The sequence below is a fragment of the Candidatus Nitrospira bockiana genome (genome assembly GCF_965152565.1).
On sequence record NZ_OZ224215.1, the window covers coordinates 2,417,092 to 2,530,462 of the forward strand.

At 63.0% G+C, this 113,371-nt stretch carries 110 protein-coding genes, 2 tRNA genes and 3 pseudogenes (2 of these 115 running past the window's edge); 47 read left to right on the forward strand and 68 right to left on the reverse strand.

The window, feature by feature from the left end:
• On the forward strand, positions 1-71 hold the 3' end of the coding sequence (locus ACWHYV_RS11915; RefSeq protein WP_447976715.1) for a PilZ domain-containing protein. The gene continues 673 nt to the left of window position 1, outside the view; only the last 71 of its 744 coding nucleotides appear in the window; its start codon lies off the left edge, out of view; the stop codon is at positions 69-71.
• A 441-nt stretch (positions 72-512) separates the two neighbouring features.
• On the opposite strand, the gene ACWHYV_RS11920 is transcribed toward ACWHYV_RS11915, so the two are convergent.
• Positions 513-602: transfer RNA gene (locus ACWHYV_RS11920), tRNA-Ser, on the reverse strand.
• A 34-nt stretch (positions 603-636) separates the two neighbouring features.
• The gene (gene serS, locus ACWHYV_RS11925) at positions 637-1,929 is read right to left on the reverse strand and encodes a serine--tRNA ligase (protein WP_447976716.1); all 1,293 of its coding nucleotides are present in this window, start codon (positions 1,927-1,929) and stop codon (positions 637-639) included.
• Between the two features lie 183 nt (positions 1,930-2,112).
• On the opposite strand from serS, the gene ACWHYV_RS11930 reads away from it, so the two are divergent.
• Positions 2,113-3,129: a PA0069 family radical SAM protein gene (locus tag ACWHYV_RS11930; protein ID WP_447976717.1), complete on the forward strand. Its 1,017-nt coding sequence runs from the start codon at positions 2,113-2,115 to the stop codon at positions 3,127-3,129.
• A gap of 105 nt (positions 3,130-3,234) precedes the next feature.
• Positions 3,235-3,630: a rhodanese-like domain-containing protein gene (locus ACWHYV_RS11935; RefSeq protein ID WP_447976718.1), complete on the forward strand. Its 396-nt coding sequence runs from the start codon at positions 3,235-3,237 to the stop codon at positions 3,628-3,630.
• 16 nt (positions 3,631-3,646) lie between these two features.
• On the opposite strand, the gene ACWHYV_RS11940 is transcribed toward ACWHYV_RS11935, so the two are convergent.
• Positions 3,647-3,859: a hypothetical protein gene (locus tag ACWHYV_RS11940; protein WP_447976719.1), complete on the reverse strand. Its 213-nt coding sequence runs from the start codon at positions 3,857-3,859 to the stop codon at positions 3,647-3,649.
• Positions 3,860-3,898: 39 nt separating this feature from the next.
• On the opposite strand from ACWHYV_RS11940, the gene ACWHYV_RS11945 reads away from it, so the two are divergent.
• Positions 3,899-4,738: a DUF362 domain-containing protein gene (locus ACWHYV_RS11945; protein ID WP_447976720.1), complete on the forward strand. Its 840-nt coding sequence runs from the start codon at positions 3,899-3,901 to the stop codon at positions 4,736-4,738.
• A gap of 6 nt (positions 4,739-4,744) precedes the next feature.
• Here ACWHYV_RS11945 and ACWHYV_RS11950 read toward each other — a convergent pair whose 3' ends face one another.
• Positions 4,745-5,311: an OmpH family outer membrane protein gene (locus tag ACWHYV_RS11950; protein WP_447976721.1), complete on the reverse strand. Its 567-nt coding sequence runs from the start codon at positions 5,309-5,311 to the stop codon at positions 4,745-4,747.
• A gap of 226 nt (positions 5,312-5,537) precedes the next feature.
• On the opposite strand from ACWHYV_RS11950, the gene ACWHYV_RS11955 reads away from it, so the two are divergent.
• Both ACWHYV_RS11955 and ACWHYV_RS11960 read left to right on the forward strand, forming a co-directional pair.
• Positions 5,538-6,293 (forward strand): hypothetical protein, encoded by a 756-nt coding sequence (locus tag ACWHYV_RS11955; RefSeq protein WP_447976722.1) that lies wholly within the window; start codon positions 5,538-5,540, stop codon positions 6,291-6,293.
• Positions 6,294-6,336: 43 nt separating this feature from the next.
• Entirely contained in the window at positions 6,337-6,618 is a 282-nt protein-coding gene (locus tag ACWHYV_RS11960) for a hypothetical protein (RefSeq protein WP_447976723.1), read from the forward strand.
• Between the two features lie 364 nt (positions 6,619-6,982).
• Here ACWHYV_RS11960 and ACWHYV_RS11965 read toward each other — a convergent pair whose 3' ends face one another.
• The 7 genes from ACWHYV_RS11965 to rpmB all read right to left on the reverse strand — a co-directional run bounded on the left by ACWHYV_RS11965 (position 6,983) and on the right by rpmB (position 14,764).
• The gene (locus ACWHYV_RS11965; protein WP_447976724.1) at positions 6,983-7,336 is read right to left on the reverse strand and encodes a c-type cytochrome; all 354 of its coding nucleotides are present in this window, start codon (positions 7,334-7,336) and stop codon (positions 6,983-6,985) included.
• A complete protein-coding gene (locus ACWHYV_RS11970) occupies positions 7,333-10,509 on the reverse strand; it encodes an efflux RND transporter permease subunit (RefSeq protein WP_447976725.1) in 3,177 nt (1,058 codons plus the stop codon). Before ACWHYV_RS11970 ends, ACWHYV_RS11965 begins: the two co-directional genes overlap by 4 nt.
• Positions 10,506-11,639 carry an efflux RND transporter periplasmic adaptor subunit gene (locus ACWHYV_RS11975; protein ID WP_447976726.1) on the reverse strand — a complete coding sequence of 378 codons (1,134 nt, stop codon included), beginning with the start codon at positions 11,637-11,639 and terminating at the stop codon, positions 10,506-10,508. The genes ACWHYV_RS11970 and ACWHYV_RS11975 overlap by 4 nt, the downstream gene beginning before the upstream one ends.
• A 167-nt stretch (positions 11,640-11,806) precedes the next feature.
• Complete coding sequence (locus ACWHYV_RS11980; RefSeq protein WP_447976727.1) at positions 11,807-11,980, reverse strand: hypothetical protein; 174 nt, start codon at positions 11,978-11,980, stop codon at positions 11,807-11,809.
• Positions 11,981-12,493: 513 nt separating this feature from the next.
• On the reverse strand, positions 12,494-13,072 hold the full coding sequence (locus ACWHYV_RS11985) for an acyltransferase (protein ID WP_447976728.1): 579 nt from the start codon (positions 13,070-13,072) through the stop codon (positions 12,494-12,496).
• Positions 13,039-14,046 (reverse strand): lipid II:glycine glycyltransferase FemX, encoded by a 1,008-nt coding sequence (locus ACWHYV_RS11990; protein ID WP_447976729.1) that lies wholly within the window; start codon positions 14,044-14,046, stop codon positions 13,039-13,041. Before ACWHYV_RS11990 ends, ACWHYV_RS11985 begins: the two co-directional genes overlap by 34 nt.
• Positions 14,047-14,572: 526 nt before the next feature.
• Entirely contained in the window at positions 14,573-14,764 is a 192-nt protein-coding gene (gene rpmB, locus ACWHYV_RS11995; protein WP_447976730.1) for a 50S ribosomal protein L28, read from the reverse strand.
• A gap of 56 nt (positions 14,765-14,820) precedes the next feature.
• Between rpmB and recG the strand changes: the two genes are divergently transcribed.
• From recG to ACWHYV_RS12010, 3 genes are all read left to right on the forward strand, one after another.
• Positions 14,821-17,352, forward strand: a complete 2,532-nt coding sequence (gene recG / locus ACWHYV_RS12000; protein ID WP_447976731.1) for an ATP-dependent DNA helicase RecG — start codon at positions 14,821-14,823, stop codon at positions 17,350-17,352.
• 7 nt (positions 17,353-17,359) lie between these two features.
• The gene (locus ACWHYV_RS12005; RefSeq protein ID WP_447976732.1) at positions 17,360-17,683 is read left to right on the forward strand and encodes a hypothetical protein; all 324 of its coding nucleotides are present in this window, start codon (positions 17,360-17,362) and stop codon (positions 17,681-17,683) included.
• Between the two features lie 75 nt (positions 17,684-17,758).
• The gene (locus ACWHYV_RS12010) at positions 17,759-18,691 is read left to right on the forward strand and encodes a Ppx/GppA phosphatase family protein (protein ID WP_447976733.1); all 933 of its coding nucleotides are present in this window, start codon (positions 17,759-17,761) and stop codon (positions 18,689-18,691) included.
• A 68-nt stretch (positions 18,692-18,759) separates the two neighbouring features.
• Here the strand turns inward: ACWHYV_RS12010 and ACWHYV_RS12015 are convergent, their stop codons facing one another.
• The 5 genes from ACWHYV_RS12015 to ACWHYV_RS12035 all read right to left on the reverse strand — a co-directional run bounded on the left by ACWHYV_RS12015 (position 18,760) and on the right by ACWHYV_RS12035 (position 22,952).
• A complete protein-coding gene (locus ACWHYV_RS12015) occupies positions 18,760-19,440 on the reverse strand; it encodes an inorganic pyrophosphatase (protein ID WP_447976734.1) in 681 nt (226 codons plus the stop codon).
• Between the two features lie 72 nt (positions 19,441-19,512).
• Positions 19,513-20,352, reverse strand: coding sequence for an aldo/keto reductase family protein (locus tag ACWHYV_RS12020; RefSeq protein WP_447976735.1), 840 nt, complete (start codon positions 20,350-20,352; stop codon positions 19,513-19,515).
• Positions 20,353-20,497: 145 nt separating this feature from the next.
• The gene (locus ACWHYV_RS12025; protein ID WP_447976736.1) at positions 20,498-21,907 is read right to left on the reverse strand and encodes a class I SAM-dependent methyltransferase; all 1,410 of its coding nucleotides are present in this window, start codon (positions 21,905-21,907) and stop codon (positions 20,498-20,500) included.
• 150 nt (positions 21,908-22,057) lie between these two features.
• Complete coding sequence (locus tag ACWHYV_RS12030) at positions 22,058-22,441, reverse strand: hypothetical protein (RefSeq protein ID WP_447976737.1); 384 nt, start codon at positions 22,439-22,441, stop codon at positions 22,058-22,060.
• A gap of 244 nt (positions 22,442-22,685) precedes the next feature.
• Positions 22,686-22,952, reverse strand: coding sequence for a hypothetical protein (locus tag ACWHYV_RS12035; protein WP_447976738.1), 267 nt, complete (start codon positions 22,950-22,952; stop codon positions 22,686-22,688).
• A gap of 76 nt (positions 22,953-23,028) precedes the next feature.
• Between ACWHYV_RS12035 and ACWHYV_RS12040 the strand changes: the two genes are divergently transcribed.
• A complete protein-coding gene (locus ACWHYV_RS12040) occupies positions 23,029-23,163 on the forward strand; it encodes a hypothetical protein (protein ID WP_447976739.1) in 135 nt (44 codons plus the stop codon).
• A 144-nt stretch (positions 23,164-23,307) separates the two neighbouring features.
• Here ACWHYV_RS12040 and ACWHYV_RS12045 read toward each other — a convergent pair whose 3' ends face one another.
• Complete coding sequence (locus ACWHYV_RS12045) at positions 23,308-23,865, reverse strand: S16 family serine protease (protein WP_447976740.1); 558 nt, start codon at positions 23,863-23,865, stop codon at positions 23,308-23,310.
• A gap of 174 nt (positions 23,866-24,039) precedes the next feature.
• Here ACWHYV_RS12045 and ACWHYV_RS12050 point away from each other — a divergent pair, with 174 nt between their 5' ends.
• The 6 genes from ACWHYV_RS12050 to ACWHYV_RS12075 all read left to right on the forward strand — a co-directional run bounded on the left by ACWHYV_RS12050 (position 24,040) and on the right by ACWHYV_RS12075 (position 30,299).
• A complete protein-coding gene (locus tag ACWHYV_RS12050) occupies positions 24,040-25,140 on the forward strand; it encodes a pentapeptide repeat-containing protein (RefSeq protein ID WP_447976741.1) in 1,101 nt (366 codons plus the stop codon).
• An 85-nt stretch (positions 25,141-25,225) separates the two neighbouring features.
• Positions 25,226-26,023, forward strand: coding sequence for a segregation and condensation protein A (locus ACWHYV_RS12055; protein WP_447976742.1), 798 nt, complete (start codon positions 25,226-25,228; stop codon positions 26,021-26,023).
• A complete protein-coding gene (gene scpB, locus ACWHYV_RS12060) occupies positions 26,020-26,829 on the forward strand; it encodes an SMC-Scp complex subunit ScpB (protein ID WP_447976743.1) in 810 nt (269 codons plus the stop codon). The genes ACWHYV_RS12055 and scpB overlap by 4 nt, the downstream gene beginning before the upstream one ends.
• A gap of 82 nt (positions 26,830-26,911) precedes the next feature.
• A complete protein-coding gene (locus tag ACWHYV_RS12065; RefSeq protein ID WP_447976744.1) occupies positions 26,912-29,740 on the forward strand; it encodes an FAD-binding and (Fe-S)-binding domain-containing protein in 2,829 nt (942 codons plus the stop codon).
• On the forward strand, positions 29,737-29,991 hold the full coding sequence (locus ACWHYV_RS12070) for a hypothetical protein (RefSeq protein WP_447976745.1): 255 nt from the start codon (positions 29,737-29,739) through the stop codon (positions 29,989-29,991). The genes ACWHYV_RS12065 and ACWHYV_RS12070 overlap by 4 nt, the downstream gene beginning before the upstream one ends.
• Before the next feature lie 29 nt (positions 29,992-30,020).
• Entirely contained in the window at positions 30,021-30,299 is a 279-nt protein-coding gene (locus ACWHYV_RS12075) for a MoaD/ThiS family protein (protein WP_447976746.1), read from the forward strand.
• Between the two features lie 26 nt (positions 30,300-30,325).
• Here ACWHYV_RS12075 and ACWHYV_RS12080 read toward each other — a convergent pair whose 3' ends face one another.
• From ACWHYV_RS12080 to dnaE, 4 genes are all read right to left on the reverse strand, one after another.
• A complete protein-coding gene (locus ACWHYV_RS12080) occupies positions 30,326-30,538 on the reverse strand; it encodes a hypothetical protein (protein ID WP_447976747.1) in 213 nt (70 codons plus the stop codon).
• A gap of 15 nt (positions 30,539-30,553) precedes the next feature.
• Positions 30,554-30,943, reverse strand: coding sequence for a response regulator (locus tag ACWHYV_RS12085; RefSeq protein ID WP_447976748.1), 390 nt, complete (start codon positions 30,941-30,943; stop codon positions 30,554-30,556).
• Positions 30,944-31,271: 328 nt separating this feature from the next.
• A complete protein-coding gene (locus ACWHYV_RS12090) occupies positions 31,272-32,240 on the reverse strand; it encodes an acetyl-CoA carboxylase carboxyltransferase subunit alpha (protein ID WP_447976749.1) in 969 nt (322 codons plus the stop codon).
• Positions 32,241-32,258: 18 nt separating this feature from the next.
• Positions 32,259-35,723: a DNA polymerase III subunit alpha gene (dnaE, locus tag ACWHYV_RS12095; RefSeq protein WP_447976750.1), complete on the reverse strand. Its 3,465-nt coding sequence runs from the start codon at positions 35,721-35,723 to the stop codon at positions 32,259-32,261.
• A gap of 383 nt (positions 35,724-36,106) precedes the next feature.
• Here dnaE and radC (ACWHYV_RS12100) point away from each other — a divergent pair, with 383 nt between their 5' ends.
• From radC (ACWHYV_RS12100) to ACWHYV_RS12115, 4 genes are all read left to right on the forward strand, one after another.
• A complete protein-coding gene (gene radC / locus ACWHYV_RS12100; protein ID WP_447976751.1) occupies positions 36,107-36,820 on the forward strand; it encodes a RadC family protein in 714 nt (237 codons plus the stop codon).
• A 4-nt stretch (positions 36,821-36,824) separates the two neighbouring features.
• Entirely contained in the window at positions 36,825-38,948 is a 2,124-nt protein-coding gene (locus ACWHYV_RS12105; protein ID WP_447976752.1) for a DNA methyltransferase, read from the forward strand.
• 2 nt (positions 38,949-38,950) lie between these two features.
• Complete coding sequence (locus tag ACWHYV_RS12110; RefSeq protein ID WP_447976753.1) at positions 38,951-41,515, forward strand: DEAD/DEAH box helicase family protein; 2,565 nt, start codon at positions 38,951-38,953, stop codon at positions 41,513-41,515.
• A 74-nt stretch (positions 41,516-41,589) separates the two neighbouring features.
• Positions 41,590-41,898: a YpsA SLOG family protein gene (locus ACWHYV_RS12115; RefSeq protein ID WP_447976754.1), complete on the forward strand. Its 309-nt coding sequence runs from the start codon at positions 41,590-41,592 to the stop codon at positions 41,896-41,898.
• Positions 41,899-41,929: 31 nt separating this feature from the next.
• Here ACWHYV_RS12115 and ACWHYV_RS12120 read toward each other — a convergent pair.
• Positions 41,930-42,217, reverse strand: a pseudogene (locus ACWHYV_RS12120) (integrase core domain-containing protein); the annotation flags it as partial.
• 393 nt (positions 42,218-42,610) lie between these two features.
• On the opposite strand from ACWHYV_RS12120, the gene ACWHYV_RS12125 reads away from it, so the two are divergent.
• The 14 genes from ACWHYV_RS12125 (at position 42,611) to purH (ending at position 56,139) form a co-directional block, all read left to right on the forward strand.
• Complete coding sequence (locus tag ACWHYV_RS12125; RefSeq protein WP_447976755.1) at positions 42,611-43,459, forward strand: hypothetical protein; 849 nt, start codon at positions 42,611-42,613, stop codon at positions 43,457-43,459.
• A 316-nt stretch (positions 43,460-43,775) separates the two neighbouring features.
• The gene (locus ACWHYV_RS12130) at positions 43,776-43,979 is read left to right on the forward strand and encodes a DUF4231 domain-containing protein (RefSeq protein WP_447980718.1); all 204 of its coding nucleotides are present in this window, start codon (positions 43,776-43,778) and stop codon (positions 43,977-43,979) included.
• Between the two features lie 58 nt (positions 43,980-44,037).
• Positions 44,038-44,511: a TIR domain-containing protein gene (locus ACWHYV_RS12135; protein ID WP_447976756.1), complete on the forward strand. Its 474-nt coding sequence runs from the start codon at positions 44,038-44,040 to the stop codon at positions 44,509-44,511.
• Between the two features lie 271 nt (positions 44,512-44,782).
• Entirely contained in the window at positions 44,783-46,072 is a 1,290-nt protein-coding gene (locus ACWHYV_RS12140) for an IS256 family transposase (RefSeq protein ID WP_447976757.1), read from the forward strand.
• Positions 46,073-46,829: 757 nt separating this feature from the next.
• Positions 46,830-46,976 (forward strand): DUF4145 domain-containing protein, encoded by a 147-nt coding sequence (locus ACWHYV_RS12145; protein ID WP_447980719.1) that lies wholly within the window; start codon positions 46,830-46,832, stop codon positions 46,974-46,976.
• 807 nt (positions 46,977-47,783) lie between these two features.
• Positions 47,784-48,446, forward strand: coding sequence for a hypothetical protein (locus tag ACWHYV_RS12150; RefSeq protein ID WP_447976758.1), 663 nt, complete (start codon positions 47,784-47,786; stop codon positions 48,444-48,446).
• A gap of 104 nt (positions 48,447-48,550) precedes the next feature.
• Positions 48,551-49,498: a DUF4231 domain-containing protein gene (locus tag ACWHYV_RS12155; RefSeq protein WP_447976759.1), complete on the forward strand. Its 948-nt coding sequence runs from the start codon at positions 48,551-48,553 to the stop codon at positions 49,496-49,498.
• 92 nt (positions 49,499-49,590) lie between these two features.
• Positions 49,591-50,565, forward strand: coding sequence for a hypothetical protein (locus ACWHYV_RS12160; protein WP_447976760.1), 975 nt, complete (start codon positions 49,591-49,593; stop codon positions 50,563-50,565).
• 103 nt (positions 50,566-50,668) lie between these two features.
• Complete coding sequence (locus ACWHYV_RS12165; RefSeq protein WP_447980720.1) at positions 50,669-51,286, forward strand: 8-oxoguanine DNA glycosylase; 618 nt, start codon at positions 50,669-50,671, stop codon at positions 51,284-51,286.
• The gene (locus ACWHYV_RS12170; protein WP_447976761.1) at positions 51,277-51,873 is read left to right on the forward strand and encodes a 7-cyano-7-deazaguanine synthase; all 597 of its coding nucleotides are present in this window, start codon (positions 51,277-51,279) and stop codon (positions 51,871-51,873) included. The genes ACWHYV_RS12165 and ACWHYV_RS12170 overlap by 10 nt, the downstream gene beginning before the upstream one ends.
• A 2-nt stretch (positions 51,874-51,875) precedes the next feature.
• Positions 51,876-52,379 (forward strand): TIR domain-containing protein, encoded by a 504-nt coding sequence (locus ACWHYV_RS12175; RefSeq protein WP_447976762.1) that lies wholly within the window; start codon positions 51,876-51,878, stop codon positions 52,377-52,379.
• A gap of 106 nt (positions 52,380-52,485) precedes the next feature.
• Positions 52,486-52,710, forward strand: a complete 225-nt coding sequence (locus ACWHYV_RS12180) for a hypothetical protein (protein WP_447976763.1) — start codon at positions 52,486-52,488, stop codon at positions 52,708-52,710.
• A gap of 520 nt (positions 52,711-53,230) precedes the next feature.
• The gene (locus ACWHYV_RS12185; protein ID WP_447976764.1) at positions 53,231-54,481 is read left to right on the forward strand and encodes an HDOD domain-containing protein; all 1,251 of its coding nucleotides are present in this window, start codon (positions 53,231-53,233) and stop codon (positions 54,479-54,481) included.
• A 104-nt stretch (positions 54,482-54,585) separates the two neighbouring features.
• A complete protein-coding gene (gene purH / locus ACWHYV_RS12190) occupies positions 54,586-56,139 on the forward strand; it encodes a bifunctional phosphoribosylaminoimidazolecarboxamide formyltransferase/IMP cyclohydrolase (protein ID WP_447976765.1) in 1,554 nt (517 codons plus the stop codon).
• Here purH and ACWHYV_RS12195 read toward each other — a convergent pair.
• Positions 56,136-56,270 (reverse strand): hypothetical protein, encoded by a 135-nt coding sequence (locus ACWHYV_RS12195; protein WP_447976766.1) that lies wholly within the window; start codon positions 56,268-56,270, stop codon positions 56,136-56,138. The two genes, purH and ACWHYV_RS12195, sit on opposite strands and share 4 nt — an antisense overlap.
• 32 nt (positions 56,271-56,302) lie before the next feature.
• Between ACWHYV_RS12195 and purD the strand changes: the two genes are divergently transcribed.
• From purD to ACWHYV_RS12210, 3 genes are read left to right on the forward strand one after another with little or no spacing between them, the layout of a single operon-like run.
• Positions 56,303-57,571, forward strand: a complete 1,269-nt coding sequence (gene purD, locus ACWHYV_RS12200; RefSeq protein WP_447976767.1) for a phosphoribosylamine--glycine ligase — start codon at positions 56,303-56,305, stop codon at positions 57,569-57,571.
• Between the two features lie 22 nt (positions 57,572-57,593).
• Positions 57,594-58,244 (forward strand): L-threonylcarbamoyladenylate synthase, encoded by a 651-nt coding sequence (locus ACWHYV_RS12205; protein ID WP_447976768.1) that lies wholly within the window; start codon positions 57,594-57,596, stop codon positions 58,242-58,244.
• A 22-nt stretch (positions 58,245-58,266) separates the two neighbouring features.
• Positions 58,267-58,692 (forward strand): hypothetical protein, encoded by a 426-nt coding sequence (locus ACWHYV_RS12210; RefSeq protein WP_447976769.1) that lies wholly within the window; start codon positions 58,267-58,269, stop codon positions 58,690-58,692.
• A gap of 8 nt (positions 58,693-58,700) precedes the next feature.
• Here ACWHYV_RS12210 and ACWHYV_RS12215 read toward each other — a convergent pair whose 3' ends face one another.
• From ACWHYV_RS12215 to ACWHYV_RS12235, 5 genes are all read right to left on the reverse strand, one after another.
• A complete protein-coding gene (locus tag ACWHYV_RS12215; protein WP_447976770.1) occupies positions 58,701-59,069 on the reverse strand; it encodes an FmdB family zinc ribbon protein in 369 nt (122 codons plus the stop codon).
• Between the two features lie 90 nt (positions 59,070-59,159).
• On the reverse strand, positions 59,160-60,356 hold the full coding sequence (locus ACWHYV_RS12220; protein WP_447976771.1) for a pyridoxal phosphate-dependent aminotransferase: 1,197 nt from the start codon (positions 60,354-60,356) through the stop codon (positions 59,160-59,162).
• Complete coding sequence (gene coaD / locus ACWHYV_RS12225; protein WP_447976772.1) at positions 60,353-60,841, reverse strand: pantetheine-phosphate adenylyltransferase; 489 nt, start codon at positions 60,839-60,841, stop codon at positions 60,353-60,355. Before coaD ends, ACWHYV_RS12220 begins: the two co-directional genes overlap by 4 nt.
• Positions 60,838-61,401: a 16S rRNA (guanine(966)-N(2))-methyltransferase RsmD gene (gene rsmD, locus ACWHYV_RS12230; RefSeq protein ID WP_447976773.1), complete on the reverse strand. Its 564-nt coding sequence runs from the start codon at positions 61,399-61,401 to the stop codon at positions 60,838-60,840. The genes coaD and rsmD overlap by 4 nt, the downstream gene beginning before the upstream one ends.
• Before the next feature lie 178 nt (positions 61,402-61,579).
• Positions 61,580-61,753: a hypothetical protein gene (locus tag ACWHYV_RS12235; protein WP_447976774.1), complete on the reverse strand. Its 174-nt coding sequence runs from the start codon at positions 61,751-61,753 to the stop codon at positions 61,580-61,582.
• Between the two features lie 192 nt (positions 61,754-61,945).
• On the opposite strand from ACWHYV_RS12235, the gene radC (ACWHYV_RS12240) reads away from it, so the two are divergent.
• Both radC (ACWHYV_RS12240) and fusA read left to right on the forward strand, forming a co-directional pair.
• Positions 61,946-62,641, forward strand: coding sequence for a RadC family protein (gene radC / locus ACWHYV_RS12240; RefSeq protein ID WP_447976775.1), 696 nt, complete (start codon positions 61,946-61,948; stop codon positions 62,639-62,641).
• A gap of 131 nt (positions 62,642-62,772) precedes the next feature.
• On the forward strand, positions 62,773-64,869 hold the full coding sequence (gene fusA / locus ACWHYV_RS12245) for an elongation factor G (RefSeq protein ID WP_447976776.1): 2,097 nt from the start codon (positions 62,773-62,775) through the stop codon (positions 64,867-64,869).
• On the opposite strand, the gene ACWHYV_RS12250 is transcribed toward fusA, so the two are convergent.
• Together ACWHYV_RS12250 and ACWHYV_RS12255 are read right to left on the reverse strand one after the other, a co-directional pair.
• Positions 64,870-66,237 carry a Do family serine endopeptidase gene (locus ACWHYV_RS12250; RefSeq protein ID WP_447976777.1) on the reverse strand — a complete coding sequence of 456 codons (1,368 nt, stop codon included), beginning with the start codon at positions 66,235-66,237 and terminating at the stop codon, positions 64,870-64,872. It abuts the gene before it with no gap.
• Between the two features lie 19 nt (positions 66,238-66,256).
• Positions 66,257-66,910, reverse strand: coding sequence for a hypothetical protein (locus ACWHYV_RS12255; protein WP_447976778.1), 654 nt, complete (start codon positions 66,908-66,910; stop codon positions 66,257-66,259).
• Between the two features lie 149 nt (positions 66,911-67,059).
• On the opposite strand from ACWHYV_RS12255, the gene ACWHYV_RS12260 reads away from it, so the two are divergent.
• Entirely contained in the window at positions 67,060-67,593 is a 534-nt protein-coding gene (locus ACWHYV_RS12260; RefSeq protein WP_447976779.1) for a hypothetical protein, read from the forward strand.
• A gap of 5 nt (positions 67,594-67,598) precedes the next feature.
• Here ACWHYV_RS12260 and plsY read toward each other — a convergent pair whose 3' ends face one another.
• The 9 genes from plsY to lepA form a co-directional block, all read right to left on the reverse strand.
• Positions 67,599-68,216 (reverse strand): glycerol-3-phosphate 1-O-acyltransferase PlsY, encoded by a 618-nt coding sequence (gene plsY, locus ACWHYV_RS12265; protein WP_447976780.1) that lies wholly within the window; start codon positions 68,214-68,216, stop codon positions 67,599-67,601.
• Positions 68,217-68,245: 29 nt separating this feature from the next.
• Complete coding sequence (gene pgsA, locus ACWHYV_RS12270) at positions 68,246-68,881, reverse strand: CDP-diacylglycerol--glycerol-3-phosphate 3-phosphatidyltransferase (RefSeq protein ID WP_447976781.1); 636 nt, start codon at positions 68,879-68,881, stop codon at positions 68,246-68,248.
• Complete coding sequence (locus ACWHYV_RS12275; RefSeq protein WP_447976782.1) at positions 68,881-69,840, reverse strand: KpsF/GutQ family sugar-phosphate isomerase; 960 nt, start codon at positions 69,838-69,840, stop codon at positions 68,881-68,883. The genes pgsA and ACWHYV_RS12275 overlap by 1 nt, the downstream gene beginning before the upstream one ends.
• Entirely contained in the window at positions 69,837-70,676 is an 840-nt protein-coding gene (gene kdsA / locus ACWHYV_RS12280; protein ID WP_447976783.1) for a 3-deoxy-8-phosphooctulonate synthase, read from the reverse strand. Before kdsA ends, ACWHYV_RS12275 begins: the two co-directional genes overlap by 4 nt.
• 157 nt (positions 70,677-70,833) lie before the next feature.
• Complete coding sequence (locus tag ACWHYV_RS12285; protein ID WP_447976784.1) at positions 70,834-72,435, reverse strand: CTP synthase; 1,602 nt, start codon at positions 72,433-72,435, stop codon at positions 70,834-70,836.
• A gap of 41 nt (positions 72,436-72,476) precedes the next feature.
• Entirely contained in the window at positions 72,477-73,244 is a 768-nt protein-coding gene (kdsB, locus tag ACWHYV_RS12290; protein WP_447976785.1) for a 3-deoxy-manno-octulosonate cytidylyltransferase, read from the reverse strand.
• A complete protein-coding gene (rfaE1, locus tag ACWHYV_RS12295) occupies positions 73,237-74,235 on the reverse strand; it encodes a D-glycero-beta-D-manno-heptose-7-phosphate kinase (RefSeq protein ID WP_447976786.1) in 999 nt (332 codons plus the stop codon). The genes kdsB and rfaE1 overlap by 8 nt, the downstream gene beginning before the upstream one ends.
• Before the next feature lie 33 nt (positions 74,236-74,268).
• Positions 74,269-75,021, reverse strand: a complete 753-nt coding sequence (gene lepB, locus ACWHYV_RS12300) for a signal peptidase I (RefSeq protein ID WP_447976787.1) — start codon at positions 75,019-75,021, stop codon at positions 74,269-74,271.
• The gene (gene lepA / locus ACWHYV_RS12305) at positions 75,018-76,829 is read right to left on the reverse strand and encodes a translation elongation factor 4 (protein WP_447976788.1); all 1,812 of its coding nucleotides are present in this window, start codon (positions 76,827-76,829) and stop codon (positions 75,018-75,020) included. The genes lepB and lepA overlap by 4 nt, the downstream gene beginning before the upstream one ends.
• A 110-nt stretch (positions 76,830-76,939) precedes the next feature.
• Here lepA and bioA point away from each other — a divergent pair, with 110 nt between their 5' ends.
• Entirely contained in the window at positions 76,940-78,322 is a 1,383-nt protein-coding gene (bioA, locus tag ACWHYV_RS12310) for an adenosylmethionine--8-amino-7-oxononanoate transaminase (protein WP_447976789.1), read from the forward strand.
• A 38-nt stretch (positions 78,323-78,360) separates the two neighbouring features.
• Here the strand turns inward: bioA and ACWHYV_RS12315 are convergent, their stop codons facing one another.
• The 20 genes and pseudogenes from ACWHYV_RS12315 to ACWHYV_RS12410 form a co-directional block, all read right to left on the reverse strand.
• Positions 78,361-79,455 (reverse strand): AI-2E family transporter, encoded by a 1,095-nt coding sequence (locus ACWHYV_RS12315; RefSeq protein WP_447976790.1) that lies wholly within the window; start codon positions 79,453-79,455, stop codon positions 78,361-78,363.
• A 30-nt stretch (positions 79,456-79,485) separates the two neighbouring features.
• Positions 79,486-80,286 carry an SAM hydrolase/SAM-dependent halogenase family protein gene (locus ACWHYV_RS12320; RefSeq protein ID WP_447976791.1) on the reverse strand — a complete coding sequence of 267 codons (801 nt, stop codon included), beginning with the start codon at positions 80,284-80,286 and terminating at the stop codon, positions 79,486-79,488.
• 83 nt (positions 80,287-80,369) lie between these two features.
• Positions 80,370-80,846, reverse strand: a complete 477-nt coding sequence (greA, locus tag ACWHYV_RS12325; RefSeq protein ID WP_447976792.1) for a transcription elongation factor GreA — start codon at positions 80,844-80,846, stop codon at positions 80,370-80,372.
• A gap of 83 nt (positions 80,847-80,929) precedes the next feature.
• Positions 80,930-84,190: a carbamoyl-phosphate synthase large subunit gene (carB, locus tag ACWHYV_RS12330; RefSeq protein WP_447976793.1), complete on the reverse strand. Its 3,261-nt coding sequence runs from the start codon at positions 84,188-84,190 to the stop codon at positions 80,930-80,932.
• A 41-nt stretch (positions 84,191-84,231) separates the two neighbouring features.
• A complete protein-coding gene (locus ACWHYV_RS12335; protein ID WP_447976794.1) occupies positions 84,232-85,152 on the reverse strand; it encodes a M48 family metallopeptidase in 921 nt (306 codons plus the stop codon).
• Between the two features lie 24 nt (positions 85,153-85,176).
• On the reverse strand, positions 85,177-86,148 hold the full coding sequence (gene sppA, locus ACWHYV_RS12340; RefSeq protein WP_447976795.1) for a signal peptide peptidase SppA: 972 nt from the start codon (positions 86,146-86,148) through the stop codon (positions 85,177-85,179).
• Positions 86,141-87,316 (reverse strand): glutamine-hydrolyzing carbamoyl-phosphate synthase small subunit, encoded by a 1,176-nt coding sequence (carA, locus tag ACWHYV_RS12345; protein ID WP_447976796.1) that lies wholly within the window; start codon positions 87,314-87,316, stop codon positions 86,141-86,143. Before carA ends, sppA begins: the two co-directional genes overlap by 8 nt.
• Positions 87,313-87,831 (reverse strand): DUF4149 domain-containing protein, encoded by a 519-nt coding sequence (locus ACWHYV_RS12350; protein WP_447976797.1) that lies wholly within the window; start codon positions 87,829-87,831, stop codon positions 87,313-87,315. The genes carA and ACWHYV_RS12350 overlap by 4 nt, the downstream gene beginning before the upstream one ends.
• A 12-nt stretch (positions 87,832-87,843) precedes the next feature.
• Complete coding sequence (locus tag ACWHYV_RS12355) at positions 87,844-89,133, reverse strand: dihydroorotase (RefSeq protein WP_447976798.1); 1,290 nt, start codon at positions 89,131-89,133, stop codon at positions 87,844-87,846.
• 65 nt (positions 89,134-89,198) lie between these two features.
• Positions 89,199-90,122 (reverse strand): aspartate carbamoyltransferase catalytic subunit, encoded by a 924-nt coding sequence (locus tag ACWHYV_RS12360; RefSeq protein WP_447976799.1) that lies wholly within the window; start codon positions 90,120-90,122, stop codon positions 89,199-89,201.
• Entirely contained in the window at positions 90,119-90,685 is a 567-nt protein-coding gene (pyrR, locus tag ACWHYV_RS12365; RefSeq protein ID WP_447976800.1) for a bifunctional pyr operon transcriptional regulator/uracil phosphoribosyltransferase PyrR, read from the reverse strand. The genes ACWHYV_RS12360 and pyrR overlap by 4 nt, the downstream gene beginning before the upstream one ends.
• A gap of 246 nt (positions 90,686-90,931) precedes the next feature.
• On the reverse strand, positions 90,932-92,731 hold the full coding sequence (locus ACWHYV_RS12370) for a hypothetical protein (protein WP_447976801.1): 1,800 nt from the start codon (positions 92,729-92,731) through the stop codon (positions 90,932-90,934).
• 163 nt (positions 92,732-92,894) lie between these two features.
• The gene (locus tag ACWHYV_RS12375) at positions 92,895-94,217 is read right to left on the reverse strand and encodes a glutamate-5-semialdehyde dehydrogenase (RefSeq protein WP_447976802.1); all 1,323 of its coding nucleotides are present in this window, start codon (positions 94,215-94,217) and stop codon (positions 92,895-92,897) included.
• 711 nt (positions 94,218-94,928) lie between these two features.
• Positions 94,929-96,109 (reverse strand): annotated as a pseudogene (locus ACWHYV_RS12380) (citrate synthase).
• 79 nt (positions 96,110-96,188) lie between these two features.
• Entirely contained in the window at positions 96,189-96,611 is a 423-nt protein-coding gene (locus tag ACWHYV_RS12385) for a hypothetical protein (protein ID WP_447976803.1), read from the reverse strand.
• Between the two features lie 30 nt (positions 96,612-96,641).
• Positions 96,642-97,085, reverse strand: coding sequence for a hypothetical protein (locus tag ACWHYV_RS12390; RefSeq protein ID WP_447976804.1), 444 nt, complete (start codon positions 97,083-97,085; stop codon positions 96,642-96,644).
• A 53-nt stretch (positions 97,086-97,138) separates the two neighbouring features.
• Positions 97,139-97,597, reverse strand: a complete 459-nt coding sequence (locus ACWHYV_RS12395; protein WP_447976805.1) for a hypothetical protein — start codon at positions 97,595-97,597, stop codon at positions 97,139-97,141.
• Between the two features lie 36 nt (positions 97,598-97,633).
• On the reverse strand, positions 97,634-98,125 hold the full coding sequence (locus tag ACWHYV_RS12400) for a hypothetical protein (protein WP_447976806.1): 492 nt from the start codon (positions 98,123-98,125) through the stop codon (positions 97,634-97,636).
• 668 nt (positions 98,126-98,793) lie between these two features.
• Positions 98,794-99,300: a DUF4396 domain-containing protein gene (locus ACWHYV_RS12405; protein WP_447976807.1), complete on the reverse strand. Its 507-nt coding sequence runs from the start codon at positions 99,298-99,300 to the stop codon at positions 98,794-98,796.
• A gap of 113 nt (positions 99,301-99,413) precedes the next feature.
• A pseudogene (locus ACWHYV_RS12410) lies at positions 99,414-99,635 on the reverse strand (pirin family protein); the annotation flags it as partial.
• A 244-nt stretch (positions 99,636-99,879) separates the two neighbouring features.
• Here ACWHYV_RS12410 and ACWHYV_RS12415 point away from each other — a divergent pair.
• Positions 99,880-99,955 (forward strand) — tRNA-Phe (locus tag ACWHYV_RS12415).
• A gap of 378 nt (positions 99,956-100,333) precedes the next feature.
• Here ACWHYV_RS12415 and ACWHYV_RS12420 read toward each other — a convergent pair.
• A complete protein-coding gene (locus ACWHYV_RS12420) occupies positions 100,334-100,906 on the reverse strand; it encodes a GAF domain-containing protein (protein WP_447976808.1) in 573 nt (190 codons plus the stop codon).
• A 207-nt stretch (positions 100,907-101,113) separates the two neighbouring features.
• Here ACWHYV_RS12420 and ACWHYV_RS12425 point away from each other — a divergent pair, with 207 nt between their 5' ends.
• On the forward strand, positions 101,114-101,527 hold the full coding sequence (locus ACWHYV_RS12425) for a response regulator (RefSeq protein WP_447976809.1): 414 nt from the start codon (positions 101,114-101,116) through the stop codon (positions 101,525-101,527).
• Between the two features lie 76 nt (positions 101,528-101,603).
• Here the strand turns inward: ACWHYV_RS12425 and ACWHYV_RS12430 are convergent, their stop codons facing one another.
• The 3 genes from ACWHYV_RS12430 to ACWHYV_RS12440 all read right to left on the reverse strand — a co-directional run bounded on the left by ACWHYV_RS12430 (position 101,604) and on the right by ACWHYV_RS12440 (position 104,198).
• Entirely contained in the window at positions 101,604-102,131 is a 528-nt protein-coding gene (locus ACWHYV_RS12430; RefSeq protein ID WP_447976810.1) for an acyloxyacyl hydrolase, read from the reverse strand.
• Between the two features lie 113 nt (positions 102,132-102,244).
• A complete protein-coding gene (gene ypfJ, locus ACWHYV_RS12435) occupies positions 102,245-103,189 on the reverse strand; it encodes a KPN_02809 family neutral zinc metallopeptidase (protein ID WP_447976811.1) in 945 nt (314 codons plus the stop codon).
• Between the two features lie 820 nt (positions 103,190-104,009).
• Entirely contained in the window at positions 104,010-104,198 is a 189-nt protein-coding gene (locus ACWHYV_RS12440; protein ID WP_447976812.1) for a hypothetical protein, read from the reverse strand.
• 491 nt (positions 104,199-104,689) lie between these two features.
• Between ACWHYV_RS12440 and ACWHYV_RS12445 the strand changes: the two genes are divergently transcribed.
• The gene (locus ACWHYV_RS12445) at positions 104,690-105,826 is read left to right on the forward strand and encodes a sensor histidine kinase (protein WP_447976813.1); all 1,137 of its coding nucleotides are present in this window, start codon (positions 104,690-104,692) and stop codon (positions 105,824-105,826) included.
• 251 nt (positions 105,827-106,077) lie between these two features.
• Positions 106,078-106,902, forward strand: coding sequence for an outer membrane protein (locus ACWHYV_RS12450; protein WP_447976814.1), 825 nt, complete (start codon positions 106,078-106,080; stop codon positions 106,900-106,902).
• A gap of 9 nt (positions 106,903-106,911) precedes the next feature.
• Here ACWHYV_RS12450 and ACWHYV_RS12455 read toward each other — a convergent pair whose 3' ends face one another.
• A complete protein-coding gene (locus ACWHYV_RS12455) occupies positions 106,912-107,739 on the reverse strand; it encodes a TrmH family RNA methyltransferase (RefSeq protein ID WP_447976815.1) in 828 nt (275 codons plus the stop codon).
• Positions 107,740-108,065: 326 nt separating this feature from the next.
• Here ACWHYV_RS12455 and ACWHYV_RS12460 point away from each other — a divergent pair, with 326 nt between their 5' ends.
• Both ACWHYV_RS12460 and ACWHYV_RS12465 read left to right on the forward strand, forming a co-directional pair.
• A complete protein-coding gene (locus ACWHYV_RS12460; RefSeq protein WP_447976816.1) occupies positions 108,066-108,560 on the forward strand; it encodes a hypothetical protein in 495 nt (164 codons plus the stop codon).
• Between the two features lie 27 nt (positions 108,561-108,587).
• A complete protein-coding gene (locus tag ACWHYV_RS12465) occupies positions 108,588-109,052 on the forward strand; it encodes a helix-turn-helix domain-containing protein (protein WP_447976817.1) in 465 nt (154 codons plus the stop codon).
• Here the strand turns inward: ACWHYV_RS12465 and ACWHYV_RS12470 are convergent.
• From ACWHYV_RS12470 to ACWHYV_RS12485, 4 genes are all read right to left on the reverse strand, one after another.
• Positions 108,961-110,235, reverse strand: coding sequence for a Wadjet anti-phage system protein JetD domain-containing protein (locus ACWHYV_RS12470; protein ID WP_447976818.1), 1,275 nt, complete (start codon positions 110,233-110,235; stop codon positions 108,961-108,963). The genes ACWHYV_RS12465 and ACWHYV_RS12470 overlap by 92 nt on opposite strands.
• 170 nt (positions 110,236-110,405) lie before the next feature.
• On the reverse strand, positions 110,406-112,478 hold the full coding sequence (locus ACWHYV_RS12475; RefSeq protein ID WP_447976819.1) for a hypothetical protein: 2,073 nt from the start codon (positions 112,476-112,478) through the stop codon (positions 110,406-110,408).
• On the reverse strand, positions 112,414-113,118 hold the full coding sequence (locus tag ACWHYV_RS12480; protein ID WP_447976820.1) for an AAA family ATPase: 705 nt from the start codon (positions 113,116-113,118) through the stop codon (positions 112,414-112,416). Before ACWHYV_RS12480 ends, ACWHYV_RS12475 begins: the two co-directional genes overlap by 65 nt.
• 6 nt (positions 113,119-113,124) lie before the next feature.
• Positions 113,125-113,371: the 3' portion of a hypothetical protein gene (locus ACWHYV_RS12485; RefSeq protein ID WP_447976821.1), read on the reverse strand. The gene runs 566 nt beyond the window's last position; only the last 247 of its 813 coding nucleotides appear in the window; its start codon lies off the right edge, out of view; its stop codon occupies positions 113,125-113,127.

Sequence of the window (113,371 nt, forward strand, 5' to 3'; positions counted from 1 at the left end):
TCCTCCTCCTCGAGGAGCAGAGTGAGCGGCGGCTCGCTGCCTTCCTCGCCCGGATGAAGCCGTTAGCCTGACAGAACCGCCCCTGTATTTTTCCGCCGGAACAAGAATTCACCCTTTGCGTTCGGCCGAAATCTTTTCCATCCCACGAAACAATCAGTGCTTGAAGAACCTCATTCTGATCCGCCCAGCCTTTCCAGAGGCAGGTCGCAGTGCCATTGCCACTCGAGGTGTTCCGGGGCGAGCCGGATTAGACAGGAGCCGTCCCACACGAGCGTATCCTAGGAGGCATTGTCCGTGATGGTTTGGCAACTGTGGAAGGGGCAGAATTCTGTCGAAGAGATCATGCCCCGTGTGCCGACATCTGTAGCGTTTTCAATTTAAGGTGGCAACCGGCTCACACGAAGTGTGGTTGTGAGAGGAAAGAAGAAGACGCAGAAAAAGCAAACTCTCCGTTTGCCCGACGTTGCAGCGTTTTCAAGCGAGGTGGCAAACGGTTCACACGAAGTGTGGTGTGGCGGAGGGGGCGAGATTTGAACTCGCGGACGGGTTACCCCGTCTCCGGTTTTCAAGACCGGTCCGTTCGGCCACTCCGGCACCCCTCCGTTGGTGAGCGACTCGAGGCAAGCGCCCGTTGGGCTACGTCTTCTTGCGATCCGCGGTGATGCGGTCCTGGCCCCCGCAATAGGGCCGGAGCACGGGCGGGATGATCACGCTGCCGTCCGCCTGCTGGTAGTTCTCGAGGATCGCCACGAGCGTGCGCCCGACCGCGAGCCCCGAGCCATTGAGCGTGTGCACGAAGTCCGTCTTTCCATCCTTGCCGCTCCGCCGAAAGCGGATGCTCGCACGGCGCGCCTGAAAGCTTTCGAAATTGCTGCACGATGAAATCTCGCGATACTGCTGCTGTCCGGGAAGCCAGACTTCCAGATCGTACGTCTTGGCCGACGCGAATCCCAGATCAGCCGTGCACAGCGCCACCACGCGGTACGGCAGGTTCAGTCCCTGGAGGATGGCTTCGGCGGTGGACGTCAAGCGCTCCAGCTCCGCATACGAATCCTCCGGTTTCACGAATGCCACCAACTCCACCTTGTTGAACTGATGCAGCCGAACCAGCCCGCGCGTATCCTTTCCATATGACCCCGCCTCACGGCGGAAGCACGGGGTATAGGCCGCATAGCGGATCGGCAACGCGCTCTCCGGCAGAATCTCTTCGCGGTGCAGATTGGTGACCGGCACCTCCGCAGTCGGAATGAGAAGAAAGTCCTCGTCGCGCAGGACGAACAGGTCCGCTTCGAACTTGGGGAGCTGTCCGGTGCCCGTCATCGCCGCCCGATTGACCATGAACGGCGGCAGGACCTCATAATACCCGTGCTGGCTCGTATGGGTATCCAACATGTAATTGATCAAGGCTCGCTCGAGCCGCGCGCCGGCGCCGGTCATCACCGCGAACCGGGCCCCGGCAATTTTCGTCGCCCGCTCGAAATCCAGAATCCCCAACGCCTCGCCGAGATCCCAGTGCGATTTGGAAGTGAAGTCGAATGCCGGAAGCGTCCCCCAGCGCCGGACCTCGGCGTTGTCGGCGGAATCCCGCCCGATCGGCACCGAGTCGTGAGGGAGGTTCGGCACGCGGAGGGCCAGCTCCGCCACCCGTTCCTCGAGCGACCGCCCCTGGGCTTCCAACTCGGCGATGCGGTCGCCCAGCGCCTTCATGGCGGCCACGGCCTGGTCGGCCGGCTGTTTCTCGCGCTTCAGCCGCGCGACCTCGTTCGAGCCGACCTTGAGCTGGTGGCGAAGGTCCTCCACCTTGGCTGTCAAGCTCCGCCGCTCCTGGAGCAGCTTGCCCAGCTCGTCCCACGGCACATCCGCGCCCCGCGGGCCCAGCCTGGTTTTGATCGTCCCGAGATTGTCCCGGAGCAGACGCGGATCGTGCATGGTCCCGTCCAGTTATGACCACCGCCGATGTGGAACGGATCGCAATCTAGCATCGGCCCCCATGGGAGTCAATCAGAGCGGCCGTGCGGCTGCTCGGCCCATGCCGCACAAAGCCTGGCGGTCATATAAGAAAAGGGCACCGGCCACCCTTGACAATCGATCCGTCGAATCCCACGATAGGCCATGCGTCTCATCCACAATCCGCCCAATCCTTTCGAATCCGAGCACCGCGAGCTGTTGGAGCCGGCGCCGATTGGCCGCGTCGAGGTATTCGAGGACGCGACCCGTGACATCCTGAGCCGGAACGACAGTCCCGACCTCTCCTTCCGCTGGAGTGTGAACCCCTACCGAGGATGCTTCCACGCCTGCGCCTACTGCTATGCCCGTCCCTCACATGAATATTGGGGGTTCGGCGCCGGCACGGACTTCGAGTCCAAGATCATCATCAAACGCGACGCCCCCGAGCTGTTGCGGCGGGCTTTCCTTAAACCCTCTTGGCGCGGGGAGCTGATCGTCTTTTCCGGGAACACGGACTGCTATCAGCCGCTGGAGGCCACCTGCCGGCTGACACGAGGGTGTCTCGAGGTCTGTGAAGAGTTTTGCAACCCCGTCGGCATCATCACCAAATCGGCGCTGGTCGTCCGCGATCTGGATGTGCTGCGCCGTCTTCATCAGCGGGCCTCCGTCCGCGTCTACCTCAGCATTCCGTTTGCCGATGCGGAGACCGCCCGGAAAATCGAGCCGCAGGCGCCGTCGCCGGACAAGCGATTTGCGGCCATGAACGCGCTGGCGGAGGCCGGCATTCGGACGGGCATCTCGATCGCCCCGGTGATCCCCGGGTTGAACGAGGACGACATCCCGGAGCTGCTCACTCGCGCACGCGAAGCCGGAGCCGTAGAGGCGATGCACGTGCTCCTGCGCCTATCGGGCAACGTGCAGGCCGTCTTCCTGGAGCGCGTGGCGGCCGCATTCCCCGATCGCTACCAGAAGATCGTCAACCGCATCCGCGATGTGCGGGGCGGCGCGCTCTCCGACGGCCGCTTTTTCAGCCGTCACGAAGGGCACGGACACTACTGGCAGGTCATCGAGCGCTTGTTCGACGTGGCGAGGCGAAAGGCCGGCTTTCCCGACGAGGACGACCGCCCCGTGCCCGATACGTTTCGGCGGCCGTCGCCCGAGCAAACACGGTTGTTCTCCTAGTGGTGGTAAAGGGGTATGGGATATGGGGTAGGGTAGGGAATGTGACAGGTGTTGGGGGTGCTGTTGGGGTGAGAATGAGAAGAGGAAGAGCGCGGGAGCGGGAGGATGATGATGAAGCATAATCCGGGATTCCTGGAGTTGGTCGAGCGGGCGCGGCGGAATATCCGCGAGTGCACGATCGAGGAGGTCAAAGCCAAGCTGGACCGGCACGAACGATTTGCGTTCCTCGACGTCCGGGAGGATCACGAATACGCGAAGGATCATGCCCAGGGGGCTCAGCATCTCGGCCGGGGCATCCTCGAGCGCGACATCGAGACGATCATCCCCGACAAGCGGACTGAGATCGTCCTGTACTGCGGCGGAGGATACCGGTCGGCCCTCGCCGCCGACAGTCTCCGTCAGATGGGGTACACGAACGTGGCCTCCATGATCGGCGGCATCCGTGCCTGGCGGGAAGCGGGCTACCCGATCGAGGTCGGGGATCCGGCGCGAGCCACATGATGCCGAGCCAGTCCCTTCACGGCGATTCACCCGTCCGCCTCCCGTGACGCGCCGGGACCTCCTCCAGCGACTCCTCTTCGGGCTCACCTTCTTGCCCGCCCTGGCGTTCGCTCCCCGCTCGCTCCTCTCCAGCCTCCTGTTCGAGCCCGATGCCCCGGTAGTCCCACCGAAGTCCCGCCCGGTCAATCCGTGGACGCGTGATGGGAAGGCCGTGGTCGCGATGGTCCATGGCCGCCACCTCCCTGAGATGCTCGAGGAGGGCCTGCGGATGATCGGGGGCCTTGAGCGACTCGGCGTCCTGGGCCGGCGGGTGCTGCTCAAACCCAACGTCGTCAACAACCGTCCCCCGCCGAGCACGACGAACCCGGCCGTGATCGGGGCGGTGGCCGACTTGATCCGGAACGCAGGGAGTGCGGACGTGCTGGTGGCCGACAGCTCCGGCATGATTCGATTCCCGACGGTGGAGAACCTCGAGACGACCGGGATGCGGCGGACTGCAGAGGCGGCGGGGGCGAGGGTGCTGGCGCTGGAGGATGCGCCCTGGGTGGGCGTGGAGCCGGCGGGCGCGATCAGCTTTCCGCGCTACTTCGTCTCCAAACCGGTCTATGAGGCCGACGTCTTCATCAACGTCCCGGTCGTCAAGACCCATCAGTTCGCACACTATTCGTGCAGCCTCAAAAATCTGGTGGGGATCGTGCACCCGCGGTACCGGCCGTCGTTTCGGTTTCTCTCCGGGCGCTGGCAGGAGCAGATCGCGGAACTGAACTTGGCCGTCCATCCCCACCTTACGATCGCGGATGCCACGACGGTCATGATCGCCGGCGGTCCGACGAGCGGGACGCCGGCGGTGGCGGACGCGATGCTGATCAGCGGGGACCGGGTGGCCTTGGACGTCGTGGCCGTCGCCTTGATCCGGTGCTACGGCGCGTGGCCCAAGCTTCAGGGGATGCCGATCTGGCAGCAGCGCCAGATCGTGCGGGCGGGTGAGCTGGGCCTCGGGATCAAAGGACCGGCCGAGATGGAGCTGCTGACGGCCTCGGTGGGCGGAGACGACCAGGACTTTCAGCGCCGGGTCGACATGATCCGGAAGGATGTGATGCAGGCGTGAGCGACGTTACTTGTTCTGGCGGTCGAACTCCTTGATGACCTGATCCGTGAGATCCAGCGCGTCCCGGTGATAGAGCACGATCTTGATCGTGTTCTCACTGCCTTTGTCGACCACGAGCGTGAATCCGCCCTTCTCCGCCACGGTCTTGGTGGCGGCCTGGATCTTCTTCATGTACTCGTCCACCAGCTCCTTCTGCTTGACGCTCAACTCCTGGTTGAACTCCTGCGCCCGGCGTTGGTAGTCCTGGAGCTTGGTGCGGAACTGGTTCTGCTTGTCCCGCTTCTGCTGCTCGGACAGGGTCGCATCCTGCTCCTTGAGCTGCTTTTCGAGGTTCTTCAACTCCTCTTCGTCGCTCGCGAGCAATTTCTGTCGGGTGGTCGCGTATTCTTTGAGCGTATCGAGGGCCCGTTTCCCGGCCTTCGATTTTTCCAACACCGCTTGCGGATCGACCACCCCCATCTTGAAGGCATCGGCCGCGTGGGCGCCGGTGACGAGGGCCACGAGGATCGCGGCGACGGACACGATCACGCTTACCGGGTTCATCGTACGCTGTAACTGTCGGCTCTCCTGCATCGAGCGTCTCCTTGGTAAAGGCGGGCAGCGAGAAACCCGGGGAGAATAGCGCCCCACTCCGTGGGTGTCAAGCAAGCGTATTGAGTCATCTCAAATGTTACCCAGCGACAGCTCGTTGAGTCATGTAGACACGTTACCCTCCAAGGTTCAGGGCATCGGGCCTCAAGGAGGGGACGGATGGAGGCAACGGGCATGGCGCGACAGTCGCCGGTACGAGTATCTCCGCGTGATGTGGCAACGGTATCAAGGCGCGAGAGGGCGGGAGCGGTCGACGATCCTAGACGAGGTGGCGCAGGTGTGGGGCTATCACCGCAAGCATGTGATTCGGGTGCTGAGCCGTCGAAGCCCACCCCGGCCGCCGGTGCGCCGGGTCAGTCGACGGCGCCCGACCTATTCGGCGGAAGCGCTTGACCGGCTCGCGCAAGTCTGGGAGGCCTCGGGCTATCTCTGTGGCGTGCGTCTCAAGGCGGCGTTGCCCATGTGGCTGCCGTGGCTGCGACGCCAGGCGCCGCTGACGCCGGCGTTGGAGGCCCAGTTGCGGCGGATCAGTCCCCGGCAGATGGATCGGCGCTTGCGGGACCGCAAGCAGCACGTAAGGCGCCGGCTGTATGGGACGACGCGGCCGGGGGCCCTGCTGAAACACCTCATTCCCATGAAGACCGAACACTGGGACGTCGCGCAGGCGGGGTATCTGGAGCTGGATCTCGTGTCGCATTCCGGCGCCTCGGCAGCGGGCGAGTTCCTCCACACGCTGGATGGTGTGGATATTCACACGACGTGGGTCGAGCGTCGCGCGATCATGGGGAAGAGTCGGCACGAGGTCGTCGGGGCCATGCGGCGCATCGAAGCCGATCTGCCGTTTGGCTTGCTGGGGGTGGATTCGGACAATGGCAGCGAGTTTCATCAACGAGCCCCTATGGGCCTTCTGTCCGGAGCGGCCCGCCGGCCAGCGCGTGCAGTTCACCCGTTCCCGGCCCTATAAGAAAGATGACAACGCCCATGTAGAGCAGAAGAACTGGACACACGTGCGCAAGCTCGTGGGCTGGGATCGCTATGACAGCGTCGCGGCGCTGGAGGCGCTCAACGCGTTGTACGCGGACTTGCGGCTCTTCCAGAACCTGTTTCAGCCCTCGATGAAGCTGGTGCGTAAGGTCCGGATCGGCTCCCGCCTCCGTCGCCAGTACGACCGGCCGCAGACGCCGTTCGAGCGGGTGCAGGCCTGCGGGCAGGCGGATCCGACCCGGCTGGCCGCGTTGCAGCGGGTGCGGGCGGACGACGGATCCGTTTGCCCTCTCGCGGCGGATTGATCAGCAGCTCGAGTGGCTGTGGGCGCTGGCCAATCGCGTGACCCGCACCCCACGCGAGCAGGTGCCCCGGTCGCCCCACGCCCGTACGCCGTGGCGAGGCTGGACCTTTAGCCCCCGGCTCCACGAGCAGAAGCGACAGATCGCGGGCTCGACCCGCGTGTCAGGCAAGGGCGGAAACGGGGTGTCGAGCCCGGCGGCGAAGAGCCCAACGGTGAGGACTCGGCGCGGGTAACATTGACCAATGACTGAACGATGCCCGATCGGTAACATTGACAAATGGCTCAACAGGGCAAGCCGACGGGCAGGCGGCACGCTATCGGACGACACGGGTGGAGAGCACAGGGGACTGTTTGGCCACCACTCTTCACCGGGTGAGCGAACGAATATAGGTCAGCACATCCTCAATCTCCGCTTCGGTCATCAGTGGCTTCCAGGCCGGCATGTTCGGTTTGCCTTCATGGATGGTCTTGAGCAGGTCGGCATTGGATTTCTTCTTGGTGGACGGCGACGTGAGATCTGCCGGGCTGGGACCAAGGAGTTTGTAGCCGTCGCCTCTGCCCTCGGGTCCGTGGCACCCTGCACAATGTCTCACATACAACCGTTGCCCTTTTGCGATGTCACCGCTCCCAGATTTGTCCTCCCCACGTGCTTCCGTCCAAGGAATACTCCATGCACACACCACCGTCAGGATCACGATTCCGATGTGAAGCCTTGTCATCGCGTGACCTCCTCGTTGAGCGGGACGGACAATTCATCGCTGACGGATCCTCTGTCCTCAGCAGGCCACGCGCTCGTACGACGCCGACTCTCGAACCACTCGTAGAGGGTCGGCAGCAGGATCAGCGTCGAGACCGTGGAGGTGAGGAGCCCCCCGATCACCACCGTGGCCAGCGGCCGCTGGACCTCGCCGCCGAGGCCCTGTGCGAGGCCCAGGGGGAGAAGCCCCAGGAGAGACATCGTAGCCGTCATCACCACCGGGCGCACCCGCCAGAGGCACCCGGTCATGATGGCCTTGTCACGCGCATAGCCCTCGCGGCGAAGCGAGTCGATCAGCGTCACCATGACCGTCCCATCCGTGACGGCGACCCCGAGCAGCGTGATGAAGCCGACGGAGGCGGGGACGCTGAAATATTGGCCCGTGAGCTTCAAGGCCCAGACGCCGCCGATCAACGACAAGGGAAGGTTCATCACCATCAGCAGCGCGTAGCGCACCGACACGAACGACGAGAACAGGAGGACGAACACGAGCCCGAGCGTGACCGGCACGATGATCCGAAGGCGGGCATTGGCCCGTTCCATGTTCTCGAAGGCGCCGCCCCACGTGATCGTGTAGCCTTGCGGGAGCGTGACGGACTCGGCCAGTTTTCGCTGCCCTTCCTTGACCACGCCGCCGATGTCGCGCCCGGCCACGTTGAACCCAATGTAGATCCGGCGGCGAGCATGCTCCCGGCTGATCCGGACGGGACCTTCCCGCATCTCAATGGCCGCGAGGTCGCTCAAGGGAAACAAGGCGCCCGACGGGTCCTTGATCAGAATGTCGCCGATCGCCTTCACGCTGTTGCGAAAGCTCTCCGGAAAGCGCAGAATCAACTGAAACCGGCGTTCGCCCTCCAAGACGTAGGTCGCCGGCTCGCCGCCGATGGCGGTCCGTACGAGACCCTGGATGTCCTCCACGTTGATGCCGCGGCGTGCGATCTCCCGCCGGTCGATGTCGACGGTCAGATAGAGCTGCCCGCTGACCTGCTCGACTTTCAGATCCTTGACTCCGTCGACCGTGTTCATCACGACCGCGATGCGGTCCGCGAGCGTCTTCAGCGTCTCGATGTCGTCACCGAACACCTTGATCGCGGCTTCGGTCTTGATGCCGGAGATCAGCTCATCCACCCGCTCTTGAATCGGTTGGCTCATCAGGACCGCGATGCCGGGAATCTCGGCCAGCCGGCGGCGGATCGCTTCGACGAGCTCCGGTTTCGTGGACGCGCTGATCCAGGTGTCCCGCGGTGTCAGCGCGACGATCGGCTCGCTCTCGTTGTGCTCCTCCGGCGCGTTGGCGATTTCCGAACGTCCGATCTTGCCGATGACCGCCGTGACCTCGGGAAGGGACAGGAGCGCGCGATGGACCTGTCGTTCGACCTCGATGGATTCAGCCAGCGACAGACGAGGCAACCGGATCGTCTGAGGCAGGATGGCGCCTTCGTCCATGATCGGGATGAATTCGGTGCCGACGAACGGCACGAGCCCCAGCGTGCCGACGAGCAGGATCGACGTGCACGCCAACACGGCCCCTTTGCGCTTGAGCGACCAGCCCAACGCCGGGAGATACACCCGCTTGATCCATCGGACCAGCAGCGTGTCCCGCTCCCGCCGCGGCGCCAGCGCCAGCGCGCAGAAGACGGGCGAGAAGGTCAGGGACAAGACCAGCGACACAAGGAGGGCGATCACGATGGTGTAGGCCAGCGGAGCGAACATCTTCCCCTCCATCCCCTCCAACGTGAGGATGGGAAGGAACACGGCAGCGACGATCAGAATCCCGAAGACCATCGGCCGCCCCACTTCAAGCGCGGCCGCCAACACCACGGCCCGTTTGTCCGTCTCAGGACCACGTTCCGCCACATGTCGGTAGATGTTCTCGACCATCACGACGAAACTGTCCACCATCATGCCGATGGCGATCGCCAGGCCCCCGAGCGACATGAGATTCGCGGAGAGCCCGATCCGTTCCATGATGATGAACGTCACGAGCGGCGTGATGATCAGCGTCGCCACGACCACCAGGGCGGTTCGGAGGTTGCCCAGGAATACGAGCAGGACGGCGACGACCAGGATCACGCCTTCGAGCAGGGCGTCGGTGACCGTGCGGACGGCGGCGCTCACCAAGTCGCTCCGGTCATAAAACGGGACGATCCTCAGCCCGTCCGGCAAGACCCGGCCCCGGTGGACCGCGTCAATTTTCTGTTTGATGCCTGCGGTGACCTCACGGGCGTTGGCGCCGCGCAGCATCAACGCGATTCCCGCCACGATCTCCCGTTCCCCGTTGAGGACCGCGGCCCCATGGCGCACGGCGTGTCCGATCCGCACCTCCGCCACGTCGCGGACGAAGACCGGCGTGCCCGCGATTTCCTTGACGACGATGTCCTCGATATCTTTGAGCGTCCGGATCAGCCCAACGCTACGGACCACCGCGCGCTCGCCGTACCGTTCCAAGACGTTGCCGCCCTCGTTCGCGTTGTTCCGGGCTACGGCGTCGAACACCTGGTGAAGGGCCAGGTCGTACTTCCTGAGCTTGGCCGGGTCCACCAGCACCTGGTACTGTTTCACGAACCCGCCGAGGGCGTTCACGTCGATCACGCCGGGGACGGTTCGCAGAAGAGGGCGCAGGATCCAGTCCTGAGCCGTCCGCATGCCGATCAGCTCCTGATCGTAGATTTGAGGATCATCCGGATGAAGGCCGGGGCCGTCCAGGTAATATTGGAACACTTCGTCCAGCCCGGTCGTGGGCGGCGCCAACGACGGTTCAATCCCCTCTGGCAGGCGCTTACGTGCCTCGATCAACCGCTCGAGCACCAACTGGCGCGCGAAGTAGATGTCGACGCGATCCTCGAACACCAACGTGATCTGCGAGAGGGCGAACTTCGACAGCGACCGAAGCTCCGTGAGGCCGGGAAGGCCGGTCATCTGGCGTTCGAGCGGGATCGTGATAAATCGCTCGACTTCGACGGGAGAGAGGCCGGGCGCGTCCGTCAGCACTTGGACTTGAACGTTCGTCACGTCGGGAAAGGCGTCAATGGGGAGGGTGTTGAACGAGTAGAGTCCGCCGACGGCGAGCACGCCGGCCAAGGAGACGACAAGCACCTGTTGGCGGAGCGAGAAGTCGAGCAGCGCGCGGATCATCGGGCCGGCTCCAGTTGCTGTCCGAGCGCCTCGGCCGTCAGCGCGAGGACTCCTTTCGTGACCACCAGTTCGCCTTCGCGGACTCCGTCAAGGATCCGCACCATGCCGCCGTGTTCTTCTCCGACGACGACGGACCGGCGCACGAATTGCTGCGGGTCGAGCTGCACGAACACCGCGGCGTCCTTCCCGTCCTGCTGCACGGCCTCCGCGGGGATGACCAGCGCATTCGGTTCAGTCTGGGCATACAGGCGCACCAGGGCGAAGAACTCCGGCTTCAACCGGCCGTCGCGGTTGGGGACGGTCACCCGAAGCCGTAGCGTTCGGGTTTCGGGATCCAGGACATCGCCGATGTACGTGATCGTGCCCGGAAACACCTCTCCGGGATACGCCGACACGCGAACCTCAACGGACTGGGCACGACGGAGAAACCGAACATCTTTTTCCGGGATGTTCGCCACGACCCAGACATCCGAGAGGTCCGCGAGGGAAAACAGAGCCCGGTTCGTCTCCAGGACCTGTCCTCTCGTCACATTGCGCGAGATGACCCTGCCGTTGAATGGCGCCAGGATCGGAATGGAAGAATGGATCTTTTGCTCGCGGTCCAGACGCCGGATGTCCCCGGTCGTCATGCCGAGCACGGCAAGCCGATCGCCGGCTTCCCGCGCTTCCGCGCGCGCGCTCATCATGTCGCCTTCCCGCCGCTCATACTCGGCTCTCCCGATGACCTTTTCCTCCAACAACATCATGGCCCGCTTGAATGCCTGTTCGGCGACATGGAGCTTGGCTTTGGCCTTGAGGTAGGAGGCTTGCGCCAAGCCCAAGTCGCTGCTGTAGAGCCTGGCCAGGATTGCGCCGGTCGCCACATCTTGCCCCACGTCAACCAGCACATCGGTAACGCGCCCACGCACCAGGGCGGTAATGTCGGCCAGTGCATTGGCATTCGGCTTCACGGTGGCTGGGTAGTCCTGGTACGTTCGGAACTCGACACGGGTTACCGGCCGAACTTCGATCCTGGCGGCCGCGGCTTTCTCGGAAGTCAGCGACACGACCCCTGGCGGCGTCGGGGCAGCCGCCGGTCTGCTTCCTGCGGCGTGGTCCGGCGTCGCGTCACAGCCGAGGGTGGCGCTCACCACGGCAACCAGAGCCCACGCAGCAAGGGAACGCAGAGTGGGAGGTATAGAGGACCAAAGCCTTCGTTGAGATCGGTGTATCACACAAGCCTTGCAGAACAGGTTCCTAGCGGCAATCCTTGGAGGCATGGATTACAGCGGTTCTGCCGCCCTGCGTTCCAATCGTGTCAAGGCGAGCGAAGCCCGAAATGGTTGGCGGGAAAATGCCCGTGCATGCGGATGCGCCGTCGTCCGACGGGTCGCATCTCCACGCCGGCCTTCGCCTGCTCTTCGCCCATGAGTTGGACCACGGGGGTGCGGGTGGAACGGCCGAGGCTCTGCAGGCCTTCATGGCACGTCACGACCATTCTGCGCCGTCGGCCTCTTGCACTCAGTCATGCAACAAGCAATGAGCATGGGGCATGCCATCGAAGGCGCTGAGACTACACGTGTTTTGGGGATCGACCGAGGACTTTTGCCACGTTCCCACGCAGCCGAGGGGGCAGAATGCCACGGAGAGAGCGCAACTGCGGCGCATACGGAAGGGTGGTTTGATGCGGCGAAGCTTGAGGCCGTTACCGCTGCCGCCATCCCGGCAGTACAATTATGTGTGATTGTGGTGATGCTGGAGGTGAGTCGTGCCCATCCGAGGGACAATCGTCATGCCTGTCCTCTCGCTCGTCGTCGGCCTTGCCATCAGCGGATGCCAGGGACTGGCCAAGCCTGAACCAGTGTGTCAGGAGCCTCAGCCGTCGGCTCGGTATGAAATGGATTGCTCGCGCGCCGTGCCCGGGGCCATTCGGCCTCCGAACGCCACGGACAGCGGATTCGGCCAAGCACCGGGCATGGGTCTGACCAGGCCATGAGGGCTCAGCCTAGGCCGTGAAGATGAGCCGGCCGGCCTCGGACGAGGTGGGGTCGAGGATGCGGACCGAACGGGCGGGGTGGCCTTCGGCGAAGACACCGGCGGGAATGGCGCCCAGCACCAGAGATCCCGCGCCGATCACCGTACGGTCGCCGATGACCGCTTCGTTGAGAATGGTCGTGCCGGGACCGACCCAGACGTGGTCGCCGAGGCGGACGCCTTTCCGGCTGGGCGGAAAGGCGGCGGCCAACCGACTCCCGATCATCGACCCGGGGTCGCTGTGCGAGAGGATGTGGACTCCCGAGTCGATCGAACAGTGCCGGCCGATGTAGACCGGTCCCGTCAGGTCGATGAGGACGCCGGCGGCGATCACCGAGTCGTCGCCGATCGAAAGCCCGCGAAATCCACCGGCCAAGTGGACGTTGATGAGACGCACCTCGTCGACCCGCACACCCCGGCCGATCTGCGCTCCCAGGGCTCGCAGGCAGGCGGCGCGAAGCCCCGGGTGTACGCACCCGCGCAGGAGTTTCTCCGCCAGGACCCGGAGGGCTCCGGTTACGTGTGAAAAGACGGCCGCCAACCGGTCCACACCCCGGCGAACCCCTTCCAGGTGGCATACTGCCGACGGCATAGTCGGACGACCCACGAAGACGCGTGTTCGATGGCCAGATACGGCGTGAGCGTGCCGCCGAAGCTCTCCTTGAATCGAGCCAACCAGGGAAGGTCGGACCCGACGAAATCGTACCAACGACAGCCGAGCTTGGCGGCCCATTGCATGGCCTCCCACTGGAGCAGGCTGTTCACGCCCAGGGGCTGGCACGATCGGTACGACGCCCCGTTCAAGTAATACGCCCGGTCCTTCTGCCAGGCGAGGATCATGCCGCCCACCATTCGCCCCTCGTGCCTGGCGAGCAGCATCGCCACAGACGCCGGATAACAGGTGTCGAACAGGCGCCGGTAGAAGGCCAGGGGATTGGGCGGGCGCCGGCCCTGGCGGCCGTACACATCCTCGACCATCTTCCAATACTCCTCGAGGTAGGACTGCGGGCTGGCCCAAACGATCTCGACGTTGGACTTTTCCGCTTTCCGAATCGCTGTTCGTGCCCGCCCTTCCATGCGTGTCCACAGTTGGTCGCGTCCCAGCTCGAGATCGACGACGTGCGTCCGCTTTTCCTTCACCTCATAGCGGGGCAGGGCGGCGAAACCATACGCGGGAGAGAGGAGCATGCGGATGAAGCGGGCCCCATGGCCGGCGAGGATATCGGAAAGGCGCGTGAGGACGTCCGGCAGGAAGGCCGGGTCGACGACGGGCCCCAGGTACGGTGTGTCTTCGGCGACCAAGGGAGACCCGGCGATCATGAACGGCCCCATCCGGCGGAGAAACACCGGGCAGACGCCGACCAGGCGTCCGTGCCGGAAGAGCCCGAGCGCGAGGAGGCGCGCTCCCTGCGTGTGTCCGAGCAGCTCGAGCCACCCGCGGGTGTGAAACAAGGTTCCAGCCGGATGACGCTCGACGATCAGATCCCATTCTCCATGGTTCGGGATGCTCCGGATCTCCCACATGCGCGCTTCCTCCCGGGTGACCGGCGAGGTAAAGGCTATTCATACGGCTTGCCAGGGTAAAAAACCTACGAAGAATCACAGGAGAAGAAAATCCTGGTCAATCGCGCACGGCGTAGCCGTCAACTCGAGAGGACACAGGCGGCATGCTGAGGAGCAGGAAAAGGCTTAAGCGAATGTCTGCTAAGGCGTCTTTCCTGCGTATTTACTTCACGGTGTAGCGGGAGCGAGGGGACCAGGCCCGAAGGGATCGGGAGGCTGACAGGGACGACAGAAAAGTTGACAGTGCCGGCGATGGCTGCGGGTCTCTGCACTTGGCGGCAAGGGAAGGTCGGCAGCCCGTCATCTCCCGCTGATCCATCCAAGACCGCCGCGACCCGCTTCCGCTGTTGCCGAGATGCGCTTCGGTGTTGCCGTCCGGCGGGCGACGACCGGGCCCAGCGGACACCCGGGGGGGAAGGAACCATCCGACCGGAGCGCGGCGGGTATGGACGTGGAGGGTCCGAGAGGAGGAACGAGGCGAGGGCGGCTAGACGGCTTTCTGAACGCGGCCAGAACGAAGGCAACGGGTGCAGACGCGAATACGTCGAGCGGCGCCGTTGATCAACGCACGAACCGTCTGGAGGTTTGGGCTGAAGACCCGCTTGGTCTTGTTGTTGGCATGGCTCACATTATGCCCGGACTGATGCCGCTTGTTGCAGATCTCACATGCGTAGGCCACGTCGCAACTCCTTGTCGTTGTGTTGAAAACGAGGGGCATGCTACCATAGCGTCGCCTTGGCTGACAAGCCTTTCGCCAAACCGCCGCTCGCCTCATCCCCTCCTCGTGCGTCCACCGACACGCTGCACGCGCTGGTCGATCGGCTGGCGCGCCCCATCGAGTTCGCCAGCCGAGACGCCTATGCCCACCTCTCCACCGTCAAGAACCTGGGACCGTTCATCAGCGATCAGGTCGTGCGGGCGTTGTCCGAACGGGTCTACCTCCCGGCGATCGAGACGGAGCTCCTCGCCCTGCGCGAGCTGTTCCAGGACTTCGACCGGCAGCGGGAGCCGAGTGAGCAACAGCGCCGGCTGACGGCCGCGCGGACGATCCTCTCCCGCTTGCGCGGATCAGGACCGGGCTCCCAGGGCGCCGGCGCCCCGGCTCCTCATGCCCGGAGCGCGCCTCCTCTCGGCCGTCCCAGATCCCAGACCGAGCTGTGGAATCTTCCCGTCCGCTACGCGCACGGCGTCGGGCCGAAGCGGGCGCTCCTCCTCGAGCGACTTGGCATCACCACCGTGGAAGAGGCCTTGTGGGCCTTGCCGTGGCGGTATGAGGACCGGTCCGTCGTCACGCCGATTGCCCGGTTGACTCCTGGGATGGAGGCGACGGTCTGTGGGACGATCGGGACGAGCCTCGCCAAGCGCACGGCTCGTCGGGGCATGACCGTGCTCGAGGTCACGGTGATGGACGAGACGGGGTCGCTCACGACCGTCTTCTTCAACCAACCCTTTCTGGAGCGGATCTTCAAACCCGGCGTACGGGTCATGATGAGCGGACGGGTGTCTCTCGGTCGCAAGGGATGGATGGACGTGCGGCTGGACAATCCGCGGTACGAAGTGCTGGGGGACGGTGAAGAGACGTTGCACGTCGGGCGCCTGGTCCCCATCTATCACGAGACCAAAGGCCTCAGCTCCCGCCAATTGCGGGTGCTGATGAAGGGGTTGCTGGACGAATACCTGAGCGACGTGCAGGAGATCCTGCCGGGGTCGGTCCAGGCAAGACATGGCCTCGTCCCGATGCACACGGCGCTGGCGCAGGTGCATTTCCCAGCTCGGGGAACGGACCTGGAGGCGCTGAATCGAGGGACGACCGGCGCCCATCGTCGCTTGGCGTTCGAAGAGTGCTTCCTCCTCGAGCTCGCCTTGGCCGTGCGTCAGCGAGCGGTGAAAGAAGAAACCAAGGGCATCCGCTTCGACATCACGACGCCCTTGCTCGGTCGGCTCCAACGCCGCCTCCCGTTTTCGCTGACGCCGGCGCAGCAGCGGGTGATCGGCGAAATCCTCGCCGATATGGCGTCGACGCGCCCGATGAACCGGCTCGTCCAGGGTGATGTGGGCTGCGGCAAGACCGTCGTCGCGCTGCACGCCATGCTGGTGGCGTGCGGGTCCGGCTACCAGGCGGCGTTGATGGCCCCGACCGAGATCCTCGCCGAGCAGCACTATCTGACCCTGAAGCGGTTGGTCGAGGATCTGTCGCTCTCGATCGTGCTGTTGAAGAGCGGCGGGACGACCAAAGGGCGGGCCCGGAGCCTTGCCGACATCGAGCGCGGGGAGGCGGACATCGTCGTCGGGACCCATGCGCTGATCCAGAAAGGTGTGCGGTTCAAGAAGCTCGGGCTGGCGGTCGTGGACGAGCAGCACAAGTTCGGGGTACTGCAGCGAAAGACGCTCGTCGAGAAAGGCTACCGGCCCGACGTCCTGGTGATGACCGCCACGCCGATCCCGCGGACCCTCGCGATGACGGTGTATGGCGATCTCGATACCTCCGTCATCGATGCCTTGCCGCCCGGCCGAACGCCGGTCCGAACGCTGGTGTTTCCCGCTTCACAGCGGCGCCGCGCCTATCAGCTCCTGCAGGATGAAGTCGCCGCCCGCCACCAGGCTTACATCGTCTATCCGCTCGTGGAAGAATCGGAAAAGCTCGATCTCCAGGCGGCCATGCAAGCGGCCGAACGCCTCCAGGCCAGAGAGTTTCGCGATCGGCGTGTCGGGCTGCTGCACGGGCGGATGAAGGCGGAGGAGAAGGAGCGGACCATGGCCGCGTTCAAGCGGGGCGAGATCGACGTTCTCGTGGCCACCACCGTCGTCGAAGTCGGGGTCGACGTCCCGACCGCCACGGTGATGCTGATCGAGCACGCGGAGCGCTTCGGGCTCGCGCAGCTGCATCAACTGCGCGGCCGTGTCGGGCGCGGCACCCTGCCCTCGCAGTGCCTGCTCGTGGCGTCCAGCGATTGGCGCGGCCGGTCCGCGTCGCCCGCCCAGCAGCGGCTGGAGGCGCTGGCGCGCTCCACGGACGGCTTCTTCATCGCCGAAGAAGACCTGCGCATCCGCGGGCCGGGCGAGTTCTTCGGCGTACGTCAGTGGGGCGTGCCGGAGTTTCGGGCCGCCAACCTGATTCGGGACCGGCTGCTCCTGGAGGCCGCCCGGACGGAGGCCTTTGCGCTGCTCGCGGACGATCCGCACTTGGCCCGGCCCGAGCATCGTGCGCTGCACGCGGCCATGCGGCGGCGATGGCAGACAAAACTGGAGCTGGCCTCGGTCAGCTAGGGAAGCCATGGGATTGCTTCAGCGCCTCGCACACGACTTACGGGCCGGCGTGGCCAAGCTGCGCTATGGAACGGTTCAGGCCGCCCACCGCGCCTTGGAGGAGACGGAGCTGCTCCAGTTGCGGCTCGAAGTGCGCAAGCTCGACACCCGGATCGACGAGCTGTGCGGGGACATCGGGGAGCGGGCGTTGCATCTCCACGATCGCGGCGAGTCGGCTTCAGAGATGCTCAACGACCCCGAGCTGCTCCGCGGGATCGAGCAGGTCCTCATGCTTCGTGCCGAACGCGCCAAGGTGCTCGCCGAGATGGACGAGGTACGGTCCGAACGTTGAGCCCCTTGTGTCGTACAGCCACCACGAGACCAAACAGATTACGGACCAAACGGAATTAACGGACCAAACGGACCCATGCTCCTTGCCGGCGTCGATATCGGTACCCTCACCTGTCGTCTCCTGATCGCTGATGTGACCGAGGGCCGTCTCACGCGGGTCCTGCACGCCGATCGACGGATTCTTCGCCTGGGGCAGGGCGTGGACGAGCGCGGCACGTTGGATCCAGCGGCGATGACGCGGGTCGTGGAGACATTGAAGGAGTGGCGGCGGGAGATCGGCCGCCATTCGGTGCAGCGAGAAATCGCCGTGGCGACGAGCGCCGTGCGGGACGCCGCCAATCGGCAGTCGTTCCTGGATCGAGTGAAGCGCGAGACCGGCTTCGAAGTCGAGGTGATCGACGGGGAAGAGGAAGCCCGCCGCACGATGCTCGGCATTCGCTCGGGGCTTCCGCCGGGAACGCGCGAGATCATCGGGCTGGATATCGGCGGCGGGAGCACCGAATTCATCCTCGATCGGCCGGGCCGGCCGCCCGCCGTTCGGTCGTTCGATCTCGGCGTGGTCCGGCTGGCCGAGCGGTGCTTCAACCATGATCCGCCGACGGCCGATGAGCTTGCCGCCGCGCGGGACTGGGTCGCGAGGTGCACCACCGAGGTCAGGCCGATGATCGGGGCGTCCGCCGCGGTGACGTTCGTCGGGACGGCGGGCACGATCACCAGCCTGGCCGCGATGGCCCAGCGTCTTCAAGCCTACGACGCGGCCCGTGTCCACGGCTATCGCTTGAATCTGAGCACGATCCGGGTCTTGGAACGGGACCTGCTCTCGCGCTCCCAGGCCGAGCGGGTCGGGATGCCGGGACTGGAGCCCGGGCGGGAAGAAGTCATTGCGGCCGGCGTCGTGATCCTGAGCACGGTCATGGAGACCCTTGGGTTCCACGAGTGTCTGGTCAGCGACCTCGGCCTCAGGGAAGGCGTGCTGCTGGATCTCGCCGAGCGGATCAAACAGGAGTGACGGAAACGTCCGTTGCGAACCGTTCGGCTCCTCGGCGACGGTGCGCTTCGCAGACCACGGTCCCCTCCTCACAGCCTCCCTTTCGGACAGCGCGATTCCAGCTCGGGGAATTTCGCGCGGTAGTCGGCATGGCTCGCGCGGATGACGTTGAGCGCCTCTTCGCGGCCGTACACGCTCGTAATCTCCACCTTGTGCTGGACGGTCCCCGGGGCGTGTTTGTAGGTGAGGAAGTAATGTTGGAGGCGATCGAGCAGGGTGAGCGGGCAGTCGGCGATATCGCGGAATCCGCCGTAGACCGCATCTTCCTTCATCACGGCGATGATCTTGTCGTCCGCCTCGCCGCCGTCCGACATGCTGAGCCCGCCGATCGGCAAGGCGGTCAGCAGGATGTCGCTGTGCGGAATCGTCTTCTCGGTGAGCACGCAGACGTCGAGCGGGTCGCCGTCCCCCACCATGCCGTGCCGGTTCGCCCGTTTGCTGAACAGCGCGGCCACTTGCTCGCCGCAGAAGGTCTGCGGGATGAGGCCGTAGTACACGGGGCAGAAGTTCGAGAACCGCTGCGGGCGGTCGACCTTGAGGAATCCGGTGACCTTGTCCACCTCGTACTTCACGGTGTCGGTCGGGACGATTTCGATGTAGGCCGTCACGATGTCCGGCGCGTGGTCACCGATGGGGACCCCATGCCAGGGGTGGGCCCTGAACAACAAGCCCATGAGTCGCTGTGCGGAATCCGCTTCGTGGCCGTTCATCGGTTCCTCCCTGGGTGCCCGTGAGGCGGGCTGAAAGGCTTCTGCTCGACGGTGCTCTGCTGACGGGCCGCTCTACAGCCCCATCGTTTCGATCCACTGGACTTCTTCGGGCGTGAGCGCCAACTGTTCGGCCTGGAGATCTTCCCGCATGTGCCGGGGATCCGTGGTGCCGGTCAACGGAAGGATCCCGATCTGCATGGCACATCGAAAGATGACTTGCGCGACGCCCGTCCGGTGCCGGCCCGCGATGGCTCTGACCCCCGGATGCGCCAGGACTTCTCGATTGGCGGTCAAGAGTGAAAAGCCTTGGTAGACGATGCCGTGCGCGCGACAGACGTCCCGCACCTCTTTGTCCCAGCCGAAGGCGGCATAACACCGGTTTTGCACCACCATCGGTTTCACCGCCGCCTTGGCGCAGAGCTGAAGGAGTTGCTCGGCGCTCACATTGCTGATGCCGATCATTCTCGTCTTCCCGGCGCGATAGAGCGCTTCCATCGCCGCCCACACTTCCCAGTCCGCGTCTCCCAGCCCTCGGCGTGAGTAGGGCCCGTGCAAGACATAGGAGTCGACGTAATCGGTGTGCAGGTGAGCCAACGAGCTGTCGAAGGATTGCCTGACCTGGGTCGTCAGATCGGCGGAGGGATCGTACGGCGTGCGATGGTCTTGGCCGCCGACGGGCGTGAACTTGGTCTGGAGAAACAGCGCGTCTCGTCCGATCCCCTCGTTCGCCAGGGCCTGAAGCGCTTCACCGACGAGCGCCTCTTGGTAATGAATGAGTTGGTTGGCCGTATCGATGGCCTTGAAGCCCGATGCCACGGCGAGTTGGACGAGGCGTGCAGTGGCCTCTTTTTTCCAGGCCGTCCCGTACATGAACGACGGGATCGACACGTTGTTATAACTGGTAAACGTCATCTCCGCCCTCCAAGTCCCCTATGGCGCGCCTCCTTCATCCTCGCTGTCAAACAGTCGAGAACCGATTCCCACACGTGAAAGACCGGGGAAGCCCGGGTTCAGCCTGCTGGAGCGGGTGACGATTCGACAGACCGACCGGCGGCGTTCAGCGCTGGGAGTACCAGCGAAAGCCCTTGGCCTCGTGAAAGGCCGGGCGGGGGGCCGCCCCGGGCTTTTCGAGGAGGAGCACTTTGAAATCCCACAAGCCGAACCAGGCCGGATCGATCAATTCGTGGTAGTGGCAGCCCATCAGGCGGGGGAGCATGTCGCCGAGTGCTTGCTTGAGCTCGCTTTCGGTATAGGCCCGGATGGCGAACGGTTTGCCGATGGCCTGGCAGAACCGCTGAATGGCATAGGCGGCGCCGGTGCACAGCAAGCGGGTGTCCGGTTTGAGCACCATGAACTGCGGAAGCGCGAAGTACTGCTCCTGAAAGCCCAGCCAGCGAGCGGCGTGCCGGAGGTGGCCATAGTGGATCTCGTACTCGGTGTGCCCGGGCAATTTCACCGTGCCGGGCCATCCGGATTCGATCCCGAACTCGATGAGCACGGCCCGGCCGCCTGGACGCAGCACCCGCCACAGCTCGGAGGCAAAGCGAATGGGCCCCAGGTTGAACAAGAAGGTATCCGGGAGAGCAGGGTCCAGCGGCAAGCGGATGCGGCGGATCCAATCGAGCGCTTCTTGATTCAGGGCGGAGGTCCCCGTGCCGGATTCGACTTCCGCGCGCGTCAACTGCACCGGCGTCATGTCGGCCAGGTTCTCGTTGTCGATGACCAGATCGATGCTGGCGCTCTTGAGCGGGAGCCACTCGCCGTTCGCCTGCACGCCACGGCACTCCCATCCGCCTTCACTCCCGAGCGTGAGCTGGGAGAGCAGGAACGGCTTGGTAATGTCGAGGAACAGATACTGGACGCCTTGCCGTTCGGCCGGCGACAGCTCGGCCCCGAACTCGCGCGCCACGTACCCCAGTCCGCCGCCCACTTCCAGCACGGTTCGTGGCTTGGGGTTCCACCAGCCCCGCTTCCGCAGATGCCGGGCCAACAGCCGCCCGTACGTCAGCCCTTGTAAGGCCTCGCTCGGCTCCCGGAACAGATGCGACACGGTCGTCTCCACCGTGTCGAAGTGACCTTCCTGCTTCGTAATCTCGTGGAGGTGAAAATCGGAGAGATGCTCCGCACCCTCAAATCCCTCGCGCCCGGACCACCGCTCACGGATCTGCTGGAGGAGGAGGTCCCACTTCGCACCGTGGCGGTCCCCGCTCGGCGGCTCCGTGCCGTAATAGCACAGCGAATAGGTCGGGAGCGCCCAGCGTTCCAGATGCCATTGCCCCGTCTGGCCATCCGGGCCGCAGACCCATTTGCCGAATCGCTCCAGCAGTCCGCCCACGGTGACGTGTCCGTCGATGGCGCTGAGGAGCTCCACCCCCACACGATTGAGCCGAATCAGCGGGAGGTCGTCGTCGAGCGGGGCGACCCACCATTCATCGGAGGCATGTTGATAAACGATCATGTCGGGCATGCGCCATGCCCGAAGCTTCAGAATGTCGGGAGTCAAGGAGAGCGGGGAGTGAAGAACGGAACTCGGTTTCATGACGATAGAGATCGGCGGCCGTCAGCGGGTAGGAAGGGTACACGAACCCATGCAGCGAGGCAAGTCGAAGCGAGTCTTTCAGGTCTGGGAAGAATTGTTCCCCGGTTCCACCACGACGATCCCGCGCATGATCGGATGCAAGCGACACTGATAGGGGTATCGTCCCGGCGCGAGCCCGGGCAGCGTGTAGCTGCCGTTGGGCGGAACGCTGCCGGAGTCGAACACGCACGGTCCGTCCTCCACGACGCACCCGTCATGGGTGATCGTATGGGGTGACCCGGTGGGGTTGTCCCAACGAATCGGGGCACCGGCGGGGACGCGCGCCGAGGCCGGGTAATAATAGGGTGACCCGCTGTCGATGATGATTTGAAACGGCGGCGCCGTCGCGTATCCCGGCGACATCAGAAGGAAGACGACGCCGGCCAGCGTGAGGGTTGCCAGTCGCATTGCCAGGAGACTCATCGATGACCCTCGCAAGACCTGGAGTATTCTAACACGGCGGTCATGCAAACAGATAATGCTATGTCGTTGAGGAGTCAAGGCTTTTGGGCCGGCAAGCGCGCGGAGGCACCCGGGGGTGAGCCGGCCGCCGGGGGCGGTCCGTGCTTACGGAGCCGCGCGATACGTAGTTGCACGCATCCCTGGATGGGATTCCGTGCCGACTGGTTGCAAGGCGTCGTCGTTTCATGCTAGATGGTTGCCCCAGTCACCGCTGCGGCTCAGTCACTGAAGAGGAGGGAGAGATGGCGAAGACGAAAAAATCAACCAAGCGGGGCTCGCCCAAGAAAGGGGCACGCGCTGCGAAGAGCAGCACGAAGCGGAAGACGGCGAAGAAAACCTCGGCGAAGAAAACCACGGCCAAGAAGACCGCATCAAAAAGGGCGGCGCCGAAAAAGCCGGCGGCCAAGAAGAAGACTCCGAAGAAGGCCCCGTCAAAGGCGGCCAAAGCTCCTCGCGCCGCGAAGGCAGCCAAGCCATCCAGAACTGAGGAAGCCGAGCGGCGGGCCGCTCATGAGCTGGAAGAACCGGGAAGCGCCCGTCGCGGAGGAATGGAAGATATCGAGATGGGTGAGGAGATGGAGGGAGACCTCGGCGAGGACATCTCCTTGGAGGACGACGAGGACTCTGACTCCGACTTTCTGGACAAGCCCGAAGATCTCTCCGGCGACGAGGACACCGAATAGCATCGAGTCATCTTCTTCGCCCCCCGTCGTTCATCACGTCGTTCGACTTCTTCGGCTCTCTTCGTTCTCTTCTTCAGTCACGTCCTTGATCGGGTGCAGCGGGTCCATCCAAGACCCGCTGCATCCGCGCTCGCGGCGACGCCCTCAGAGCTTGCGGCCGGTCATCAGCTCGTACGCTTGCTCGACGGTCTCCACTTCTTTCACTGTGATGCTCAATTCGAGCGCGAGCTCGTGGAGATTCCACGATGAGGTCCGCATTTGTCCGGCGGGGACGAGCACGAGATGATAGCCCTCCCGTTTCGCCGCACGGATTTTTTCGGGAATTCCGCCCACCGGTCCGATCCTCCCGTCCGCCTCGATCGTCCCGGTCAGCGCGACGCCGCGTGTGACCTTGTCTCCACGCAGCAGGGCGAGAAAGCCGACGGCCATGACGGCCCCCGCGCTGGGTCCGTCCGAGTTGGTCGGCAGGTACGAGGCGTTATAAATGGTCAGTGTCCCGGTGGGTCGACCGGCCGGCGTGCGGGCGATCGCATAACGAAAGGCCTCGCGCAGAGCTCCGAGCCCGACATCCAGGATGCGAACCCGCTGATTCCCCCATTGCAGTTCCATGGGGTCCGGCGTAGGCTTCTGATCCCACGCCATGACCATCACGTAGAAGACGCCGCCGTTGCGGGACACGGAGAGCACGGGGGTCTCTACCACGGTCTCCGCGTGGAGGTGAGGGGGGGGCTGCAGCCAACGCGAGAGCAAGAATCGTTGCGGCCATCCAGGGAGCCGGTCTCGTGTGGGGGGCTCGCATGGCTCTTCTCACGGGTTCGAACTGACGCAAGTATAGCACCGCCCTCAGCACCTTTCGGATCCCAGCGAGGCTCGCGTGTGACCTGTCTACGGCGCGTTCCGGCCGTCCGCTCCGTGCTCGTCGTCGTGATCTTCCTGCTGGCCGTTGTCGGCGTTGTGCCCGTCTCGGTGCTCGCCGAGTGTCGGGACGAACCTGGAGGGGCGGCTCCTCAGCCGGGCCTCGTCAAGCATCTGAGCCCCGACTGTACCGAGCAAGACCGGCAGGCACGGGCGGTTCCGGCCGAGGCACTCCTGCGCGCGATCCAAGAGGGCCGGCCGATCGATCTGTCCGGTGTCGTGATCGTCGGCGACCTGGACCTCAGCCGGGTGCCCGTTTCATCGCTTGCCGACCACCCCGATGTGGCCGCTACAGTCGGCGACGCGATTCGCGCCGACGACGCGCCGGCGATACGCCTCGTCCGCCGCGCCGTCACCATCCGGGACTCCACCATCCGGGGATCAGTGATGACACGGATCAAGGACGGTGCCGTGGTGTTCCAGGGTCCGGTGACGATGGCGGGAACGGTCTTTGACGGGATCGTCGACCTCTCCCGCGCCGTCTTTACCGGGGCCGTCGAGTTCTCCGATGCGGTCTTCAACCGTGAGGCCTTCTTCATCCAAGCCGCGTTCCTGAAGCCGGCACGGTTCGAACGGGTGGCGTTCGGTCCGCACACGCGGTTTCATCGCGCCCGGTTCCACGAGCCGGTGACGTTTCAACGATCCGGCTTCAACGGGTTGAGCGAGTTCCTGGAGGTCGGGTTCGGCAAGGAGGCCAGCTTTTCGCGCACGTACTTCAAGATGGGAACCGGCTTTTCGGGCGGCCGCTTCGCCGGCATGCTGGATTTCTCCGAGGCGGTCTTCGAACGGGAGGCCTTTTTTCTGTTCACCGCGTTCGAGGCGGACGTCTACTTTCACCGGTCGACCTTTCGCGGGCAAGCCGACTTCTCGGACGCCACCTTCAAGGGGGGGCAGGATTTTTCGAAAACCTACTTCGCCGTCATTCCCCGGTTCGAGCGGGCCCGGATGACCGGCCCCCCGCCACGCGGAGGGGGGCTCCAGCGGGAAGACATCGTCTACGCCATCAGCGCCAGCCTCGTGATCTTCGCCATCCTCTTCCTCTTCGTCCTCAGGAAGCGCTGAATAGATAGCTACAATATGTAGAAAGACTCTTGCGCCCCTCCCCATATGGTGGTATAAGGCTCTCCCAATCCAACCTGGAGGTGCGGTGGATCACGAACAGATCGAACTCCCGTATCACGTCCGGCTCGAGCAATTCGAAGGTCCGCTCGACCTCCTCCTCCATCTCATCAAGAAGAACGAGATCAACATCTACGATATTCCCATCTCCTTGATTACTCAGCAGTACCTGGATTACTTGAGCCTGATGACGTCCTTGAACCTAGCCGTAGCCGGCGACTTTCTCGTCATGGCCGCCACGCTGGTTCAGATCAAGTCCCGCATGCTCCTGCCCGCCGAGGAAACGCAAGGGGACGAGGAAGACGGGCCGGACCCGCGGGAGGAATTGGTCAGACGGCTCTTGGAATACAAGCAGTTCAAAGATGCCTCCAGCCGGTTGGAGGATCGCGAGCGGATCTGGCGGGACGTCTTCTATCGGGACCAAGCCGTCCAGATGCCGGCCGCCGTGCGCGCCGACGAGGCACTGCTGGAGGATGTCACCTTGTTCGACCTCGTCGATGCGCTGCAAGGGATCCTGGCGCGGACGCCCGATAAACGCCTCATCGAGATCATCCCGGAAAACCTCACGGTCAAGGATCGGATGAACGCGATTCTCGAGTCGCTCCAGGACCGAGAGTCCATGACCTTCGCCTCGTTGTTCGAGGATCAACGGTCACGGCTCGTCATCATCGTGACGTTTCTCGCGCTGTTGGAGCTGATCCGTCTCAAGCTCCTCCGCGTGTTTCAAGGCGAGGCCTTCGGCCCGATCCTCCTCATGCGCGCGTTCGTACCGGTGGCGGAGGGGTCGCTCGATGCCGTGGCGGATCTTGGCTGGGAGGAAGCATGAGCACACGCGAAGATAGGGCCGCGGAGAGCTTGTTCACCCCGCCGGAGGCGGCCGGCGATCGTCCACCCGAGCCGGTGGCCGAGCAGATGAGCAGCAGCCCGCCGGAGTCTCTGGACCCGCAGCCGGTTGAGCATGCCGACGCGATCGAGGAGCGGGACCTCAAGCCGATTCTGGAAGCCCTGCTGTTCATCGCGCACGAACCGGTGACGCTCGAACGGTTGGCCGCTGCGCTGGGCAGTGTCTCCAAGGCGCAGATCCGCCAGGCTCTCGATCAGTTGCGGGCCGAGTACGACCAGGCGGAGCGGGGCGTTCAGCTCGTCGAAGTCGCCGGCGGGGTCCAGATCACCACGCGGCCCGAATTGGCCCCATGGATCAAAGCCTTCGGCAAGACCAAGACCTCGCCGAAACTCTCACGGTCAGGACTGGAATCGCTCGCGATCATTGCCTATAAGCAACCGATCGTCCGTGCGGAGATCGAGGCCATCCGCGGAGTCGAGACCTCCGGCGTGTTGCGCACGCTCCTCGAGCGCAAGCTCGTCCGGATCGTGGGCCGGAAAGACGTGCCGGGGCGTCCGATCATGTATGGGACGACGAAATTCTTCCTTCAGCATTTCGGCTTGCGCGATCTCTCCGAGCTCCCGCCGCTTCGCGAGTTCAAGGAGTTGGGCGAATCGGAACAGACGATGCTGCCGGTCGGTGACGAGCCGCTTGCCGTCGCGAACGGGAACGGCCATGTCGGGGACGAGGCGGCTGATCACGCGGCTCCGTCGGACGTCGACGCGATCGAAGTCCCCGATCATTCCTGACCTTCATTCGACCAGGACCGGCGGCCCACCCTTGTTCTCCCTTCGGTGCATTGCCTACAATGCAGACGAGTAAGATCGATCCATGCCACTCATCCTGCCTGAGAAGAAACGGGCGGCGGCGGCCGATCTGCGCCGGCTGCTCGGCCCCGACAAGGTGCGCGACGACCAGGCGACCCTGACCGCGTATGCCGTTGACGCGAGCATCTACAAGATCGTCCCGCGTGTCGTCGTGCTCGCCGAGCGCGAGGAAGACATCCGACGGACGATCGAGTATGCCGCCTCCACCGGCGTGCCGCTCACGCCGCGAGCTGCGGGCACGAACCTGACCGGCTCGGCCGTCGGTCCCGGCATCATCCTCGATATCTCTCGTCTCAACCGAATCCTCGAGGTGAACCGCGAGGAGAAATGGGCGCGGGTCCAGCCGGGCATCGTCTTTGCCGAGCTCAACAAACGGTTGGCCGGCCATGGGCTCATGTTCGGGCCGGACCCCTCGAGTGGAGACATGTGCAAGCTCGGCGGGATGCTGGCGAACAATTCTGCCGGCCCTCATACTCTTCGCTATGGCTCCGTCAAGGACAACGTCCTGGAGCTCCGCGTCTGCCTCGAGGGGACCGGTTGGCTGGACGCCGCACCCTATCGCTTGGTCGAGCCCGGGCTCGATCAGCTCCTGGAGACCCACCGCTCGTTGCGCGAGGTGTTGAGCCTCGTCCAGGCGCAGGCCGATCTGATCCGGGAGAAGCGGCCGAAGGTCACCAAGAACAGTTGCGGCTACAACGTGTTCGGACTGGTCGACGGCTTCGATGCCGGGTGCTTCGATCTCCCGAAGTTGTTCGTCGGCAGTGAAGGCACGCTCGGCGTGATCAGCGAGGCGAGGATCCGGCTGGTCGAACGGCCTGCGGCGACGACCACGGCGCTCATCCATTTCCGGACGCTGGACGACGTCGGAGCGGCGGTCTTCAAGCTGCTCTCGTTGTCGCCGAGCGCCTTGGAAGTGATGGACGGCAACACGTTGAACTTGATCGGGCGGAGCCGCCATGGAATCCCTGCCGACGCCGAAGCGACGTTGATCGCGGAGTTCGATGAGCCTGCCGACGGCGGACGGCGGCGTGACGACGCCGCGGAGGTGGCGCGGCTGTGCCGGGAGTTTCGGCTGTCGGCCGAGCCCGTCCTCGCCTTCGATGCGGAGAAGCGTGAAGAGATCTGGAAGGCCCGAAAGGCACTTTATCCGACCCTGTACCGGTACGGTCACGGGAAGAAGCCGATCAACTACGTGGACGACGTCGTCGTCTCGGCGGACCGGATCAGCGAGCTCATTCGCTATTTGGAGGCGTTCTTCCAGGGACAGCGTGTGCCCGTCGCGATCTTCGGACACATCGGCAATGGGAACGCGCATATCGTGCCCCTGCTCGACGTGAACGATCCCGAAGACTTCGGGCGCATGGTCGAAGGCTACCATGCCATTCACGAGGCGGTGTTGACGCGGTTCGGGGGGTCGATCTGCGGCGAACATGGAGACGGCCGCGTACGGGCTGAGTACGTCCGGCGGATGTTCGGCGACGAGCTCTACGGCCTGTTCAGGCAGGTCAAGCAGGCGTGCGATCCGGCGGGAATCCTGAATCCGGGCGTCAAAATCAGCGACCGACCGTTTACGGAGCACATCGACTATACCCGTCTCTCGAAGGACTGTGCGACCTGCGCCAAGTGCAACTCGGTCTGCCCGGTCTACGATGTCTTTCAGTCCGAGGACATGAGCTCGCGGGGATGGTTCGAGATCGTCACGGCCAAGGACTACAGCTATCTGAACTCCAAACGGGTGGTGGAGGCCTGCCTGAACTGCAAATCATGCCGCAGCGTGTGCCCCGCCGACGTCGACGTCGCCGGCTTGATCTTGCAGCGGCGGGCCGAGCACCCGAATCGCCTCGCGGGGCTCATCTTCGCCCTTCAAGCAAGGTCCGGGCTCATTTTTGAAGCTCTTCTCAAGCTTCTTGCCGTAACCCAGCGAATCTGGGACCGTCCTGTGCCGCGCGCCATGATCGATCTGCTGACACGGCCCATCCTTCGGTTCCTTGCTCCGACGGCTCGAGTTCCCCGGGATCTCGTGCTTCCGAGGTTGGCAACCCGGCACTTACGCGAACGGTATCGTGACCTGGTCGAGCGTGCCGAGCATGGCCGCTCTTCGGTGGCGTACTTTCATGGCTGCGCCGCCAACTACTTCGACGACGGGGTGGGGGATGCGGTCATCGAGGCGCTGCGGCGGCAGGGCGTCGAACCGGCGCTCCCACCGCAGCGATGTTCGGGCACGCCGATCGAGACCTACGGCCACGTCGACCTCGTGAAGGAGGCCGCGCGCTTCAACTTGAGCTCGTTCGGTCGGTACGACACGGTGGTGACCGGGTGCGCGTCCTGTACGCTCATGCTCAAGGACTACCGGCGGCTCTTCGCGGGCGAGCCGGAGGAGAAGGCCGCGGAGGCGCTGGCTGGGAAGGTCAAGCACATCTCCGAGTTGCTGGCCGATCGGCTGCCGGGCCGGCACGGCGACCGAGCCGGCGCCGCGCGCCGAACGGTCACGTATCACTCCTCCTGCCATCTGCGGGTGGCGGGGGTGACGAAGGCTCCGCGTCAGGTGCTGCGCGGGCTGCCTGGTATCGACTACGTCGAAATGCAGGACGCGGATCGCTGTGCGGGCGGGGCGGGGACGTTCGTCATCAAGGACTACGAGACCTCGCAACGGATCTTCGAGCGCAAGCGCCGCGCGATCGAGGAGAGCGGTGCGGACGTCGTGGCCACGAGTTGCCCGGCCTGCATGATCCAACTACGGAACGGGTTGCGCGGAGCCGTTGAAGTCAAGCATATCGCTCAGCTCGTGAACGAGGCGAGCGGCCAGGCGGATCCCCGGGGATCGGCCGAATGATCCGGATTCGGAAGGCCGACTGGGTCTTCGTCGTCGCCGTGGTCGTGGTCGTCCTGTTCGTCTCGCTGTTGCCCAGCCCGAGGGAGCGCAATCCGCCGGTGCCGATGGACGCCGAGCATCGGGGCGCGACGACGGAGACGCTCTGTTCGCAGTGTCACGCCCCGCAAGGCGCTCGCCCGCTCGGGCCGCGGCATCCCAAGCGGCAGGACTGTTTCAAATGTCACCGGCGGGCGGACGCCTCGTCGAGCTGAACGGGACCGGAGAGGGAAGGAAGGCGGAGATGGTCACCATCCTGTTGTTCGGACACGCCCTGCAGGACAGCGTCGGCGGAACGGAGCTGCAACTCGACCTGACGGCTCCGACGACCGTGAAGAAGCTGATCGAATCACACGAGGACCGACTTGGCGCGCTGATGCCCTTCTTGAGCAAGGGGGAAGTGCTCGTCACCGTGAACCGCAAGGTGGGGACGATCGATTCGCCGGTGCGTGACGGAGATACGATCAAGATCACGCATCAGACGAATCCGATCTTCGAGGGCGCGCGCTGGCACAATCCCTAGTGTCCAGCTTCACCCCTGCGGAGCAGTCATTCGCGGGAGGTGGGCTGGAAGGATTGCTCCTTGACCGGCTGGCGCCTCAACCAGAGGGAGTAGGCGGCTTCCAGGGACGTAATCGTTCCCGCGATCGATTTCTCCTGATCGGCCGTCAGCGGCTGCCCGGAGCAGAGCAGCTCCAGCAAGGCTTCCCCCGCCTGGCGGAGATCCTTGACCTCTCTTCCAACGTCCTTGCTCTGTCCCACTATCGTCACCTGCAGTCACCCGGCGCGTTCATCGCTGCGGCCGCGCGCCACGGCGTCCGCCACGGCCGTGAGGAGCGCCGTGGGGCTGATCGGCTTTTGCAAGACTTCAAAGGCGCCGTGCTGGAGCGCCTGGTAATGCAGATCGTAATCGTCGTCCCCGGTGACGAGGATGACGGGCGCCGTGATCCCCTGTTCCTTGGCTTCGTGGAGCAGCTCGAATCCGTTTAGGCCGGGCATGTGGATGTCGCTCACGATGGCGTCGAAGCGCGCCACGGCGGTGAGCAGCAGGGCCGCTTCCGCGCTGTTGACCGCTTCGACCGCTTGATCACCACGGCCGAACTTCAAGATCAGCTCGAGCATGGACAGGGCCAACGGGTCGTCGTCGATCACCAAGATGCGCTCCATCCGAATGGCTTCCCTCCGTCGCTCCGACGGCTTGGTCTAGAAGGCGACGCTCTGACGTTGCGATGAAGAACCGGTGCGAGAAGACAAAGAAAAAGGCCAAAGTAACCGCTGTCATGGCGGGAACACCAATATGAAAGCTGGAGACCCGCTCGAGCCGCTACTTTGGCTCCAGTCAGCCTACCGGAGCCGCGTGCGGAAAAGGATCGGCAGGAGAAGAAGGCGTGTGTCAGACCTTAAGGAGATGATGCTTGATCCAGAACGGTGGAGGCTCGACGAACGAAGCCGCTTCAGAAAGCTGAACGAGGAGTGGCGCGCCTGGGTGGGACGATCAGGCCTTCGCGGCCGTCGGATCGAGGACCACGCCCATCCGGCGATACTTGTGGTCGCGGCTTTCGACGAGGGCCTCCGGGGAGAGCTCCGCGACTTGCTGGAGGTGATTGGCGAGGACCTTCGCGATCCGGTCGGCGGTGAGCTGTGGGTCCCGATGGGCTCCTCCGAGGGGTTCGGGGATGATCTCGTCGATGACGCCGAGCTTGTACAGATCTTCTGCGGTCATCTTGAGCGTCGCGGCCGCATCGGGCACCTTCGCCGGGTCGTCCCACAGGATCGCGGCACAGCCTTCCGGAGAAATCACGGAATAGACCGCGTGCTCCAGCATGAGGACGCGGTCGGCCACGCCCAAGGCCAACGCCCCGCCGCTCCCGCCCTCGCCGATCACGACGGACACGATGGGCACGTCCAGCCGGGCCATGACCAAGAGATTGCGGGCAATGGCTTCGGCCTGGCCCCGTTCTTCGGCTCCGATACCGGGGTAGGCGCCGGGGGTGTCGATGAAGGTGACGATCGGGCGGCGGAATTTCTCGGCCAGTCGCATCAAGCGGAGCGCCTTGCGATAGCCTTCCGGGTTCGGCATCCCGAAGTTCCGCTCCATCCGCTCCTTCAACGTCCGGCCTTTCTGATGGCCGATGACCATCACCGACTGCTCATTGAACCGTGCCAGTCCGCCCACGATCGCCCGGTCATCCGCAAACGCGCGGTCGCCGTGCAGCTCCATGAAATCCCGACAGAAGAAGTTGATGTAATCCAGCACCGACGGGCGTTGAGGATGGCGCGCGATCTGCGTGCGCTGCCAGGGCGTGAGCTTGGTGTACAGCTCGGCCTCTTCCTGCGCGAGCTTCCCGCGGAGCTTGCGGATCTCCTCCTGGACGGAGTGCTTCGCCTGGCCGGACGCCGACAGCTTCTCGATTCGCTCCTCGATCTCCCGCAGCGGCTTTTCGAATTCCAAGTAGTCGCGCATCGGCATACCCTCGGATGGTTACTGCAGCGCCACCACCCCTTTGCCCAAGACCTCTTCCACCTCGGCGATGAAGCTCTCGCTGGGTGAGACGGTCAGGTTGGGGAGGGGGGAGGTCTCCGCTTCGAGATCGGCGAGACGGAAGGTCAAGGAAATGGAGGCATGCCCGGGATGGCGCTCGAACACCTGGCGCAATTGCGGCAGGCGCGTCCCCGTTCCACTCTGGTCGGTGATCCGCACGTTGACGCGGGTGATGCCCTTCGTTTGCAGCTCGGTCAGGGATTCCACTTTGATGCCTTTGAGCCGGGTGCCCTTCTCCGCCCGATCCACGGTCCCGGTCACACGGATCAAACTGTCCGGAACGATCAAGGAGCCCGCGGACTTGTAGAGATCCGGGAAGGCAATGACCTCAATCATGCCATGAAGGTCCTCAATTGTAAAATAGGCCATGCGGTCGCCCTTCTTGGTGGTCATGGCCTTGACGGTTTTGACGATGCCGCAGACCTTCGTTTCCCGCCCGTCGGACAGCTCGGCAAGCGCATCGCATTTCGCCGTGGCGAAGCGCTCGATGATGGCTTCGTAGCGGGCCAACGGGTGCCCGGTGATGTAGAAGCCGGTCAACTCGCGCTCGAGCTTGAGCCGTTCGGCGATGTCCCATTCCGGCAGGGGTGGCAACGGCGGGTCGGCGACCGAGACCGGCTGGTCGGCGCCGTGAACGTCGCCGAACATATTGGTTTGGCCCCGCTCCCGCTGCCTCTGCGCGGCCGCCGCGTCCTCCAGCGTGAGATCGAGGACCGCCGCCAACTGCGAGCGCTTCGCCCCGGTCGAATCGAAGGCGCCGGTCTTGATCAGCCCTTCCAGCACCCGCTTGTTCACCTTGTGCAGATCGATCCGGTGACAAAAGTCGTAGAAGGAGCGGAAACGCCCGCCCTCGTTCCGGGCGGCGATGATCGACTCCACCGCCCCTTCGCCGACGTTCTTGATCGCGGCGAGGCCGAAACGGATCCCGCCGTCGACGACGGTGAACGTCGTATGACTCTCGTTCACGTCCGGCGGCAGGATTCGAATCCCGAGGTCGCGGCACTCCGTGAAATAGCCGACCATCTTGTCCGCGTTCCCCATGTCGTTCGTCATCAAGGCCGCCATGAACTCCGTCGGGTGGTGGGCCTTGAGGTAGGCGGTGTGATAGGTCACGAGCGCATAGGCGGCCGAGTGGGACTTGTTGAAGCCGTACCCGGCGAAAAACGCCATGAGGTCGAAGAGCTTCTCCGCTTTCTTTTCGGAGTAGTGGTTCTTCTTCGCCCCCTCGATGAACTGCGCCTTCTGCTTCTCCATCTCCTCGGGCTTCTTCTTGCCCATGGCGCGGCGCAATAGGTCGGCTTGTCCCAGGGAGAACCCGGCGATCTTGTTCGCGATGGCCATGACCTGCTCTTGATAGACGATCACGCCGTAGGTGTCCTTGAGGATCGGCTCCAGCGCCGGCGGGTCGTAGGCGATCTGCGAGGGGTCGCGCTTACGCTTGATGAAGTCGTCCACCATCCCGCTTTCGAGCGGTCCCGGCCGATAGAGCGCCAAGATCGCGATGAGGTCCTCGAAGCGTTCGGGTTTGATCCGGACCAGCAGGTTCCGCATGCCGGGGCTTTCCAACTGGAAGATCCCGGTCGTGCGGCCCGAAGCCAGGAGCTCGTACGTCGCCCGATCGTCGAGCGCGACCGTCGCCAGGTCGAGCGGGGAGGCGCCTTCACGCCGGGCCCGCTCGTTGATGAGCCGCACGGCGTGGTGGATCATCGTGAGCGTCTTCAGCCCCAGGAAGTCGAACTTCACCAGTCCGATCTTCTCGACGTCCGTCATGGAGTACTGCGTGACGATTTCGTCGTTGGCGCCCTTGTACAGCGGGACGTGGTCCGTCAACGGCTCCTGAGAAATGACGACGCCGGCGGCGTGAGTCGAGGCATGGCGAGCCAAACCCTCGAGCGACTTCGCGATGCTCATCAACTCGTTGATCTTGGCGTCCGTCTCGACCAATTCCCGCAGGCGCGGCTCGTGGTCCATCGCCTCATCGAGCGTGATGTTGAGCTGGTTGGGCACGAGCTTGGCGACGCGATCCACCTCGGCGTAGGGGATTTCGAGCACGCGCCCCACGTCGCGGATCGCCGCCTTCGCCCCCAGCGTCCCGAACGTGATGATCTGGCAGACGTGGTCCTCGCCGTATTTGTCGATGACGTAATTGATCACCTCGCCCCGCCGGTCCATGCAGAAGTCCATGTCGATATCCGGGAGCGAGATGCGCTCGGGATTCAGGAACCGCTCGAAGAGCAGCCCGTAGACGAGCGGATCGAGGTCCGTGATCCGCAGGGCATAGGCGACCAGACTGCCGGCCGCCGAGCCGCGCCCCGGCCCGACCGGAATCCCTCGTGAACGGGCGAAATTGATGATGTCCCACACGATCAGGAAGTAGCCGGCGTAGCCCATCGTGAGGATGACCGCGAGCTCTTCTTTCAAGCGGAGCTGATAGACCTCGACAGGGATGCCGCTCGGATGTTCCGCGAGTCGCGCCGCCAATCCTCGGGTGGCGAGTTCCTCGAGGTAGCTCTCGCGCGTGTAGCCCTCAGGCACCCGGTAGGCGGGCAGGTAGGTCTTGTTGAAGGCGAGCGACAGGTCGCACTGGTCGGCGATCCGAACGGTATTGCGGACCGCGTCCGGCAGCTCGGCGAAGGCGGCGATCATCTCTTCCGGCGACTTCACGTAGAGCTGATCCGTGTCGAACTTCATGCGATTCGGATCGTTCAGCGTCTTGCCCGTTTGGAGGCAGAGCATGACGTCGTGCGGCCGAGCGTCCTCCTTCTTCAAATAGTGACAGTCGTTCGTCCCGACCAGCGGGATCCCCAGCTTCTTGTGGATCTCGACCAGGCCGGCGTTCGCGATCCGTTGATGCTCGAGCCCGTTGGCTTGGACCTCCAGATAATAATGGTCCTTCCCGAAGATCTCCCGGTACTCGCCGGCCGCCCGTATCGCGCCGGCCATGTCTTTCTGGCCGATCAGATAGGGCACTTCCCCGCTGAGGCAGCCTGAGAGCGCGATCAACCCCTCATGGTGCTGCTGGAGCAGCTCTTTATCCATCCGCGGCTTGTAGTAGAAGCCTTCGAGGTAGGCCTTGCTGACGAGCTTGATCAAGTTCTGATACCCGGTCAGGTTCGTGGCCAGCAGGATCAGATGGTAGTAGTCGTTGTGAGCCAGCGCGCTGTCCTTGCTCGTACGGTGCCCGGGCGCCATGTAGGCCTCGCACCCGATGATCGGCTTCACGCCGCCCGCACGGGCTTTCTGATAGAACTCGACGGCGCCGAACAGATTGCCGTGGTCCGTCATCGCGACCGCGGGCATGTCGAAGCGTTTGACCTGCTGGACGAGCGGCTCGAGCTGGTTGGCGCCGTCGAGCAAGCTGTACTGCGTATGCAGGTGAAGATGAACGAATGACTGGGCAGGCAAGTGGAGAACCTCGGAGCGGGATTCTAGTCGGAAGGGCAGGGCATGTCAAATACCGCGCCGTCGAGGGTACGGAGTCGGCAAGGCAAGGCAAGATACAGTGGTCCGGCTTCTTGGGGACGACCGAGGTCTTCCCGTCGATGAACAGAAAGAGGCTGCGGACCAATATGAGGTAGGCTGCGCACCTGCCAGCGTTTCCCCGTGGGCCGTGCTTGACAGAAGTTTCGTAAGTGAGGATATTCGTCAAAACTTTCGCTCTACAGAGGCCAGAACTCTTTCAGGAATAGGAGCCAGCATCAGGGTCCGTGTGGCAGGTCATTTAATAATAGCTATGCTGCTAAAGGTTGACTGTGAGCCGCAGAAACGCTCGTAGATCGAACGGCATTGTGGCGTGGCCGAAAAGCGAGCGCCCACGTGAGCGGCTGTTATCCCGGGGGGCGCAAAGCGTGACGGATGTAGAACTACTCGCGATTCTGCTCCGGGTTGGTGTGCGCGGGAAAAGCGCCGTTGTATTGGGACAGGAACTGGTGAAACAGTTTGGGTCTCTCCAGGCGATGATGAATGCGCCACTGGCCGCGTGGGGCGGGATAAAAGGTTTGGGCACAGCAAAAATCGCTCAACTTCAAGCAGCGCTTGAACTCGGACGACGGGCGGCGTTGCCCGAGACGCCCGAGGAGACATACGTCAAGAACACCCGCCAGGCTGCGGACTATTTCAGGATTCGGTTGCGCAGTCTTGCCGAGGAACATTTCCGCGTAGTGTTTCTGAATCGCGTGGGGCGGCTGCTGGATGACTCGCTGATCGCGCAAGGTACGGTGGACACCGTGCGCCCACACCTCCGCACCATCATCGCCCATGCGCTGCGGACGAACGCGTCGGCGTTGGTTGCCGGGCACAACCATCCGTCTGGTACTGCCAAGCCCAGCGAGTCCGACAAGCTGCTCACGCGCGATTTGATCGCGGCGTGTCATCCGATCGGCGTCAAGGTGCTCGACCATGTGATTGTCGCGCGGAACGAGCACTACAGTTTTGCCGATACCGGGCTTCTGGACGAGTTATGTCTGGAAACCCTGGCGCCGACGCCCACGAAAGGTACGTAATTGCATGACACCCGAAGAACGACAGGAAATCATCCGCCGGCTCGAAGCGGGCGAGGAACTCTCGCCGGAATGGGCGCGCATCTTGTTCCCTCCCGAAAAGCGCGAATACGAACTGGTGTACCACGGCAAGGAGCGCGAGGAGGACATTCTGGCCGACACACTGGCCGTGCCGCTGCAAGCCGTCCGCACGTTTGGCAAGAACGGTGGCAACGGCAGCAGCGAATGGCACAACATGCTGATCTTCGGCGACAACCTGCAAGTCATGAAGTCGCTGCTGGAAATGAAAAAGGCCAGCAAGCTCTGCAATGCAGACGGCACGCCCGGAGTGCGGCTGGTCTACATAGACCCGCCATTCGCGACGAAGCAGGATTTCGGGGGATCCGAGGACGAGAAAGCGTATCAGGACAAGATGGCCGGCGCCCGCTTCCTGGAGTTTCTGCGGAAGCGACTTGTCATGCTGCGAGAGCTCATGGCGGCGGATGGTCACATCTTCGTCCATGTCGATTACAGGAAGGGGCACTACATCAAGGGCCTGATGGACGAGATCTTCGGAGAGCATAATTTTCGGAACGAGATAATCCTACCCGGTCGGGCCTCGAAAAACCTCCAACAGCAATTCAAACGCGTCACCAGGCTGAACGTGCGCCACGACAACCTGTTCTGGTACAGCGCAAGCGCCAAGAGCAAGGTTTCGACCCTGTGGGTTGAAAAGCATGACAAGGGAAACCCGGAAGGCCACTGGCATCACTTCTGGAGCACTGCGGATCGGCCCACGATGAGGTACAGGCTCTTCGGGATTAAACCCGAAACGGGCCAATGGGTATGGGAAGAGGAGCGAGCAACGCGCGCCGTGGCGAACCACGACAGGTTTCTGAAGGAAGGCGGCGGCCGCACGCTGGCGGAATACTGGAGGGATACTGGGGGCAAGCTGGAGTTCGTTCGCCGCAGTCCTGAGGACGGGAAGCCCCAGTATTGGCGCGCGCCCGCGGAAGACCGAGTCGCGGATACAATCTGGACAGGGATACCAGTCTACAGCAACAGCACGAAGTACCCGACGGAAAAAAACGAAAAGCTTCTGGACCAGATCATCGACTTCATCACCGAGGAGGGCGATGTAGTCATGGACGCGTTCGCCGGGTCGGGAACGACGCTGGCAGTCGCCGAAAAGTTGAAGCGGAGGTGGATTGGAATTGATTGCGGGAAGCTGTCCATTTACACGATGCAGAAGCGCCTTCTGAACTTGCGCAGGGAAATCGGCAATACGGGACCAAAGCTGGAGTGCAAGCCGTTCAGGCTGTACAACGCCGGGCTGTACGACTTCTCGACGCTCAAAACGCTACCGTGGACCGACTGGCGGTTTTTCGCGCTGCAACTATTCGGGTGCAAGGACGAGCCGCATACCATCGGCGGTCTGAAATTGGACGGCAAGCTCAAGGGTGCGAGCGTGCTGGTGTTCAACCACCACGAAAATCCCGGCAAGCGCATTGATGAGGAAACCATTCAGGATATCCACGCGGCGCTTCGGAACAAGATCGGACGGAAGTTCTTCGTCATCGCACCGCGCGGTGTGTTCGACTTCCAGCAGGACTACATTGATCTCGAAGGTATTCGGTATTACGCGCTCCGGATTCCGTACTCCATTATCAACGAATTGCATCACCGCGATTTCACAGCGTTAAGGCAGCCGAACCACGAAACGGCAGTGAACGAGACTGTGGATGCGGTCGGGTTCGATTTCATCCGTCCACCGAAGGTGGACTGGTCGGTGGCGGTGAAGAAGCGGAAGGGGCAATTGCTCGAAGAAGCCTCTTTGAAGGTGAAGAGCTTCCAAAGCTACGCACGGTTGCGCGGCGAAGATACGCATGGCGGGCTGGAGAGTTTTTCTATGCTTATGCTCGATTTCGACTACGACGGCGAGGTGTTCGACTTGGACACCGTGTTCTACGCACACCAACTGGAAGAGACATCTTGGGAAGCATGGTTTCCTGTCGAGCCTCTGGGATCACGAGTCATGGCGGTGTTCATTGACATTCACGGAAACGAGGCCAGGGAAGTAATCGCGCGGGAGAAATTCGGACTGAGGGCCGGCAAGGCCGCTCGCAAAACACCGAAGGCGGTTAAAGCGTAGCCATGCCACGCAACGCGGACCGACAACAGTTTCGTAACGAAGACTTGGTGCTCAAGGTGAGCCCGAATGTGGATCGGGCGAAGTGGGATGAGAGCCGGTACGAAGCGTTCATTGACGAACTGTGCGGCGACCGGGAGTACCAGAAGGAAGCGATTCGGACAGCCTTGCGGTTCTTGCTCGGGGGCGAGTACGCGGACTTGCGGGAACTGGCAAAAGAAAACTTCGAGCAAAACCCCGTGTTGGAAGATCGGTACGGTTCGTGGGCCGGCATGGAACAGCACCTCCAGTTGCCGGATAAGCTGTCAGCTTCCCTCGACCTCGCCACTGCGACCGGCAAGAGCTACGTGCTGTATGGCGTGGCAGCGATTCTTTTGGCCGAAGGCGCGGTGGACCGAGTGTTGGTGCTGTGCCCATCCACAACGATTGAGAGCGGTTTGCTAGAGAAGTTCCGCGACCTAGCCGGCACCTCCGACTTGCGCGACTTGTTGCCCGAAGGCGCGAAGATTTCCACGCCGCGCATCATTAACGCGCGAGAAAGCATCACCGAGGGCGCGGTTTGCGTCGAAAACTACCACGCGATTCTGGAACACGTCGGTTCGTCCATCCGGGAGGGGCTGTACGGGAAGGGCGCGCGCGTGGCTGTGTTGAACGACGAAGCGCACCACGTCGCCAACGAGCCGGCCGGTAGGGTTAAGAAGTGGAAGGAGTTCTTGGCCGACGAAGGCTACGGCTTCCGATACGTCTTGGGCGTGTCAGGAACGTGTTACGTAAAGAACGATTATTTTGCCGATGTGATCTACCGGTATTCGCTGCTGAAGGCGCAGGAAGAGCGTTACGTGAAGCGGGTGGATTACGCAGTCGAAATGACCGAAGCCGGTGACCCAGACGAGAAATGGCAGTTGATTCGCAACCGGCACGAGGAAACAAAGCGCAAACTCAAAGCCCGCAAGATTCTGCCGCTGACAATCATCGTCACGCCGACGATCAAACGCTGCCAGGAAGTGGCGGAGGAATTGAAGGAGTTCCTCATCGAGACGGACCGGATCAAGCCGGAGACCGCCGACGCACGAGTGTTGGTCGTTTATAACAATGCGCCTGACGTTCGACGACTCGGCCTCGTGGATACGGCGGGCAGCAAAGTCGAATGGATTGTCGCCGTCTCCATGCTTAATGAAGGTTGGGACGTGAAGCGGGTGTTCCAGATTGTGCCGCACGAGGAGCGAGCGTTTGACAGCAAACTTCTAATCGCCCAAGTGCTCGGACGTGGATTGCGAATTCCTCTGAGATGGGAAGGCACGCAGCCAACGGTGACGGTATTCAATCACGTCAAATGGGCAGACAGCATTCGGCATCTGGTGGCGGAGGTTCTGGAATTCGAGAAGCGGCTCTCGTCAGGGATCCTCGAGGACTCGCCATTCCACTTTGACCTGCACAACATTGACTACACGCTCCAGCCAACGTCGGTGAAGAAGCCGATGAGCAAGGAGTACACCCTTTTTGCGAAGGGCTTCGTGGATTTGATGGCGGACGTCGTGGCGAAGGATGTGGAGGTGACGTTCGAGCGAGCGGGTGGCGGCGAAAAGACACGATGGGAGACGACCGTTCGGCACAAGACCTATACACCGCGTGAAATCGCGGTTGCGATGTATCAACGGCTGGAGGAGGCGCAAGACCCGGAGGACCCCGACCTGCGCATGCGAACCATTTACACGGACAACTACCCCGTTGAGCGACTGGAAAAGATCGTGAAGGCATCATTGGCCCGGCGCGATATGAAAGTCGCTACCGAAGCGATGAAACAAAAATTCCTACAATCGCTAGGGACGCTAAGGCGCAAAACCTCCGAAAATGTCCGCTACATGCCAATTCCAACTCGGTTTCACGTCATCTCCACCCGCCAACGGCAACGCGACAGCGTTACTGCGGCCGAGCTGCGACGCGACAAGACGATCTACGTCACTGACTGGACACGGGACAGTCTCAAAGAAGAACAAGTGGAGTTCTTTGACGAGGTTGCCGAGCCGGGAAGCGGCTACAAGTGCGTCACGATTCAGAATCGGCACGACTTTAAAACACCGCTGAGCGCTGTCATCGCAGATTCAGATGCTGAGAAGAAATTTGTCAACAATCTGATCAAACCAACTAACTTGCGCTATTTCGATGCCTGGATTAAATCCACGGCGATCCGGTTCTACGAAATCGACTACGCATGGAAAAAAGGCGAGCATCCGAAGCGCGGCAAGTTCAGTCCTGACTTTTTCATTAAGACCGGTAATCTGATTCTGGTTGTGGAGATCAAGGATAACGGCGAGTTGCGCGACCCGTCGGAGGAAAACAGGAAGAAGAACGAATACGCCATTGAACACTTCAAGCGAGTGAACAAGCAGTTGGAAGAAGCGGGTAGCCCGATTCGATACCAGTTCAATTTTCTAACGCCTAAGAACATTGATACGTTTTTCCAGTGCCTTCGTGAAGGGCGCATAGTTGCGTTCCGATCAGAAATGGACGTTGCACTCGCGCATGAAGAAAGCGGCAACGGGGGGAGGAAGAACGGTTCCGAAGTATGAAGCGTGCAGTCCTTTTCCTCAAATAGTGTTTGGATTTTTCGAACCCGTGTGATCCATCCAATTTCCAACCTCGCATGGCGACGCTCACTAAGATTCTCTCGGGCGGGCAGACGGGAGTCGCCCGCGCCGCGTTATATGCGGCGCGGGCGTGCGGTCAGGCGGTCGGCGGCTGCTGTCCGCCGGGGCGGGGATGCGAGACGGGCGTCATTCCCGCAGAGTGGCCGCTGCAGGAAACGCCGCAGGAACCGAGTCCGGACGCCCCGACGTTCCCGGGTCACAGCGCGCGGAATGTAATGTCCGCGATTCCGATGCGACCGTCATTCTGCGACCCGCTCGGCAAGAACTCCCTGACCCGGGGACGGAGTGGACAGAAGAGGGGATGAAAAGGGGTCGGGTTGAGCTGGCCCGGGTTTGACGCTCGAATGCCAGTGGGCTCAGATAGCCCAGGCTTTGATGGAGCCGCTGGCGATTATAGAACCCTTCAATAAACGCAAAGATGTCCCGACTGGCTTCGTCCCGCGTGTGATACGTCTGGTGATGCACGAGCTCGTTTTTCAACGTACTGAAGAAGCTCTCGGCCACCGCGTTGTCATAGCAGTTGCCCTTCCGGCTCATACTCGGCGTGATGCCGACTTCGGCGAGCTGCCGTTGATACAGAAGCGCGCTGTATTGCGCGCCTTGATCGGAGTGATGAATGAGGCCGGGGGGAGAAAAAGGTGTCAGGAACCATTTCCTGAGCTGATGGCGCAAGGCTGAATAACTCAAGGTCTGAAATGAAGGGGAATACAGCGGGTTCGAACGAATATTGGAACAGGCCTGTGAAAGGTCTCTAGGCGGCTCTTGGCTTACCTAAGAGCCACGCCAGAAATGGTTCCGGACACCTTTTTCTGGCCCCTGCGGGCCAATAGGGAGATAGGCTGCGCACCTGGCAGTGTGTCCCCGTGGCTGTGCTTGACAGAAGTTTGGTAAGTAGGGATATTCGCCTGAACTTTCGCTCTACAGAGGGCCAGAACTCTGTCAGGAATAGGGCCAGCATCAGGGTCCGTGTGGCAGCGCATTTAAATGGATAGTTAGAGCGCAGACTGGAGACTTCTCTTGGCATACAGAGCACTCGTTATCCCCGTGATCATCGCCTCTCCTGGGGACGTTGCAGAGGAAAGAGATATTGTTCGATCAGTCATCCACGACTGGAATGACGTAAACGCGTCGGCATCCAAAGTGGTGCTGAGCCCTGTAGGGTGGGAAACGCATTCGTCGCCGGAGTTAGGTGCGAGGCCTCAAGACCTTATTAATTCGAGGCTCTTGAAGGATTGTGACCTCCTGGTCGGAGTTTTCTGGACACGACTTGGAACTCCGACCGGAAAAGCAAAAAGCGGCACTGTTGAGGAGATCGAGGCACATGTTGCAGCCGGCAAGCCGGCTATGATCTATTTTTCGTCCCAACCCGTTGCTCCGCAAAGCATCGACGCGAATCAGTTTGCCGAGTTGCAAGCTTTTAAGGAGAAACTAAAGCCCCGCGGCCTTGTTGAATCATTCGACAACCCTCGTCAGTTCAAAGAAAAGTTCGCAAAGCAGCTACAACTCTGTCTGATCAACAACCGCTACTTGCAGGGTTTGGTAAGGGAGCAGCCCGACGATCAAGCGATCGCGGTGGCAAATTCCCACGAAGTGGGACAGAAGTTGTCTTTGACCAACGAGGCTCGGATATTGTTGAAAGCGGCAGCACAGAAAGAAGACGGCACCATCCTAAAGATCGCCTACATGGGTGGGCGCGTGATTCAAGCAGGCGGCCAGCAGTTCGGTGGAGAGCGTGGTCGCGAGGCAGCGAAATGGGAGAACGCGCTGAATGAACTAATCGAGAATGGCCTTGTGGTGGCCCGCGGCTACAAGGATGAGGTCTTTGATCTAACGCATCAGGGGTGGTCGGTTGCCGATGCGCTCTAACAGCACGCTGCACCCGAGGTCCATGCCTCCGCAGCTTCGCCGCTCCGGCAGGGCCGCGGGTGAGCGTGAGCGTTAGACATTGTTCAGGAACGAGACATGGCCGATTCTGATTTTGACGACTACATGAAGAACCGAGTCGAGGACCAACTGGCCTATTTCGACTCGATGCTATCCATAACCAGAAAGCCTATCATTGGCTCAAGCTCACAGCGATTGCCTGCAATTCTGACCACAATGACCATCGCCTTGGCCTTCCCCGTGCCCGAGGAATACAAGGCCTGGATGGGGTATCCTTGCCCTTGTGCTTTCAACCATCGTGCTCGGGACATACCAACTCGAGGAGTTCCAGGACTACTGGGCCAAGTGGGAGAAGTTCCGCCTCGTCGCCGAGCAGCTCAAGTCTGAGCGGTTCATGTATCTGAATCGCGTCGGCCCTTACTCATCCGGCGAGACAGCTCGAACCGCCGCGAGTTCGTCGAGCGGATCGAAGGCACAATCCGGGGTACCTACTTTTCCCTGATGGTCGAACCAGGTCGTCGGATCGAGAAGCGGTTGCAGCAACCGGAGGAGTGCAAATAATGGGCCTGCCGCGTACATTCGTCGGCTTCAGCAGTACCGATATCCATTACTACCGCCTGATGCAGGCGTGGAAGCAGAACCAGCGCATCGACTTCAACTTCACCGACTGTCAACTACCAGACGCCGTTCGCTCGGATGACGAGGCCTACGTAAGGCGTTGCCTTCGAGAGCGAATTGACATGGCGGGGACGTACGCCATGCTGATCGGAGAGGATACCAAGTTCCAGCGGAAGTTCGTGCCCTGGGAAGCTGAGGTAGCCATCGAGAAGGGCTGCACTCTTATCGGAATCAACCTGAACGGCTCGAGGACCATCGACGACCGATGCCCGACCGTTCTGATGAATGTGGGCGCAATCTTCGTCCCCTTCTCGCCGAACATCGTGGCCTATGCGCTCGAGCACTACAAGGGCAACCGCAATCAAGACTGGTATTACAAGAGCGAGATCTACAAGCAACTTGGGTACGATGTCTAACAACCGGTTACAGCAGACGGTCCGCTGCGCGGCCCGTTGAGGTGTCCGTCAAACCCGGGCTAGCTCATCCCGATCCCTTTTCTTCCCTACTGGGCGCGATATCGGTCAGTGTGTGGTGTGTGGTGGAAGCTACGGGCAGCCGAACAGGTCATTCGAACTGACCCGCGAGAGCTATAGTCGGAAGTTGTGGAACGGGGTGAGAGAGGTGGCGTACCTTTCCGGGTGAACACGAACCCACACACCGGCTGGCAGGCCGGGGAAAGGCACGCCGATGATGACGATAGTCCGAACGACCACGGGAGCACAAGAGCAGGAGCCGGAGGTGGCCACGGCGCTGGATGCCTTGGCCCGCGAGGGCGCCCGCCGCATGATCCTGGCGGCGTTGGAAGTCGAAGTGGAGGAATACCGGCGGCAGCACCACGAGGCGCGCGACAGCCGCGGCCATGCGTTGGTGGTCCGCAATGGGCAGGCCCAGCCTCGGCGCGTGACGGTGGGCGCGGGGACGGTCACGATTCGAGCGCCGCGGGTGAATGATCAACGCGTGCTGCATGGGACCCGACAAAAGTTCACCAGTGCGATTCTCCCGCCGTACCTGCGTCGCTCGCCGCAGGTCAGCGCGGTCCTGCCGCTGCTCTATCTCCATGGGCTCTCCACCGGGGATTTCCGGGAGGCGCTTCCGGTGCTGCTCGGCGCCGATGCGGCGGGGCTCTCGCCCAGCGCGATCACACGCCTGACGGCGACCTGGCGGACCGACTATGACCAGTGGCGTGAGCGCCCCCTGGCGGATCGCGACTTCATCTATATCTGGGTAGACGGGGTGCATTTCACCATTCGGCTGGAAGATGATCGCTTGGCGGCCTTAGTCGTGGTGGGCGTCCGCCCCGATGGGACGAAAGAGGTGATCGCGATCGAGGACGGCTATCGCGAGAGCACCGAGAGTTGGCTCACCGTGCTGCGAGACCTCAAACGCCGGGGGATGCGGGCCCCCGCGTTGGCCATCGGGGACGGGGCACTGGGGTTCTGGGCCGCCGTGCGCGAGGTCTGGCCCGAGACACGGGAGCAGCGGTGCTGGGTCCATCGCATCGCCAATGTGTTGGACAAGCTCCCCACCCGGCTGCAGCCCCAGGCCAAGCGCGCCTTGCACGACATGATGTATGCGGACACCCGGGCCGCCTGCGAGCAGGCGATCGACCGGTTCGCCCAGGATTATGCGGCGAAGTATCCGAAAGCCGTGAACTCCCTGACCACCGATGTCGCTCGGCTCCTGACCCATTTCGAGTTCCCGGCGGCCCACTGGAAACATATTCGGACGACCAACCCGATTGAATCGACGTTCGCTACGGTGAAGCTCCGGACGCGTGTCACCAAGGGGGCTGGCTCGCGGACCGCGGGCCTGACAATGGCGTTCAAGCTGCTGGAGGCGGCGCAGCAATCGTGGCGCCGGCTCGATGCCCATGAGCTGCTGCCGTTGGTCCGGGCGGGGCGTGTGTTCAAGGATGGGCAGCAAGTCGAGCGAGAGGAAGAACAGTCAGAGAAGAACACAGGAAAGGTCGCCGCCTAATCACCTCAATCCACAACATTTGACAATATCTCGACCCGCGAGTCAGCTTGCCTTTCCGGCGTTAGGCGCCGGTCGAGCATGGAGGTAGCATCCGAGTAATGGCCGACCCAATCGAGCAAGCATTCGATTTCAAGGCCCACGAGCAGCGTGCGGTCACAGCCTATCTTCCTAAGCATGCATTCTACGAGGATCTCGGATCATCGAGGAGTCTTGAAATGTCGTGGAATCAATGTGCACGGCAAAGGATCCCGCTAGCTTCGGGAGAAAGGCGGCACAGCCCTCCGATGAAGATCCTACCAGGCCGAAGGAGTTGGCAATTAAGCAAGAGCCGGTGGTTCGAGAGGGCGGCGCCTAACAAGCGCTTGGAACTGATGACCGGCGCTTGGCCACCCGGAGCGCCGCTCGCAGCTCAAGCGCAGTTTTAGGCGCTCAAGGGAAATAGCTATGATTGTCGAATGCTCTGAGTGCTGTCAATTCGTGGAAGCGAAAGAGACTGGATCGCACTGGCGTCACTTTGATGGTCTGGGGCCATCTTGCCGCTATACCCTCCTCGCCTGCACAATCTGCTCCTCGCCGATACTCGTACGACAGACAAATGAAGGAAACATGGTGGAGGGCGACAAATGGGGAAGGCCCTTTCTTATGTTTCCGCAAACCGATGTCAGAGTGAATCCAAGCGCGCCCGCGTCCACCGGGGGCTGCCTTCGATGAGGCATATGCATGCTACCGAATGCAAGTATTTACCGCGTCCGCGATCATGTGCCGCAAGACGCTGGAGGGGGTGTGTTCGGTATTCGGAGTTGAAGAGCGAAACCTCAGGGCGTCGCTGAAGAAGATGAGGGACCTCGGATTGATCGGCGAACGGCTGTTTGAGTGGTCCGACGCGCTCCGTGGGAGAAAATAATGGGGTCGGGAGTCATAATCGAATGCAATGGCCCCCGATTAAGACTGCCGACCCTTTTTCGTACATTGACGGCACAACAGAACGTTATGCGTGATGAGTAGAGGGAGCGGTCTGATCGCCGGCTGGAAAACTGTCGACGATTGGAACGCTCTCCGCGCGACTCTCGTCGTGGGAGGGTCTCCCCAACGATGGCGACAAGCTTTCGTCGACTTTTTTCAGACGCGCCTCCAGCTTCGATACTTTAACCCCATCAAGGTGCTCCAGGAGCACGGGACGTTCCAAGGCGAGGGATTCTCGATCCTCGCGATCCAATGCACCTTAATCGAGTTCCTCGAATCCACCGTTCAAGGTATCAGGTACCGTCACCTTCGGCACGGCGAGACGCTTGGACTGCACGAATACTCATCGAGCCGCGACGTCTTTGTCAGTTTTCTCGTTAAGCGGGTGCCCTTTTCGAAGGATTTCGATGGCCCACTCGCCCTCGACTTCTATGCGGGCGTAAGATGCGGGCTTCTGCACGAGGCTCGAACCAAGGGTGGATGGAGAGTGTGGGCTCAGGGGCCGACCGGAGCCGTGATCGACCGTCGCCAGCGAATCGTCTACCGCGATAACTTCCAGGGGGCCCTAGAAGCGTTTATTGCATCATATGCCGACGCCCTTGTCTCGGATACGGTACTTCAAGAGGCGTTCGCCCGGAAGTTCGATGACCTTTGTCAATAGTGGCATGACCCATAACTTCGCAGTCGAGCGGACGCGCTTAGCGCTCAGCTTACCGCAGCATTAGATTGTACAGGGAGGTAAACGCAAGTGGCGGACCCAATAGCACAATCGGTTGTCGCGACCGGTCTTCCGAACCCGACGCGTAACCCTCGCCAGGTCTTCGTGGCGTACCCCTATACGCTCTACCCAACGGCTGATTATCGGCGGCCGTTTAAAGACCTTGCAAAGGCCTTCAACGTTACCTTCGTTTTTGCTGATGAAAAAATCACCACGTTGCACATACTTCAAAAAATTGCAGACTACATTCGATCGTCGCGCTGTGGCATCTATGATATTTCGGCCTGGAACGCCAACGTGACGCTGGAATTAGGGTTGGCTTACGGCCTGAACGAAAAGGCTTACATCGTAGCCAATCCAAAGCAGCACTCCGCGAACGAAGTGCCAGCTGACCTTCGGGGCCTCGATCGAATTCAGTACACTTCCTTTGCTGAACTCCAGGCAGGTGTCGAAAAAATTCTGACGCAAGAATTTCCTATTCAGCCAGCGCACAATGTGGAAGACCAGCTCTCTACTCTCCGCGAGCAGGCATTGAAGATTGTCAAAGAATCAGAGGGCCTGAAGATCAATGATATTGCCTCCCTTCTTGGCGTATCCATCGACGTGGCGAAGGTTGTGGTTCACCCACTTGTTGGCCCACAGTTACGAACAGAGGGTGTACGCCGAGGAACGCGCTATTTCTCTGTAACCTAACTGTCGCGTGAACCCGACCGTTGCAACCTGGCTTCACCCGCTTGCGGTTCCCTCGGCGCTTTGCGCCTCGGCGAGCAGGAGGCGGTATTAGCGCGGAAGAAGAAATGACAGCGGTGATGACCAATGACAATTACCCCTCTCTCTACCGTTGCGCGGATGCTGCGTCACTCAAGGCGCAACGCACATATCTTTCTCTTCACAAAACCTACCTTGGCTCTCTCGTGTTGGGGAGCGCAACGAGCGGATTTACCGCCATTGGGTTGCAGGCCGTGAATACCTATCTCTACACCGGGCTGGCGATAGTACTTGTTGTCGGCCTCCTGCTTCTATGGGCAATGCGTGCAAGGCAAGACGACAAGATATGGTTTGACGGCCGCGCCGTCGCCGAATCCGTAAAGACCGTTACTTGGCGATTCATGATGAGGGCTCATCCTTTCCATGAGGACAGCAGTGCCGAGACCCTTTTCCTAGTCGATCTCAAGGAAATCCGCGAGGCAAGGCCACATCTGGGAAAATACCTCGCTGCGGTAATGAATGCCGATGGATCGGCAATTACGGAATTCATGAAAGGAAAGCGATGTTCCTCGCTGGAAGAACGTCGGGGCTTCTATACCAGCGCCAGGATTCACGAGCAGAAAATGTGGTACGCCAAAAAAGCGAAGTCGAACGCCAATAATGGCGCCAAATGGTTCTGGGCAATCGCCCTTCTTCAGGTAGTTGTCGTAATACTTGCCATCATTCAGGCCGCGTCCGGCGGGATGGGGATCAACCCTATTCCCATCATCACTACCTGTGCCGCTGCAATGGCAGCGTGGAGCCAAATGAAGCGCCACGACGAACTGGCGCAATCTTATGCTCTTGCAGCACAGGAATTGGAAGAGATCGAGACCATCGCCAGCAACCAAGCAAGCGAAGATGCGTTCGCGCAGCTTGTCGAGCAGGCTGAAAACTCAATATCCCGCGAGCACACCATGTGGTGTGCTCGCCGGGACGTCCGCCTTTCAAAAAGGGCCGGAGCTGATTCAAGAACAGCACGGCAACCCCGTGGCTAAACATAGCCTGGCGGTCGTGTCGTCGCTAACAAGAAGGCAATTGACGGCGCATAAGTTGGCCGGAGAACGATGTGCTAACAGAGGAAGAAGCCATGGCACAGAGACGCACATTTGACCTGTCCGTCAGGCAGGCACTTATCTCGCTGCCGAGTTTCTTTCCGTCGGTATCCAGCGTGAAGACCAATCTGAGGCCGGTCGATTATGTTGAACTCCTGGACGCCGCCGGACACCCGCTCTTCCTCGCTTCAGCTTATGACATTGCCAACTGCCCGCTGGAACAGCGCTCCCGCATGAATGCAGCCCTTACCCGAAGCAAGGGTCGGGGCACCGCGATACTGATGGATAGCGGGAACTATGAAGGGTTCTGGAAGGGTGAACTGACTTGGACGCCCGACCGCTTTCATGAAGTGGCGAAGGAAAGCGAACACCATTTGTGCTTCTGTTACGACAATCAGGAGCCGCCGAGCATAGCGGAGGCCATCGCCGAGGGCGTTATTTCGAGCGTCCTACGCGACCAAGAGCATGCCCTTGGCACGGTCGCGCCGATCATCCATGGGCCGACAGATTTGCTTCCTGCTGCTGCACGAATGGTTGTCAAGGAATTGTGCCCGGTGTTGCTCGCGGTCCCGGAGCGCGCGCTTGGGGACGGCATTATCGCGCGGACGCAAACCGTGAGACGACTTCGGAAAGCGCTCGACGAGCTGGGTTTCTATTGCCCCTTGCATTTATTGGGAACTGGGAACCCCCTTTCCATCGCGGTCTACGCTATGGCTGGCGCGGACAGTTTCGACGGGCTGGAGTGGTGTCAAACGGTCGTGGACCATGAAAGCGGGAGACTGTCCCACTTCCAGCACTGGGATTTGTTCAAAGACCAGACCGACTGGGGAAATAACGGTGCGTTGCCATATATCCAATCGGCGTTGATGCACAACCTGGAGTTCTATCAGATATTCATGGCGGACCTACGCGAAGTCTTGATGAAGGATACGGCAGAGACGTTTCTGCGGCGCTACGCCCCTGCAAAGCAAGCATCGCTACTCATGAACGCCATCAAGGGAGGCGAGTGATATGACCGTAACGCGGATTCCGCTTCCTGCCATAAACAATGCCATTCGAGAGGTATGTTTCGCGCTGGAAGGGAAATGCCACCAGCCGACTTGCTGGACCACCATGACCGAAGACCATCTCTGGCGCGAGCTTGTCGCCTGTATTTTGGGAAGCCGGGTTCGGTTTGAGGTAGCTCACTCCGCTGTGGAACGGATGGAGAGGAGGCGCTTGTTCTGTGAGCATCGAAGGTCATCACGCTTCGAACAATACGAGCAGGATATCAGTGCAGTCCTGTCCGGGAGAGGCATTCAGGGCGACCGGAATCGCTATCCGTTCTTTCGAGTTCGAGCGAACCAAATACGGCGAGCGGCCGAACGGGTATATAAGAGTAAGGACACCCTCCGGTCGTTCTTAGAAGGTTCGCGTGACATTCGGGATGCACGTCGCCGCTTGGCTTTGGAAGTATCGGGATTGGGACCCAAGCAGGCTAGTCTCTTTCTGCGGAATATCGGGTACACCGCGCACGTTGCGGTCTTGGACATCCATGTTTTGACCTACATGAACTGGGTTGGTTTGACCGAAGCGCCCATGACGTCAGTTCCCTCCGTGCGGAAGTACGAAGCGCTCGAAGACGCCTTTATGGAGCACGCCTATTCGTTCGGATATACGCCCGACCGCTTCGACCTTGCCGTATGGGTCGTCGTGAAGGTTGCCAAGGAGGAACAGAAGACGTGGGAATAGTCACGCTCGTATCCGGCGGCTTCGATTCCACCCTTATGAGCCTGTTGGCTCAAGAGGAAGGTGTTGAACTATTCCCCCTCTTTGTGGACTACGGACAACTTGGGGCAGCCAAGGAATGGGAGGCTTGCAAGCGGCTGCACGAGAAACATGGCCTGCCATCCGTCACGCGAATGGATCTGTCGGGATTTGGCAAAACGATCCCGAGCGGGATAACCGACCCGCTTCTGAGGATCAATGAGGACGCCTTCTTGCCCGGTAGAAACCTCTTGTTCGTGTTGGCCGGAGCAGCGTACGCATTCAGAGTTCAGGCGAACGGCGTGGCCATTGGGCTCCTCGATCCGGCCCAGCATTTGTTTCCCGATCAAACACAAGAATTCGTCAAAGCGTGCGAGGCCATGATTGAAACGGCGATAGGTAGACGCATAAGGGTACTTACGCCGCTGATCGAGTTTTCCAAGAGTGACGTTTTAGCAATGGCCCAAGCCCGTGGATTGACCGAGACATACTCGTGCCATTCCGGGGGCGACACACCCTGCGGAATCTGTGTGGCGTGTGTGGAAATCATAAACGCGGAAAAGAGGAGCTAATCATGGGTGGTGGCGGCGGCGGCCGGGGATTGACGCCGGACGAATTGAGAGCCTTGGAGCAGAGGGCCAAGAAGTCTATGAAAGATCCAGACACGAGCGGAAAGTGCAACGTATTCATCAGCTTCGTCCAGGAAGACCTGAACGATGTGAACATGTTGCGGGGGCAGGCCAAGAATCAGAATTCGGATATCGAGTTCAACGATTGGTCCCTCCAAGAACCGTTTGATAGCAAAAAGGCCGAGTACATCAAGCGTGGGATTAGGGAGCGCATACGGCAGTGCTCGGTTACTGTCGTGTACGTCTCCAACAAGACAGCCGACAGCAAGTGGGTCGATTGGGAAATCCGGGAGAGCATAGCCATGGGTAAAGGCGTCATGGCGATGCATAAGGGAGACACCCCTCCAGAGCGCCTCCCCAAGGCCGTGACCGACCACAAGATCCCCGTCGTCCCGTGGAACCAGAAGGAGCTGGCAAAGACTATTAAGAAACAATCCGAGAACCGATGAGAGACGACGAACGGAATAACAACCGGTTGCAGCGGACGGTCCGCTGCCCGCCGCTGCAACTGAAGCGTTAGACTTCAGGAAGCGGCGAGCTCTCAGGTGTTTTTAGGTGGATCAAAAAGAACGCTCGGCTCAACTGACCGAATACCTAAGAGAGGTTCGAGCATTCGTCGCCAAGTGTGAGAGCCTGACGCATACTTGGCTGTTTGCGGCGAGCGCGCTGTGGGCAATGGAAAATAGAACCTATCTCAAAATCACCATCTCCTTTCTCGCAGCCGGGATAGGGGCAGCGGTGGAGCGCCATCAGAGCGGGGTGGCAAACCGCTCAGCGTAAGCGCGGGGAGGAAGCCGCTTACTGTTCGACGCTGCGTTCAGTGAAGCTCGGACGCAGCGAGTTTAAGCGGCGCACCGCGCGGAGCGTCCGAGCGGTCCACCGCGCTCTGTCTTCAAGCGGAACCGCTGCCCCCGTCCCGGCTGCTCTCTCAGGACGTAAACGATTTTGAGATAGGTTCTACTATAACGTCGATGCTCCGAAGCCGCCGCCTCATGTTGCGGAAGCCGCCCGCCTTCTACACACGAAGCAGAACATTGAAGCGCTGATAGTAGGAAAGCGTTTCGGCAGGGACGGGGAACGAGCGTTTGGTTATCCCCACATCCCGTGCGATCGATCCAATTTGCAAACTCGCATGGCGACGCTCACCACGATTCTCTCCGGCGGGCAGACGGGAGTCGATCGCGCCGCGTTGTGTGCGGCGCCGGTGTGCGGTCTGGCGTCGGCGGCTGGTGCCCGCCGCATAACGACCTGGAGTTCAAGCCAGTCGCCTTCGATGCCGATACAGAGCGGGGAGGATCTGATGTCGGGAGGGCTCCGGACGAAACGGCTCCTGCTCGTCGACGATGACCCCGGCGCGCTCGCGGTCATGTGCCGGATGGTGGAAGAAGGCCTGGCCGAGGAGTGGGCCGCCGTGGGGGTGCACGGCGCTCAAGAGGCGTTGGCGGCGCTTCAGGCGACCCCGTTCGACCTCGTCTTGGCCGATATTCATTTGGTCGGGATGGGCGGGGTGCAGTTGCTGACCGAGGTGAAGGAGCGGTATCCGGGCGTCGTGCGTGTCGCCTGTTCGGGCTGTGCCCATCCGGACACCGTCCTGCGCGTGATGCAGGTGGCCCACCGCTACCTGCCAAAACCGTTCTCGCTGGAGGTCTTGAAAGAGCTCGTTTCCGGCACGGCGGCGCGTCGTCCGCCTCTCCAGGACCCTGCCGTCTTGACGCTCGTCGCCGGCCTGCGGACGCTCCCCAGCCTGCCCGGGCTCTATCAGGAATTGATCGGGGCCATGGAATCGCCCCATGCCTCGTTGGAGACCGCCGCCCGCATCATCAGTCGCGACATCGCGATGCTGTCCAAGCTCCTCCAGGTCGTCAATTCGGCCTTCTTCGGCCTGCGCCGCACGATTGCGAGCCCTGGCCACGCGGTCGCGCTGCTCGGGCTGGACCGCGTGAAGGCGCTCGTGTTGGGCCTGAAGCTCTTCGAGCAATGCGAGGTGACGTCCCCGTTGCCGCTGTCGTTGGACCAGCTGTGGCACCATGGGCTGGCGACCGCGGTGGCCGCCCGTGCGATCGCGCGGCTGGAGCGGGCTCCGATTCTGGCCGTCGAAGGCGCGTTCATGGGCGGCCTGCTCCATGATGTCGGCCGGCTCCTGCTCGTCACGAATTTCCCCGACCGGTATGGCGACGTGCTTCGGGTGGAGGCGGAAGGGGGATCGAGGCTTGAGGCCGAGCGGGCCGTGTTCGGTGCGACGCACGCGGATCTCGGCGGCTATCTGCTGAGCCTGTGGGGCCTGAGCCCGCTCGTGAGTGACGCCGCCGCATTCCATCACGACCCTCGGCAGACCGGCTCCGAGTGCTTCACCGTCACCACGGCCGTGCACGTGGCCGGCGCCGCGGATCAGGATAGCGCCGGTACCGCGCAGGCCCTTGCGTCCATCGATCAGCAGTATCTCGCGGCGTGCGGGCTGGCCGATCGCGTACCATCGTGGTTGGAAGCCTGCCGCTCCGCGATGCCGACGGACACGGTCCGGCCGGCCTCGCACCCAGCCCGCCTGGGATAGGTTCACTCACACGCAGCATCCCCGCGATTCTTGCACTGCCTACATTCATCTGCTATTCTGCGCGCCGTCGGAACGGAAGCAACCTGCATGAGGGTGAGGGTGACATGGCGGCCGTGAAGCGGGCCTTGATCAGCGTCTCGGACAAGAACGGAATCGTGGAGATGGCGAAGGGCTTGGCTGCCCTCGGAGCGGAAATCCTCTCGACCGGCGGGACCGCCAAGACGCTTCGCGAGGCGGGGATCGCGGTCACGGACGTGGCGGCCTATACGGGGTCGCCGGAGATCCTGGAGGGCCGCGTCAAGACCCTGCATCCCAAGATCCACGGCGGGCTCCTGGGACGCCGGCGATTGCCCAAGCACGTCTCCGAGATGCAGGCGCACGGCATCGGGCCGATCGATGTCGTGGTCGTCAACCTGTACCCGTTCGAAGCGACCATTTCCAAACCGAACTGCTCGTTCGACGAGGCGATCGAACAGATCGACATCGGCGGGCCGTCGATGCTGCGCTCGGCGGCCAAAAATCATGAGGACGTCCTCGTCGTCGTCGATCCGAAGGACTATGGCCGTGTGCTGGAGGCGCTCCAGGGGGCGGGCGAGGTGCCGCTGGCCCTCCGGCGGGAGCTGGCGCTGAAGGTCTTTCAGCACACCGCCCGGTACGACAGCCTCATCGCCGGCTATCTTGAAAAGCAGGTGGGCGGGGAGGCGAAATTCCCGGCGGTACTGTCGCTCCAGTTCGAACGGGTCGAGACGTTGCGGTACGGCGAAAACCCGCACCAGCAGGGGGCCTTTTACCGGGAGCTCCAAACGCGCGAACCGTCCGTGTCCCGGGCGACCGTGCTCCACGGCAAGGCGATGTCCTACAACAACTACCTCGACGCGAACGCCGCGCTCGAGCTGGTCAAGGAGTTCACCGACACCGCCGTCGTCATCATCAAACACAACAATCCATGTGGCGTGGCGTTGGGCACGACCCCGGTCGAGGCTTATGTGAAGGCGCGGGAGACGGACCCGGTGTCGGCGTTCGGCGGGGTCATCGCCTTCAATCGCGTCGTCGATCTCGCGGCCGCGAAGGAAATCACGTCGACGTTCGTCGAGGTGGTGATCGCCCCCGGCTATGCGTCCGATGCGCTGGCCGAGCTGAAGCGCAAGAAGGATCTGCGGCTGTTGGACGTGGGCCCGCTCACGACGACGGAACGCGAAGGGCTGGATCTGAAGAAATTGGTGGGCGGCTTGATCGTGCAGGATCGGGATCTCGGTGAATTGACGGATCTCAAGGCGCTGACCGTGCCGACGCAGCGGAAGCCGACGGACGAGGAGTACGCGGCGTGCGCGTTCGCGTGGAAGGTGTGCAAGCACGTCAAGTCGAACGCGATCGTCTATGCCCGCCCCGGTCAAACGGTCGGGATCGGGGCCGGACAAATGAGCCGGGTGGACTCGGTGAAGCTCGCCGGCATGAAGGCGGTCCTGCCGGTCAAAGGCTGCGTGATGGCGTCTGATGCCTTCTTCCCGTTTCGTGACGGCCTGGACGCCGCGGCGCAAGCCGGAATCACGGCGGTGATCCAGCCGGGCGGCTCCATTCGGGATCAGGAAGTGATCAAGGCGGCGGATGAGCATCACATGGCCATGATTCTGACCGGCATGCGCCATTTCCGCCACTAACCCATGGGGAACCGTTCCACCCGGCCGGGCAGAGACGGCCTGCCGAGACGGATGACGTCGACCGCTTCCATGTCCACCGGGCGTTCAGCCGCCTGATGAGACGCCTGCTGCTCCTGCATCCACCGACCCATCCACGACGTCTTCAGCCTCGCAGGGTTCGGCCGTGAACATTCTCGTCATCGGCAGCGGCGGCCGGGAACACGCCTTGGTTTGGAAGCTCGCGCAGAGTCGTCGCGCTCCCAGGCTCTTCTGCGCACCGGGGAACGCCGGCATCGAGCGTCTGGCCCGCTGTATCCCCATCGCCGCGGACGACCTCGTCGGTCTCAAGCGCTTCGCCGTCTCGGAACGCATCGATCTCACCGTCGTCGGACCGGAAGCGCCGCTGGCGCTCGGGATCGCCGATGAGTTTCGGAAGGCCAAGCTGCGGATTTTTGGGCCCACCCGCGCCGCCGCGCAGATCGAATCGAGCAAAGCGTTCGCCAAGGAGTTGATGGTTCGCCATCGGATTCCCACGGCCGCCGCCAAAACATTCGAGGACGCCGCCGAGGCGGTGGCGTATCTGGCCTCCCAGCCGGTTCCGATCGTGATCAAGGCCGACGGGCTGGCCCAGGGGAAGGGCGTGATCGTCGCGACGACGCGCGAGCAGGCCGTCGAGGCCGTGCAGGGGATGTTCGCCGGGGCGTTCGGCGACGCCGGACGGCGGGTGGTCATCGAGGAGTTTCTCCAGGGCGAAGAGGCCACCCTCATGGCATTCACCGACGGCAAGACCGTCGTCCCGATGATCGGCGCCCAGGACCACAAGCGGGTGAACGACGGCGATCAGGGCGCGAACACCGGCGGCATGGGGGCGTATGCCCCGGCCCCGATCGTGACGCCGGCCCTGGTCGAGACGGTGGTGAAGGAGGTCTTCTACCCCGCGATCGAGGCCCTCGCTCGCCTGGGATCCCCGTTTCAGGGCGTGCTCTATGCCGGCTTGATGATCGTCGGCGGCCAGCCCTACGTGTTGGAGTTCAACGCTCGTCTCGGCGATCCGGAGACGCAGGTGGTGTTGCCGCTGCTGGACACCGATCTCGTCGACGTGATCGAAGCCGTGGTCGAACACCGGCTCGATCAGCTTCACGTGGCGTGGCAGACCAACAGTGCGGTGTGCGTCGTGCTCACCTCCGCTGGATATCCGGGGCGCTACACGACCGGCCACGTCATTCGGGGCCTCGATGTCGCGAGCGAGGACGTCGTCGTGTTTCATGCCGGCACGGCGCGGAAAAACGGGGAGGTCTGTACGGCGGGCGGCCGCGTCGTCGGGGTGACCGGGATCGGCGTCGATCTGCCGGCTGCCTGCGGTGCGGCGTATCGAGCCGTCGGCGCCATCACGTACGAAGGGCGCCACTACCGAACGGACATCGCTCACCGGGCCCTGACATCCCTGCGGTGATCGTGCGCGGTGCACCCGGAACATGGCCCTGATCCTGCCCCTTGAAGCCGGTCCCGGCGCCCCTGCAGCTCGGGAAGCCGAGCACGTCCTTCGGCGGGGAGGAGTCCTGGCCGTTCCCACCGAAAGCTTCTACGCGTTGGCCGCCTCTCCATTCGACGCTCGAGCCGTCGATCGGGTCGCGGCGATCAAGGGGCGGCCGGGCGGGAAGCCCATCCTCATCCTCATCAGCCGTCGAGAACAGCTCGCAGAGCTCGTCGCCGAGGTGCCAGAGGCGGCGCGCGTCCTCATGGACCGATTTTGGCCGGGGCCGTTGACGCTGATCATGCCGGCCGCGGCCGGATTGCCTTCGGCGCTGTCCGCCGGCACCGGAACGGTGGGGGTACGCCTGGTGGACCGGCCGGACGTGGCGGCGCTGTTGGAACGGGTCGGTCCCTTGACCGGCACGAGTGCGAACCGTTCGGGTGAGACACCGGCCAGAACGGCCGCCGAGGTGCACGCGGCCTTGGGCGCTGAGGTAGATCTGATCCTCGAGGCCGCCCCGGGCGGCGCTCCGATCCCGTCGACGGTCGTCGACACCCGCCGGCCGGTCAAAATTGTCCGCGAAGGGCCGGTCAAGCGGGCGGACATCGTCACGGCATTGGCGGCATCGGCTATAGTTGTTGAGGAACCGTAGGAACCTTTACTGGGAGGAAAGTATGAACTGGACGCGCCTCGTGTGGGGTCTTGGAGTGCTGGGAGTCTGTGCCATCTTCACGACCGGATGCGACTATTGGCCGCCGGCGCTCCAGGCGCAGATCGAGCAACTGCAGGCCGAAGCGCAGGCCACGGCTGCCGAGCGGGCGAAGCTCCTTGGTCAACTGAACGAAGCCAACAAGATCAAGGACGAGCTCCAAGCCCGCGTGGATGACTTGAGTCGCACGAACCGCGAGTTGATGGCCAAGGTGTCGGGGCTCGAGCAAGCGTTGGTGGCGGAGAAGGAGAAGGTCACGCATCTGGCCAAAGCCAAGGCGGTCGTGAAGCCGGCGGCGAAGCCTGCGAAAGCCGTTGCAAAACCGGCCAAGGCGGTGAGCAAGAAGCCGGACACGAAGAAGAAGCCGGCGACCTCGAAGAAGCGGGACTAGGAGTCCTGCTAGGACGACGCCGCAGGCGAGGGGGTGGACGACGAGCTCTTGGACGCCTCCGACCCGCCCGAAGGTGGCGCGGCGGACGAGGCGGCGGCGGTCCCGTCGGACGACGTCGTCTTGGGCTCTTTGGCGCCGTTCCCCGACGCGTCCTTGGCGCCGTTCCCTGAGGGGGTCTCACTGGTCGGGGCCTTGAGCTTGTCCGAATAATCGGTGATGTACCAGCCACTGCCCTTGAACATGATGGCGGGCGCGGAAATCAGCTTCTGAACCGGCTGTCCGCAGCGCGTGCAGGTCGAGAGCGGGGGATCATCGAACTTTTGCTTGACCTCAAATCGGTGTGAGCAGCTCTGGCAGAGGTATTCGTAAATCGGCACGGTTGGTCTCCTCCCTCGTAACGCTGGGTTCCCCCCGGCACTCGAAGCCTGTACATAATACCGAGATCACGGAAGTCAACCCTGCGGCCGCTATTCGGTCAAGGCCGCCAGGGCGGCATGGATCCGGTCCATCCCGCGGCTGATGGCCGCCATGCTCGCGGCGTAGGACAGCCGAATGTGGGAAGGGCTGCCAAACGGCTCACCGGGGACGACGGCGACCTTCGCCTCCTTCAGCAGATAACCGGCAAGGTCGGCCGAGGAGCGAATGACCCCGCCCGCATGCCGGCGGCCGAAGCAACCACTCACGTTCGGGAAGGCGTAAAAGGCCCCGGTCGGCATCGGGCAGTGCGTTCCCGGCATGGCGTTGAGGCGCTCGACGATGAACCGGCGTCGCTGATCGAACTCCTTGAGCATCGCCTCGGTGAAGCGCGTGCCTTCCTGCAGAGCCGCGACCGCGGCCTTTTGGGAAATCGAGGTCGGGTTCGAGGTGGATTGGCTTTGAATATTCGACATCGCCGCAATCAGGTCCTTGGGGCCGGCGGCATACCCGATCCGCCACCCGGTCATCGCATAGGCCTTCGACACCCCGTTCACGATCACCGTGCGAGCGGCGATGCTCGGATCGAGCGAGGCGATGCTGACGTGCGGGACGCCGTCGTAGATGATCTTTTCGTAGATCTCGTCCGAGATGATGACGAGATCATGGCGGTCGGCGACCTCGGCGATCTGTTCCAAGCAGGCCTTGTCGTAGGTGGCCCCGGTCGGGTTACACGGGCTGTTGACGATGATGGCCTTCGTCAAAGGCGTGAGCTTCGCTTCGAGCGCCTCGCGCGTCACCGCATACCCCTTGGCCTCTTCCGTCTCGAGGAAGACGGGGGTGGCGTCGTTGAGGAGGATCTGGTCCGGATAGGAGACCCAGAACGGCGAGGGGATGATGACCTCGTCGCCCTGCTCGAACAGGGCCTCCGCGATGTTGTACAGGGTGTGCTTGGCGCCGCAAGAGATCAGAATCTGCGACTTCTCGTATCTCAGTCCCTGCTCCGACTCCAACTTCTTCATGACGGCGAGCTTCAATTCGTCGATGCCGGACGACGCCGTGTACTTCGTGAAGCCGGTCCTGATGGCCGCCTCGGCCGCCGCCTTGACGACGTCCGGCGTGTCGAAATCCGGTTCGCCGCTGGCGAAGTCGATGACGTCCACCCCTTGCGCCATCATGGCTTTCGCCGTCGCCGTGATGCTGAGCGTCGGGGAGGGGACGATGCGTCCGGCCCGGGCCGCGAGTCTCATGGCGCCGCCCTCCTCAGCCGCTCCCTCAATCGTTGATCGACCTCGGGGTGGACCAATCCCGTGAGCGAGCCGCCCAGGCTCGCCACTTCCTTGATGATGCTGGACGTCAAGTAGGAATACTCCTCGCTGGGCATGAAGAACACCGTTTCGAAGCCTGGATCGAGCCTTCGATTCACGAGCGCCATTTGGAACTCGTACTCGAAATCGGAAATGGCCCGGAGGCCTCGAATGACCGCCCGGGCGCCGCGCTGCTTCACATAGGCCACCAACAGACCGCTGAAGGGTTCCACCTCGACGTTCGGCAGGTCCTTCGTCGCCAGTCTCACGAGCTCGACCCGTTCTTCGAGCGAGAAGATCGGGTGCTTGCTCGGATTCAGGGCCACTGCGACGATCACTTTGTCGAAGACCCGAAGACTGCGCTGGATGAGGTCCGTGTGGCCGTTGGTAATCGGGTCGAACGTGCCCGGATAGACCCCGATTTTCATGACCGCTCCTGATCGGTCGCCTGAAACAGCGACAGCATGGTATCACCGTACCGGTACTGGCGGGTTCGCACGAGGCGGCCGACGTGTGCCGGGGGCTGCTGCTTGGCGGGGTGCTCCAGGATCACAATCGTGTGGGGGCCGATGATAGCACTGCGGCTGAGCGATGGCAACAACGCCGCGGCACGCTCATCGCCGTACGGAGGGTCCGCGAAGACGATGTCGAAAACGTCGCGGCCCCCGCCATGAGCCAGAAACGCGTCGACCGATGACGGCCGAATGTCGCTCTGGGCCGAGAGACCGCATCGCTCGACGTTGGCGTGGAGCAGTCGTACGGATTGCGCATCCGATTCGACGAAGGCCGCGCGGCGGGCTCCTCGGCTGAGCGCCTCGATTCCAACCGCCCCGGTGCCGGCATAGAGGTCCAAGAACGTGGAGCCGGGAATACGGTCGCCAAGGATCGAAAAGAGCGCTTCCTTCACGCGCCCCGAGGTGGGCCGAAGACGCCGGCTCTTTGAGATGAGCAGCCGCCGTCCTTTCTGTGCCCCACTGATGACGCGCATGAACCCCGTCCGTGGCGGGACTCTAGCATGCAGTTTTTTCAGGGGTCAAGGCGAGGAGGATGGCTTTGACGGACGAGAGAGGCGTTGCGTATACTGACGCGTTTTTACGCAGTCGGCGGCGTGTTCGCTCTCTGCCCGGCCCGGTCGGGCAGAGAGCGGTGCCGGTGATGATCGACGATCAATGAATGGGAACAGGTTCGCTTTCCGGTTTTTGAACGCTCCGCTGTTGGTTGACCGAAATCGTGTGATCAAGGATCGCGCCGCAGTTGATGCACTTCCACGCATAGAAGACCAAGAAGAAGTCGGAGAAGCGTTCCAGCGTCATCAACCCCTTGCAGCGGAGGCATTTCATGATTGGCTCCTGGTTTAAGGATCACTGCGCTCGTGGATGCCGAAAATAGCAATTCCCGGGCCGAAAATTGCTCATAAGTATTTTCAACTGCTTATGAACCCGCATAGGCAAAAAACGGCAGCTCTGTAGGCGGATGAGAAGCCAAAAACGTCATGAAATGGCAATTCCGGGCATCGGCGGGAGAACCAGGTGATGCGTCAGCGAAGGATCAACGGGATTCATCAGTGGCCGGAAGGGGAGCGCCCGCGGGAGCGATTGCTTCGGGAAGGACCGGAGGCCTTGTCCGATGCGCAACTGATGGCCATCGTGGTCCGCGTCGGGCGGCGGGACTCGTCGGCGGTGCAGGTCGCGACGGAGCTCCTTCAGGCCTTGGGTGGCTTGCAAGGGATGGCCAATCGCGGCGTCGATGAGCTGTGCCGCATCCCCGGGATCGGTCCGGCGAAAGCGGCGCAACTGAAGGCCGCCGTCGAGCTGGGAAAGCGGGTGTTGTCGGCGCCGCTCTCGACCGGGATGCGGATCGGCTCCAGCAAGGATCTCTTTCACCATTACTATCCGCTCCTGCGGGATCTGCGGCGCGAGGTGTTCAAGATCGTCCTGCTCGATGCCAAGCACGCCGTCATTCGGGACGCGACCGTGTCGCAGGGCAGCCTCACGCTGAGCATCGTTCATCCCCGCGAGGTCTTCAGCCTGGCGATCCGCGAAGCGGCCGCTGCCGTGATCTTTCTTCACAATCACCCCAGCGGGGATCCGCAGCCGAGCGCGGAAGACCGCGAGCTGACCGCTCGGCTCGTCGCGGCGGGAAACCTCTTGGGCATCCGGGTCCTCGACCATCTCATCATCGGGGATGGACGCTATGTGAGTTTCGCGGATCAAGGCTGGTTGGGCTGACGGCGCCCGCGAGGCCGGCCATCCCTTGGTTCCCTGCCTCCCTGCTTTCACTGGCCCTCCGTCGCTGCCTTCGGCGTTGACACGTCTGCCCCCCCGGCCTAGGATAGGGCAACTTATCGAGGAGGGATGCCATGAAAGAGCCCCGAGTCGAAGCCATTCGCAATGTTGCCCTCATCTCCGCGACCGGTGCCGGAAAGACCTCTCTGCTCGAATCGCTGCTCTATACCGCGGGCGTGATCCCCTCGATGGGATCGGTCGCTCAGGGGACGACGGTCTCGGACTTCGAGCCGGAAGAAATTCATCGCAAGGTGTCGATCAGCTCCGCCGTGGCGCACTTCACGTGGAAGGACGGCGTGTTCAACCTGATCGATACGCCGGGTGCGACGAGCTTTTTCGGCGAGACGCGTGCGGCGTTGCGGGCGGTGGACGGCTTCGTGCTCGTGATCGGGGCCTCTTCAGGCGTTCGTTCGGAAGTCGAGACGTTGCTTTCCGACGCCGATGACCTGTGCCTTCCGGGGCTGCTGTTCATCAATGAGCTGGACAAGGAGCGCACGGATTTCTGGCAGGTTCTCGAGGACTGCCAGAAATCGTTCGGGCGCACGCTGCTGCCCGTCACGATCCCCATCGGGAGCGAGCGGGAGCTCGAGGGGGTCGTCGACGTCATCCACGGGGCGTCGTTTCGATCGGCCAAGGACAACGTGAAGGTTCAGCCGGGGAGTGTGCCCGAAGGAATGGAAGCCGCCGTCGCGGACGCGCGAAAGCGCCTCGCCGAGGGCGTGGCGGAGTTCGATGACCGACTGCTGGAGCGGTACCTGGCGGAAGGGGACCTTTCCTCGGAGGAGCTGATCGAAGGACTCAGGAGCGCCGTGCGCGCGCGCAAATGCCTGCCGGTCTACTGCGGCTCCGCAATCCAGTGCATCGGTATCGGCCCGCTCTTGGAGGCGATGGCCTCCTACCTGCCGTCGCCGAAGGAGCACGCGGCGCTGAAGATCCTCACCGGGACCAACGCGAACGGAGAGCCGGTCGCCCGGCAGGCGGATGAGCGGGAGCCGTTTTCCGGGTTTGTCTTCAAGACGATCATCGACCCGTTCGTCGGGCGGCTGTCCTATGTCCGTGTCCTGTCGGGCCGATTGGACGCCGATAGCCCCTTCTATAATGCGACCCGGCACGTCAAGGAGAAGGGCGGGCATCTCTTTACGATCGTGGGGAAGAAATATGTCCAGGTGCCTGCCGCCTCGGTGGGCGACATCGTGGCGATCGGGAAGCTCAAGGACACGCAAACGGGCGATACGATCTGCGACGAGCATCATCCTGTTTGCTATGCAGGCTTGCAGCTCCCCAGACCGGTCATGTCGTTTGCGCTGGAGCCGAAGTCGAAAGCCGATATCGAGAAGGTCAGCCTGGGCCTTCACAAGCTCGTGGAAGAAGATCCGACCTTGGAGTTCGTCCGGAACCAAGAGACCAAGGAAATGATCGTGAGCGGGATGGGCCAGTTGCACGTCGACGTGACGTTTGAAAAGCTTCGCCGCAAGTACGGGGCCGAAGTCATCGTCCACACACCTAAAGTGCCATATAAAGAAACTATCCGGAAGATGGCGCAGGCGCAGGGGAAATACAAGAAGCAGACCGGCGGTCACGGGCAATACGGCGATTGCTGGCTCCAGCTCGATCCCTTGCCCAGGGGGAAGGGGTTCGAGTTCGTCAACCAGGTCGTCGGGGGCGTGATTCCCCGAAATTTCATTCCGGCGGTCGAGAAAGGCGTGATCGAGGCGATGCAGGAGGGGATTCTTGCCGGCTTCCCGGTCGTCGACGTGCGCGCGACCGTGTACGACGGCTCGTATCACACCGTTGATTCCTCGGAGCTGTCCTTCAAGATCGCCGCCTCTATGGCGTTCAAGAAGGCCATGGAGGCCGCGAGCCCCGTGTTGCTGGAGCCGATGATGACCGTCGAAGTCGCGGCTCCCGACGAGGTGATCGGGGCCGTGATCGGGGACCTCAATGCCCGGCGAGGGCGCATTCTGGGGGTTTCGGCGAAGGGGAATACGGAGATCATCAAAGCCCATGTGCCGCTGGCCGAGATGCTGAAGTACGCGACGTCGCTGAACGCGATTACCGGCGGGCGAGGCAGCTACTCGATGGAGTTTGCGTCCTATGAAGAGGTCCCGAGGGACCTGGCGGCGCGGGTGATCGAAGAGCAGAAGGCCGCCAAGCAGGCGGTTGCGCACTGATCATTTCTCGGTCGTCTTGAGCACGACGTAGAAGGCGCGGTTCTCGCGGAGGACGCGGAGGAGGATCGTCTCGCCCCGTTTGACCTTGGCGACCGCCGCCGAGAACTCGCCGACCGACCCGACCTCCGTTCGGTTGACCTCCTTGATGAGGTCGCCCTCGCGCAAGCCTTCCACCATGGCCATGCTGCCCCGATCGACCTTGCTGATGAGCACGCCTTTGGTTTCTTTCAGCTTGAATTTTTCGGCGAGCTCGGCCGTCAGGTCTTGGACGTCCAGCCCCAGCTTGATCTCGCTCCGCGACGGGGGAACGGAGGCGACCACCGGCGCCTCTTTCCGTTCGCTCAGCCCCACCGAGATGATGTGACGTTTGCCGTCCCGAACCACTTCGACGTTCGTCGCGGACCCCGGCTCGAGGGCGGCGATCAGCCGGGAGAGACTGTTGGGGGTGTCGACGACTTTTCCATCGACTTTTGTGATGATGTCCCCGGGCTTGATCCCCGCGCGTGAGGCGGGGTCGTTTTCGAAGACCTCGTTCACCAGCACGCCCTCGTTTTCATTCACCCCGAACTTGGTCGCCAACTCGGCGGTCACGGGTTGAATCCCCACCCCGAGCCAGGCACGGACCACCTTCCCCCGCGTCAGCAGCTGATGCATCACCTGCTTGGCCATGTTCGATGGAATGGCGAAGCCGATGCCTTGGGCATAGTTGATGATCGCGGTGTTGATGCCGATGACGTCCCCGCGCATGTTGAACAGGGGGCCGCCCGAATTACCGGGATTGATCGACGCGTCCGTTTGGATGAAATTTTCGTACTTGGACAGGTTCATATTCTCGCGGCCGATGCCGCTCACCACGCCGAGCGTCACCGTGCGATCCAGCCCGAACGGGTTGCCGACGGCGAGCACCCACTGCCCGACGCGAACCGTGCCCGAGTCTCCGAACGTCGCAAAGGGCAGGGGGCGGTCCGTGGTGATCTTAAGGAGGGCGAGGTCGGTATCCGGATCCTTGCCGATGACCTGAGCCGTGAACCTTGTCTTGTCGGAGAGCCGGACTTCGACTTCAGTGGCGTCGCCGACCACATGGTTGTTGGTGATGATGTGCCCTTCTTGATCCACGATCACACCGGAGCCCGATCCCGGCGTGCTCGGCATGCGTTCGCGGGGGTTGGCGGATCGATTGGGTTGGGTCGGCAACACGCTCACGACAGACGGCTTGACCCGCTCGGCCAGATCCGTGATGACCGACTGCAGGTCTTCGAGCAGCCGTAGGGCTCCCGCTTCAACGGCAGCGCCCGCTTGGGAGACGGACAGGATGAGCAACAACGGCCAGATAAGCGCCGGCAGGAGACGGCTCCGAGTCGGAATCACAAAAACCCTCCGCAAAACACTACACCGTCCGGCCTCGGCTTGTCGAGGGAGGCCATGGGCCATCCCGCAAGAGTCTTTCCGCCTCGACCAACTCGGTATGGGGGCCGATGAGGATCACGACATCCCCTGCGCGAAGAGTCGGTCCCGGGGACACAGGCAGGAGGACCGGCCCCCGGAGGATCGCCGCGATCCGAGTCGTGGAGGGCAGTCCGAGCGTATGAGGCGCCTGGCCGACCGCCCGCGCCCCTGACGGGATCGCGCACCGCCGGACCGTGGCCGCTCGCTCCGTGAGGTCCTGCTGCAGCTTCTGTAAATCTTCATGTAATGCTTCAACTTCGAGGGCTCGGATCCGGGTTGCGATCTGCTCGAGTTCTCGTTCGAGCAAGCGGACGCTCCCGGCCGCCTGACTGACTTTTGAGGCCAACGTGCCGTCGATCCACCCCGAATGGTCTTCCAATCGTGTGGTGGCGCCGACGAGCTCGCATAGGGACACCCCGAGGGAGCGATGCACCGATTGGATGTGGTGCTGGACCGTGACCGCCTGGGCGTGTAGGCGGAGCACGTGAACCCGGCGATTGACTCGTTCGGCCACCGCGATGACGGTTTCGCGAAGGCCTTCGAGGGTAAAACGTGCTTCTTTGGCGACGCGCCGGAGAAGATCAATGAGGAGCATAAACGTCAGATAAGATCGATTATGTCAAATTTTGGCGGTCGCAGGCTCGACCTCGGCTACCCAACCCAGGGGCCGACCCCGGCGATTTTTGCTCCACTTCCAGCCCCCTCCACCGTCTATACTTTGACCATCAAGGGCTTGGACACTGAATGCGCATCAGCAAGTTCATGGCGGCGACCGGAGGGCTTCTCGCGCTTGCTCTGTTGTCCCTCTGGATGTCGAACCCCTCGCGCTCGAGTTACCGCCAGCACGTTCTCGCACCGATCGCCGAACAGGAGACGCACCGGACGGCCGAAATCGAGCGCCGAAGCATTGAGCGCGAAGCGGCGGCCATTGAAGCTCACTTGGCCGCCGTCCACTACGAAGGCAGCCGGCTCGAGGCCGCCGCAATGGCGCGGCACTATCCGCTCCTGGGCTCCAAGCTCGCCCGACAGGCCGACGGCCAAAGCTTGACCGAGCGCTTGGCTCAAATCAAGGCCGAGGCTGTCCAGCAGGTCGCCGTCACCCGTGAAGCGCTCCAGTACGCCGCCCTGACCGATCTCGATGCTCGCACGACTCGGACCTCGTATGGGCTGTGGTCGTTCTATTCCACGTGCCGGGACAAGGTCGCCCTCGCCTTTTGGGGCGTCGCCGGTCGATTTTACGAAGCGACTCCGACCCCGTGCCCGGCAGCCGCTCCTTAGCCCTCCTATGAGGGCGCTTCCCGCCGCTGCCCGATTTTAGGCTCGGTCCCATTCATGAGCCGCCGCATGTTCTCGGCATGCCGCCCGAGGATCAGACCGCTGATGACGAGCGTAAAGACCACGAACGGGGCATCGAAGCCGGCCACGATCGCGAAAATGGGCAACAGTGCGAATGCCGCGATGGCGGCGCCCGACGAATAGCGCCAGATCGCGGCGGTGGCCAGCCAGACGGCAAGTTGAGCAAGGCCGACCGACGGGACGAGGCCGAGCACGGCGCCCAGCGCGGTCGCGACGCCCTTCCCTCCCCGGAACTTCAAAAATATGGAAGAGAGGTGGCCGAGCACGGGGCTCAGCGCAACGAGCAAGACCCAGGCGGTCGGCTCAAGCCAGAGCCGCGCCAGCCAGGCCGCCAGCCAGCCCTTTCCCAGGTCCCCAAGCAAGGTCAGCACGCCGGCTTTCTTCCCCGAGACCCGCAAGACGTTCGTAAAGCCGATGTTCCGGCTGCCGGCGGTTCGTGGGTCGACGGCACCCAGGGCTTTTGACACGATGAGGCCGAAGGGGATCGAGCCGAGAAGATATCCGGCGGCTGCGAGCAGAATCGCGAGCCACGCATCGGTGGTCATGCCCGTCGACTGGAAGGAGCGAGCGGCAACTACAGACCTCTAAGGGAGACCTGTCGCCAAAACGTCAAAAGGTATCGCCAACCGGAGATGAGCCCGAGCATGACGGCCATGTAGAGCAGGAGGTTCCCGAGCACCTGGAGCTCCCACGCCTGGTCGAAGGCATCGGCGAGAATCAAGGCGACGACGGCGACGACTTGGAACACCATCTTGTACTTCCCCGTGGATTCGGCGGCGAGCACGAGCCCTTCCGCGGCCGCGATCGCGCGGATGCCGGTGATCGCAACTTCCCGTGCGACGATGATGATCGCGACGACCGCCGAGACACGCTGGAATTCGACGAGCAGGATCAAGCCGGAGAGGACCAGGAGCTTGTCGGCGATCGGGTCGAGCAGCCGCCCCAGCCGGGTCACCTCGCCTCGCCGGCGCGCCAAGTAGCCGTCGAGCAGATCGGTCAAGGCCGCGACGGAGAAGACCGCGGCGGCGGCCAGCGCCCGATCGGGCGTGGGATGGGAGTAGAGGAGCACGAAGACCGGGATCAACAACAAGCGCCCGAGCGTGAGCAGGTTCGGCAGGTTCAACGGCATGTCCCGGGCGTCGAGCTTGGCGAGCACTGGTTGGGTCTGTTTGGCCTCGGTGATGCGCATACGATATGCCGGATCGGGCATTAGACGATTCCGCTTTTCAACAAATCGTGCAAGTGGATGACGCCGACCAAGTTGCCATCGTCATCCAGGACGACGAGCGAGGTGATCGAATGCTGCTCCATCGTCTGAACGGCCCGGGCGGCCAATGCATCCGGACCGATGCTCTTTGGGGAACGGCTGCCGATGTCTTCGGCTCGCATGGTCCGCACATCCATACCGCGTTCGAGCACGCGACGCAAGTCGCCGTCGGTGATGACGCCGGTCAGCCGCCCGTCGTCGCCGACCACGGTGGTCATCCCGAGCTTCTTCGAGGTCATCTCGAGAATCGCCTGGTGCACGGACGCGCGCCGGGAGACCCGGGGGATCGCCTCGCCCTGGTGCATGAGATCGCGGACCTTTAACAGGAGCCGGCGCCCCAAGGTCCCCCCCGGGTGGAACTGCGCGAAATCCTCCTCCTTGAAGCCCCGCCGTTGCAGCAAGGCGATCGCAATCGCATCACCCATCGCGAGCGCGGCCGTCGTGCTCGCCGTCGGCGCCAGGCCCATCGGACACGCTTCTTCGGTCACCGAGACGTCCAGCGTGACCTCGCTGTTCTTGGCCAGCGTGGACTGCGGGCGGCCGGTCAGCGCGATCACCGGGATGTTCAACCGTTTGACGAACGGCAGCAGCTTGAGGATTTCCTCGGTCTCGCCGCTGTTGGACAAGGCGATGAGCGCATCGTTCCGGGCAAGCATACCGAGGTCGCCGTGGATGCCTTCAGCAGGATGGAGAAAAAACGCCGGGGTTCCCGTGCTCGCGAGCGTCGCGGCAATCTTTTGGCCGATGAGCCCCGACTTGCCCATTCCCGACACGACGACCTTTCCCGCGCAGGCATAGAGGAGATCGACCGCTGCGGTGAAACGGCCGTCGAGTCGGCCGATGAGGTCGGTGATGGCCCGTGCCTCGATCTCCAGGACCCGCTTGCCGTGCTCGATGCTCATCGAAGGGCCTCCCCTCCTTTTCCGGCGACCCGGCAAATCGCCATGAGGCGCTCCAGCAGCGGCTTGAGCTGCTGGAGCGGAACCATATTGGGACCGTCCGACAGCGCGCGATCGGGATCCGGGTGGACCTCCATGAAGAAGCCGTCGCACCCGGCGGCCGCCGCCGCACTGGCCAACGGGGTGATGAACTCACGCTGCCCCGAAGAGGCGTGACCCGCCCCGCCCGGCAGTTGGACGCTGTGCGTCGCATCGAACACGACCGGATAGCCGAAGCGGCGCATCACGGGCAGCGCCCGCATGTCCACGACGAGGTTGTTGTAGCCGAACGTCGCTCCCCGTTCCGTCAACAGGATGCGCCGTGTGCCGGTTTCCTCGAGCTTGTCGACCACGTTCTTCATGTCCCACGGCGAGAGGAACTGCCCCTTCTTGACGTTGACGACCCGGCCGGTCTTGGCGGCCGCGACCAGCAGATCGGTCTGCCGGCAAAGAAACGCGGGGATCTGGAGGATATCGACCACCTCGCCCGCCCGGGTCGCGTCCTCCGTACTGTGGACGTCCGTCAGGACCGGTACGCCGATCTGTTGTTTCACTTTCCGAAGGACCGCCAAGCCTTCGTGCAGCCCGGGTCCGCGAAACGACCGAATCGAGCTCCGGTTGGCCTTGTCGTAGGACGACTTGAACACATACGGCATGCCCACGGCCTTGGCGATCTCCGCAATGCGTCCCGCTGTGTCCAGGGCCAACTGCTCGCTCTCGATGACGCAGGGGCCGGCGATCAAGAAATGCGGCTGCTCTCCGCCCACCGCGAACGTTGCGATCTCGACTTCGTGGAACATCGGCAAACCAGATTAAGGTGAAGGTAGATGTGGGACGCTCAAAATGAGGCTCCAACAAGGCCGCAGGGGAGCAAGCACCGCAGGCGTACCCTCTGGGTACGTTGAGGATGGTTGCGACCCGAGAACGCCGTTGGGGCTCATTTTCAGCGTCCCACGATTACTGGCCGCACTTGCGGCGCAACGCCGCCCCCACAAACCCGCTGAACAGCGGGTGCGGGCGGTGCGGGCGTGAATTGAACTCCGGATGGAACTGGGTCGCCACGAACCAGGGATGACCGGGAAGCTCGATGATCTCCACGAGTCGCCCATCCGGCGACTGCCCGCTCAAGACGAGGCCGTGCTGCGTGAGGACCTCGCGATAGGCGTTGTTGAACTCATAGCGATGCCGATGCCGTTCTTTGACTTCCGTCACGCCGTAGGCCTTGTGCGCGACGGTCCCTTCTTGGATCCGACAGGGATAGGAACCCAGGCGCATGGTGCCGCCCTTCTCGCTGACGGTCCGCTGGTCCGCCATGAGGCTGATCACGGGATGCGACGTCTCAGGGTCGAACTCCGAGCTGTTGGCCTTCGCGAGGCCCGCCACGTGGCGGGCATATTCGATCACCGCGCATTGCATGCCGAGGCAGAGGCCGAGAAACGGGATTTGGCGCTCACGGGCATAACGGATCGTCTCGATCTTACCCTCGATGCCGCGCATGCCGAATCCTCCCGGGATGAGGATCCCGTCGGCTTCCCTGAGCAGCCGTTCGGTTCCCTGGCGTTCGACGTCTTCCGATTCCAGCCAATGAATCGAGACGCGGGTCTCGTGGTCGATTCCTCCGTGGATCAACGCCTCCGTCAGGCTCTTATAGGATTCTTTGAGACCGATGTACTTCCCGACCAAGGCGACCGTGATTTCATGTTTGGGATGTTTGATCTTTTGCACCATTGCATCCCATTCACGGAGGTTGGGCGGGCCGGTCTCGAGGTGCAGTTGGCGGACGATCAGCTCGTCGAGGCCTTCCTTGCGGAAGACGATCGGCACCTCGTAGACCGTCTCCACGTCCTTCGCGGTGATCACCGCGCCCTTCTCCACGTTACAGAACAGGGCGATCTTCTCCTTCAAGTCCGGAGGCAGATAGCGATCGGTCCGGCACAGCAGGATGTTCGGCTGGATGCCGATCTCACGGAGCTTGTTGACCGAATGCTGCGTCGGTTTGGTCTTGAGCTCGCCCGCCGCTCCGATGTACGGCACGAGGGTCAGGTGGACATAGAGGACGTTTTCACGCCCCACGTCGTAGGGCATCTGCCGAATCGCTTCCAAAAACGGCAGGCTCTCGATGTCGCCGACCGTCCCCCCGATCTCGACGATCGCGACGTCCGTGCCCTGAGCGACGTCCATGATGGAGCGCTTGATCTCATCGGTGATGTGCGGCACGACCTGGACGGTGCCGCCGAGATAGTCGCCTCGCCGCTCCTTGGTAATGACGGCGTGGTAGATCCTGCCGGTCGTGTAATTGTTGGCCCGGGTCAGCGTGAGGGAGGTGTACCGCTCGTAGTGTCCGAGATCCAAGTCCGTCTCGGCTCCGTCTTCGGTGACGAAGACCTCCCCGTGCTGGTATGGGTTCATCGTGCCGGGGTCGACGTTGATGTAGGGGTCGAGCTTCAAGAGGGTGATTTTCAGCCCGCGGCTTTCGAGCAGATTGCCGATGGAGGCCGAGGCCAGGCCCTTCCCCAGGGAGGAGACCACGCCGCCGGTCACGAAAATGAATTTGCCCATGTTCGCCTCGTGGTATGGATGACCACCGATATTCGCAGCCCTCAGCTCGCCGGGCGGACGCTCGCCGCGAGCGCTCGCTCGGCCGCGGGCACGTCTTCGGGGGTGTCGATGCGCAAGGAGTCGTGCGCGGTTTCCCAGACCGTGATGGGAATCCCGTGCTCGAGCGCCCGCAACTGTTCCAGCTTCTCCGCCTCCTCCAACACGCCGGTCGGAAGCGCGGTAAACCGGCGGAGCGTGGCCCGTGTGAAGATGTAGACGCCGAGGTGGACCGCGTAGAGTCCCTTCGTCAGGTCGCCCTCGCGTGCATCCCGGACGTGGGGGATCGGCGCGCGCGAAAAATAGAGCGCCTCCCCTCGCTGGCCGGTGACGACCTTGACGACGCCGGGATTCTGCACGTCGGCCGGCGAGGCGAGCCGGCGCTTCAACGTGCCCATGCCAGCCTCGCTCTGGAGAAACGGTTTGATGAGGTCGGTGAGCAGCGCCGGATCGAGCAGGATCTCGTCGCCTTGCAGGTTGACGAAGATCTCGCCGGCAAGGCGTTCCGCCGCGGCCGCCACCCGGTCCGAGCCGGTGCGATAGGGCCCTTCCACGAGCAGCGCGGCGCCGTTGAAGCCCTGCACGACGGACAGGATCCGCTCGTCGTCGGTCGCCACGACCACGCGCTCGATCCCGGGCACGGCCCGCGCCCGTTCATAGACGTGTTGGATCATCGGTTTTCCAGCCAACATGACGAGCGGTTTGCCTGGGAACCGGGAGGAGCCGTACCGAGCCGGGATGACGATCGAGACGGAGGCGTCCGTCCTAAGCATGCTTCAGCGCCTCCGCCAGTTGCGCGACGGTGACGGTGGCGGTCCCCACCATGCCGACGACGATCCCGGCCGCATGATTGGCCAGCATCGCGCCGTCGCCCATCGAGGCCCCCGTCGCCAGCGCGAGCGCCAGCGTCGCCACGACCGTATCGCCGGCGCCGGTCACGTCGTACACCTGTCGCGCCATCGTCGGAATGTGAAGGCTGGTGCCGTCGGATTCGAACAGGCTCATCCCCTTCTCGCCTCGCGTGACGAGCACCGATTGACACCCGAGGCGCTGGCGAAGCGTCTCCCCGGCCTGACAAATGGACGCGTCGTCGTCGCCGTGGACTCCGGCCGCCTGGGCGGCTTCCAGATGATTCGGCGTCACGACCGTGACGCCCTTGTAGAAGGAGAAATGCTCGACCTTCGGATCGACCACGAGCGGGATGCGTCGCAGCAGGGCGAGACGAACGAGCTCCGCCATCAATGACGCGGTGACGACGCCTTTCGCGTAATCCGAGACGACGAGGCAGGAGATGTCCCGCAGACGAGCCTCCACGTGGCGCAACATCTTTCGCTGGATGGGCGTCTTGATCTCGGTCCGCCGCTCGACGTCGAATCGCACGATCTGCTGGTTGTGAGCCACGACGCGGGTCTTTCTGGTCGTCGGCCGATCGCCGTCCACGATCACGCCGCCGCGCCGCTCGCGGGGCAAGTGCATCGCGTTCACCAGACGGCGTCCGGATTCATCCGCGCCGACCACGCCGCACACCTCGGCCTGCCCGCCGAGCGAGAGGACGTTGTTGTAGACGTTCGCCGCGCCGCCCAGCTTCAGCGTTTCCGATTCGACGTGCACGACAGGAACCGGCGCTTCCGGTGAAATCCGGCTCACCTTCCCCCAGACGTAGTGATCGAGGATCAGATCGCCGACGACGAGTATTCTGGCCTTGGGAAATCTCGCGAGGTGCCGGCCGAGCTTGAGCTGGTTCGTCCTGGATGGTGTGCGCACTCCGCCCTCGCTGAAGGTGATGCCCGGTGCCCGCTACCGGATGGCTTGACCGATCCGCTCCCAGCGGACCCAGTGCTTCCAGTCGCCGTGGCCGCTCCAGGACCAGTAGATCCGGAAGGCCTTGCCCCGGATCTTTTCCGCCCGGACGTACCCCCAGAATCGGCTGTCGAGGCTCTGGTCCCGGTTGTCTCCCATCACGAAATAGGCGTTGTCCGGGACGGTGACCGGCCCGAAGTTGTCGCGGGGATTGACTGCGCCGTTGATCGTGCCCGGATCGACCCGCTGCGTGAACGCCTTGTCGTCGAACGGTTGGCCGTTGACGTACACGACCTTGTTGCGGATCTCGATGGTGTCCCCGGGCAGCCCGATGATCCGTTTGATGAAGTCTTTCTCTTCGTCTTCGGGATAGCGGAAGACGATGACATCGCCGCGCTGGGGCTCGCCGAACGAGACGAGCGTGTGCGAGGTGTAGCAGGTGACCGGGGGGAACGTCATGCGGAGCTTGCAGTCGCCGGGCCATTGGATCCCATAGGACAGCTTGCTGACCAGGATGTGATCGCCGATCAGGAGCGTCGGAATCATCGACCCGGAGGGGATCTTGAAGGCCTGCACGACGAAGACGCGGATCGCGAAGGCCAGCAGCATGGCCAGGATGATGGCCTCGGCGTATTCCCGCAGGATCGACTTGCGACGGGGTTGGGCGGCCGCCTCGCTGACCGACCCGTCCACCGTGTCGGTGGTCGCTCGGCTCGCCTCTTCGACGCGCGGCTGTTGTGGATCCATCATTCGCCCGTCACCTTCAACAGCGCGAGGAACGCTTCCTGGGGCACTTCCACTCGCCCGACCTGCTTCATCCGCTTCTTGCCTTCTTTCTGCTTCTCCCACAGTTTGCGTTTCCGGCTGATGTCGCCGCCGTAGCACTTGGCGGTGACGTTCTTCTTGAGCGCGCCGACCGTCTCCCGCGCGATCACCTTGTTGCCGATCGCGGCCTGGATCGCGATCTCGAACATCTGCTTGGGGATCAGCTCCTTCATCTTCTCGGCCAGTTGGCGTCCGCGCATCTGCGCCTTGTCGCGGTGCGTGATCAGCGAGAGCGCGTCCACCGTTTCGCCGTTCAACAGCAGGTCCAGCTTGACGAGGTCGGAGTCACGGTACCCGATCAACTCGTAATCCAGCGAGGCATAGCCCTGCGTCTTCGACTTGAGCTTGTCGTAGAAATCCAGGATCACTTCGTTCAGCGGCAACTCGTACGTCAGCATCACGCGCGTCGGGTCGAGGTACTGGAGCCCGAGTTGGACCCCGCGCCGCTCCTGACACAGTTGCAGAATGCCGCCGACGTACCGCTCGGGGGTGATGATCGTGGCCTTGATGAACGGCTCCTCGAACTTCTCGATCGAGGAAGGCGGCGGGAGCTTGGCCGGATTGTCGATCGACAGGACCTCGCCTTTGGTCGTGTGGACGCGATAGACCACCGTCGGCGCCGTGGTGATGAGGGTCAGGCCGTATTCCCGTTCGAGCCGCTCTTGGATGATCTCCATGTGGAGCAGCCCGAGGAATCCGCACCGGAACCCGAACCCCAAGGCCAGCGAAGTCTCCGGTTCATAGACGAACGACGAATCGTTGAGGCGCAACTTCTGGAGGGCGTCCCGCAGATCTTCGTATTTCGCCGTGTCGGTCGAGTACAGGCCGCAGAAGACCAGCGGCTTGGCCTCCTTGTACCCGGGAAACGGCGAGTCGGTCGGCTGTACCGCATCGGTCAGGGTGTCGCCGATCTTCACGTCCGCGACTTCGCGCATGTTGGCGCACACGTAGCCGACTTCGCCGGTGGAGAGCTGCTCGGTCTTCGTGCGCTTGGGGGTGAACTGGCCGACTTCGGTGATCTCGAAGACCTTGTGGTTCGACATCACGCGGATCTTCATGCCCGGGCGGACGAGGCCGTCGATCACACGGGTGAGCACGATCACGCCCTGGTAGTTGTCGAACCAGGAATCGAAGACCAGGGCCTTGAGGGGCTTGTCCGGATCGCCGGACGGCGGGGGGATCCGACGAATGACGGCCTCCAGGACCTCGCGCACGCCTTTGCCCTCTTTGGCGCTGACCAAGAGGGTCTCGCTCACGTCCAGCCCCAGCACGTCGTGAATCTGGCGTTTGACGCCGTCGACGTCGGCGCTCGGCAGATCGATCTTGTTGATGACGGGGATCACGACGAGATTGTTGGCGATCGCCAGGTAGGCGTTCGCGATCGTCTGGGCTTCGACGCCTTGCGTCGCATCGACCAGGAGCAGCGCGCCCTCGCACGCCGCCAGGCTGCGGGAGACCTCATACGTGAAATCGACATGCCCCGGCGTATCGATCAAATGCAGCGCGTACGTCTCGCCGTCGGCGGCGGTGTACCGGATCGCGACCGCATGCGCCTTGATCGTGATCCCACGCTCACGTTCAAGGTCCATCGCATCGAGGATCTGTTCTCGGAACTCGCGGGCGGTGATGGCGCCCGTAATCTCCAAGAACCGGTCAGCGAGGGTCGATTTCCCGTGATCGATATGGGCGATGATGGAAAAGTTTCGGACGTGGCTCTGGGAATCCGGCTTCATGTGGCAAAAATCAGCTCATTATATGGGCTGCCCCCTACGTTGTCAAAGCATAATCCCCTCACTATAATCGCCGGACGCCGAGCGTTTCCAATCGCTTATCGAGGGCGGAGATGAGCCGACGGATGCGACCGAGCACCAAAGAATTGGCCGCGTGGGATCACCAATATCTGTGGCACCCGTTCACTCAAATGAAGGAATGGGAGGCGGAGGAGCCCGTGATCATCGAGCGCGGGAAGGGCGCATACGTCATCGATACCGAAGGGCGGCGGTACCTCGACGGCGTCTCGTCGATATGGGTCAATGTCCATGGTCACCGGCATCCCGATCTGGATCGGGCGCTCCGTGTCCAGCTCGGTCGCATCGCCCACTCCACCTTGCTCGGGCTCTCGAACCCCCCGGCGATCGAGCTCGCCCGCGCACTGATTCGGCTCGCCCCCTCGGGGCTCACCCGGGTCTTCTACTCCGACGACGGCTCGACCGCGGTGGAGGTGGCGCTCAAGATGGCGATCCAGTACTGGCAGCAGCGCCGTCCACGCGCCGGGCCGAAACGCACGTTTGTGAATTTGAAGCTCGCGTACCACGGGGATACCGCCGGAGCGATGAGCGTCGGGAACATCGAGCTGTTTCACGAGCGCTTCCACCCGCTCCTGTTCCCGACTTTGCGCGCCGATCCGCCGTACTGCTATCGCTGCCCCCTCAAGCTGACCTATCCCTCCTGCCGGATGGCCTGCCTCGAGCCGATCGAGCGCGTGTTGAAGGCGCGCCATACCGAGATTGCCGGGCTCGTCCTCGAGCCGCTCGTCCAGGCCGCCGCGGGGATGATCACCTCCCCGCCCGGGTACCTCCGCCGGATTCGCGAGCTCTGCACGACGTACGACGTCCTGCTCATCGCCGATGAAGTCGCGACCGGCTTCGGCCGGACGGGCCGGATGTTCGCGTGCGAGCACGAGGGCGTCACGCCCGATTTGCTCGCGCTCAGCAAGGGCATCACGGGAGGATACTTGCCGTTGGGCGCCACGCTCGCGACCGAACGGATCTACGAAGCCTTCTTAGGCGAGTACGGCGAGTGGAAGACGTTCTTCCACGGGCACAGCTATACCGGAAACCCGTTGGGCTGCGCCGTCGCGCTCGCCAATCTCGCCGTCTTTCGGAAGGAACGGACGCTCGCCAAGCTTCGGGCCAAGACCTCGACGCTGACCGTGCTGCTCCGATCCCTCGCCGGCCACCCGCACGTCGGCGAGATCCGGCAGTGCGGCTTCATGGTCGGGATCGAGCTCGTCAAGAACCGCGCCACCCGCGAGCCGTTTCCCTTGGAGGCGCGCGTGGGCCATCGTGTCGCCAAGGAGGCACGGGCCAGAGGGCTCTTGCTGCGCCCGCTGGGCAACGTCATGGTCCTGATGCCTCCGTTGAGCGCGACACGAGCCGACTTGCAGCGCATGGTCTCGATCCTCGGGACGGCCATCGCCGCGACCCTACCCTCCACACGCGGATAAGGGCCAGCAGACCAGACGACACGGGCCCGAGTTGCCGGCTACGGAGGCGGCGCCGGCTTCTCCTCCGCATCCTTGGCCGTCAGATACTCCTCGCGGTAAATCTGGATGGCCGTGATCAGGATGGCGAGCAAGATCGGTCCGAGGAACAGGCCGATCATCCCGTAGGCGGCGAGCCCGCCCACGATGCTGAAGAACAGGAACAGCACGGGGAGCTGTGCGCCTTTGCCGATCAGGAGCGGGCGCAAGACGTTGTCCACCGTGGTGATCGCGCCCGCCCCCCACGCCAGCATGATGACGGCCTTGACGAGCGAGCCCGTCCAGTACAGATAGCCGGCCACCGGCAGCCAGATCAGCGCGGTGCCGCCGAACGGCAGCGGGGCCAGCAGTGCGGTGAGCGACATCAGCACCACGGGGAACGGCACCCCGAGCGCGGCATAGGCGGCCCCGGCGAGAAGCCCCTGGACGATGGCGGTGATGATGACGCCTTTGACCACGGCCTTCAGCGTCACATCCAAGCGGGTGAAGATCTGCTGCTTGTGCGCCTCGTCGAGGGGCACGGTGTCATACAAGTTCTTGTACAGCCGATCTCCATCCTTGAAAAAGAAGAACAAGGTGAAGACCATGACGAGGAAGTTCATGACCAACAAGAAGAGGTTCGCCGCCAGGCCCGCCAGTTGCTCCACGAAAAACCCGCCGAGCGCTTTGACGTTCTGCAGCAACGAGGCGCCGAGGTCGCCTTGCGACACCACGAGCCGCGCCCAGATCGGCTGGATATAGGCGCCGACGAGCGGCAGGTTGGAGAGGTCCGCCAGGAGCCGCTTGAGGCCGTCCGCCTCGATCCACGCCTTGACCGTCACGTATGCGATGCTCGCCTCTTCGATCAATTGAATCGTGAGAAAGACGAGCGGGACGACCACCAGGCCGATGATCCCCACCGTGAGGATCCCCGCGGACAGCGCATGGCGCCCACCGAGGAGCGCCGCCAGGCGCCGGTGCAGCGGGTACGTGATGTGAGCCAGAATGACGGCCCACAAGACGGGAAAGAAGAAGGGTCGGAAGATGACGGCGATCTGATAGAGCAGCACCACCAGGACGATGAAGAACCCGAGGGCGAAGAGCTGGCGCTGATTCATCGGTCGGAAGGGCGGCGGCGCGGCATGCGGTCAGTAGACCTCAATCCGTTCCCCTCGGCCGACTTTCAGCAGGTCGGCGGCATGGCCCTCTTTGACGAAGACCTCGAGCTGGCCGTTGCTGTTGATCAGCGCGCGAGGCTCGTCCCGGGATCCGTCGGCATAGCAGTCGACGAGGTCCTCGATCGTCCGTCCGGCGAGCCGAACCGTGACGGACGTGCGCTTGGCCGCGCGCCGCACCTCGGCGAGATGGGCGGGTGTGACATTCGAGATGAGATTGCCGAAATGATCGACGTAGATGATGCGTCCGGCGAAGACCGGCCCGTGCCAGGCGGGTGCCTCGATCGGGAGGGTCACATAGTCTCGAATCAGCCGACCATAGGTGCCGGGCGCCTGGCCCCGTGTGAGCCAGGCCGCCGCGGGTGCGAACAAGTCGCGTCCGTCGAACGTCGCTCCCTCCGAGTCGAGCCGGTATTGCCGGTTTTCGATCTGCCGGACTTCGACCGAGAGCTCCTCGTCATAGATGTAACTCAGGAGCCCGTTGTCCGGGGCGAGAAAGAAGTAGCGCGAGGTGCTGACGAGAACCGGGCGGCGCCGGCTCCCCACCCCGGGATCGACGACCGCGACGTGCACCGTGCCGTCGGGGAAGTAGTGATAGCATGATTTCAAGAGGTAGGCCGCCTCTTCCACCCGGTAGGAGGGAACGGCGTGCGTGAGATCGACGATCCGGGCCTGGGGATTGATGTTGAGGATGACCCCCTTCATGCTCGCGACGAAGTAGTCGCGGTCGCCGAAGTCGGTCAGGAGCGTGACGACGGAAATTGCGGTTGCCATGAGAGGTCACCACAGGGCGGTGTGACGGGGTCCACCGGTCCCCCGGTGGACCAGAAGGATCGTACCCGGGCTCGTCGGCACGGTCACCCCTCCTCGAATCGGATGTCCAACACTTCGTACTCGACGACCTTGGACGGGGTGGTCACCTCCACCTGATCGCCGATCCGTTTGCCGATGAGGGCGCGACCCACCGGCGACTGCACCGAGATCTTCCCGTTCTTCAGATCCGCCTCGTCCTGCCCCACGAGCATGTACTGCTTCTTCTCATTCGTCTGCAGATCCAACAGCGAGACGATGGCGCCGAAGACCACCGTGTCGCTCGTCCGGTTCGCGGTCTCGATGATCCGGGCATCGGCGAGCTTGCCTTCGAGCTCGTTGATCCGGGACTCGATGAAGCCTTGCCGCTCCTTGGCCGCATCGTATTCCGCGTTTTCGCTCAAATCTCCGTGCGCGCGCGCCTCGGCGATGGCCTCGATCACCTTCGGCCGCTCCACTTTGCGCAGCCGGTCCAATTCCGCCTTCAAGGCCTCATAGCCCTTTCGAGTGATCGGTGTCGGCATACTCCCTCTAAACCAGTGATGGGTGACGAGTGATGAGTGATGAAGGGGTCCGACACTCATCGTTCATCACTCTACATTCCCCGCTATTTCCTGTGGTGCTCCTGCAGCGACCGGATCGCGAGCCCCTTTTTCTGCTGGGCCTCGATGCCCGTCACGGCGGCGCGCGCCCCGCGCATCGTCGTGAAGTACGACACCCCGTGCTGCAGGGCTTCACGCCGGATCGAGGCCGAGTCGGTGTGAGAGGCCTGACTCCCCACCGTGTTGACCACGAGGCTGATCTCGCCGTTCTTGATGTGATCGACGATGTGCGGGCGGCCTTCTTTCACCTTGTTGACCACGTCCACGCTCACGCCGTGCTGCTGGAGGTAGGAGGCGGTGCCCCGCGTGGCTTCGATCGCGAACCCGAGACGGGTCAGGCGGGTCGCCACCTCGAGCGCGGCGGGCTTGTCTCGATCCTTCACGCTGATGAACGCCCGGCCGTTGGCCGGCAGCGGCACCCCTGCGCCGCCTTGAGATTTGGCGAAGGCCCATCCGAAGTCCTGGTCGATGCCCATGACTTCTCCGGTCGATTTCATCTCGGGGCCCAGCAAGACGTCGACGCCGGCAAACTTCGTGAACGGGAACACCGCCTCCTTGACCGCCACGTAGTCCGGGAACGGGGCGTCCGTGAAGCGCAACTCCGCCAGGGTCTTCCCCAACATGACCTTCATCGCCAGCTTCGCCAGCGGCACCCCGATGGCTTTGCTCACGAATGGGACCGTCCGGGAGGCGCGCGGGTTGACTTCCAAGACGTAGAGGTCGCCGTTCTTGACGGCGAACTGGGCGTTCATCAACCCGATGACGCCCAACTCGAGCGCGAGCGCCGTGGTGTGGCGGCGGATCTGCTCGATCATCCCGGCATTGAGCGTGTACGGCGGCAGCGAGCAGGCCGAGTCGCCCGAGTGGACGCCGGCCTCCTCGATGTGTTCCATGATGCCGGCGACGACGACCTGGCGGCCGTCCGAGATCGCGTCGACGTCGACCTCGATCGCATCCTCCAGATATTTGTCGATGAGGACCGGATGGTCCGGCGACGTCTTGACCGCCGACGCCATGTAGCTCAGCAGGCCGGCCTCGTCGTACACGATCTGCATGGCCCGTCCGCCCAGGACATACGACGGCCGGACCATGACCGGGTAGCGGATCGCGGCGGCCACGCCGACCGCCTCCGGCACCGAGCGCGCCATCCCGCTGTCCGCCTGCTTGAGCCCCAGGCGGTCCAAGAGGTCCCGAAAGCGCTCGCGGTCCTCGGCGCGGTCGATCGCATCCGGGCTCGTCCCGAGGATCTTCACGCCCGCGCGCTCGAGCGGCAGCGCGAGCTTCAGCGGCGTCTGACCGCCGAACTGGACGACGACCCCGAGGGGCCGTTCGCGATCGATGATGTTGAGGACGTCCTCTTCCGTCAGCGGCTCGAAGTAGAGGCGGTCGGACGTATCGTAGTCCGTGCTCACGGTCTCCGGGTTGCAGTTGACCATCACCGTCTCCAGCCCTTCCTCCCGCAAGGCGAAGGCTGCATGGACGCAGCAATAGTCGAATTCGATTCCCTGCCCGATCCGGTTCGGCCCGCCCCCGAGGATCATGACTTTCCGGCGATCGGTCGGCCGCGCCTCGCAGGTCCGCTCGTACGTCGAATAGAGGTACGGCGTCTGAGCTTCGAACTCGGCGGCGCAGGTGTCCACCCGCTTGTACGTGACGGCGACCGGTGCGCGACCGGCGGCGCGCCGGCGGCGCCGAACCTCGCCGTGCTCGAGCCCCGTGAGTTGCGCGATGCGCCGGTCCGAGAAGCCGAGTTGCTTGGCCTCGCGGAGCAGGGCCGTCTCCTCCGAGCCGCCGCGAAGCCGAGGGCTGGCCTCGACGAGCCGGCGCTCGAACGCGACGAGGTCGCCGACCTGTTCCAAGAACCACGGATCGATGTGGGTCAGGCCATACAGCTCCTCGACCGTAAGGCCGAGGCGGATGGCGTCCGCCAATTGCCAGAGGCGGTCCGGGTGCGGCGTCGGCAGTGCGTGCCGGAGCCGCTCGCGGAGCGCGTCCGGCTGGACGTCCGCCGGGACGCCGGACTCGAGGCGATGGAGCGAGCCCAGGCCGTAGCGGTCGACTTCCAGGGATCGGATGACCTTCTGGAGGGCCTCCTTGAAGGTCCGTCCGATCGCCATCGCCTCCCCCACCGACTTCATTTGGGTCGTGAGCGTCGAGTCGGCGCCGGGGAATTTCTGAAAGGCGAAGCGCGGCATCTTCACCACGACGTAATCGATCGTCGGTTCGAAGCAGGCCTTGGTCACGCGCGTGATGTCGTTCGTGATCTCGTCGAGGGTGTAGCCCACGGCGAGCTTGGCGGCGATCTTGGCGATCGGGAAGCCGGTGGCCTTCGAGGCCAGCGCGGAGCTGCGCGAGACGCGCGGGTTCATCTCGATCACGACCATGCCGCCGGTCCGCGGATTGATGCCGAACTGGATATTCGAGCCTCCGGTGTCGACCCCGATCTCACGGATGATGCGGACGGCGGCGTCGCGCATGAGCTGGTATTCCTTGTCCGTCAACGTCATGGCGGGGGCGACGGTGATGCTGTCCCCGGTGTGGATGCCCATCGGGTCGACGTTCTCGATCGGGCAGACGATCACGACGTTGTCCTTGAGGTCCCGCATCACCTCCAACTCGAATTCTTTCCAGCCGATCACGGATTGCTCGATGAGGACCTGCTGGACGGGGCTCATGGCCAGCCCCCACTCGACCTGCCGCTTGAACTCCTCGATGTTGTAGGCAATGTTGCCGCCGGTTCCGCCCAAGGTGAAGGAGGGCCGGACGATGGCCGGAAACCCGATCCGCTCGACGTGCCGCTCGGCTTCGGCCAGGCTCGTCGCGATCCCGCTGTCCGGAGTGGTGAGCCCGATCCGCCACATGGCCTGCCGGAAGGCATCCCGATCCTCGGCTTTGTGGATCGCCTCCGCCGACGCGCCGATCAACTGGACGTTGTACTTCGCCAGCACGCCGCGTTTAACGAGCCCCATCGCGGTGTTCAGCGCGGTCTGCCCGCCCATCGTCGGGAGCACCGCATCCGGGCGCTCGCGTTCGATGACCCGTTCCACGACGTCCACCGTGATCGGCTCGATGTAGGTTCGGTCGGCCAATTCGGGGTCGGTCATGATCGTGGCCGGATTGCTGTTGATCAGGACGACCCGATAGCCTTCCTCGCGGAGGGCCTTGCACGCTTGCGTGCCCGAGTAGTCGAACTCGCACGCCTGGCCGATGACGATGGGGCCGGAGCCGATCAGCAGGATGCTCTTGATGTCGGTGCGTCGAGGCATGGGCTCCTACCGGGTTGGGTGACCCGTCTCAAAGGTCCGCGCTATCCCGCCCTCGGGACGGGAACGAGGATCGGGACGGCGGGGGCCGGCGCGATCGGCCCTCCGTCCCGGTTGTAGTGCTGCATGACTTCCGGAATCCATGCTTCGATCTGCTGGATCCGGGTGAGGTCCGACGGGTGCGTCGACAGGAACTCGGGGATCGCCGCCTGCGACCGGAAACACAGTTTGCCGATCAGATTCTTCGGGCAGCCGCTCATCCGCTCCCAGAACGGCACCGCTTCCCGCGGATCATAACCGGCCTGCGCCATCAAGCGGAGGCCGATGTAATCGGCCTCGGATTCCTGCCGGCGGTTGAACGGGAGCGACACGCCGATGCCGTAGGCGCTCATGGCGCCCATAGCGACGCCGGGGTCGACATGGCCGGCCGCCGCGCCCGCGATCGCGCCGAGTTGCCCGATGCCTTCGAGGATGCTACGGCTCACCCGCTCCGCGCCGTGCCGTTGGAGGGCATGCGCGACTTCGTGACCCATGACGGTCGCAAGCCCGGCTTCGGTCTTGGTGTACTTCAAGATGCCGGTGAAGACCGCGACCTTCCCCCCCGGCAGCGCAAACGCGTTGACCATGCGATCGTCCTGGATGACGGCGAACTCCCAGTGGTACTCGGGCTTGTTGGCCGCCGCCGCGATCCGCTCGCCGACGCGGTGGACCATCTCGTTGATCTCGGGATTTTCGTTCAGGCGCGCCTGGCGCAGGACTTCGTGGAACGCCTTCACGCCCATGGCGATTTCTTTTTCCTCGGAAATGAAGATGAGCTGATCCCGTGCCGTGCCCGGGGCGCGGACGCAGCCGGGCACGACGAGCCAGGCCGCCGCCAGCGCAGACCAGGCGAGCACCGTCCGACGGGTCACCGGAACGGCCAACAGGCGGGCCAGATCGTCATGTCGGTCCTGTGCCTGGTCCATCGAGCACGTGCATAAGGCGACCGGTCATGGCATCCAGAGGTACATGAACTGCGGCGTGCCGCCCCGGAACATCCCCATGACATCGAGAGCCGCCAACGAGGACAAGGCCCCGCCGCCCCCGCCGAGGAACGTCGAATAAATATTGTGTCGGTACTCACCGGGACGCCGGTAGGTGACGACGCGCGCCTCCCGGAGCCCGGCTTCACGCTTCGCAACCTCGATCGCGTCGTCCAGATAGCCGATCCCGTCGATCAACCCCAGGGCGGCCGCCTGCTCACCCGAATAGATCCGCCCGTCGGCGAACTTCCGGATCTGCTCGGCGGTCAAATTCGGTCGCCCGTCCTTGATCACCGCAAGGAACCGGTCGTAGAAGGACATGATGACGCCCTGAAAAATCGCGCGTTCATCGTCGGTGATCGGCCGGAACGGCGAGCCCATGTCTTTCCGGGGCCCCGACGTCACGGCGGTCGCCTCCAACCCGATTTTTTCCATGAGCCCGCGCGCATTGAAGGTCACCATGATGACCCCCAAGCTGCCCGTGACCGACGAGGGATGCGCCACCACCTTGTCGGTGGCCATAGCGACATAGTACCCACCGGAAGCGCCCACGTCCATAATCGACGCGACGACCGGGATCTTCCGTTTCTCCCGAAAGGCGCGCAACTCGTGATAGATGATGTCGGAGGCCGTGACCGTCCCCCCGGGGCTGTTGACCCGGAGCACGACGGCCTTGACCTTCGGGTCCTCCGCCGCCCGGGCCAGCTCCTCCTTGATCTGCGCGACCATGTTCGGGTGCTGGACGAGACCCTCGGCGTCACGGGAGCTGATCAGTCCCGAGAGCTCGACGAGCAGGACCTTGTCGTCGCCCTTCCCGCTGAGTCGCTTTTCCTCGAGCGGGCCGGGTTGCGGCAGGAGATTGATCGTAATACACCCGGACAGCAGACTGCCCGCCGCGAGCAGGACGCAGAGCGCCCCGATCCTGATTCGATTAGGCATGCCCCTTCTCCATCATCATGGCGAATTGTTCGAACAGATACGCGGAATCGTGCGGTCCCGGCGACGCCTCGGGGTGATATTGGACGGACAGGACCGGCTGATCGAGGCAGACGAAGCCTTCGATGGACTCGTCGTTGAGGCTCACGTGACTGACTGCCACCCGGCCGAGCGGGGTGTCGAGGACCGGCGGACGGGCCGCCGTCGAGGACACGCCGGCGACCTGCACGGCGAAGTTGTGGTTCTGTGAGGTGATCTCCACCGTGCGCGTGCGGAGGTCCATGACCGGATGGTTGGCCGCATGATGTCCGAACTTGAGCTTGTACGTCGGGAGCCCCATCGCGAGCGCGAGGATCTGATGGCCCAAACAGATGCCGAGGATCGGCGTCCGACCGATCAAGGCCTGTACCGCCTGGACGGCATACGGAACACCCGCCGGGTCGCCGGGGCCGTTCGAGAGCACGATCCCGTCCGGCTTCAAGCCCAGGACGGCGTCGGCGGGCGTCGAGGCCGGGACGACCGTGACGGCGCACCCGACGTCGACGAGCCGGCGCAGGATGTTCTGTTTGGTCCCGAAGTCGTACGCAACGACGCGGAACCGCGGCTGCCGAGTCATCTTGGCTTCGGCTCCCTCGATGCCCGGTTGCCAGGGGGCCGAGCTCTCCGTCCAGTCGTAGCGGGCCGCACAGGTCACCTCCGCGACCAGGTCGCGCCCGACGATCGCAGGCGCCTGCCGGGCTTTCTCGATTACACGCTCAGGATCGCCTTCGACGTGCGAGATGCAGCCCTGCTGAGAGCCATGGTCCCTGAGATGCCGGGTCAGTTCCCGGGTGTCCAGCCCTTGGATGCCGACGACCCCGGCCTCGCGCAGGTAGTCGTCCAGCGCCTGTTCGGCCCGCCAATTGCTCGGCCGCCGGCTCGACTCCTTGACGACGAACCCCTCGGCCCAGACCCGCCGTGACTCCACATCGGCACGGGTCACTCCATAGTTGCCGATGTGCGGGCACGTCATGGTCACGATCTGTCCTTTATAGGAAGGATCGGTGAGGATTTCCTGGTAGCCGGTCATGGCGGTGTTGAAGACGACCTCCCCGACCGTTTCCCCTTGGAACCCGAGCGCCGTGCCCTCGAAGACCGTGCCGTCTGCGAGCGCGAGAATCGCCTTGTTCACACGACCTCCTTTCTTGCCCGCAGCCAGGCTTTCAGCTTCACGGGAATCAGGGCCACGCCGAGGGCCAAGTTCGCGAGGTAGAGTACGCGGACCAGCGTATGGCTTCGGAAAAAGGCGTCGTAGGCGGCCTTGCGCGCGGCCTCCTCTTTCACGGCAAAGGCCTGCTCCTGCAACCGCACCGAGGCCGGTTCGAGAACGAAAATGATCGTGGTCGCAATCATCACCATCAGCACCGAGAGCACGGCCTCCGTCCGTGACAGGCGCTCGAGCACGCCGTCGGCGGCGAGATGCCGTACGACGGCGCTCACGAGTAACAGGCCGGCGGCCGTCAGCACCACCCGGTTGTACCCGTCGAACGCGCGCGTGAGGAACCGGCCGCCCGGCTCCATGCCGAAGGAGTTGAAGACCGCCGGAATCACCGCGGCGACGATCACCACCAACCCGCCGATCCAGAGGCTGAGCGCGATCAGTTCCATGCTGTACCAGACCAGGCGCCAGTCTCGCCCCGTGCGCACCGCCTCCATCCGTCAGGCGGACTGATAGACTACGCTCCCGCCGACGAGCGTCACGAGGACCCGCCCTTTGACCTTCCATCCGGCGAACGGCGTGTTCCGGCTCTTCGAGCGGAAACGGGCGGGATCGATCTCCCAGGTCGCCTGCTGATCCACGATCGTCACGTCGGCGTCGGCGCCGGGTGCGAGCGTGCCTCGGTCCAGGCCGAACGCGCGTGCCGGGGCCGTCGTCAGCTTCGCGACGGCGGCCTCCAACGACAAGACGCCTTCCTCCACCAAGGCCAGCGTCAGCGGCAAGGCGGTCTCGAGGCCGACGATGCCGTTGGGAGCGGCCGCGAACTCCTGCTGCTTTTCCTGCACCGCGTGCGGCGCGTGGTCCGTGGCGATGACGTCGATGGTTCCGTCCTTGAGCCCGTCCTTGATCGCCTGGACGTCCTCCCAGGTCCGGAGCGGCGGATTCATCTTGGCCATCGTGTTGAAGCCGCGCACCGCCTCTTCCGTCAACGTGAAGTGGTGCGGGCAGGCTTCGGCGGTCACGCGGATCCCCCGAGCTTTCGCCTCGCGCACCATGCGGACGGACCCGGCCGTGCTGACGTGGGCGAGGTGCAGCCGCGCGCCGGTCAGCTCGGCGAGCGCCAGATTCCTGGCCACCATCACGTCCTCGGCCGCGGCCGGGATGCCCTGCAGGCCGAGTTGGGTCGAGACCAGCCCCTCGTTCATGCAGCCGCCTTCCGCCAGGTGCAGGTCTTCACAATGATCGATCACCGGGAGGTTGAACGCCCGCGCGTACTCCATCGCCCGCCGCATGACGAGGCTGTTCATGACCGGGCGGCCGTCGTCGGAAATGGCGACGCAGCCCGCTCGGTGGAGATCGCCGATCTCCGCCAGTTCCTTGCCTTCCGAGCCCTTCGTGATGGCCCCGATGGGATAGACCCGCGCCTGCCCGGCCGCCCGAGCCTGGTCGAGGATGAACTCGGTGACGGCTTGGCTGTCGTTGACGGGGTTCGTGTTTGGCATGCAGCAGACCGAGGTGAACCCGCCTGCCGCGGCCGCCGCGGTTCCCGTGAGGATCGTTTCCTTGTACTCGAACCCCGGCTCTCGCAGATGCACGTGCAGATCGATGAACCCCGGCAGCACCAGCTTGTCCCGGGCGTCGATCGTCTGTCCGGACTTCGCCCGCGCCTTGTGCTCCGCGGTCATGTTCCGGCCGACCGCGACGATCTTCCCGTCGTCGATCAGCACATCCGCGATGCCGTCGAATCGGCCGGGATCGATCACGCGGCCGCCCTGTATGAGGATTGTCATGGCCGTCCTTTACGCTCCGAAGAAGTCGTCGCATGCCGGTCGGGTGTGGGTCTTTCCCGAGAGGGTCATGCCGCCGCTCCCGACAGCAGATAGAGAATCCCCATCCGCACCGCCACCCCGTTGGTCACCTGGTCCAGAATGACCGAGGAAAAGCTGTCGGCGACCTCCGAGGCGATTTCGACGCCGCGGTTGATCGGGCCGGGGTGCATGATCACGGCGCCGGGTTTCGCCAGCCGCACCCGTTCCGGCGTCAGGCAGTAGAGGCGCGAGTATTCGCGAATGCTCGGGAACAGCGCCCGACCCTGCCGTTCGAGCTGCAGGCGCAACATCATGATCGCGTCCACGTCCTCGAGCGCCCGGTCCATGTCCGAGTAGATCTCGACCCCGAGACGGTCCAAGCAGGCCGGGATCATCGTGGGCGGGCCGACCACGCGGACGCGGGCGCCGAGCGTCGTCAAGGCATAGATGTTCGACCGGGCCACCCGGCTGTGGGCGATGTCCCCGACGATCGCGACCGTCAGCCCCTTGAACGTGAGCTGTTTTTCCCGGAGCGTGAACAGGTCCAGGAGCGCTTGGCTGGGATGCTCGTGCCAGCCGTCGCCGGCGTTGATGACCGAGGATTTCACGCCCCGCGCGAGCGTGTCGGCCGCCCCCGCCGCCGAATGGCGCAAGACGATGATGTCCGCCTGCATGGCTTCGATGTTTCGCGCCGTGTCGAGCAAGGTCTCCCCCTTCACCACGCTGCTGGCGGAGGGCGAGAAGTTGATGACGTCGGCGCTCAGCCGTTTGGCGGCCAACTCGAAGGACGTCCGCGTCCGGGTGCTCGGCTCGAAGAACAGGTTCACGACCGTTTTCCCGCGCAACGCCGGCACCTTCTTGATCTCCCGGCCGCTGACCTCTTTGAAGGAGTCGGCGGTGTCCAGGATCAGCATGATGTCCTCGGCGGTCAGAGAGGCGATGCTGGTGAGATGCTTGTGTTTGAAGCTCATACGGCCCCTCCCACTGGGTCTTGGGCGTCCTTCAGAATGACGACGCGATCCTCCTCCCCTTCCTCCTCCAGGAACACCTGCACGACTTCGTCTCTCGATGTGGGCACGTTTTTCCCGATGTAGTTCGCGCGGATCGGCAACTGGCGATGCCCGCGATCCACGAGCACGGCGAGCTGGATCTCCGCCGGCCGTCCGAGATCCATCAGGCCGTCCATCGCGGCCCGGACCGTCCGGCCCGTGAAGAAGACGTCGTCCACGAGCACGATCTTGCGGCCGGACACATCGAACGGGATGCTCGTTTTCTTCAGGATCGGTTGATCCTTTCGGATCGCCAGATCGTCCCGGTACAGCGTGATGTCGAGGTCCCCGATCGGAACCTGGATCTGCTCGATGTCGTAAATGCGCTTCGCCAGCCGATGCGCCAAGTACACGCCGCCGGTCCGGATCCCGACGAGCGCCAACTGCTCCGTCCCCTTGTTGCGCTCGAGAATCTCATGCGCGATCCGGGTCAGCGCGCGGCCGACGTCGTTCGCATCCATGACCAGCTTTTGCTGCTTGTCCATAACCTAAGTAGGGGTAAATGTGTAATTTAGTAAGTGAGTAACCCGGAACGTTGAATGACTCCATTACTCAATTCCCCAGTTACTCTCCCTTGGGCCAAAGAGGGCATAAAAAAACCTTCTCCCGGTGAGGAGAAGGTTGCGATGAGGACGACGGACGCCCGCCCCTTGGCATGACCCGAACTCCTTGCTCACCTCACCGGATGAGCGTTAAAGGCGAACGCATCTTATCGACTGGTGAAAGAGGTGTCAAGTCGAGGCGGCGCGTGGTTTGGCGACCTGAAAGAGGGTGAGCCCGACCCTCAGACGGGCCTGCGGCAGGATCGTGCGATGCATCTGAAACGTCGGGAGGGCGCTCACGGGGCTCGCCGTGAGGACATGGAGGCCTGCCGGCCCGAACGAGGACTTGATCGACTCGGGTCCGACGAGGAAAGCCAGCCCGCCCGGCCGGAGCACGCCGGCAAGCTCCCGCACCCGGTCCTCGAGGTGCGCCGGTCGGGTAAAGTCGGCAAACGGAAGCCAACGATACACCAGGTCGTAGGTCGGTCCGCGTTCAGCGGGCGCGGGTGCCGCGGGGAGAAGCGTGATGCGGCGGAGGTCCGGAAGCCGCTGCCGGCCGGCTGCATCGTTCCACAATGCTTGCGCCTGCTTCTGGGCCAATCCCGGACGGGTATAGAGCACCGTCACGGCTGCCGGGCGGCTCAGGTCGATGCAGGCACGAAGGCCCGCGTCGAGGTTGTCCACCAAGACGTCCCGCGCCTGACGAACACGCTGGGCGAGGTCCGGGTGTTCTTCGAAAAGGTCCTCGAGATAGTCGGTGACGAACGGTTGGCTCGCGGCTTCATCGATCTCCGTGTCGTCCTCGGGGTACAGCAGGACGGCGGAAAACGCCTCGGCCGGCGTGACCGCAGGCGGGCCGTCTCGAAACAGGGTGCGCCATTCCAACACGGGCTCCGTCCCGCCAGGAGGGAACGCCGTCCGAGGGAGCGTCGAGACGTCTCGCAGCGAGCCCCACGCGGGGCTGAGCGGCAGCTCGGCGACACGATCGCCGTCCTTGAGGATGAGCGAGGGGCCACGGACCCCCAGAGCCCGCCCGCACGGCGGGAACGCCGCCCGTTCCACGTTGGTGTAGCTCAGTCCTGTGGGGTCGTCCGCGAGCGTGGCTTTGAGCGCCGTCTCGCCCTGGATCGTCACACATAGGCGCCGGCCGGCATCGAGATACCGCCGGGGCGGCTGCGGGGACGGGAGCCACGTGACCTCGTGGGACCGAGTCGGATCCATGAACACGGGGAAAGGCGATTGCCCGCCGGGCGCGGACGGCACGAAGAATGAACTGAAGAGACGGTAGGCGGCCTCGGACGGATACGTCGGGATGCCGCGATAACGCAGCGGCAGCGGCTCCCGGCCCGCGTTCTGATCGTCGTACAGCCCGCGAATCAATTCGAACGCGGCGGAACCGGTCCCGGGCAGCAAGGACTGAAACAGCTCGACGACCGGGAGAAAGTCGATCCGGCTCCAGTGCATCGCGCCCATACAGGCCATGAACGTCGCCCGGTCGAAGGTGCCGTCCTCGAGCACGTAGAATGCATCTTTTTTGTGCCGGATCGTGGCGCGGCCCCGGGAATCGATCACGAGGTCCTCATCCCCATAGAAGAAGCGCACCTCCTCCATGGGCACATGCAGCGCCTGGGCCGCCATGCCGCGCAGATCGTCGGCCTTCAGACGTTGCCACCCCGGCTTGCGCGACAGATCGAGGACAGTGGTATTCACCAGGCCGCCGGATCGCACCCCGACCCACCGCCCCCAATCCAAATAGAGCCTCGCCCGGCGCAGATGGATGGATCCGCCCTCGGTCTCCCACTCGCATTCGTGCAGCGGGTTCCCGTCGGGGTCCGTAGCCAGAATCCGGCGGCCATGACGTCCATAATACAGGAGATGTCCGGTCGGCAGACGCACCGCACGCCCGCCGGCCGCCGCGAGGTCCTGACCGTACGCCAGGTTCGAGGGAAAGGACAGAGAGCCGGGTCTGGCGAGAAAGGCCTGGAGCACAGGGAAAGGTTAAGGTTGAGGCTCAGGTTGAGGCACGTGGAGAGAGGTTAAGGTTAAGGCTGAGGTTGAGGTTCGGATGTAAGGCGGCGCAACCATCTTCCTCCCGACTGTCTCGTCCGGGAATTCCCTCAGCCTTAGCCTTAGCCTCAACCTTACTCTTCCCTCACTCCCTGATCTGGCCGCTTCCGAGGACGACGAATTTCGAGCAGGTCAACTCCTCGAGCCCCATCGGTCCGCGGGCATGGATCCTGGTCGTGCTGATGCCGATCTCGGCGCCGAGGCCGAATTGGTTGCCGTCGTTCAACCGGGTGGACGCATTGACGAGGACAGCGCTGGCGTCCACCTCGCGGACGAACCGCAACGCCCGCCCGTAGTCGTTCGTGATGATCGCTTCCGTGTGGCGGGAGCCATAGCGGGCGATATGCTCCATCGCCTCTTCCAGGTTCTTGACGATCTTCACCGCGAGGACGAGGGCCAGGAATTCACGGCCGTAGTCGTCGTCGGCCGCCGGCTTGATGTCGGGGCAGACTTGCAGGGTCTTCGGGCAGCCGCGCACCTCGACCCCTGCGGCGGTCAATTCGGCGATCAACTCGGGCAGAACCGACCGCGCCGCCATCTGATGGACGAGGAGGGTTTCCATGGCATTGCAGGTGGAGGGCCGCTGGACCTTGGCATTGACGCACACCTTCTTCGCCATCGCGACGTCGGCATCGGCGTCGACATAAATGTGGCACACACCTTTGTCGTGCTTGATGACGGGGATCCGGGACTGCTCGGTCACCGTCTTCATCAGCGACTCCCCGCCCCGCGGGATGATGAGGTCGATGAATTGATCCTGCTTGAGGAGCTCGGTGACGACCTCGCGATCGGTGCGCTCGATGAAGGTGATCGCACCGGCCGGGACGCCGGCTTGCTCGGCCGCTTCGGCCAGCACCCCGGCAATCGCCGTGTTCGAGCGAATCGCCTCCGAGCCGCCGCGCAGGACGCACACGTTGCCGGATTTGAGACACAAGGCCGCGGAGTCGGCCGTGACGTTCGGGCGGGACTCATAGATGATGCCGATGACGCCGATCGGGACGCGGACTCGGCTCACCTGCATGCCGTTCGGGCGCCGCCATGTCTTGATGGTCTGTCCGACGGGGTCCGGAAGGGCGGCGATCTCCCGGATCGCCGAGGCCATTTCGGCGATGCGCGCCGTCGTGAGTCGGAGGCGATCCGCCATCGCCTGCTTGGCCTTGCCGGTGCCGAACGCCTCGACGTCCTCGGCGTTGGCGGTCAGGATGTCGTCGGCCTTGGCGTCCAAGCCGTCGGCCATCGCCCGCAGCGCCTGATTCTTCACCGCGGTCGACAGCGACGCGAGGCGCCCTGAGGCCGCCCGCGCCTTCTTCACCAGTTCTTGGACGTACTCCGGAACCGGCGTCGCTGCGGCTTCATCGGCGGGCTGGTCCACACCGTCCGTAGGTTCCTTCGCGCGATCTGCGTCCATCGCTCCTCCGATCGTCGGCCACTGGAGAATACCGCCCGCATCAACGGAGCGTCAAGCAGCCCGACGCGATTGCAGTGGTCTTTCCAGTGTAAGGCGGCACATACAACGCAGAAAGCGCCGAATCCGTGTTGCAGTTTTCGAAAGGTATGGTCTGCAAGGTTCGTCTCGTGAGTCCCGGTTGCGAAGCCAAATGTCCCAATTCGACTGGAACACCTGGCCTGTAGATGGGGGCGACTGAAAAACGTCCGCCAGCGGGAAAACGGATCTCGATGCCCAAGCCCCTGCCGGGTCTCAATCCAATCCTTTCTGGCCCATATAGCACGGCATCAAGAGCTTCATCCGGGGAAGGTGAGTGTGTCGCTTCATGGTTCGTCACCGTTACGATCGTTGCATGGCTCCGATGTCTAAGGAGCCCAGGCCTTGATCTCCGCTACAGCGCAGAAGGCCCGCCACCCTCTTTCACGGCCTGTCGCCTTTTCGCCACAGCTTCTGCTTGGACCACGTTTTTGCAATGGTCACAGATCCAATGCCCATACAACAAGGGTGGCCCGATCTGCCCGCAGAGCAGACAATGGCTCGGCTTTTCGTACGGTGGTATCTCCTCAATCTTCTCTTCGGATTTCATTGTTATTTTGTCTTCTGCCTTTCGCATGATGCCCTCCCTCGTTTGGGCGCGGTACATGCGCCAAGGTGTACGGCGCCAACAACCTCTTACAGCGCTCCCAGCCGGCGCTCGATAGGGACATAGACTCGGCCATGCTGTCCTTCATAGATCTGGTCCGGGCGGAAGAGCTTGTTGTCCTTGATCTGTTCCAGCCAGTGCGCCAACCAGCCGCTCACGCGCGCGATCGCAAACACACACGTGAAGAAGTCTTCATCGAGGCCCATCGTTTTGTAGAGCACTCCGGAGTAGAAATCCACGTTGGCGTGGATGCCTTTCCCCGCCAGCAATTCCTCTCCCACACGCTCGACCTCTTCGGCCAGCCTGTAGAGTGAGAACGCCCAGACTGTGCGAAGAGCTGCTGCGCCAGCTTTTGAAGGATGATGGCTCTCGGATCTTTCACCTTGTAAAGGCGATGACCAAATCCCATGAGCTTCTGCTTTGCGGCAAGCCTCTGCTTGATGTATGGCCGGACATTGCCCACGGATCCGATCTCCTCCAACATCTCCACGGTCTCTTGAGCGGCTCCTCCGTGCAGCGGTCCTTTGAGGGTGCCGATGGCCGAGGAGACGACGGTATAAGGATCGGTCAGCGTGGAGGCGGACACCATGCCGCTGAACGTGGACGCATTCATCGTATGCTCAGCATGAAGGATGAGGCAGGTGTCCAGCACTTTCGCGGCCAAAGGGTCCGGTCCTTTCTCGGTCAGCATGTAAAGAAAGTTGCTGGCATGGTCCAAGTCATCGCGAGGCTGGATCTGCTCGTCGCCCCGTCGGAGCCGGTGATAGGCGGCCACAATCGTGGGGACCTTGGCGATCAATCGGACAGCCGACCAGTATTGCACCTGGCGATCCAAGACGTTTCTAGCCGGATAGAACATCCCCAGAGCCGCCACGGCCGCTTGGAGCGCATCCATTGGACGTCCGTGCTCCGGGAGACACTTGATGAGGTCCGTAATCCGATATTTGATACGCCGGTGCTGCGTCACATCGGCGGTGAACCGGTCCAGTTCAGCCTGATCCGGGAGCTGATCGTAGAGCAGCAGGTAGGTCGTCTCCAGAAAGGAACTGCGTTCCGCCAGCTCTTCGATTCGAATGCCCCGATATTCGAGTAGACCCGTCTGGCCATTCACAAAGCTGATGGAGGACCTGGCGGCCGGCACACCGGCTAGGCCTGGTGAAAACTCCTGCCGGAATGCATCCCGCGTGGTACCCGTAACGTCTCTCGTCATGGTCCCGACCTCAGGTCCCTCTGTCATGTTGCACCTCTATGGGGTTTCTACCCCGCTCTCGCTGCCTCTTCCATTGTGATCATTCCTCCCAAAAAAATTGCTCCCACTCCACGGTCTGATCCCACCGCCGCTTATGCCGCTGCTCATCATGAAACGCCGTTGGGGTGGCCTGGTAGCAAAAGTCCCAGATGGCTTCTGCAACTTCAGGTCTGATCCCAGCCTCACGGGTCTCCAGCATTTCCATGAATCGGTTCAGGGCCACATACGCTCCATGGAGCTCCTGCCTTCGCAACGTGTGCCGCACAAGCAGCAGTTGCCCGAGATAGGGCTCAAACGAGCCCTCCCGCTCAATCCCCCTCTGGATCAGGACGAAGCCGCTCAGCTTGTCGATCCACCCTTCAGGCAACCAGGTCTCACCGCTGACGTCTAATGGCGGACTGAAGAGGATGATAGGCGCGAGCGCAGCCAGCGCGAACCGAATCAATGAGATCTTGAATCTCATACCTGACATGATCGCTTGCGCGTTCCGGCATCATGGAACCACGCGGACCGTGCTCCGTAGTTCCTGCTCTGGTCCGTGCAACGGACAGAAGAACTGATAGAAGTGCACTGCCCGCGCGTGCTTCAACTGTTCTGTGCTGACCCGGACTCGCACGATCTCCCCGGAGGTCACGTAGACCCGTAACGGCTTCACAGCCGCCACCTCGGGTCCTTCTTCAATCTGCTCGAGCAGCCCCGGCGCTTCAAACACATGCGTGCGCATTGTCGGATTCTCTAGGACAAATACGAGCTTCTCGTCGAGATCCGAATTCCGGTGGATGACCACCTCGCGGGGGGACCAGGCCGCCGCGCTGCCTTCGAGATCATGGATGACAAAGCGCAGTTCCTTGGCCAGACCCGTTGAAGGCACCGAACAGCTCCCTGCCATCATCAGAAGAAAGCTGACGGTTGAAATCCGGCTGGAGAATCTGTTCATGCGGCCCTCATTCGTTCGGTCTCCTTCAGCGGTCCAACCCGATGGAACGCCCCCTATGGGACGACGTAAATCGTGCCTCCCAGATGGGCATCGCCTTTGTGCAGTGGGCAGAAAAATGGGAACCCTTGTGTGCCGATCAGAACCCCGGCAATGGCTTCGAACTGAGCCGTGCTGATCTGCACCCGCACCACGTCCTCCGGTGTGACGTTCACCCGTAGCGGCTTGCGTGTAACTTCCCCGCCCGCAGTCATGACCTCCTCGAACAGTCCATAGGCAGCGAAGGCATGAGTGCGATCCGTCGGATTCTCCAACACGAAGGCCACACCGTCCTGCATCTCCGTGCTCCGGTGAATCACCACGTCCTGCGGGACCCACACCGCCCGCTTGTCCTCGATGTCTTGGACCACAAAGTGAAACTCCGCAGCCCCGGTCGGGCTCCAAAGCCCTAGCGCGCCGACCAGGGCCGCGGCCGCCAAGCCCCTCGTGAGATGGGATGGCCTCGAGCCGGTCATGGTGTGAATCCTTCCAGCTGGAGGCGAACGGTGCGATCAGCCGCCGCCGATCTCGCCTCTGGTTTCAATGACGTACACCTCTCCTTTCACTTCCGGGTGAATGTCGCACCAGATTGCGTGACGCACACTCTCCGCGACGCCGGTGGCAGGATCAAATTTCGACGGTGCGGTCGCGAAGCGGAGCGTCATGATCTTTCCCGGATCCACGTGGAACGACCTGACGTGCTTCCCACGGACCTCGGTTCCGCCTTCCATGCGGACATCGACATCTTTGAACAGCGTCGAGGCGAACCCATGGGTGACGTTGTCCTCGTTGCGAATCACGATGGTCGTCTCGTGTGACGGCATGGTGAAGCCCGCGGTTTCATACCCATGCTGCCGGTCTTTGATCGTGATCTCCAGCCGCTGGCGCGCCGCTCCCATCCCGGGCGCTTGGGCATACAAATCGTCCGTTCCGCCCGGCAATGTCATCGCCGCCAGCACAATCGGAACCGCTAATAATGTAGTTGTGTGTCCTCTGATCTTCATGATCGACCTCCTGAATTCTTAGGCACATGGCTCACTGCCTCCTCTTACGCCCCCTTCTACACGCCACCTCTCCCCGCGATTCCGAGCGTCACCTCCTTTCGGTGAGTCGGTCCATCCGTCATCCCCCGCGACGCTCGATGATGAAGAGTTCCCCCTTCACATCCGGGTGCATGTCGCACCAAATCACGTGACGCATCAACGGGCTCATCATCGTGAGGGGGTTCCGCTGAGTCCTTGGTGAAATCGAGCGTCATGAACAGCCCAGTGCCCCCGCGGTGAGGCCCGTTAGGGCCAGCAGGATCGCCGCCGTTCGCCTGACGTCCTGGATGATCCACATCGCGCACCCCGACCCTCCTTCCCCTCTTTGGGTCGAAATCCTCGCTCATGCACCACCCCACCGGGATCTTGATGGGAGAATCTGACCCTGCAGTTACATGTTCGATCAGGCGTGCCCGAGGAACAATGAGCCGGCTGCCTCATTTTGGGAATGATCCAGATGCATCGTACGGAAGCGGATCGGGCTCGGTGCCAAGGATGGATGGACTCAGGCCGGAGGATTTGCTCTCCGATTAGAGATTAGGGAGACGGCGTTTGATGATGGAAGACGACGGCTGGTGGCGCTCCGATAAATCCTTCCTTCAATGCCACCAGCGAAGCGGTCTTTCTGGTCAATGATGGGCGTGGACCAAGGCATGGCCGCGCCCCTTGCTGATGAGCCAGCGATTCACCGGCAGCGCGGCCACGAAGGCCACGACCAGCGAGAACGCAAGGCTTCCCCAGAACAGCAGGCTGCCCAGCCCCGCATTCATCGCGCCCGGGATCGCCAGCACCACGGCATTGTCCACGATTTCCATCACGGTGATCGAGAGGGTGTCGGAGGCCAAAGCCAGGCCCACCGCCGCCTTGAACGCCATCCCGGCGCCCAGGAGCGGCCAGAGCGTCATCGCGTAGCCGAAGAAAAAGGCCAGCGCGACGGACAAGGCGACGGTCGCGGCATTGGCCCAGCCGAACGCCGTCCCGATCACCATCCCCAGCACCTCGCCGATCGCGCAGCCGGTCAGGCAGTGGATCGTGGCCGACACCGCGAGGCGGTTGAGGGATCTGCGCTCGTCCACCCTGGCGTGGTGCCGCTGATCTCCATGCTCATGATGCGCGTGATCGCTTCCGGTCGCCATGTTCCTCCCCTTTTTCGAGGTCCTCAAGACGCCTCGAGGTATTCAGGTCTTCTTGGGATGAGCCTTCTGTTGCCCTCGGAGTCTTTGTGCTCGAGCTCGCCGTCGAGCACTCAGGCCACGATTTCCATATCGTGATGCGGGTGTGTCCGGAATCCCGTGTTCGGCCGCACCACGTCGTCATTGCTCACGAGCAGCAGACCATGAGGCGTGTTGCGAGGATCATAGTGGCCGCCGAAGCTGAAGCTGTGATGCGAATCCAGCCAACTGCGCTGTGTCTGAAACCGCTGGCCGCTTCGCCGGATCTCGACGTGTGGCTGCAATCCCGTCGGGGTCATGACCGCCTCCTTGCTGAAGATGGTGCCTCTGCCGCCCCAGATCCCCCGTCGTACTGACGGGCTGGACCGTGTGGCGTCGGCTTCATGGCTGCGATAAACATCCATGCGCCATTTGGGAAGAACGCACCATTGGTAACCACGAACGCGGGGGCTCGGCATGACATGGAGCGCGAATTCTGCAGTGATCTTGACCCAATCGAAGCCCTTGAGGTAAGGTGCACCCTCCACGTGAAGCCATGAGCGTGCCGAGGTAGCTCAGTTGGCAGAGCACAGCCCTGAAAAGGCTGGTGTCGACAGTTCGATTCTGTCCCTCGGCACCATACCCTTCCTCACTCCATTTTCAGCGCGTGTCGGGGCTTTTTGCCCGATTGTTTCTCCAAATAGTCGTCGTCCAAGACCACGAATACCGCCGTCACCAGTCGATCTAAAGGCCTTCCCGATTGGCGCCTGGCCCGCCGCTTGGTAGAACACGGCAACCGGGATGCCTTCCGCCCGTTCTTGCACCCAAGGTCCGCTTGGGTTCTTCAAGACTCCAATGATTGTTCAAAAGAAAGGGCCGCAGAAGGGACCGCACCGAAGGTCCCAGGGGACGAATCTGGAGAACCTGAGGCCAGGACGAAAGATAGACGATTCTAGCGAGGGGCGGGAGGTCTAAGAGAAAACGCAGATTGGGGTTTCACTCTCTCTCGTCACTATTGTTAATCCGAGGAGGCCAGGTCGCGCAGTCGAACGATGGCTGTAAACGTGGATTGTGCCAGGCCCTCGAGGATCGCAACTTCTCCTTCTGTGGCCTGATGACGAATCGCCCAATAGGCGCCGATGGTTCCGATAGGGACTTCCATCCCAATCGGAACGATCGCGAGGCTCTTTACGAATGTAGTGCGGTAGAGGTCCAGCGGGATTCTCGGGTCGTTTTCTAGAATCGGGACCGTTACCGGACACCGATTGAGAATGCTCCAGCCTGAAATACAGTCCGAGATCGGAAACCGCTGTCCTTTCCACAGAGGCCGAATTGCCGACTCGTCTGCATAGTAGACCTGATCGACTTCTCGAAGCACGAACGTCACTCCGTCTGCACCGGTCATGTCTCGTGCCGAGGTGCGGACGATCGCCATAATTTCGGGAAGACCAATGGCTTTGGCGATCCGTGCAGAGGCCTGCGTCAGGCCTTGCCTGTTGGTACGCTTCGTCTTCACGTCTCCGGGCTCGCCTTGACCGTTACCTGAGCTTTCACCATCGCGGCACCGCCAAGAGCACCGCCATTGCGCCATTCTCTGCCGCCGGACTTAGGGGTGCAAGCGAAATAATCGGCAAGTCCAGACGCACGGCGAGCAGCGATCCAGGAACCGTACTCCGTAGGTGCGATCATCACGCGGAAGCCGACAAAGGCATGGTGTGCCTGCCGGAGGTCGATGCACAGAGCAGGCTCTGATACTTCAGAGAGATTTATCGGCCGTGACTGTGCTATTGTCCATCCCATGTCCGTGACCAGTGCGCACCCGTCGCCGTCAACACGGCGCGTCCTTGTCATCGATGATGACGCGGCAACGCTCGTGGCCATTCCCGAGCTGATCGCCATTCATCGTCCGACCTTTCACGTCGATACCGCTACGAACCTGGCGGAGAGCTCGACCTACCTCGACGACTATCAGTGCGACGCGATCGTGGCTGATGTGCGGATGCCGGGAGAAGACGGAATCAAGTTGATTCGGCGTCTCCGAGACAAGGGACACCGGATTCCGGTAGTGATTGTGACCGCCGATGTGACCGATGTGGTCGAGGATGCGGCGTTTGGGGCCGGAGCCTATGCCTTTCTCCGAAAGCCGCTCGATGTGAAGCAGTTTCTCAGGGTCCTGGATAGCGCCGCTCATTACCCGCACGGCGATTTCTGAGCCCGACCATGGTCCGAGGCTTTGCTCGGCACCTCTGCCGCTGAGTCTTCCGCCACTCACCAAGGCGCGTCACGCCTCAAAATCGATAGCCGATCTCGACGAGATACAGGTCCACGCCGAGTCCTCCCTTGTACAGAGCCGCATCGGAAAAATGTTGGAGACGAAGCCCGAGATGCGCGTGTGCCGAGGGATTCAACGCGATTCCGGCAGTGGCAACGAATTGAAACGGGCCACCGAAGTCTTGATCCCCGAACTTCTGCCTCGTGAAGACGGCGCCGCCGCCGCCCACGTCGAAAGACAGCGCCCCATTCCATGCGGTGAGGGCGAGAGCCGGAACGACCGTAGCCACGAACCCGGTGTCACCGGCGCCAACGAGGGCGCCGCCGCTGGTAATGAGTCGCGTCTTAAGCGCCCACCCGGTCTCGCCGAGCGGCCAGCCCCAAGGAAGGTCGAAAAGGGCGGCGAGATCGTACAATTGGAAATTGTGTTTCTGTTCCTTGCCCAAGAACGTTTGTCCGCTAAAGCCGACACGTGCGCTCACGCTGATCAGTCTTACATCCTCTGCATGGCTTTCATGGATGGCCAGCGAGGCGATGCTCACCATGAGGACAACGCCGTACTTCCATACTGAGGTCGGCCGTCGGCTAATGTTTGTCCTCAGCTATTTCTATTGTGGAGCAGTTCAGGCGTTACTTACGGGCTCGCCCTCAAGCCGTATCATGCCAGAACGGAGCGGAAAGCGCAGCCGTGGAGATGGGAGGCGCGGAGCGTGCAAGGTTCAACCGGAGAGCCGACCCCGCCCGGCTCGATCGCTGTCCGGTCCACGGTGTCGCAGGCGGCCGGATCACCGCGCTCCAAGCCCCTTCGCAGCCAAGTTTGCCGCTGGTGTGAAGACCCATGGGTCCAGGTCTCCGGCTGCACGTACCCTTGCACGCGATGCTGCAGACGATCATCGCCGATCGCCGCCGCGGCACGGAGGCCCTCTTCGAAATCGCCCGGCTCGATGAGGTTCCGATCCCGCGCCGCATGATATCCCCAGACGCCCGCAAAGCAATCCGCTTGCAGCTCGAGCTGCACGGAGAGCGCCTTCGCGTCCCGCTCGGACATACGACGCTGCCACTCCGCCACGCGCTCGGCAATCCCGAGGAGATGCTGGACGTGATGGCCGATTTCATGGGCGATGACGTACGCCTGCGCGAAGTCACCCGGTGCGCCGAATCGGCGCGCCAGTTCGTCGAAAAACGAGAGGTCGAGATAGACCTTGGCATCCCTGGGACAGTAAAAGGGCCCCGTAGCCGCGGATCCGAACCCGCAGCCCGAAGAGACGGCTTGGCTGAATAGGACGAGCCGCGGCTCCTCGTACCGTCGCCCGAGTGTGGGAAGGAGCCCCCTCCATGTCTCTTCCGTATCGGCCAAGACGACTGCGGCGAAGCGCCCGAGCTCGTCGGTCGGCTGGCCGGCCTGCTCGGTGAAGGACGAGGGCGAAGGCTGCTGGACCGTCTCGACCAGGCTCAGGAGAGCAAGCGGATTGGTTCCGGTCAGCACACTGACCACGACGACGAGAATCAGCCCGCCGAGGCCGATCCCGGCCCCCGTTCCGATCGGGCCCATGCGTCGCCGGTCCTCGATGTTCAGGCTCTCTCGCCGCCCGGTCCATCGCATAGCAGACGCCACCGAGGTGTACCGGTCTATTTAACTATGCCGCTGGAATGGGGGAAGAGCCTCGATCCAAGCAGGGGAGATGTAGGACGACCTCCGAGCCGAGTCCGGGCATGGGCCAGGGGTCCGGTGATGACGGTTCGGTGGAGGGATTCTGATTACCGCGGTCGCCTCGCTGCCCGCGAACCGGCTAGCAATCGATAGCAGACCAGGAACGAATCGTTCCTTCGGCGTCCGTGAAGAAGACACGCTGGCAGGTGTAGTGTGCGTAGCCGTTTGCCCATTGATTGCGATAGGCGATGGCGGTACCGCCCTGTGCCAGCGAGATTTCGCTGGTCGGTGATCCTCAGGTTCCTAGTAACTCATCTCGATGGCGCCCGGTCCACCCTTCGAGGGTGAAGTCACCGTTGGAGCAGCCGACCAAAGCGATCGCGAAGAACCATCCCATCCCAGTTCTCTGCCATCGGAGCATGTCGAAGATCCGCCTCGAGATCGTACCAAGCGTCTTTGGCAACCGACGGGGCCCTGAAGACAACCGGTTACCTCCCGCCGGCACTGGTGAAAACGGGCTCCTGATTCCACTGCCGCAGATGGGCGGGAAGTGTGTGGCGCAGAAGCCCAAGGCCAACTCTCGTCGCATGGGCAAATCGCCCGGGTTGACGCGTTATCGCTTGCCAGGCCTGTAGACAAGCAGGAGTGTGAGCCAGAGGAGCACGAGGGTGCCGCCGAACGCCAGCAGCCACATTTCTATGGTCAACACGAAGGGAGACCCCGCAATCCGACAACCGATGGGTGGCGAACGCTCTCTCCAGCAGACATCAGCTTATTCGGTCCCGTGGGGACGAGCACGGCTGCGTCTGGGATCCTGACGGTATTTTCGATTGGCCTGGATCCCGGTCTCGGTGACGTTGCCGCATAACAGGCAGTGCCATCCTGAGAGGCGGTAGCTCGATCCTCCGGCATCCTCGATATCGATCTTCACCATCAGCCCATGACAACGAGGGCACACCATCCGGGCCTCCTTGCCGGCGACTGCCTCGCCGGCTTGCACCGTGTCCGACTGCCTAGGAGTCTCTCCACCGGGCCATCAGCGATCAGCCGCTACGGGACTTGATGCTTTCGTGGCCTTGGCAAGACCCATGCAGCAAGTCGGGCGGCAAAGCGCCGAGCCTGTCCGCTCGCGTCAGCGGGCGTGCGGACCGGACCTCCAAGGATCTTCGCGTAGAAGCGGCGGAGACTAGGAATCGCGCGCAGGAAATGAAACGGAGAAGCGCGAGATAGGACGGTCGCGTGGCTAGTACGTGAGATCATCCTACGGTATCGGCGGCTTGCAGTCAACGAATGGCAGCATGGATGATCGATCGCGCCGTCTCGAAGGACGGGTCCCCGTCGTCCCGTCTCCTCACCAGCCGAGTCAGGGAGTGCAAACGGCCCTAGGGAGCAGGGCCGTCATCCGACTGTACCTCCTTGAGCGACCAGCGTATAAACACAGTCGATTCACCAATGCGATTCGTCTCGGGCTTGACAGTCTGGCGTGTAAGTCTGTCCCTGCTCGCGACCGTGGCTGCGCTGGGCTTGACCCATCTGTTCCTTGGGACGCTCCAGAGCACCACCTTCATCTTTCTCTTCCTCGCCCTTCTGCTCAGCACCTGGTACGGCCGATTGGAAGGCGGGCTGCTGAGCCTGGTCATCGGCACCATCGGGACCCTGTACGCGAATCTCCCGCCGTTCTACTCGTTCGATCTGTCCGATCCCGTCGAATTCTTCCGCCTCGTCCTCTTCGCGGGCATCGGGGCGCTGATCGTGTCGTTTCTCCATACCCGCCAAGAGCTCCTCGACCAACGTACGAGGCTGCTGGCTCAAGCCGCCGAGCGCGAACACCTGTTGCGTCGCAAGCAGGAAGAGCTGATCCACGCGGGGAAGCTCGCGACGCTCGGGCAGTTGGCCGCCGGGATCACCCATGAGCTCAACAACCCGCTGAACAACGTGGGGCTGTACTTGGGGAATCTGCGCGACACGCTACGAGCCGGTGAGGTGGATCGGGAGCAACTGTTGGCGTCGATCCAGGAGGCCCAGGGACAATTGCGTCGCGCCGCCGACATCGTCTCGCATCTGCGCGTGTTCGCCCGCGGCGGCGAGGCGCCCCGACGGCCGTGTTCGCTCCATCGGGTCATCGAGAACGCGCTCCGCTTCGTACAGGATCCGTTGCGGCTCGCCGGCATCACCGCGGTCTTCGCCCCGGTCTCCGGGGACGTCATCGTGGAAGGCAACGAGACCCAACTTGAACAGGTGCTCATCAATCTCCTGCTGAACGCCAAGGATGCGTTGGCGGATGCGCCGGTCAAGCGCATCACGCTGTCCACCGAGCGGATCGACGGGACGGTCGCGGTGATCGTCGACGACAGCGGGCCCGGCGTTCCGCAAGAGCTGAAAGAGCGCCTCTTCACGCCCTTCCTCACCACCAAGCCGGCGGGCACCGGGCTCGGTCTCGGGCTCTCCATCTCCTACAGCATCGTGAAGGCGCATCGCGGCGACATGTCAGTCGGCACCTCCCCCGCCGGCGGCGCCCGGTTCCTGCTCACGTTTCCGATCGTCGCTGCCGCCGAACAGACCGATGCGGTCGACAGCACGACGGCGTGACGCCCTGCCGCGCGCCCGATGCGCTTGTCCAGCGCGTCCGCCAAGCGTCCGGCGCCTCTGAATCCCGTCAGCCCACGCGAACCACGCCGTCATGGCAGGGCGCGGACGGCTGTCCCCCGCTCCGCCGTCGTCGATCACGGCCCCTGACGCTCCCCTGAGTGCCGACCGGCACGTTCATCTCGCGGCCGCCGGATTCCACGGCATACGGCGTTCCGGGTAAGGTCTGGCCACACACAACCAAGGAGTGAGCCATGCCAATCCTGATGAGAGTCTCCATCCTCGTGCTCGCGGGGCTTCTGCAGATGGGAACGGGTCCGTTCACCGCGGCCGCACAGGTCGCGGCTCCGGACGATGAATCGAGGCGGGCCGAGCGCGACCGGGCCGCGGCGATGAGAGCGGCGGACGAGCGGCCGTACGACCACCGGCGACCCGCCGAATGGTACGTGGCCGGATTCGGCGGGTACACGTTCGGACACGCGTTCAACAACGTGCAAGGCACGAACGGCATGCTGTTCGGCGACGTCGACCTGAAGAACTCCGCCGTCTACGGCGGCAAGCTCGGATACTTCTTCCACGATCGTTGGAGCTGGCTCGGCGTGGAGGTGGAGGCGTTCAACAGCACCCCGCACCTGAAACGTTCGGCGATCGGGCCCGGAGCGGACCTTCGCGTGACGACGCTGGCGTTCAACGTCATTGCGAGGGGGCAGTACGACTGTAGAACGGATCGCGACCAGAGGGCGACGCGACCGACGGAGGCCGAGGCCCGGCGGGGCCACCTCTATACCGACCACCATTTCTGCCGCCTTCAGCCGTACGCGGGCGTCGGGCTCGGGGTCTACTTCGCCTCGTTGGACGGCGGATTGACAGGCGGTCGGTCGGTCTCGGACAACGCGGTCCCCGGATTCAACGGCCTGGCCGGGCTGCGCTACTACTTCACCGAGCACGTGGCCGCCTTCGCGGAGTACAAATACAACCGGGCGACCTTCACGTTTGACAACGCCGTTGGAGCCACGAACGGCTTGCAGGGTGACTATTCCGTCAGTCACGTCGTCGGCGGCCTCTCCTTCCATTTCTGACCGCCGGGATCACAGGGAAGACCGCACGGCCCCTTGCGCCTCGGCACGCCGTCGCCGAGCCTGAACGTGGTAGAGGCTGATGGCTGCCGCGGCAGCCACGTTCAAAGATTCGACCGCCTCGCTGATCGGGATATGAAACCGGACGGCCGCGCGGCGGCGGACGTCGTCGCGCAGCCCCCGGCCTTCGTTGCCGAGGCAAAGCACCGCCCGTGGGGGAATGACGTCAAGGGCCTGGATGGCGCAGGTGTGCGGGCCGGCCACTTCCGCCGTGAGGAGGGTGCACTTCTTGTCTTCGAAGACGGAGGCGTCGGACACCCGAAAGATCGGCAACCGCAGGACGGCCCCGGCGGTGGCCCGCACGACCTTGGGATTGTAGACGTCGGCGGAATCCTCTGACAGCCACAGGGCGTCGACCTCGAACGCCAAAGACGTCCGGATCAGGGTGCCGACGTTGGTCGGGTCCTGAAGGCCGTCGCCGTAGACGCCGAGCAGGAACGGCTTCGAGAACACCGTCTCGGCGTTCCATGCCGGTTGCTTGACGACGGCGAGCAGGCCGGCGCTCGTGCTCAAGCCGCTCAGCGTGTCGAAGAGCGCCGCCGGACAGGTGTACGCCGAGATGCGGGCCTGCCGGAGCAGCGGGATCAGGTCCGATCCTTCGCTCGCTCCTTGGAGTGGCAGCACCACGGAAAGGATCCGCAACGGGTCCGCGGTCAGCAACTCGCGAATCGCTTTGCTCCCTTCGAGGACGAACGCCTGCTCGACGTCGCGCGTTTTCTTGTGCCTGGCGAGGTCCCGGATCAACCGCGCCCGGCCGGCCGGGAGTGCGGGGAGCGCCATCTTTCCTCCTTGCTCTTCTCCTCGTGCTCAGCAGTAGCGGGATCCGTTGACTCTCGTCAAGCGTCTTCCCGTTTCATCCCCAGCCATCCACAAGCCGTGATTCATGCCGGTTCCCGGCGCTACCGGGAATTTCGTGACGCAACTGTGACGATTCACCGCCGTCCACAGCCTATGGATGACTTCGCGAACGTCGACCATCCGATCAGAGAATGCACTGAGGCGCCGACGCAAACGTTGCCGAAAAGGAGACGGCGCTTGCAGAAACGGAGGGGTTGCGGCATAGTCCCGCCATCATGGCCGAACCTCAAGTAACCTTCAAGCTCCGGGTGAAGATTGGAGACCGTGAATTCGAGGCCGAAGGAGGGTCGGATGTCGTCGCGCGACGGTTCGAAGAGTTTCGAGCCATGGTCCAAGGGATCGGGATCGGACGGCTACCGGCTGAATCGCGCGAGTCCGACGTGGCCGAGGCGGAGCACCGGGCCCGGCCCCGTGCATGGCTGCGCCATGATCCGCAGGCGCGCACCGTCTCGTTGAAAGTGCGGCCGGAAGGCGCCCATCGCCAGGCAGACGCCGCGCTCCTCGTTCTCCTGGGTCACCGCGAGCTCCGCGGTGAAGAAGAGGTGGCGGTCACGCGGCTCACCGAAGCCCTCCGGCAGTCGGGGTGCCCGGTCGCCCGTCTGGACCGGGTGCTGGCGGGCTATCTCAAGGAACGATTGGTCTTGAAGGCGGGGCAAGGCAAAGGCGGACGGTATCGGCTGACCAACCAGGGGGTGAAGCGGGCTGAGGAGCTGGCGGCGCAGTTGACCGCGTTGGTTGAATGACCTCCGGGCATTGAGTATCATTCGTCCATGCCGATCGGCCGGTTCATTCAAGCGTGGCGCGTGTCGCGGGGCCAGTCCCTTTCGGCGTTGGCCGCGCACAGCGGCGTGTCACTCGAGACGCTGGAAGCGATCGAACGCGATGAGACGGATCCCTCCCTCTCGACCGTGGAAGCCTTGGCGAAGGCGTTCGGGATCCCGGCCTCCTGGCTGTACGCGGACCCGCGCCACCTCGAGCTGCTCGCCGAAGAGGATGGTGATGAGACGGACGGCTCTTCACCACCGGGCGTCGATCCCGTCATCGAACGCATTCTCACCGCCGCTCACCAGGAGCGGGAGCTCTTCGCCCTGTTGACCCGCCTGCTCCAGTCGGGTGATCCCAAACTCATCCGAGCGGCGGAAGTCAGTCTTCGGAGCCTCGTGAAACAGTCCCGCCAGGCGACGGTACCGTGGCAGTCTCGGCCGCCCGGGCATTTCGAGCCTCCCAGCGACTGACCTCTTCTCGGAGCTCATTCGTTGCAAGCAGCGCTTCCTGTTCTACCCAGAGATTCCGCGATAACAGAGCGCGAAGGGTCTCTGCCAACAAGGCGTGGGGTTGAGCTGCGAGGTCGGCTTTGATCGCGGCCACGGCCCGCGATGATAAGATCTGTCCTTCAGGTGCATGCGCCAGATCTTCGGAGGACATGTGAAACGGTTCGACGTCCGCCGGTAGCCAAGATGAAATCACGCGTGCAATGCGCACGCCATCCAGATCGATGTCACACCACACCCGGACCCGAACCCGTTGTTGCGCGGCAATGGTCACCATCGTTCGTATCGCGCGACTAGGATATCCTCCAGCCCAGAGAACAAGACTCTTCTTCGCCGCTGCGACTTCACCTCGGCAACAAGCCTCGAACGGGGTAAGATTCTCCACCACAAACAACCCGTTTGCGGGAAACTCCACATGCGATGTTGCCTGTAAGGTGTCAGCCCCGAGCCCGACGAACGGAGGCAACAAGGCGACGTTCAGCTTCTGATCGTCGAGGAAGAGCGAGCCCGTTCCCCCGAGCAACGCCATCGCCGCTCCTTCACGAATCCCCAGCGTCTCCAACGGGCCCAGCCAACCCTCCAGAAATTTCCGGACGGAATCCAGCGACTTGGAATGACCCAAATAGCGCGCCGCAAATACCCGAGCCGCCAGCACTTCGCCGGTCTGGACGTGCTTCGCCACGGCGGCGAGTGCACGGATCTGCTTGGCTGGCAACCGTTCTGGCTCCTCATCGGCAAGGATGCGCGCAACTTCACGGGCAACGGGATGCGTGAGGGCGGAGACCGTTTCACGCGCTTCATGAAGGACGCGCTGGCGCTCGGCCTTTTTGCCCGGGGCTGCAAACTCTTCCAGGGCCTCGACGTTGAGCGGGTGCAACGCCTTTATGGACCGACGCGTGCCTTGCAGTTTCCAGACGAGCCGCGCCAGCCCACAGCGCATCAATCGCTCCAGCCACTCATCGACAGAGCTGGCCGGAATCCCGCGGGCAGCCAGCTCGCCGAGCACACCGCGCGTGGGGATGATAAGGGCTCGTTCCTGTGCTCCAGGAACGGCTCGTATTCGCCGTAACAGAGCGAGCGAGACCGCCCGGCCCGTGTCGTTCACCAGCGGGAGCGCTTCAGCGTTGATGGCTTCGGTTTCTAACACCGTTGGAATGCGCGGTCGCCGCGCCGGCCGTACACGACCGCACTCAGAACAGACGGGAACCCGATGCGCCGAGCGTTCGCGAAGTGGACCGGTGAGTTTCCATGCGCTCCAGTGAAGTCGCTCGGTGAAGCGGCACGTATGCTCAGTCGGCGCCGGAATTGTGCTCATGGTCAGGCGATGGCGACCTGAGGTGGAGGCGCATTGGGATCTTGCGGCCGTTTCTTGTGCAAGACAATGACGAGTGAGGCCGGATCGAGCTGCGCGCGGTCCAGCGTCGTCGGGGCGGTCAGGATAAATTGGGAGCGTGTGCTTCGCAGGAAGTGGCCGACATCATCGACACGGTCGAGCGACAGATGAGCAAACGGCTCGTCCAGCATGTAGAAGCCACGGCCATTGGTTTCAGCCATCGCCATCAAGAGGATGAGGCCGGCGATGACCTGTTGTCCGCCGCTGAAAGACGGATCACCCAATGGCAGCGGATCCTTACCGTCGAAGCCGAATCGCGCCTGAATGCCCGCCTCGTCCAGGACACGATCATTATCTTCGAGCCGGGGCAACTCCATCTCCACGGCAATCGCCGCCCGCTTGGCCAACTCCACCGCGCGGCGGCGATAGTCCTGAAGCGCTCCTTCGACGACATCCAGATAGCGGCGCCGGCATTCGGTAAGCTCGATTTGCGCTTGCTCCGCCTCTCGCTGCCTGGATAAGACATGGTCCTCCGCCTGCTCGATGTTGGTCTGAAGATGATGCGCTTCTTCGCGAACTTCCTCGGAGGGAGGATCACCGAGCGCAGCGAACTCCTGCCTTGCACGACCCAGGTCCTCCTTCACGGTATCCGGACCGTCCAACTCGCCGCGCCGTGCACGTTCAAAGAGATCCGGTCTGACGTGCGTCTCTAGGTCCCTGATCGACTCGTCGTACTGACCGGCTTCGGTCTCGGCACGCTGGAGCGCTTCGCGTTCGCCGTCCAAGCGCTTCGTCAACTCCGCCAGCGATGTTTCTACGGCGGCCAACGTCTTGGATGCAGAGGACAGTCGTTCCTCGGCCGATTGTCGGGACGCCGTCGCGTCGCGAAGCCGTACTTCGGCATCGCGCAAGGCGGTCTCGGCCTTATCGGATTGTTCCTGCAGAAGCGGGAGCACGGCTGCTTGCGCAAGCAGATCGCGGCGCCTGCGTTCTTGCACCAAGGCGGCCTCCGCTGTTCGCTTGTGTCCTTGGGCGATCTCTGCGTCGCGCATTGCACGCACCTCGGCCGCCTGGGCATCGTGATGTTCTTGCTCGGCTCGGCTCAAAGCCGCTTCGCGGCCGGCCGCCCCCAACACCCGCTCCCGCACGCCGGCTACCCAAGTCCCGCGCTCGTCTTGCCACACCCCATCATAATGAAGGCGGATAGCTTCAAGCCATGTTTTGACCCAGGCGGGCGATCCTGGTCCAAGAATCACCGGGCCGGTGGTCTCGGCCCTTGCGAGAGACGGCCCTGCGTAGACGGGTCCGGGGAAGGCGCATTGGCGGGCTACGTTCAGCACAGCCTGCTCCTGCTCAGGTGTGACGAGCAGCGCATATCGTGCATTTCCCAATGCCGCCTCGACCGCTTCGGCGAGATTGACATCGGTGATCTCCAGCGTGGCGGCCAATAGGACAGGTCGGATATCGGCTGCCGCGAGCGCCGCCAGGGTCGCATTTACGGCCTGAGGGTACACCGGGAGGCCGGCTTTCAAACGCTCCACCTTGTCGGCGGTTTCTTGAACGAGCGCCTGCGCGTGCTGAAGCGCCACATGGGCCTCAAAAAAGCGCTGACCGGCTTCGTCGGCCGATCGTTCAAGCGCCTGCACATCGGCCTCCGCAATCTCCGCCGCCTGGCGAGCCATCTCCTCAAGCTCCCGGATTCGCGCGATCAAGCCCCCGCGCTGCTCCTTGGCGTCTCCCCACGTCTCTCGGGTCGTGATTTCGTGCTCTTGGGCGGCCTGGCACTCCGCCCTTGCTGAGACTTCCACGTTCCTGGCCTCAACGAGGTCCTGTGCCAAGCGGACGGCCTCGCTTTCCCCATTCCTGACCTTGGTGCGCAAGGCAGGAATTTTCGTCGTCGCCTCCTCTCGTCGCTTCAGGAGCCCCTGAAGCTCGGCAGCCGGGAGTCTAGCCTCCAACTCCTGCACTTTGTCGCGCGCCTGCTCCCAGAGGTCACGTTGCACGACCCGGCGCTGGACCTGCTGCAGCTCGACTTGCAGCCGCGTCAACGTTCCCATCTGCCGGGACAGCTCCTGCCGGCTCTCTTCGTACCCGCTGCCGTGCGTGTCCGTATCGCTCCAGCACATCATGGTCGCCGAGCATTTCGAGAACCCGCTGGAACAGCTCGCGCGGCTTGAGCTCAAAGAGCGCATTGGTCCGCCCCTGTTCAATCGCGAGCACGGCCATCAAACTCCGGGTGACACCGGCACGTTCCAACGCCCGCGCGTACTGCTCCGGAGCATACCAGTCCCTGGACTCCAAGAGCCTGCGCCGGACTTCCTCTAATGAGGGGCGGCCGGGAAGAATGGCAAAGCGTTTCTCCGGCGCTCCGCCGCCAGCGGGAACCAGCATGCAGGCCAGCGTCACCTGCGGTGTGACGATCCGTTCGTGCCGAAAAGGTGGGATGCTTCCTGTGGGCGCGTCATTGGAGACGACGGCGCGAAGCAGGGCCGGCACATCCGGCCGGCGGAGGTAATGCTGGAGACGACGCTTCGATGACAGGCGCGGTGCGTTGAGGAGTTGGCGGATCGCATCCAGCAAAGTCGTCTTGCCGGAACCGTTCGGGCCGGTCACCGCGATCACATCGCGATCCAACGGAATCCGAAGCGGCGGCCAGAGGTCCCAACCGTGAAGCGAGAATTCCAGAAACCGAAACATGAGGGATCAGGCCCTTACCGGTTCATAACGGGTGTGGGTGCCCTGCCCTACCCGCTTGACCGATCCGTTCGCCATCAAATCACGCAGAATGGTTCGCAGCCGGTCCACGCGTAGGCCCGTGGTCTGTTTCAATTGCGTCATCCCCATCCCATCTTCCCGCTCTTGGAGGGCGTTCAGAACCTTCAACTCGTCGCTCCCGTCGTCGGTCTGGGACACCGCTTCCCCCTGCACCTTGCGCTGCAGTAGATCGGCC

Coding starts and splice junctions, on each gene's coding strand:
- serS (WP_447976716.1), bottom strand. CDS start 1,929: ATGCACGATCCGCGTCTGCTCCGGGACAATCTCGGGACGATCAAAACC.
- ACWHYV_RS11930 (WP_447976717.1), top strand. CDS start 2,113: ATGCGTCTCATCCACAATCCGCCCAATCCTTTCGAATCCGAGCACCGC.
- ACWHYV_RS11935 (WP_447976718.1), top strand. CDS start 3,235: ATGATGATGAAGCATAATCCGGGATTCCTGGAGTTGGTCGAGCGGGCG.
- ACWHYV_RS11940 (WP_447976719.1), bottom strand. CDS start 3,859: ATGGACCATCGCGACCACGGCCTTCCCATCACGCGTCCACGGATTGAC.
- ACWHYV_RS11945 (WP_447976720.1), top strand. CDS start 3,899: ATGATCGGGGGCCTTGAGCGACTCGGCGTCCTGGGCCGGCGGGTGCTG.
- ACWHYV_RS11950 (WP_447976721.1), bottom strand. CDS start 5,311: ATGCAGGAGAGCCGACAGTTACAGCGTACGATGAACCCGGTAAGCGTG.
- ACWHYV_RS11965 (WP_447976724.1), bottom strand. CDS start 7,336: ATGACAAGGCTTCACATCGGAATCGTGATCCTGACGGTGGTGTGTGCA.
- ACWHYV_RS11970 (WP_447976725.1), bottom strand. CDS start 10,509: ATGATCCGCGCGCTGCTCGACTTCTCGCTCCGCCAACAGGTGCTTGTC.
- ACWHYV_RS11990 (WP_447976729.1), bottom strand. CDS start 14,046: ATGTGGGAGATCCGGAGCATCCCGAACCATGGAGAATGGGATCTGATC.
- ACWHYV_RS12005 (WP_447976732.1), top strand. CDS start 17,360: ATGGGATTGCTTCAGCGCCTCGCACACGACTTACGGGCCGGCGTGGCC.
- ACWHYV_RS12010 (WP_447976733.1), top strand. CDS start 17,759: ATGCTCCTTGCCGGCGTCGATATCGGTACCCTCACCTGTCGTCTCCTG.
- ACWHYV_RS12015 (WP_447976734.1), bottom strand. CDS start 19,440: ATGAACGGCCACGAAGCGGATTCCGCACAGCGACTCATGGGCTTGTTG.
- ACWHYV_RS12020 (WP_447976735.1), bottom strand. CDS start 20,352: ATGACGTTTACCAGTTATAACAACGTGTCGATCCCGTCGTTCATGTAC.
- ACWHYV_RS12025 (WP_447976736.1), bottom strand. CDS start 21,907: ATGCCCGACATGATCGTTTATCAACATGCCTCCGATGAATGGTGGGTC.
- ACWHYV_RS12030 (WP_447976737.1), bottom strand. CDS start 22,441: ATGAGTCTCCTGGCAATGCGACTGGCAACCCTCACGCTGGCCGGCGTC.
- ACWHYV_RS12040 (WP_447976739.1), top strand. CDS start 23,029: ATGGAAGATATCGAGATGGGTGAGGAGATGGAGGGAGACCTCGGCGAG.
- scpB (WP_447976743.1), top strand. CDS start 26,020: ATGAGCACACGCGAAGATAGGGCCGCGGAGAGCTTGTTCACCCCGCCG.
- ACWHYV_RS12065 (WP_447976744.1), top strand. CDS start 26,912: ATGCCACTCATCCTGCCTGAGAAGAAACGGGCGGCGGCGGCCGATCTG.
- ACWHYV_RS12070 (WP_447976745.1), top strand. CDS start 29,737: ATGATCCGGATTCGGAAGGCCGACTGGGTCTTCGTCGTCGCCGTGGTC.
- ACWHYV_RS12075 (WP_447976746.1), top strand. CDS start 30,021: ATGGTCACCATCCTGTTGTTCGGACACGCCCTGCAGGACAGCGTCGGC.
- ACWHYV_RS12085 (WP_447976748.1), bottom strand. CDS start 30,943: ATGGAGCGCATCTTGGTGATCGACGACGACCCGTTGGCCCTGTCCATG.
- ACWHYV_RS12090 (WP_447976749.1), bottom strand. CDS start 32,240: ATGCGCGACTACTTGGAATTCGAAAAGCCGCTGCGGGAGATCGAGGAG.
- ACWHYV_RS12105 (WP_447976752.1), top strand. CDS start 36,825: ATGACACCCGAAGAACGACAGGAAATCATCCGCCGGCTCGAAGCGGGC.
- ACWHYV_RS12110 (WP_447976753.1), top strand. CDS start 38,951: ATGCCACGCAACGCGGACCGACAACAGTTTCGTAACGAAGACTTGGTG.
- ACWHYV_RS12115 (WP_447976754.1), top strand. CDS start 41,590: ATGGCGACGCTCACTAAGATTCTCTCGGGCGGGCAGACGGGAGTCGCC.
- ACWHYV_RS12135 (WP_447976756.1), top strand. CDS start 44,038: ATGGGCCTGCCGCGTACATTCGTCGGCTTCAGCAGTACCGATATCCAT.
- ACWHYV_RS12140 (WP_447976757.1), top strand. CDS start 44,783: ATGATGACGATAGTCCGAACGACCACGGGAGCACAAGAGCAGGAGCCG.
- ACWHYV_RS12145 (WP_447980719.1), top strand. CDS start 46,830: ATGTGCCGCAAGACGCTGGAGGGGGTGTGTTCGGTATTCGGAGTTGAA.
- ACWHYV_RS12155 (WP_447976759.1), top strand. CDS start 48,551: ATGACAGCGGTGATGACCAATGACAATTACCCCTCTCTCTACCGTTGC.
- ACWHYV_RS12160 (WP_447976760.1), top strand. CDS start 49,591: ATGGCACAGAGACGCACATTTGACCTGTCCGTCAGGCAGGCACTTATC.
- ACWHYV_RS12165 (WP_447980720.1), top strand. CDS start 50,669: ATGACCGAAGACCATCTCTGGCGCGAGCTTGTCGCCTGTATTTTGGGA.
- ACWHYV_RS12175 (WP_447976762.1), top strand. CDS start 51,876: ATGGGTGGTGGCGGCGGCGGCCGGGGATTGACGCCGGACGAATTGAGA.
- ACWHYV_RS12185 (WP_447976764.1), top strand. CDS start 53,231: ATGTCGGGAGGGCTCCGGACGAAACGGCTCCTGCTCGTCGACGATGAC.
- purH (WP_447976765.1), top strand. CDS start 54,586: ATGGCGGCCGTGAAGCGGGCCTTGATCAGCGTCTCGGACAAGAACGGA.
- ACWHYV_RS12195 (WP_447976766.1), bottom strand. CDS start 56,270: ATGGGTCGGTGGATGCAGGAGCAGCAGGCGTCTCATCAGGCGGCTGAA.
- ACWHYV_RS12205 (WP_447976768.1), top strand. CDS start 57,594: ATGGCCCTGATCCTGCCCCTTGAAGCCGGTCCCGGCGCCCCTGCAGCT.
- ACWHYV_RS12210 (WP_447976769.1), top strand. CDS start 58,267: ATGAACTGGACGCGCCTCGTGTGGGGTCTTGGAGTGCTGGGAGTCTGT.
- ACWHYV_RS12220 (WP_447976771.1), bottom strand. CDS start 60,356: ATGAGACTCGCGGCCCGGGCCGGACGCATCGTCCCCTCCCCGACGCTC.
- coaD (WP_447976772.1), bottom strand. CDS start 60,841: ATGAAAATCGGGGTCTATCCGGGCACGTTCGACCCGATTACCAACGGC.
- rsmD (WP_447976773.1), bottom strand. CDS start 61,401: ATGCGCGTCATCAGTGGGGCACAGAAAGGACGGCGGCTGCTCATCTCA.
- ACWHYV_RS12235 (WP_447976774.1), bottom strand. CDS start 61,753: ATGAAATGCCTCCGCTGCAAGGGGTTGATGACGCTGGAACGCTTCTCC.
- radC (WP_447976775.1), top strand. CDS start 61,946: ATGCGTCAGCGAAGGATCAACGGGATTCATCAGTGGCCGGAAGGGGAG.
- fusA (WP_447976776.1), top strand. CDS start 62,773: ATGAAAGAGCCCCGAGTCGAAGCCATTCGCAATGTTGCCCTCATCTCC.
- ACWHYV_RS12255 (WP_447976778.1), bottom strand. CDS start 66,910: ATGCTCCTCATTGATCTTCTCCGGCGCGTCGCCAAAGAAGCACGTTTT.
- ACWHYV_RS12260 (WP_447976779.1), top strand. CDS start 67,060: ATGCGCATCAGCAAGTTCATGGCGGCGACCGGAGGGCTTCTCGCGCTT.
- plsY (WP_447976780.1), bottom strand. CDS start 68,216: ATGACCACCGATGCGTGGCTCGCGATTCTGCTCGCAGCCGCCGGATAT.
- pgsA (WP_447976781.1), bottom strand. CDS start 68,881: ATGCCCGATCCGGCATATCGTATGCGCATCACCGAGGCCAAACAGACC.
- ACWHYV_RS12275 (WP_447976782.1), bottom strand. CDS start 69,840: ATGAGCATCGAGCACGGCAAGCGGGTCCTGGAGATCGAGGCACGGGCC.
- kdsA (WP_447976783.1), bottom strand. CDS start 70,676: ATGTTCCACGAAGTCGAGATCGCAACGTTCGCGGTGGGCGGAGAGCAG.
- ACWHYV_RS12285 (WP_447976784.1), bottom strand. CDS start 72,435: ATGGGCAAATTCATTTTCGTGACCGGCGGCGTGGTCTCCTCCCTGGGG.
- kdsB (WP_447976785.1), bottom strand. CDS start 73,244: ATGCTTAGGACGGACGCCTCCGTCTCGATCGTCATCCCGGCTCGGTAC.
- lepB (WP_447976787.1), bottom strand. CDS start 75,021: ATGATGGATCCACAACAGCCGCGCGTCGAAGAGGCGAGCCGAGCGACC.
- lepA (WP_447976788.1), bottom strand. CDS start 76,829: ATGAAGCCGGATTCCCAGAGCCACGTCCGAAACTTTTCCATCATCGCC.
- bioA (WP_447976789.1), top strand. CDS start 76,940: ATGAGCCGACGGATGCGACCGAGCACCAAAGAATTGGCCGCGTGGGAT.
- ACWHYV_RS12315 (WP_447976790.1), bottom strand. CDS start 79,455: ATGAATCAGCGCCAGCTCTTCGCCCTCGGGTTCTTCATCGTCCTGGTG.
- ACWHYV_RS12320 (WP_447976791.1), bottom strand. CDS start 80,286: ATGGCAACCGCAATTTCCGTCGTCACGCTCCTGACCGACTTCGGCGAC.
- greA (WP_447976792.1), bottom strand. CDS start 80,846: ATGCCGACACCGATCACTCGAAAGGGCTATGAGGCCTTGAAGGCGGAA.
- carB (WP_447976793.1), bottom strand. CDS start 84,190: ATGCCTCGACGCACCGACATCAAGAGCATCCTGCTGATCGGCTCCGGC.
- ACWHYV_RS12335 (WP_447976794.1), bottom strand. CDS start 85,152: ATGGACCAGGCACAGGACCGACATGACGATCTGGCCCGCCTGTTGGCC.
- sppA (WP_447976795.1), bottom strand. CDS start 86,148: ATGCCTAATCGAATCAGGATCGGGGCGCTCTGCGTCCTGCTCGCGGCG.
- ACWHYV_RS12355 (WP_447976798.1), bottom strand. CDS start 89,133: ATGACAATCCTCATACAGGGCGGCCGCGTGATCGATCCCGGCCGATTC.
- ACWHYV_RS12360 (WP_447976799.1), bottom strand. CDS start 90,122: ATGAGCTTCAAACACAAGCATCTCACCAGCATCGCCTCTCTGACCGCC.
- pyrR (WP_447976800.1), bottom strand. CDS start 90,685: ATGGACAAGCAGCAAAAGCTGGTCATGGATGCGAACGACGTCGGCCGC.
- ACWHYV_RS12375 (WP_447976802.1), bottom strand. CDS start 94,217: ATGGACGCAGATCGCGCGAAGGAACCTACGGACGGTGTGGACCAGCCC.
- ACWHYV_RS12385 (WP_447976803.1), bottom strand. CDS start 96,611: ATGAGATTCAAGATCTCATTGATTCGGTTCGCGCTGGCTGCGCTCGCG.
- ACWHYV_RS12390 (WP_447976804.1), bottom strand. CDS start 97,085: ATGAACAGATTCTCCAGCCGGATTTCAACCGTCAGCTTTCTTCTGATG.
- ACWHYV_RS12395 (WP_447976805.1), bottom strand. CDS start 97,597: ATGACCGGCTCGAGGCCATCCCATCTCACGAGGGGCTTGGCGGCCGCG.
- ACWHYV_RS12400 (WP_447976806.1), bottom strand. CDS start 98,125: ATGAAGATCAGAGGACACACAACTACATTATTAGCGGTTCCGATTGTG.
- ACWHYV_RS12405 (WP_447976807.1), bottom strand. CDS start 99,300: ATGGCGACCGGAAGCGATCACGCGCATCATGAGCATGGAGATCAGCGG.
- ACWHYV_RS12420 (WP_447976808.1), bottom strand. CDS start 100,906: ATGGCGCAATGGCGGTGCTCTTGGCGGTGCCGCGATGGTGAAAGCTCA.
- ACWHYV_RS12425 (WP_447976809.1), top strand. CDS start 101,114: ATGTCCGTGACCAGTGCGCACCCGTCGCCGTCAACACGGCGCGTCCTT.
- ACWHYV_RS12430 (WP_447976810.1), bottom strand. CDS start 102,131: ATGGTGAGCATCGCCTCGCTGGCCATCCATGAAAGCCATGCAGAGGAT.
- ypfJ (WP_447976811.1), bottom strand. CDS start 103,189: ATGCGATGGACCGGGCGGCGAGAGAGCCTGAACATCGAGGACCGGCGA.
- ACWHYV_RS12440 (WP_447976812.1), bottom strand. CDS start 104,198: ATGGTGTGCCCTCGTTGTCATGGGCTGATGGTGAAGATCGATATCGAG.
- ACWHYV_RS12445 (WP_447976813.1), top strand. CDS start 104,690: ATGCGATTCGTCTCGGGCTTGACAGTCTGGCGTGTAAGTCTGTCCCTG.
- ACWHYV_RS12450 (WP_447976814.1), top strand. CDS start 106,078: ATGCCAATCCTGATGAGAGTCTCCATCCTCGTGCTCGCGGGGCTTCTG.
- ACWHYV_RS12455 (WP_447976815.1), bottom strand. CDS start 107,739: ATGGCGCTCCCCGCACTCCCGGCCGGCCGGGCGCGGTTGATCCGGGAC.
- ACWHYV_RS12465 (WP_447976817.1), top strand. CDS start 108,588: ATGCCGATCGGCCGGTTCATTCAAGCGTGGCGCGTGTCGCGGGGCCAG.
- ACWHYV_RS12475 (WP_447976819.1), bottom strand. CDS start 112,478: ATGGGAACGTTGACGCGGCTGCAAGTCGAGCTGCAGCAGGTCCAGCGC.
- ACWHYV_RS12480 (WP_447976820.1), bottom strand. CDS start 113,118: ATGTTTCGGTTTCTGGAATTCTCGCTTCACGGTTGGGACCTCTGGCCG.